We start from the raw sequence: 114,885 nt of genomic DNA, 5'->3' as shown, positions 1-114,885 counted from the left end.
GTACTGCTTGGGGTCGGCGAAGGGCTGCTTCCCGTTCTCGTGGCCGCCTTTGCGGAACGTCTTGATACGGCCGCCGACGCGGTTGCCGTTCGCCTCGATCACAACGACGTCGTGGCCCGCCCGGTTGAGCAGGTCGGCGGCGAGGAGGCCGGCCGGTCCGGCGCCGACGATCAGCACCCGCTTCGTTGCCTTCGCCCGGCTGGCGGGCAGGCCGTTCTCGATGGCCTTCACGTACGTCGGGACGAGGGGTTTGTCGTGCTCGTCGTAGACGGCGATGGCGCGGGCGACCGTGGTGTACGCCTTGCGGTCGACGCCGGGCGGCACCGCGGCCGGCGCCGTCGCGGGTGCGGTGGCAGGGCTCAGCGCGGTCGCGGGCCCGGCGGAGGCGGCGGTGAGCCCGGCAGCGAGAGCCGAGGCACCGGTCGCCGTCACCACGGAACGCCGCGAGGGCCGCGCGCCGTGCGAGGGAGGTAAGGGGTGCGAGGTGGTTGAAGTATCGCTAGCGAGTGGTTGCTCCCGGCTCGATACGTTCGCGCTGTGCGTGTTGATTGCGTGGTGCGGGTTGTTTGTGGCCGGAATGTTGACGTCCGGAATGTTGACGTCCGGAGTGCTCATGTCCTGTGCGCTCATGTCGTCTGCGCTCATCTTCTGTGTGCTCATCGCGCATCACTCTTGGCATACAAGCGACACAGCGGAAGTGTGTTCACACGGACGAGAAACGTAAACCACTCGTTGGGGGACCAATGCGGCTCGCCTCTCCCATAAGTCGACCTGTGCCCCAGGCCGTCGCAGACGGGGTGCGTCACGGCGAGGCCCGAGGCCGCGGTCGGGCCGCGTCGGCCGCTGCCTACACTGATTTCGAGGAGAGCGCCTGCAGGGAGGGACTGGTGGGAAGGCCGGACAGGATCAAGCCATCGGGGGCGAAAGTGCGGTTCGGCGGTGCGGTCATGCTGCTGATGGCCTGCCTTCTCGGCGGCTTCTGTGTCGCCGCTCTCCCGTACGCCTCGGGCCTCGCCGGAACGCAGGGAACGCTGACCGTGGACGGCTACGAGCGCAGCTACAGTTCGCGGGGCACCAACACCTCTTCCGAGGGCACCTTCCGCTCGGACGACGGCAGGACGGTCGCCGTTGACGCGGTGGTCGAACCGGAGTACGCGGTGGGCCGGCGGGTCGCCGTGGCCCGCGCCCCGTGGACCTACTACGTCATAAGCCCCGCTTGCTTCCTGGGCTGGCTCGCCGGGACCTGCCTCGCGCTGTGCTGTCTGCTCTTCGGGGTGCCGGCGCTCGCCCACGGCACGGCATGGAACCGCCAGGCCAGGCCCACAGCCGTCTCCGCCCAGCTCCGCATCGCCAAGGGCATCTTCTACGTCGCACTCGCCAGCTGCGTGATCGCCATCGTCGCTGCCCTCACGACCTGACCGGAGCAGAGTGGTCCTCGGGGTCGCCAAGAGTGGCGGGCAGGTCAGTGCCGGGCGTTCAGGCGACGGGTGCCAGCCGGGCGAGTGCGGCGCGTAGCGCGGCGTTGAAGGCGTCGGGGCGCTCCTGGTGCGGCATGTGGCCGGCACCGGTGATGACGGTGACCTCGGCGCCCGGGGTGAGCGCGGCGCAGGTCCGGGGGACCTCGAGCGGAATCAGGTCCAGTTCACCGTGGAGGTAGTGGATCGGCACCTGCAGCGCGGGCAGCGTCGGGCGCGGGTCGTAGCCAGGGGCGGTGGCCTGGTGCTCGTCGATGTAGACGCCGGAGTCGAGCATCTGCCGGACCGTCCAGTCGATCAGCGCGGGCGAGGTGCCCGGCGCGTACCAGGTAGGCACCCAGTCGGCGGCCGTGCCGGCCCGGTCGCGGCGCAGATCCGCCACCAGCTCCGCCTGAGCCTCCGCCGTCGGCCAGTAGCCCGGCGCGCCCACCGGGATCACGCCTCCGATCAACTCCGGGCGTCGGAGCCCCAGTTCGGTGGCGAACACCCCGCCGATCGACGAGCCGATGACCACCGGCCGGTCCAGGCGCAGCGCCCCGATCAAGGCCTCCACGTCGCTGACGACTCCGGGGGTGGTATTGCCCTGCACCGGACGGGCCGAGCGGCCGCAGCCCCGCCAGTCGACCGTGACCACCCGGTGGTCCTGCGTGAAGTCGGGGAGTTGCGCGCCCCAGGTCCGGGCGCTGGTGCCCCAGCCGTGCAGGAACAGCAGCGCGGGGCCGGTCCCCTCGTCCTCGTAGTAAAGGGTGGTGTCGTTGACGTCCAAGCTGGGCATGGCGGGTTCCTCCTCATGAGCCCCTGTGGGCCCCGCGGTTGGTGGTGATGTCCTCAGCCAACCGCGATCTCTGCCGTCGACCAATGAGCGATCCGCGCACGCACCGATCGCGATCGGTGATCAGTGCCGGTCACGGCGAACGGGAACCGCAGCGTGGAGGTCGCGTCGGGCGGTCGTGGTGCTTCCGCCGGTCGATCTGCGGCGTCGCCCGGCTCGACGGCTCCTGACCGGACCTCACGGAACGTCGGTAGGGTTGCGGCCATGACCAGGGCGAAGGGGCGGTACCCCAAGCCGGCCGCGGACAGTGGCGTCGAGGATGCGACGCTGCTCATCCTGGAGTGGCTCGGCGAGCAGGGCGTGGGGGCCATGATCCGGGTCGACGCGGAGCGCATGCGGGAAGGCCGGCCGGCATGGACATTCGCCGCCGGCGGTGGACCGCTGGTTGACGGAATGCGGGCAGATGGGCGCTCGGTCGCGGAGTGCATGGGCAGAGCACTGCACAAGTTGCGCGAGGCCGGGCTGGCCGTACCCTTCTGAGCCCTTCCGATCTTGGTTTCCGGTCCCGGCCTCGCGCAGTGCCCCGTACTCGCCTCCGGAGCGACGCCCCACGTCTTGATCACGGCTGGAGTCGGATCAGCCGGGCACGCCCATGCGCTGGGTGCCGACGACCGAGAGCAGCCGCAGTGCCTCTGCCGACGGCGAGCCGGGGGCGGCGGTGTAGATGACGACTTGCTGGTCCCGGTCGGCGATGTCCAGGACGTCGCAGCTGACGGTGACGGGGCCGACGAGGGGGTGCTCGAAGGTCTTGCAGAGGGTGGGACGGGCGGTCACATCGTGGGAGGCCCAGAGCCGGGCGAACTCCTCGCTGCCGGCGCGGAGTTCCTCGACCAGACCGGTCACCTCCGGATCGTGGGGGTAGCGCGCCGCGGCGGCGCGCAGGTGCTGGGCCGAGGTCCGGGCGAACTCGTCCGCGTCCGAGACGCCGTACAGCCTTCGGCCGTGCCGGTACGGGCCGAGGAAGGCGCGCCGGATGAGATTCCGGTCGCGGCGGGACAGGGCGGAGAAGTCCTCCATCAGGGCGGCGGCCAGGTCGTTCCAGGCGATGACCTCGTACGTCGCCGACATCACGATCGCCGCGGCCTCCGGCAGCCGGTGCAGCAGGTCGGCGATGCTCTGCCGCACCTCGCGCGAAGGCCCGCGCGGCGGTCCGGGCGGGGTACCGGCGAGGTGGTGGAGGTGGTCGCGCTCGGCGTCGGACAGGCGCAGCGCGCGGGCGAGTTGGGCCAGCACCTCGCGGGAGGGGTGTGGGGCGCGGGCCTGCTCCAGCCGCGCGTAGTACTCGGTCGAGATGAACGCCAGCTGTGCCACCTCCTCGCGACGCAGTCCCGGGGTGCGGCGGCGCGCCCCGGCGGGCAGCCCCACGTCGGCGGGGGTGATGCGTTCGCGCCTGCTGCGCAGGAAGGCACCAAGCTCTTGTCGTACTCGTCGATCCACCTCTCCAGTGTGCGCGGGCACCAGAGCGCCCAGCCAGGTACTGCCGGTGCCTGGATGAGCGGGGCGGCCGGTCGCAGGCTCGTCGGCATGAACGACACACCGATCATGTCCCTCACGACCTCGGGCCTGCTCACCGACAAGGTCGCCTTCATCACCGGTGCCGGTCGCGGCATCGGCGCCGCATCGGCGCGGCTGTTCGCCCGGGAGGGTGCCCGGGTGCTGCTGGCGGCACGCACGGAAACGCAGCTCAAGGCCGTCACCGAGGAGATCCGGACGGCCGGCGGCACCGCGGACTACGTGGTGTGCGACCTGGCCGACCCGGCGAGCATCCGTGCCGCCGTCGACCGGACCGTGGAGCTGTACGGCCGGCTCGACGTGGCCTTCAACAACGGAGCGACGGGCCAGCCGCCCGGCCCGATGGACCAGCTGCCGGAGGCCGATTTCGATCATGTCTACGCCGTCAACCTCAAGGGACCGTGGCTGGCCATGACCGCCGAGATCGCCGCCATCCGGGCCACCGCGCGGCGCGGAGCCATCGTCAACACCTCCAGCGTCGGCAGCCTGATGGCCAACCCGCAGCTGCCCGCGTACGGCGCGGCGAAGCGGGCGGTCAACAGCCTCACCGAGTCGGCGGCCGCCACGTACGGCCCGGAAGGTATCCGCGTCAACGCCATCGCGCCCGGCACCACGCTCACCGAGATGCTGCACGAGTGGGACGAGAAGTCCCCCGGCACCATCGATCAGCTCAACGCGCAGACCCCGCTGGGTCGCGCCGCCGATCCGGACGAGATCGCCCAGGCCGCCGCCTGGCTCCTCAGCGACCGGTCCTCCTACGTGACGGGGACGGTCCTGCGGGTGGACGGGGGCATGCGAGCGTAGGGAGGGCCTGTCGGGAGTCGGGCTTCGGTACGCGGGTCGCCCGTTCCCCGGCTGTCCGCGGCCTTGCGGTGGGGGCCCTCCGGTCCCTCACCCTCCCAGCGCGAGCCGGATGCCGAAGGCGGCGATGACCGTGCCGGTGATGCGGTCGAGGTAGCGGCGGGCCGAGGGCCGTTGCAGGCGGTCTCGGAGCAGGTGCGCGAAAGCGATCAGCACGCACGCCCAGACGACGGCCAGGACGATGTGCACTCCGGCCAGGATCACGCCGGGAGCGAGGTGCGGGGCGCCGGCGGGGATGAACTGCGGGAGGACCGCAACGTAGAAGGCGCCCATCTTCGGGTTGAGGAGATTGGTGACGAACCCCTGCCGCCAGCCGCCCAGCAGGGTGTCGCCTTTGCCTGTCCTGGCCTTGGCCTCGGTCCCGGTACCGGTCGGGCTCCCGGCCCCCTCCGTCTGGGGGCTCTCGCTCGGTGAGGGGCGCCAGGTGGCCCGCAGCAGCCTGCCGCCCATCCACACCAGGTACGCGGCTCCGACCCAACGAAGAATCTCGTACGCGAGGTGCGAAGCGGTCAGCAGCGCGGTCACACCGAGCGAGGTGAGCACGCCCCAGATCAGCGTGCCGCTCTGAATGCCGAGGACGACGCCCCAGGCACGACGGCGGCGCCCGAGCGCCGCGGTGCGCAGGATGAGTGCGGTATCCAGTCCGGGAGTGAGCGTCAGGAGTCCCACTATCAGGGCGAAAGTCCCTATTGCGTCCAGGGTGATCATGAGCGATCACCCTAGGTCGGGAGTCGCGAAACGTCCACATTTCTGCCCGGAATCGGGCAGGAGTGGCGGCGTTCGCCCGTGGTGGTGCACATCGCCTCTCAGGTGACGTCGTCAACCATGAGGACAGCGGCTGCGGTTGCCGGGGCGGTACACGGCGCGCACCGGCTCCGCGGCATCCGCGAGACAACGTGGTTCGAGATCGAAGTTGTCGTATAAGCTGCGGCGAATTTTCGAAAGTTCATGCTCAGAGGTAGGGGATTTCCGGAATGCGCAAGATGTCGCAGGCCGTAGCGGGTGCGGTGGTCGCGGTGAGCGTGCTCAGCGGCTGTTCGTTCGGCGGGGATGGGGACAAGGACGTAGACGGGGAGAGGGCGGCGAAGAAGAAGGTCGCCGTGAAGAAGCTCGGCGACAAGGGCACGGCGTGCGCGCTGCCGGTGCACTTCACCCTCGCGACGTCCTGGGAGGCGGAGGCCATCACGCAGAAGACGGTGGATCAGATGGGTCCGCTCGGCCATCAGGGGCCGGTCACGCCCGCCTGCGAGGTCGACGCCAAGCCCGCCGGGCACATCGGCTTCCTCACCGTGTGGTCCGGCACCAAGGACAGCGCCGCGCCCGGCGGCACCTCCCGCGCCCTGCTGGAGAAGTTCGTTGCCGCCGAGCACTTCGCGAGCAAGGTCAAGTTCCACGAGGTCAAGGCCGGTGGCCTGTCCGCCACCGAGGCCAGCTACACCGTCGCCGACCCGTCCGTCGGCGAGGCGAAGCCCGAACGCGCGCTGGCCGTGATGACCAAGCAAGGTGGCGTGGTCATCCATCTCGGCGGGCTCGACGCGGAGGAGCACAAGGCGATGCTCCCGGCGTTCGAGCTGGCCAAGAAGAGCCTCGGCCTGGCTTCCTGAGCGACGCCGCGGCGACCGGAGCTCGTCCCCTAGGGCATCGCCTCACCTGGTGGGGCGATGCCCCGGGAGCGAGCCCGGTACCGCGGCGGCCCGCTGCCTTTCGACGGTCCCGCCCCCTACAGACCGACGTTGGTGGTACGCGGAACATGTCGACCGTCGGTCCGAGTCACCCAAGGGCCCTGTTTAGGCTGGACGGCATGACCGCTGATCGTTCTGCTGTGTCCCGTGACCGTCGTCGCGTCGAGCTTCGTGAGTTTCTGCGCAGCCGTCGGGCTCGGGTCTCGCCTGCGGATGTCGGTATGCCGGAGGGCGGGCGGCGGCGGACGCCGGGGCTGCGTCGCGAGGAGGTCGCGGTGCTCGCCGGGGTCGGGGTGTCCTGGTACACGTGGCTGGAGCAGGGGCGCGACATCAAGGTGTCGGAGGATGTCCTCGATGCCATCGCGCGGGTGCTGCTGCTGGATTCGACCGAGCATGCGCATCTGTACCGGCTGGCCGGCCTCAACCCGCCGCAGGTCGCCGCGGCGCCGTCCGTGCCCGCGCCGCCACAGGTGCGGCGGCTGCTGGACGCCTGGTCGCCGCGGCCCGGCTATATCCGTGACCGGCACTGGAACTTCACGGACATCAACGACGCCGCACGCATCGTCTTCGGCTACGGCGAGAGCGACCACAACTGTCTGGTGTCGTACTTCAGCAACGTCCGCTACCGGGTTCTGCACCAGCGCTGGGCCGAGACCGCCCCGTACGTGGTCGCCGGTTTCCGTGCCGATGCCGCGCGCTACCCCGAGGACCCGGAGTTCGACCGCATCGCCGAGGAGCTGGCGCAGAGCAGCACGGAGTTCGCCGAGCTGTGGAGCCGTCACGACGTGGCCGAGCACACCACCGCGGTCAAGGCGGTCGACCACCCCGACGCCGGGACGCTGGTCTTCGACGCCACCCTGCTGCCGCTGCCCGAACTGCCCGGCCATCACCTGATCCTGCACAACCCCCGTCCGGGCACCGACACCCAGGAGCGGCTGGAGCGGCTGATGGGTGCGCACAGCCTGGTGGTGTCACACCCAGGATGAGCCGACACTGCCGGCCGTCGTGACACCCGAACAGAATCACTGCCATGAACAGCAACAGCATGGACAGGGACAGCATGAACAGCAACGACACGCAGATGACGGCAGTGACCATCCCCAGCTTCGGCGAGGCCGAGGTGCTCCGCGTCGCGCAGATGCCGATCCCGGAGCCGGGCCCCGGCCAGGTGGCCATCGACGTGGCCTATGCGGGCGCCAACTTCGCCGAGGTCCTCTACCGCCGCGGCGTGGTGGACGTGCCGCTGCCCTTCGTGCCCGGCATCGAGGTCTCCGGCCGCATCCGTGCGCTCGGCGAAGGCGTGACGGATCTGAGGGTCGGCCAGCCGGTGGCCGCACTGACGATCGTCGACAGCGGCGGCTACGCGGAGGTGGCGGTCACCTCCGCGGACCTCGTCGCCCCGCTGGACGGTCTCGACATCGGACTCGACGTCGCCGCGGCCCTTCCCTCCAACAGCACCACCGCGTTCCTCGTCCTGGACCGCGTGGCGCGCATCGAGCCCGGTGACCGGGTCCTGGTCCATGCCGCCGCGGGCGGTGTGGGCAGCCAGCTCGGCCAGGCCGCCCGGCTGCTGGGCGCCGGCCGCGTGGTCGGAACGGTCGGCAGCGAGGCGAAGATCGAGACGGCCAAGGGCTTCGGCTACGACGAGGTGATCCTGCGCGACCAGGTCGCCGAGGCGGGCGAGTTCGACATCGTCGTCGACATGGTCGGCGGCCCCGCCCGCACCGCCAGTCTGGACCGCCTGGCCCCCATGGGACGCCTGGTGGTGATGGGCAACGCCTCGGGCGCTGAAGACGTCGGGATGTCTGCCAACCACCTGTGGTTCACCAACAAGACGGTCTCCGGGTTCAACCTCGCCGCCTTCTCCGCGGCCTTCCCCCAGGACGCCGGGCAGGCCCTGCGCCGGGCGGTCCGGGCCGCGGCACAGGGAACCCTGCGGGTGCAGGTCGAGGCTCTGCCGCTGGACCGCGCGATCGAGGCACACCGCCGCATCGAGTCCGGACAGACCACCGGCAAGCTGGTCCTCGGTGTCGGCGTCTGAATCGGTGCGGTGGCGGAGCGGCACCGGGACGGGGCGGGGGCGGGACCGGCGGGAGTGTGAGTGTCGGACGCCCCTCCCCAGCCACGGGCGGCGGCGCCGGGGGCAGCCCGTGGGCTTGGCTGCGTTTGCCGCGCGAGACGGCGCTCCCCGGCTCGTCGGAAAGAGCCCGAAAAAATTTCGGACGGCGATGTCGAGAATCCGTGGCTGGCTCCGTCCCCGCTGTGAACGCGACCAGAATGGGTCGCACCCGCACCGAGGAGACACACCATGGCCAAGTACTTGCTGCTCAAGCACTACCGCGGCGCCCCGGCTTCGGCGAACGACGTGCCGATGGACCGGTGGACGCCGGAGGAGATCTCCGCACACATCCAGTACATGAACGACTTCGCGGCCCGGCTCGAGAAGACCGGCGAATTCGTCGACGGTCAGGCGCTCGCCCCCGAGGGGGCGTGGGTCCGGTACGACGGCGAGGGGCGTCCGCCGGTCACCGACGGCCCGTTCGCCGAGACCAAGGACCTCATCGCCGGCTGGATGGTGATCGACGTCGACAGCTACGAGCGCGCCGTCGAGCTGGCCGGGGAGCTGTCGGCCGCCCCTGGGGCGGGCGGGAAGCCGATCCACGAGTGGCTCGAGGTGCGCCCGTTCCTGGCCGCGACGCCCGCCACCACGGAGTGCCCTCATCGATGAACGAGGCCCTGCTGAGAAGCCTCACGCCGAGCGTGCTCGCCGTCCTCGTCCGCCGCGGAGCCGACTTCGCGGCGGCCGAGGACGCCGTGCAGGACGCGCTCGTCGAGGCGCTCCGCGTCTGGCCGGCCGATCAGCCGCGGGACGCGAAGGGCTGGCTGATCACCGTGGCCTGGCGCCGGTTCCTCGACGCGACCCGGGCGGATGTCGCCCGGCGCCGGCGTGAGGAGCTCGTCGACGAGGAGCCGGCCCCCGGGCCCGCGGCCGCGGTGGACGACACGCTCCAGCTCTACTTCCTGTGCGCCCACCCGTCGCTGACGCCGGCGTCCGCGGTCGCGCTCACGCTGCGCGCCGTCGGCGGGCTGACCACCCGCCAGATCGCCCAGGCCTACCTGGTGCCCGAGGCGACCATGGCGCAGCGGATCAGCCGGGCCAAGCGCACCGTCTCCGGTGTGCGGTTCGACCGGCCCGGCGATGTCGCCACCGTGCTGCGCGTCCTCTACCTGGTCTTCAACGAGGGCTACTCCGGCGACGTCGACCTCGCCGCCGAGGCCATCCGGCTCACCCGGCAGCTCGCGGCCGCGATCGATCACCCCGAGGTGGCGGGGCTGCTCGCCCTGATGCTGCTCCACCACGCCCGGCGCGCCGCCCGGACCGCGCCCGACGGCAGCCTGGTGCCGCTGGCCGAGCAGGACCGCGGCCGGTGGGACACCGCGTCGATCGCCGAGGGCGTCCAGATCCTGCAGGCGGCGCTCGCCCGCGACCGGCTGGGCGAGTTCCAGGCGCAGGCCGCCATCGCGGCGCTCCACGCCGACGCGCCTACCGCCGAGGAGACCGACTGGGTGCAGATCGTCGAGTGGTACGACGAGCTCGCGCGCCTGACGGACAGCCCTGTCGTCCGGCTCAACCGTGCGGTGGCGGTCGGCGAGGCCGACGGACCGCGCGCCGGGCTGGCGGCGCTCACGGAGCTGGACGCTTCTCTGCCCCGTTACTCCGCGGTGGCCGCGTACCTGCACGAGCGCGACGGCGACCTGGCGACGGCGGCACGGCTGTACGCCGAGGCGGCCCACAAGGCGCCCAACCTCGCCGAGCGCGACCATCTGATGCGCCAGGCCGCCCGGCTCAACTCCCGCCGGTGTCACTGATCGGCCGCGCCCGGTCGCGAGGGGCCGTCCCCGCGGGCGCGCCGACGGTCCCTCCGGTGAAGCGCCGAGTGCGTGGTGAACGTGCTGGTCGCAGCCCTTCAATGGGGACTGCGACCAGCACGTTCACCTCCGGGCGGCAAGCCGCCGGTCAGTGCACCAGCAGGTCGATCACGCCCGTCAGGTCCTCCTTGCCGCTGCCCACGGCCAGGCGGCGGCGCATCAGCGCGAAGTAGGGGCTGAGCAGTTCCGGGCTGACGCCCTGCTGCTCGGCGGTGCTCAGGAAGGTCGGCGTGCCGGCCACCTGCATGGCGAGCGGGGAGACGACATTCGTGGTGTAGTCGCCGCTGCGCAGCTGGTCGGCGGTCTGGTGAACCGCCGGGGCCATCGCGATGAGCCAGTCGGCGAGCAGTGGGGCGAGCGAGGCGGGATCGATGTCCTCCTTGCGGATCAGGGCGAAGGCGTGGGCGGCGCCGGCGAACATCCCGTACATGGCGCTGAGCAGGGCCACGTCGTGCAGGGCCGCGAAGCCCGCGTCCTCGCCGACGTAGGTGGTGCCGGCCGGAACGCCCAGCGTCTCCTGGTGCCGCTCGAACAGCTCCCGTGAGCCGCTGTAGAAGACGTAGCCGCCGGCTTCGGGGGCGCCGATCATGGGAGGGACGGCCATGATCCCGCCGTCCAGGTAGCGGGCGCCGCGCTTATGGGCCCACTCGGCGCGGGCGCGGGCCTGGGCCGGAGTGCTGGTGGTCAGGTTGACGAGGTCGACACCGGCCAGGTCGGTGCCGTCCAGCACCTCGTCGACCGAGGCGTCGTCCAACAGACAGACGACGACCAGGGTGTTCGCCGCGACCGCTGCGGCGGCGCTGTCCGCGACGGTCGCACCCTGGGCGGTGAGCGCCGCGGCGCGGGCCGGGGTGCGGTTCCAGATGGTGACGGGGTGGCCGGCGGCGAGCCAGGTCCGGGCCAGTGCGGTACCCATCGCGCCGAGGCCCAGCAGCGTGACGGCGGTCTTCTCAACAGTGTTCTGTGCCATGCCGATTAGGCTGGTCACAGGCCCGGAGATGATCAAGTACGCACTTTGGAGTGGGTGCTTACCCCGGGGTGAGCGAGCAGGTCAGAGGGGTGGGGCATGACGACAGTGAACCGGCCGGTGACATCGGACGGGCACGCCTGCGGGATCGACACCGCGATGGAGGTGATCGGCGGCAAGTGGAAGGTGCTGATCCTCTGGGCGCTCCACGAGTACCCCTGCCGTCGCTTCGGCGAGCTGCGTCGGCTGCTTCCGGGGATCACCGAGAAGGTGCTGGCGTCTCATCTCCGCGAGATGGAAGCGGATGGCGTCGTGCACCGCGTTTCCTACGAGGAGGTGCCGCCCCGCGTCGAATACTCGCTGGCCGAGGACGGCAGGCGCCTCAACGAAGCACTGCAGCCGCTGGCCGCCTGGGGACGCGAGCGGGCGACCGGTCGCGGGCCGGAGGAAGGAGCGGGGCAGGTCACGTAAGGCGCGAACGCGCCGGTGGCCGAGTCGCGGAGGGGTGGGCCGCGGCCTTCGGCTTCTCAGCCCTCGCCCGGGTCGTCCGTCGGGTGGGGGAGCAGCGGAAACAGCCGGCTGATGAGGGCAACCGGCCGGGCGCCCTCGGGGCGGGCCAGAGGTCGCTGCTCGCGGTCCTGGTAGGGGGCAAGCGCCCTTCGGATCACCGTCGCAATGCGGCTCATCTCCTCGGGTGTCAGATAGGCGACGGCGCTGAACGCTTCGTCGCGGCGCCATTCGGCCGGTGCCTGCTCTCGTTGCTCGAGCCAGTGCTGCCAGCTCTCGTCCTCCAGGCCGCGGGCCAGGTCGCCGAAGTCCTCGGACGTATCGGACGCGGGAGCGGGCCGTCGCAGACGCCAGGGGCGTGCGCGGCCTCCGCTGTGCGGGGCTTCTTCGATGTGTCCGTGGCGTGCGAGCTGCCGCAGATGGAATGAGCAGAGCCCGGAGCTGTAGCCCAGCCGGGCGGCCGCTTCGGTCGCCGTGACGGCTCCGACCTCGGCGAGCAGGTCGAGCAGGGCCGTACGGACCTCGTGCTCGCGCAGTCCCTCACCGGCCGTGGAGGGCCGGCCTGCCGGGAGGTTGACGTCTTCTTCGGTCACTTTGCAAAGTCTGCTACTTTGCAAAGAACTTCGCAACCACCCCTTCGGCGAGCGGACTTCGGGCCGAAGGGGTGGTTGCGCGATCCCAAGGGGGCAACCGCCATGTCCATTTCGCACGACCCACCTCGCGCCGCCGACCGGCGCGTCCGTGTGCAGGGTGAGCCGGTCGACTCGTATCCGGCCCTGCCTCCGGAAGCCGCCCGGGGCTCCGTGCGCCGGATCACGGTGGTGGGCGAGGAGATCCTGCACCGTCCGTGCCGTGAGGTGACCGAGTTCGGCACCGCCGAGCTGTCGGCGCTGATCGACGACATGTTCCTGACCATGCATGTGGCAGACGGTGCCGGTCTGGCTGCCAATCAGGTCGGTGTCGACCTGCGGCTGTTCGTCTACGACTGCCCGGACGAGTACGGAATCCGGCATGTGGGCCACGTCATCAACCCCGTTCTCGACCAGCCCGATAACGGCAGCCGTCGGCTCATCGACGACGACGAAGGGTGCCTGTCGGTGCCTGGTGCTGCCATGGCAGTCCCCCGGACCGACCGTGCCGTCGTGCGCGGATTCGACAAGGAAGGCAACCCCCTCGTGATCGAGGGAATGGGCTATTTCGCCCGGTGCCTGCAGCACGAGACCGATCACCTCCTCGGACACACGTATCTCGACCGGCTCTCGAAACGGGACCGCCGCGAGGCGCTGCGACAGATGGAAGAACGCCGCGAGGACGTCTTCGCCCGGCGCGAGATCAAGGCCGCAGACCTGGGCCGGTGAGCCGACGGGCAGCCGGGCGCGGGTGGCGCCGCACCCGGGGTGATGACGCTCTTCAAGGACCCGTCGTTCAACTTCAGCGGGCTCTTGGCCCTCGGTGCGGCCGGATTCAGCGGCAGCGAGGTGGGCGAGGTGCTCACCGCCGTGAACACGATCAACAAGGCCGGCCTGTCCGCGCAGACGTACGTCGATACCTTCAAGAAGCTCGGCGACCAGCTGTCAAAGGCGCCCGAGGGCAGCAGGCCCGACCGGCAGACCAGGCGCCGGCGCGCGCTGCGGGCCGCCCAGTGCTACGCCCAGGCGCTGTTCTTCGTCCTCGGCTCCGACAACCCGGGCAGCGAAGAGGATCTCTACCGGGCCGGGCGCCGCGCCTGGGACGCGTTCTGCAACCAGTGCGAACCGGTGCCGGTGACGGCGAACGTCCCGTACGGCAGGACCCCCATGCCGGTGTGGTTCTTCCGCCCCGGGGTCAAGGTGGTCTTCACGCCGCGCTGGGAGACGGTGGTCACGCCGCTCCTCGACTGGCTGGTCGCCCGTGCTGACGTGGACGCCGACCGGATCGCGCTGACCGGGCTGAGCATGGCGGGCAACCTGGCTCCCCGATGGCCCCGCAGCAGCACTGCGACGTCGTCTTCGACTGGCTGCAGGAGACACTGCCGGAGCACTGACTGCCAGGCTCTGCCGGCACGGCACACCGGCGCTGCCACGCCCCACCGGCGACGGCTTCGGATCCGGGCGGCGCGGTGGCAGGTCTCGCCTCCGGGGTGCCGAAGCTGCAGGTCACAGCCGCCGTCCGCGGGGGCGCCGGTGGCGCAATGTTGTGGCAACACCACTGCCGGGACCCCGTCGGTATGGTCCCCCCATGCCAGCCGAACGCATCTCCCAGCACACGGGTCCGGTGGCGGCCGCGCGCCGCCGCAGGCTCCGCGCGGACCGCGCCCGGCAGCTCGCCGACCTGCTGCGCCACCAGGTGCTCGGGGGCCGGTTCCCCCGTGGTGTGCTGCCGCACGAGGACGTGATCGGCGCGGAATTCGGCGCCTCCCGCAACACCGTCCGTCAGGCCCTCGACCTGCTGCGCGCCGAGCAGCTCGTGGCGCGTCAGCCGGGCGTGGGCACGGTGGTGGTCTGCCAGAAGTACCCGCATGCGCTCGACCGGTTGAGGGGCCTCGCCGAGACCCTGCACTCGCACGGCCGGGTCACCAACGAGGTGCGCACCATCAGCCCGGTTGCCGCACCGGGTCCGGTGGCGGACCGGTTGCGGCTCCGGCCGGGTACCGAGGTGCTCTATGTCGAACGGCTGCGCCGCCTCGACGGGGTGCCGCTGTCCCTGGACCTCACCTATATCCCGATGGACATCGGCCTGCCGCTGCTCGATGCCGATCTGGAGAACAACGACGTCTTCCGGCTGATCGAGGAGACCGCGGGACAGCCGCTGGGTACGGCCGAGATCACCCTTGAGGCGGTCAGCGCGGATGCGCACTCGGCTGCCGTTCTGGAGGCTCCCCGCGGCGCGGCCGTGCTGATGCTCGAACGACTCACCCATCTCGCCGACGGCTGTCCCGTCGACCTGGAGTTCATCCGCTTCCGCGGGGATCGCATCACGATGCAGGGCCTGCTGCACCGCATGCGCTGAGCCCGTTCCGTCCCGTCCACCGGCGGTCCGACCGCGGACCCGCCTGCTCCCGTACGCCCGATGTTTCGTCGCTCATCCGGCATTCCTCCGCGGACGCCCCGTTCCCGTTTGCCGCACCCGCACGCCCCTCGCCTCCCGTCCCCCGCACGTCCTGCCCGATACGGCCGCCCCGCCGCCCAGAGATCCCCGGAGACCCTCATGGCTCTCGCGCCCCAGCGCACCGATGTGCCCGTGACCATCGACGAGTCCAAGTGCATCGACGGCTGCACGCTCTGCGTCGACATGTGCCCGCTCGACTCGCTCGCCATCGATCCGGCCAGCAACAAGGCGTTCATGCACGTCGACGAGTGCTGGTACTGCGGCCCGTGCGCCGCGCGCTGTCCCACCGGCGCCGTCACGGTCAACATGCCCTATTTGCTGCGATGAGAGGCTCTCCGTCCATGCCGTCCCTGCCTGATCCGTCCCGGCCCGCGCCGGGCCGCGCCCACCCGACTCCGCCCGGACCCGCTTGCCGCGCACCCCGCACGGCCCGCCGGAACCCGCTCGCCGCGGCCCTCACGGCTGCCGCCCTGCTGTCCTCGCTCACCGCCTGCGGCACCACCGCGGACGCCTCGGACGGCACGACCGTCACCGTGACCGTCGGCTACCAGTCGAAGACCATCAACACGGTCACCGCCGGCACCCTGCTGCGCTCGCTCGGGTACTTCGAGCGCGAGCTGCGCGCCCAGGGCAAGCGCGACGGCAAGACGTACAAGGTGGTGTGGCAGGACTACGCGACCGGCGCGCCGATCACCGCGCAGATGGTCGCGGGGAAGGTCGACATCGGCTCGATGGGCGACTTCCCGCTGCTCATCAACGCCGCTCGCGGCAAGCAACTGCGCGCCCCGACCCGGCTGGTCTCCGTCACCGGCTACAACCTGCGTGGAGCGCTCAACACCATCGTCACCGCGCCCGGTTCCGGTCTGCGCTCGCTGTCCGACCTGCGGGGCAAGAAGATCTCCAGCAGCGTCGGCTCGGCATCCGACGGCACCCTCGTACGGGCGCTGCAGCGGGCCGGGATCGACCCGGAGCGGGACATCCACAAGCTCAACCAGCAGCCGGCCGTGGGGGCTTCCGCGCTCCAGTCGGGCAGTGTGGACGCGCTCTCGCAGTTCGTCGCCTGGCCGGGGCTGCTCGCCTTCCAGGGCAAGGCGCAGGCGCTCTACGACGGAGGAGCGCTCGGCCTGCCCACCTTCCACGGCGTGACCGTGCGGGGCAGCTTCGCCGACCGTCATCCGGGGGTGGTGAAGGCGTTCCTCGCCGCTCAGCGCGACGCGACCCGCGCGCTGCAGGCGCATCCGGTCGACGCTGCCCAGCAGGTCGCCAAGGCCACCGGGCTGCCGGCCGAGGTCGTCTACCTCTACAACGGCGCGGGCGGCATCGCCACCTTCGACCCCACTCTCAAACCGCAGCTGGTCGCCGCGCTGAAGAAGGACGTCTCGGTGCTGCGGGCGGCCAAGCTGACCGGGCCGGTCGATGTCGGGGCGTTCGTCGACGACCACTACCTCAGGCAGAGTTACGGCAGCGGGTACGCCAAGGCCCGGCGCTCCACCGCCCATCCGTCGGCCGACGAGGTGTGGCTGCGGGGCGAGGACCGCACCCATTCCTTCGACGACGCGGGCGCCTTGCTGCGGTTCGTCGCCGCGCACCACGAAGCGGTACGGGCCGCGTACGTGGCCGATACGACGACCGGCACCCGGTGGTTCGCCGACCGGTCGGTCTGGGTCCGCGACGGCGCGCGGCTGCTGCCCTTCGCCACCCCGGCCACCGCCGCCGCATGGACGCGGCACCACCCCGGGGCGCACACCGTGAGCTACGCCGCCGCATGGCAGCAGGCCCGATGAGCGCGCCCGCCGCCGTCCGCACGGCGACCTCGCCGACGGCCACCGCTCCTGATGGCCGGGCGGGCCGGCGCCACCGGCCCTGGGGCCGCTACGGGCGGCGTACGGCCTCGGTGCTGGCCGCGCTCGCGCTGTGGCAGCTGCTCGCACAGTTCCAGGTGACTCTGTGGCTGCGGTTCTCGCAGTTTCCGACGGTCGGCGAGACCGCCCGCGAGTTCGCGCAGCGACTCGGCGGCCCCACGTACTGGCAGGACCTCACCGACAGCCTGACCCGGATCATCGGCGGCTTCGCGCTCGCGGCCGTCCTCGGTGTCGCCGCCGGCACCGCCGTCGCCCGCTCCCTCCTCGTCTCCGATCTGCTCGGCCCGCTGCTGGAAGTCGCGCGTCCCATACCGGCGATCGCGCTGGTGCCGGTGGCGATCCTGCTGTTCCCCAGCAATGAGCAGGGCATCGTCTTCATCACGTTCGCCGCGGCGTTCTTCCCGGTCACGGTCTCCACCCGGCACGCGGTACGGGCGCTGACGCCCGTCTGGGAGGAGGCGGTGCGCACCATGGGCGGTGGCCGGTGGCGGGTCCTGTGGTCGGTGGTGCTGCCGGGGGCACTGCCCGGGATCTTCGGCGGGCTGTCGGTGGGCATCGGCGTCTCGTGGATCTGTGTGATCTCCGCCGAGATGATCTCCGGTGAGTACGGCGTGGGCTACCGCACCTGGCAGGACTACACGATCGTCGACTACCCGGGCGTCTTCGTCGGGATGGCCACCATCGGACTGCTCGGCTGGCTCACCTCCACGGCCGTGGAGGTGCTGGGACGGCGTGTGACGCGCTGGCTGCCGCGCGCCGCGACCGGCCCGAGCGGGTATCCGGGCCGTCGGCCGCGGCGGACCGCGCGGCCGGCGGCCGGCGCTGCGCGGACCGGCCAACCGGCACGGGGCGCCGGCCCGGAGCGGGACACCGCGGCACCGGGCGACACCGAGATCCAGCGCGGCGACACGGCCGGCCGCCGAGCGCAAGAGGGAGCGCGAGAACCATCGTGACCAGCATCGACAGCACCGCAGCGGCCCGCCCGCACACCTCCCCGCCCGCGCACGGCGTACGGCTGACCCTCGCCGATGCCGTGCTCGGCCGGCCCGGCGCCCCCGTACTGCACGGCCTGGACCTCGATGTCGCCCCGGGTGAGATCCTCACCGTCGTCGGGCCGTCCGGCTGCGGCAAATCCACCCTGCTGCGCACCCTGGCGGGTCTGCTGCCGCTGCTCGACGGCCGGTTGAGCCAGGACGGCGGTCCCGTCGGAGGACCGGCCGCCGACCGGGCGCTGGTCTTCCAGGAGGACGCGCTGTTGCCCTGGCGCACGCTGCGGGCCAATGTCGAACTCCCGCTGGCGATCCGGGGCGTGGCGCGCGCGGAGCGCCGTGCGCGGGCCGAGGACTGGCTGGCCCGGGTCGGACTCACCGCACACGCCGGCCGGCTACCGCACCATGTATCCGGCGGCCAGCGCCAGCGCGCCCAGCTGGCCCGCGCGCTGGCCGGGCGGCCGCGCGCCGTCCTGATGGACGAGCCGTTCGGTGCGCTCGACGCCCAGACCCGGGCCGGGATGCAGCAGTTGCTGGTCACGGCGCTGCGCGGCACCCACGCCACGGTCGTCTTCGTCACCCACGACGTGGACGAGGCGCTGTTCCTGGGCGACCGGGTCGCGCTGCTGGGCACCGGCCGGGTGCTGGACGTGCCGCGGCCGCGCGAACGTCAGGCGCAGGGCCATACGGCGACGGTCGCCGTGCGGCGGGAGATTCTCGCCTCCCTGAGCGAGCGGCCGGACGGCCCGCCCGGCGGATGACTGCCGGCCTCACCGGCTCCGGACCGGCCCCACCTCTGGCCACCGTTCGCCCCCGTACGCGATCCAGCTGCCGAGGTCAGTGCACCCGCGGGTCGCGTGCGTCGGCCCGTCGCACCGCCAAGCTGACGCCGCACCCGCTGCACAGCTGATGCATCCGGTAGGCGCCGTCGTACCAGGCCGTGGTGTCGTCCTGGTACCCGCAATCGCGGCATATCGGCGCATGTCCTTCACCAGGTGGGGCCGGTGAACGAAGCACCCGCTCGACCACCCTCGGCAGTGGTTCGCGGGGGTGCCTTGTCGGATCGGGGCAGTAGGCGATGTTCGCCCACCCGCGCTGCCAGCCGCGCCAGGAGTCGTCAGGTTGCGGCCGGCGGCAGCCACGAGCTTTGGCCGCTCGGCGCCTGGCGGCCTGCGCCCGCACGCCAGCGAGCCAGAGCTGCCGGGCGTGATGGAGCTCCTCGGCCGCGTGGATGAGGGAGTTCGGGTCCCTCTCCGTGTTCTTCGGGATCCGCGCGCTGAGGGAAAGGTGGTGATACGTGGCGCGGAAGCCGTAGGGCGCGAAGTGCACGAGGCACGACCGCAGGTTCGTATGCCGGATGCGGGCCGGCAGGCTCTCGTCGAAGACCCGTCTGCGGTGCGTGGCGAAGCTGCTCATCCCGCGACGTCAGGGCTTGCCGCGCCGGCCTCGCACGTCATCACTCTGGGCGCATCCACAGGGCGGCGGTGCTGCTGGTCGTCTTGATGACGCGGTCCACGGCCTGCGGTGCCGGCCAGATTTGGATCAGGTACTCCTCCAGCGGATCGCAGTCCTCGCGTGGGTCGCCGTCGTCGCGATGGCGTCCATGGACGCGCAGCCGGTAGCTCCCCGGGCCGGGAAGGGAGATCCGCTGCGCCGGGTCCTCGGCGGTGCCGGTGGTGCCGAAGTCGAGGAACGCGGAGCGCCAGGCGGCGGAGACTTCGGCGATGTCCTGCCAGGTGTCGATGTCGTCGGACAGGGGTGGCGGTCCGTCCCACAGTTGGGCGGTGACGTGGATCCGGCCGATCTCCTGGCCGGTCAGGATGCGGACCCCGTCGCCCTCGGGGTCGGCCTCGACCAGGCCGTTGCCGGTCCATTCCGGCTCGAACTCGACGCACAGCGTCTCCCCGCACAGGTCGACGGAGGTGGCGTCCACATCGACGGTGCTGCTGGTCCGGCGTATCGGTGCGGGCATGGGGGGGTGATCCTTCCGGCTGAGGGGTGGCTCCCCGACATCCTGGTGGAGGACGGCAGGGTGGCGCGACTCGGTCGGTCAGGTCGGGCGCCGCAGTCGCTTCCCCGTGTCCGCGGCGCGGGCGGATCGGCTCCGCAGGAGGCATGCTGCGGCGGCCCGCCACATGAAGTGACGGGCCGCCAGGGAGGGTTCAGGTCAGACGGTCCTCGGGACCGGTCAGCCACCCACCCGGTTGTAGACGTACAGGAACCACTTCATCTTGCCGTCGTTGCCCTGTTCCCTGTTGCAGCTGTAGCCGGACCACCAGCCCTTGGCCTTGCCCCGCTTGCCCTCGGACACGCACGCGGACTTGGTCCAGTACGCGCGGTAGAAGCTCCACCCCGTCCTCATGGCCGAGGCGTCGCTGTTGGCGGCCTGGCTCACTGCCGCGGCGCCGGCTTGGGTACGAGCCGACGGCTGCGGTGCGGCGTCGGCCGTTGCGGCGAAGCCCGTCAGCGCGGCGCCGAGCAGGACGGTCGTCGCGGCCGCGGTCGCCAGGCTGCTGCGCAGCATCGGGCCCTTGCGGCTGTTGGCGAATTTCATGAATCTTCCCCCTTTGGTCGGGTGTTGCGCCAACATGACGACCGGGTGGTCGCAACCGGCCGCCATGGATGTACACATGCTGCCGTCTCCACCCCGGGGCGTCGTTGGCGGTGAGCGCCATGTTGTTGGCGTACAGCGCCGGATGGGTTCGCGTGGGCGCTGCGGGAGGCCGGGCCGGCCGCATCGCCGTATACGGGGGGTTGTTGTGGAGACGGTGTTCGACAGTGCTTGGCTACCTGCCCAAGAGCGCGCCGCGGCCTGGAGGGAGACCACGGCGCAGGCGCTGGTGACCACGAAGCTCAAGCTGGTGGATCCGGGCACCTTTGACGCGTGCCTGCGGACCATGTCCTTGGGGTCTCCCCAGGTGACGGCGATGTCCTACGGGCCGTTGGTGTCGCAGCGGACGCCCGCGATGATCCGGCAGTCGGATCCCGAGCAGTATCAGATCGCGCTTGTCCGCAGCGGGAGCCAGGGAATCGAGCAGGCCGGAAACCACGCCCGTCTCGGGCCCGGTGAGCTGGTCTTCTACGACAGCTCGCGCCCTTTTGAAGCCGTGGCCGGCGACGGTTGCCGAGCGGGGTCCGCGTCGTTGCTGTTGCAGTTCCCCAAGCGGCTGCTGCCGCTGCCGGAGGCGAAGGTGGCGCGGCTCCTGGCGGTGCCGCTTTCGGGGACGAAGGGCGTCGGCCGTCTCTTCGCGCAGTTCATGGCCGCCTTGGTCGACGAGCATGCGGCGTACGGCCCGGGTGACCTGGCGCGTCTGGGCCATACGGCGCTCGATCTGGCCACGGCCGTGCTGGCCCACCACCTCGACGAGGACGCAGCCGTGCCGCTGCGGTCGCCGCAGCAGGTCCTGTTCCTGCGGATCACCTCATTCATCGATCAGAACCTGCGCTCCCCGGAGCTGGGGCCCACCGCAGTGGCGTCGGTGCACGGGCTGTCGCTGCGGTCGCTGCACCGGCTCTTCCAGCAGCACAACACCTCCGTCAGCGCCTACATCAAAGGCCGGCGGGTGGACCGCTGCCGACGCGATCTGGCCGACCCCGGCCTGCGGCACCTCACCGTCCATGCCATCGCCGCTCGCTGGGGATTTCCCCGGGCCGCCGACTTCAGCCGCGCCTTCCGCGGTGCGGTGGGGATGTCCCCCAGCCAGTACCGGGCCCTGACGGGGTCCGCCGTTGCCGCTCGATGGCCGGGCTCCTCGGCGAGCCCGCCCGAGCCGACCGACCGGATGGCGTGACTGGGGCCCGGTGCGGCGCGTGGGACCCGGACTCCGCAACGGCGCGGACGACTTCTGAGCCGTCGGCCGTGCCCAGCGCGCTCGCGTCGTTCCGGCCTCTGAACAGGGGGGACGGCGCGAGGGCAGGGCAACCCGCTTCCCCTCGCCCGGCCCGTTCCATCAGGCTCGGTGCGGTGAGCTCTCGGGCTGATGCGGCGTCAGGCAACCGGCGTGCACCCGAGGGTGTTAATGAATTGTCGGGTGAGGTAGGTGAAGGCGCGGGAGGCGGCGCTGTGGTAGGCGGTCTCGCGGCGCAGGAGGGTGACGGTGCGTTGCGGAAGGGGCGGGTCGAGGGGGATGGGGCGGAGGTAGGGGTGATCGTGGGTGAGGGCGTCGGGCAGGACGGTGGCCAGCGGGGTGCGCCGGACGATCTCGGTGAGGGCCTGGATGGAGTTGGCCTCCACCACGATGCGGGGGCTGATGCGTTCCTGGGCGAAATAGGCGTCGATGTGGGCACGGGTGGCGAAGTCACCGCTGAGCAAGGCGAGTTGCTGCTGCGCTAGGGCCTTGACGGGCAGCGGCCGGTCGCGGTCGGCGCCGGGGTGGTGAGCCCCGGAGACGAGGACGAGGGCTTCGGCGAACAGCGCGGTGGCGGCGATACCTGGCAGGTGGGGGCCGTGAAAGGCGATGCCAAGGTCGAGTTCGTCGGCCAGCAGGGCCGACTCGATGCGGTCCTGCGTCATCTCCTTGACGTCCAGGGTGATGCCGGGATGACGGCTGTGCAGTTCGGCGACCAGGGGGCCGACCAGGTAGGCGGTGAAGGTCGGGGTCACCGCCAGCCGCAGGCTGCCCCGGGAGAGGTCCTGGACGTCGGCGACGGCGCGTTCGGCGGCGGCCAGGTCGCGCAGCGCGCGGCGGGCGTAGTGCACATAGGTCTCGCCGGCATCGGTGAGCCGCACGGCGCGGCCGGTGCGGTCCAGCAGCTGCGCCCCCACGCCGCGCTCCAGCTGCTTGATCTGCTGGGACAGCGTGGGCTGGGAGATGCGCAGGTCTTCGGCGGCACGGGTGAAGCTGCCGTGTTCGGCCACGGCGAGCAGATAACGCAGATGACGCAGTTCCACGGCCATGACCCCAACTATAGATGCCATCGATAGCCCTCATGGCTATTACGTCTTGGACGCTATAGGCACAGGTCATGCATGGTGGATCTCGTCAGCCCACGGGCCGACCTCCATCGAAGGGAGTCACCATGCAAGACCTCGCCGAGGGAGTCCAACGCTTCCAGCGGGATGTCTTCCCCGCCAAGGCGGAACTCTTCGCCCACCTCGCCGACAATCACCGTCCGACGACGCTGTTCATCGGCTGCTCCGACGCCCGCGTCGTGCCGGAGCTGCTCTGCGGCAGCGAACCAGGGCAGCTGTTCGTGGTCCGCACCGCCGGCAACCTCGTCCCGGCCCACAGCCCCGCCGCCGACGGAATCGCGGCAAGCATCGAGTACGCCGTCGCGGTGCTGGGCGTGTCCGACATCGTGGTCTGCGGACACTCCGCCTGCGGCGCGATGACCGCCCTGGCCGAGGGCCATGACCTGACGGCCGCGCCCGCGGTCGCCGGCTGGCTGCGGCATGCGGACGCCGCCCGAGCCCGTGCGGCCGTCGCCGGGGCCGCGACCGGCGCGGGCACCGGCACGGGCACGGTGGACGCGCTGGTGCACCAGAACGTGCTCGCGCAGCTGGCCAATCTGGCCACCCATCCGTCGGTCGCCCGCGCTCTCGCCGCGCGGACCGTCACCCTGCACGGCTGGGTCTTCGACATCGCCACGGGCACCGTCTCGGCGGTCGACCCCGCCACCGGCGACGGCACCGCGCTCACCGCCTGACCTGCTCCTCCCTCCCCGATCCCGGCCGTGGCATCGCTCCCGGCCTCACCACCCACCCCAGGAACCGCCGCTCCCCTCGCCGGGTAGCGGCACACAGAAAGGAAGCCCTCTCATGGTGCACGCTCAGTTCGACCCCGCCGCCCGTCAGGCCCTGGCCATTGCCGCCGTCGAGTCCAAGACCCGCAAGGACCTGTCCTGGCAGCAGATCGCCGATGCCGCCGGGCTGTCGGTCGCCTTCGTCACCGCCGCCGTCCTCGGCCAGCACGCGCTGCCGGCCGACGCCGCGAGGGCCGTCGGCGAGCTCCTGGGTCTGGACGACGACGCGGTGATGCTGCTGCAGACGATCCCGACCCGCGGCTCGATCCCCGGCGGCATCCCCACCGACCCGACCATCTACCGCTTCTACGAGATGCTTCAGGTCTACGGCACCACGCTCAAGGCCCTGGTCCACGAGCAGTTCGGCGATGGCATCATCAGCGCGATCAACTTCAAGCTGGACGTCAAGAAGGTGGCCGACCCCGAGGGCGGCGAGCGCGCCGTCATCACCCTGGACGGCAAGTACCTGCCGACCAAGCCCTTCTGACCCAGCACGTCGCCAAGAGCGGGCGGGCCGGACATCGCTGTCCGGCCCGCCCCGACGTGTAGGCACACCCGCGCTCAGGGACAGGCGCGGGGAGGCCGAGCGCCACCCCGTCGGCAACGGCACGTCACTCGGCCGCGCCGGGCCTCTCGGGGACGCAATCCCTCGGACGCGCCCCCACGACCCGCAGCTCCCCGCATCGGCTCAGGCCGGCGTCGGAGCGCCGAGCCCGGAGCGTGCGCGCCGCATCATGAGCGCGTAGACCGCCGATGCCACGATCATGCCGACGGGCAGCGCGAGGTCCAGTCCGCCCAGGACGCGGGCGAGCGGGCCGGTGTAGAGGGTGTTCACGCAGAGCGCGGCCGCGGCGGTGCCCGCCGTGAGGGCGAGCGCACCGGCCCAGTTGACGCCGGCCGTGAACCAGAAGGGGCTGCCGGCGGTCTCGTCGGTCAGCGCGGGCCCGTCGTAACGGTTGCGGCGCAGCAGGATGTCGGTGGCGTAGATGGCGGTGCTGGGGCCGAGCAGGACGACCGTCAGCTGGAGGACGTTGCTGACGGTGTCCAGGAAGTTGGACACCAGCAGCGCGTACAGGGTCACGGCGACGGCGAGGACTCCGTCGACGACGACGGTCAGGGAGCGGCGGAGGCGGACGCCGATGGCCTGGAGGGCGAGGCCGGAGCTGTAGGCGGTCATCGCGTTGATGGCGATGGTGCCCAGCACCAGGGCGAGCAGGAAGACCGGGGTGAACCAGCCGGGCAGGATCGCTTCCAGGGCGGTCTGCGGGTCGGTCATGTCGACCGCGGTCGCGGCGACCGCGCCCAGTGAGCAGACGACGACGCTCGGCAGGAAGCCGCCGAGCGCGGTCCAGGCCACGATCGACTTCGGGGAGGTGGTGCGGGGCAGGTAGCGGGAGAAGTCGGCGCTGTTGGTGTACGAGAGCGGACCCGAGGCGATGAGGGTGACGCCGCCCGCGAGGGCCGCCCACAAGCCGGCGCCGGTCAGCGGGTGGGCGGGCTCGTAGCCGAAGTCGGCGTGGCCGAGCACGCTCACGGCGACGACGGCGAACGCCACGGTGAGGACCACGGTGATCGGGAGGTAGAGCTTCACGATCGTGGCGTGGCCGTAGACGCTGATGGCCAGGGTGAGCGCGGCGATGACCACCACGACGGCGATCTTGACGCCCGTGTTGGGTGCGATACCGGCCTTCTCGACGAGGGAGAAGGCGGCGAGCGCGGCCGCCGCCAGGTTGAGGGCGATGTAACAGATGCAGATGCCCCAGCCGGTGACCGCGATGTTCACGCGGTTGCCGCGGACGCCGAACATGGCCCGCATGATCACTTCACTGGGCGTTCCGGAGGCCGGGCCCGGGACGGCCAGCAGGCCGACCAGTACCCAGAAGAGGTTGCCCACCACGATCACCACGAGCGCCTGCCACAGGCTCAGACCCATGAGTATGAGCGCGCCGCCGACCACCAGGCTCAGGTAGTTGACGTTCGCCGCCGCCCAGACGGCGAACAGCTCCCGCGCACGGCCGTGACGTTCCCGATCGGGAATGTGATCGATGCCGTGGGCCTCGATACGGCCCGCCCGGTCCGAGGACGGCGGCGTGTCGTGTCTGCCGGCTTCGCCTGGGTTCGGGTCGGGAGTCGTGGAAGCCATGGAGCCCTCCGGGTGCTGGTCGTGCCCGCCTGGTTGCTTATTGGTCGCACACTCAATAGCATCGCGGTTATGTCGTCAAGCATCCAGCGCAAGCGAATTCGGAAATCTCCGGCCGACCGACGTGCGGAAATCGTCGACGCGGCGGCCACGGTCGCCCTCACCGAGGGTCTGGAGTGCATCACTCTGCGGCGGATCGGCGAACAGCTCGACGTCCGCCCGGGGCTGATCAGTCACTACTTCCCCGCGGTCGAGAACCTCGTCGCCGAGGCGTTCGGCACCGCCGCCGGCGTCGAACTCGATACGCTTCTGCCGGCCGACCGACCCGACGGGACCCCCACCCAGTACCTCACCCGTTTCTTCGCACATGCGATGGGAGAGGCGTACGACGACATCAGCCGGCTCTGGATCAACGCCCGGCACCTCAGCCGCTACCGGCCCCTTCTCCGCGACCGGGTCGGCGAGCAGGAGGCCGCCTGGCGTGGGCGGCTGGAGGGCCTCATCCGCGAGGGCGTCGAGCGGGACGAGTTCCGTACGGACCGTCCCGATGTGACCAGCATCCAGATCCTGGTCGTCCTCGACGGCCTCGGCGCCCACGCCAACACCGACACCAGCAACCGTCCGCCCGCGGTGACGCAGATGGCCGTCACCACCGCGGAACGCGAACTCGGCCTGCCGAGCGGCACGCTCCTGCGCCCCGCGGACGAGCCCGGCGCGAGCACCGCGGCCACCCCTGCATCACCCGCAGCCGACGACCGTCCCGCTGCCGGGTAACCGACCACCCCGAACCGACCCCTCTCCCAAGGAGCCGCTGTGCGCCCCCTCCCCCAAGCCGTCGACGCCGCGCGAGCAGGGCGGGCCCCCCTCGTCCTGCTCTCCGCCCGGCTGCTCGACCCGGCCACCGGTCAGCTGCTGCCGGAGACCGCCCTGGCCGTCTCCGGAGGGCAGATCACCGCCTTGGGCGACGACCGCCGGATACGCTCGCTCGCGGACGCCTCGACCACGGTGATCAACCTCAAGGGGGCGGTGGTGACCCCCGGTCTGGTCGACGGACACCTCCACCCGGTGTCCGGCGCCGAACTGACCCACGGACTGGACCTGTCGGGCTGCACCGACCTCGACGCCGTGCGCGAGGCCCTGGCCCGCGAGGCCCGGAACCTCGCCCCCGGAGCGTGGCTGCACGGATGGGGCCTGGACCCGAACGTCTTTGGGGACCGGCCCGTCGAAGCCGCCGCCCTGGCGCCCGTACTCGACGGCATCCCGGCCCTGTTGCAGCTCTTCGACGCCCACTCCATGCTGGCCAGCCCCCGGGCACTCGAACTCGCCGGCATCGATGGGCCGCGCAACTTCGAGCAGGCGGCCGAGGTCGTCTGCGACGACCGGGGCCGGCCGACCGGACTGCTGCTGGAGGACGCCGCCTGCGAACTCGTCGAGCGCGCCGCCCCCCAGCCCACGCACGCGGAGCGCCGCGCCCGCCTCGCCGCCGCGCTGCGCGGCATGGCCGCCGCCGGACTCACCGGCGGCCACGCCATGGACGCCAACGGCGAAACCCTCGCGCTCTACGCCGAACTCGACGAGGCCGGCGAGCTGCCGCTGCGGCTGCGGATCGCGCCGTGGTGCCAGCCCGGCACCGACGCCGACGCGCTGCGTACCCTCATCGAGCAGCAGGGCACCGGCGGCGGGCTCTGGCGCGTCGACGGCGTCAAGCTCTTCATGGACGGCACCATCGACAACGGCACCGCCTGGCTGGAACGCCCCGACTGCCACGGCGAGTCCACACACGCCTTCTGGCCCGACCCCGCCGCCTACACCCACGCCATCGGTGAGCTCCACCGGGCCGGGGTGCCCACCGCCACCCACGCCATCGGGGACGCCGCCGTCCGGCACGTCCTCGACTCCGTCGAGAAGGCCCGGGCCACAGGGGATCGCGGGGTCCGGCACCGGATCGAGCACATCGAGACGGTGCCCGACGACACCCTGCGCCGCTTCGCCGGCCTCGGCGTCATCGCGTCCATGCAGCCCACCCACTGCTGCGACTTCACCCGGGCCGACCACACCGACAACTGGTCGCGCCGCCTCGGCGAGGAGCGGGCCCTGCGCGCCTGGCGCTGCCGCGACCTGTGGGACTCCGGCGCCACGGTCGTCCTCGGCTCCGACTGGCCCATCGCCCCCTACCCCCCGCTGGCCGTGATGGCCGGGGCCCGCCACCGCCGCCCCAGCCGCGATCTCACCCAGCCCCCGCACGGCCCCGAACAGGCGCTGACCGCCCTGGAAGCCCTCCAGGCCATGACCAGCAACACCGCCTACGCCGCGGGCGAGGAACTCCAGGCCGGCCGCCTCGCCGTCGGCCACCGCGCCGACCTCACGGTCTACGCGGACAACCCGCTCACCACCCCCGCCACCGACCTTCCCGACCTGCCCGTACTGCTCACCGTCCTCGACGGGCGCCCCACCCACCGGGATCCGGCCCTCTGACGCGTCACGCCGGGTGGCCGCCCCGCATCTGCCGGACTCCCCCGGCGCCGCGGGCGCGGCCTCGGCAGCGACTGCGCCTCGGACGGATGACCTGTCCGCTCAGAGCAGGGCCGCGGCGAGCGCACGCCATGCCGGACGGGAGAAGGTCCCGGGGTCAGCAGTGACCACGTGGACGGCGATGTGGTCGGCTCCGGCCCGGCGGTGCTCGGCGAGCCGAGCGGCGACGTCGTCCGGCTTTCCCCAGGCGAACAGCGCGTCGATCAGCTGGTTGCTGCCGCCGCCGCTCAGGTCCTCGGATGCGAATCCCCTACGGAGCCAGGCGGCGCGGTAGTTGTCGAGTTTCAGGTAGGGAGCAAGCATCGCCCTGGCCTCGGCGCGGGCCGTTTCGGCGTCGGTGTGCAGGATGACGGCCTGCTCCAGCGCCAGCAGCGGGCCATCGCCCAGCACCGACCTGGCCCACGCGGTATGCGCCGGGCTGACCAGGAAGGGATGCGCTCCGGCGGACTTCTCGCCGGCCAGCCGGGTCATCTGCGGCCCGTGCGCACCGACGATCCGCGCGGCCGGCGGCAGCGGAGCGGGCACGGTGTCCAACGCATCCAGGTAATGACGCAGTGCCTGATACGGGTCGCGGTAGCCGTCGACGAAATCGGCGTGGCTGACGCCGAGTCCCACCAGGAGCCGGGCCCTCTGCCGCGGCGGCAGCGCCCGGTAGGCGGCGGCCAGGCGTTCCGGTGCGGTGTCCCAGATCGACACGCACCCGGTCGCCACGGTGACCTGGTGGGTCGCCGCCAGGATGTCGGCCGCCGTGACCAGATCCCCTCGGGGGTTGCCGCCCGGTGTGCCACCCAGCCAGATCGCTCCGTAGCCGAGCTCCTCGACCTCCGCCGCGGCATCCCGCGCCTCGGCCCGGTCCCCGTGGGTGAACGCCCAGCTCCAGATTCCTGTCGTCCCGAGATTCATGAAGCCGCCTCCTGGGTTCGGGACTTCCGTTGTAACGGTGCCGGAGCGACCAGCCTGTTGACGGGCGCCGCCCTGTCCGGAAGCCGAGCCCCAACGGCCGGATCACTGACCTTGACGGCCCTCGCTTCGCGCCACGGGCACCCCGTACGGCAGCCGCTAGGTGACGTACGGGGTATGCCCTGCCGACGGGGTATGCCCTGCCGACCGACGCTCCGGACAAGCGGAGCGGGACGGATCGGCCTCAACTCACCAGCTCGGCGGCCTCCTTGAAGTCGGCCAGCGCCTCGGCGTAGCGCTTGCCCGCGACGAGCAAGGTCGACCTGTCGGTCAGGGCTCCGGCGAGCGCGGCAGTCCCCTGGCCCTCGTCGCATGCGGCGAGGCGGCGGGCGAGCACCACGCCCTCGTCGAACAGCGGCTGCAGCCGTTCCAGGATCCGGTGGGTTTGTCTCTCCCAGTAGAGCGCCGAACGGATCGTCAGCCTGCGTTGCAATGTGACCAGTTCGGCAAGATGGCTTCGAGGCTCTGCCGCGGCCAGGGGGACGAGGACCGCGATCGCTTCTTCGAGCTCGGCGCGGCCGTCGTAGTACTGCTGCCGCACGTCGGGCGACCAGCCCTGATACAGGCCGAACGGCGGCGCCGGCGCACCGGGCGCCGACTGCTCGTGCGCTCGCCCCGAAAGCCCCAGCAGGACCGCCCACCACGCGAGGATGTTGCTCCAGCTCTTGCGCTCACCGCTCTCGGCCAGCTCGGCCAGCAGGGCACCGGCCTCCCGCCGCGCCGAACGAGCCTCGTCGAGCCGCCCCTGGGCGTCCAGCATCTGGGAGAATCGGACCAGCTCCCACAGCAGATTGGCCAGCGAAGTGCGGCCCTCTTCGAGCTCCTCGCGGGTGGTGGCCACCAGTTCCCTGAAGGTATCGAGAGCGGCACCGTGCAGACCGGCGGCGTCCAGCTCGGCCGCCCACGCGAGCACGGACCAGAAAGAGGCGCCTTGCCGTCCGTGCTCGGCCCGCTCGGCCTCGACGACCTCCCCACAGGCCCGTGCCGCCTCATGGTGACGTCCATCCTCCGCCAGGGCGGCCGCCAGCGGCTCGAGCCCGTACACCGGGCTCCTCACCTGACCGGCCTCGAACCCCTGCCGTCCGATCCGGGCCATCTCCTCGCGCACGGAGAAGCCCTCCGTGCGCCGACCGAGCATGTACAGCTGACGCTGGTAGGCGTCCAGCGCCTCGACGAGCAGCGTGGTGCGTTTCGGCTCCAATGCGTCCAGCTGCCGGGCCGCGCCGACCGCCTCCGCCCGGACCGCGAGACAGGTCTCCGGCGGGTCGTGGAACTCCCCGTAGCTGAGGCTCAGCAGCGCCTCGACCAGCCGCGGCAGATAGGCCGACGGGCTCACCTTCGCGAGCACCCGGTAGGCATCGATCTGCTGGTGGAGGCCGATTCGGCCGGATCCGAGCAGCGTCGTTTGCGCACGGAGCACCGCATCCGGATCGACGTTCGCACACTGATTCATGACGGCGAGTCTGGGGGGCGCAGAGCGGCCGGACAAGGCCGCTCGGCTGTGCCCTTCGTCCTACGAAAATGCCCCATGAGCTGTCATGATGGGTCTGCCTTCGCTCCTCGCGGCCGAGCCCGGCCGGGCGGGCCGAGGCCAGGATGCGTGACGGGTTTCCCTCACAGCTCGGCGGCCGGAAGCCGATCACTCTTCGTGCGGGCGGACGTACGGACGTCGTACGGTCAGGTCATGAAGACGACTGCAGACGATGCGACGGTGCCCGACGTGACGGGGGCCATCGTCTACCGGCCGGCGCGGCCCGAGGACAGCGAAGCCCTTGCGGGGCTCGACGGATCGTTCACGACGGATTGCGTGTTCGAAGTGGCCGTGACGGACGAGGGTTTCCGGATCCGCGAGACTCCGGTGGCACCTCCGATCCACAAGGTCTTCCCCGATGAGGGCGACAGTGCGGATGACGACGGCGACCCCGAGCTGAGCCGGACGGTGGTCGCCGTCGACGGGGACGAGCTGTGCGGATTTGTGGAGACCTCCTTCGACCAGTGGAACGCGCGTCTGACCGTCTGTGACATCGAGGTCGCACCGGCGTGGCGCGGCAAGGGGGTGGGGCGGGCCCTGATGGATCAGGCCGTCGAATTCGCGAAGGAACGCGGAGCGGTGCACGTATGGCTTGAGGTCAGCAACATCAACGCTCCCGCCATCCGCGCCTATCTCCGGATGGGCTTCGCCTTCTGCGGACTGGACACCTCGCTGTACGACGGCACGGAGTCCGCTGGTGAACGGGCGCTCTTCATGACCCGACGGGTCCACTGACCGCGCCCCGGGCGAGCGACAGTCGACGCCGCCTTCACCGACAACCGCGTCGCCGACTTCGACCCTGACCAGGACGCGCCCGCTCCCCCACCCGGCACCCCGCTTCCATCCGGCATACCGCTTCACACACTGCGCAACCAGTCGTCGAGGACGATGAAATCCGCGTCGGTCAGTCCGAGACGAGGATCGACTCGGTGGAGCAGGGCCCGCTCGCCATGACGAGCGGCTACCCACGCCCGGTCTCTGTCGGTGATCTCATCGTCCACCCAGGCGTACGCCCGTCCCCCCGCCCACTCGAGGAGCGGACGCGTCTTCCAGTGCAGCCCCGCTCGGGCATCCCGCTCCTCGTCCTCGGACGGCTCCGGCCACTCCACCACGGGCAGCGCCGCCAGCCCGAGACGCGGCGCGACGCACTCGTTCGCGTCGGCCATCCATGTGGTCGCCCAGACCAGGTCGCACGGAAGGGCCACCAGTCTGGGGCCGTGCTCGGGATTGAGCCTGGCGAGAAGCGGGTTCGCTCCTGGGGCTGACGACTCGTGACCCGGGTGAAATTCCGGACCCCTGTACGCATGTGGGTGCGCCGCTGCACCGAACGGGATGAGTGGTCCATCAACGTCGAGGAAGAGGAGGGGGCGCTCTGCGGAACCGGTCACTGCCGCAAGATAGCGGCTCGTCGTGTCGGGTACCGCGATGCGCTGCCTGATCGGCGGCTTCCGCGGACCGGCGATCTGACGCCGAACGGGGCAGCCGCGCACCCCATTCGGGTTGCCGGGTCTGCGCCTTGCCTTGTGCCGCACATCCTGCCCAGTGGTCCACGCGTTCCTTGGGTGAGAAACGGCGAAACGCCGTAACCGGGAGAGCGGAGGCAGGCAATGACGGCGGGTGTGGAGCGATACGTACACGAGGACGAGAAAGCGGCGGCGGCTTCGGCCGGCAGAGCGGACGGAGCGCACGCGGCGGGTGGAGCGAATGCCGCGGGCGGAGCGGATGCCGTGCGCACGGTGACCCGCAGGCTGCTGCCGCTGCTGTTCGCGCTGTACGTGGTCAACTTCATCGACCGCGCGAACATCGGTGTGGCCGCGCTGGCCATGAACGCCGACCTGCGGCTGACGACAGCCGCCTACGGCACCGCCGCCGGCATCTTCTTCGTCGGCTACGTCCTCTGCCAGGTCCCGGCGGCCGTGGCGCTGCGGCGGTTCGGCGCCCGCCGCTGGCTGTCCGGAGTGATCATCACGTGGGGCCTCTGCTCGGCCTCCACCGCGCTCGTCACCGACGCGCACGGCCTGTATCTGGCGCGGTTCGCGCTCGGGCTGACCGAGGCGGGTTTCTTCCCCGGCGTCGTCGCCTACCTGGCCGCCTGGTTCCCCGCGCCGCAACGCACCCGCGCCCTGGCCCTCTTCATGCTGGCCATCCCCGTATCCAACATCGTCGGACTGCCCGCCTCGGGCCTGCTGATCGAGCACTTCGGCATCTTCGGTCTGAGCGGCTGGCGATCGATGATCTTGGTCGAGGCGGCACCGGCCCTCCTCCTGGGCGTCGCCGCGCTCCGCCTGCTGCCCAACACCCCACGCGAGGCCGCCTGGCTGACCGCCGCCCAACGCGCCGCGCTCGAAGCCCAGCTGAAGCAGGATGCCCCTCCCTCCTGTACGGGCCGGACCACGCTCGGCCGCGCCGCGCACTTCGGCGTGGTGCACGCCGGCCTGGCCTTCGCCGGGTACTCCCTGCAGTTCTTTCTGCCCCAGGTGACCACCACCCTTTTCCCCGACGCCGGGGCATCGGCCGTCTCCGCGCTCGCCGCCCTCCCGTACGTGGTCGCGGCCGTCGCCATGCTCGCCTGGAGCCGCATGGGCGACCCGGCAAGCCCCAGGACGTACCTCATTACGGCGCCCACCGTGGCCGCCGCGCTCGCCGCCTGCCTGGCTACGCTCTCGCATCTGCCGGTCCTCAGCCTGGCCGCGCTGACCGTTACGGTGGCGGCGGGCCTGGCCGCCGTCCCCGTCCTGTGGAGCCGGTGCACCGCCGTGCTGTCCGGGCCCCGCGCGGCGACGGCCCTCGCCGGCGTCAACACGGTCGGCAGCCTCGCCGGCTTCGCCGGTCCCTCCCTCACCGGACTCCTCACGGACACCACCGGCGGCTACCAGGCCGCCTACGCCCTCATCGCCTGCACCCTGACGGTCGCGTGGGCTGCCGCCCTACGCCTCCCCGGCGCGCCGGCGAAGCACCCGCTGCCCCAGGCGCCGGTCCGCACGCCCAGCTGAACGCGCTGCGCGGGGCGGGCGATCGAGAACGAGGCCGGCGGGCGATGCCGGAACCGGTTCGACGGGCACCCCTCCCGCGCGCCATCCGCATCCGAACCCGGCGCCGCAGGCCCCTAGCGCCGGTCGGCGACGTGGTCCTTCAGAAAGGCTCCTGCATGGGCGGCAGCCTCCTCCTTCGTGGCGTAGCCCGGGGCGCTGTCGGCTTCGACGCGAGTTCCGTCGGCCGCCTGCCCGGCCCACCGCCAGCCACCCGAGGACGCATCCCACGTCAATTCGGCGCTGCCACCGAACAGTTCGATGACGCTCGCCTCCCCGTCCGCGGCTGCCGACCTGTCGATGGCATCGGGCCACTTCTTGCGAGCGCCCTGCCGGGTGATCCCCCAAGCGGCGCCCATCTGTTCGTAGTTCGCGCCGTAGGAACCGGCGGTCTTCGCAGCGATTGCGGTCAACTCTTTGACCTGCGCGTCCACCACCTTCCAGGTAGCGAGGATCGACAGCGTCACCTCGACGGGGTCCGCGTCCCACATGCGCTCCTCGGAAAGTCCGGTCGCTCGGGCGCGCATGGCCGAGGCGAGTGGGTTGAGGGCGTCGCAGAGGGCCGTGTTGAGTGCCGCCAGTTCCGCGGCGGTGATCTCAGGAGATGTCATGTCGACAACTTTAGTTACCGCAGGCGAGATCGACAACTAGAATTGCCAAGCTCCTCGTGCGGCACGGGCCGGCGGCAGGGACCGACCGTCATCCATCTCAACTCCCCCACTGCCACTGACTCCGCGCCCGATCGGCACGGCGCACGCCGCGCCTTGAGGCGGTGGAGCGCCGCATCGACACGAGCCGAGCGTGACGGGGCCGGGCCACGCGCTACGACAAGACGCCCGCGAGCTACATGGCGGGCTCCAGCGACGCGGACCCATCGCCTGGATACGCAGCCTCACCCGGGCCGCGGCAGCGGCGCCCGATCGGCAGACCGGACGCCGCTGCCGCTCACCTTCAGGCCGGTGAGGTGACCGCCCGGCCAAGATGCCGGGCGAAGAACCGGACCGCGCTCTCGGCCTCGATCCTGGGCATGTCGAAGTGCTTGCCCGCGCCGGCGTGCAGCGTCTTGTCCTTCGAGGCGAACGCGTCGAACAGCGCGAGGCCGGCCTCGCGCGGGATGCGCTCACCGTCCCACTGCATGGCGAACTCGACCGGGACGGTGATCTGCCGCGCCTTCTCGATCAGGGCATCGGGCCACATCATGCCGAAGACCGCGGCCGTGATCCTGGGCTCGGCCGCCACCAGCGGCACCCCGAGCGCGGTGCCCATGGCGATGCCGACGTAGCCCACCGGCCCGTCGGCGCCGATCTCCGGAAGTTCCTGAAGGGCGTCCAGGGTCGCCTGGTATTCGGGCACGGCGAGCTCCGCCAGGCGGGCGTTGTAGCGGACGACGATCGGCCCTTCCGGCTCGCCCGCCGCCTGTGCCTTGCGCAGCGCGGCGATCTCCCGCTCGTCGTACGCGGTGCGCGGCCGGTCGCCGTGACCGGGCGCGTCGATGACGGCGACATGGAAGCCGCAGCCGGTCACGAGGCTCTGTGCCCGGCCCACCATCGCGGCATGCTTCTTGTGGGCGCCGCCGCCATGGCCCATCAGGACCAGGGGCGCGCGATCGGCCGCGTCGGAGGCCGGCGACCAGAGAACTCCGGGGACCTCGCCCACGGTGAAGTCGCGCTCGATCATGCCGTTCGACGACGACTCGGCGGTGAACTGTAGAGAGTGCATAGGTTTTGCCTTTCGGGAGTGCCTTGTTGTCGAGGCGCTCCCGGCGACACCTACGTCAATCGCCGGCCGTGACGGGAAGGGGGAGCACCCACGTCGATACAGCGTTCATGGGTCTCACCTCCTTGGGCGGCGTCACGGTCAACTGCAAGCTACAAGCCCGAGCGGCATCTCGTCCAAGCCTTTTCCCCGCCGCGTGATCACGACTCCGGACAGGCCCTAGCGGAGCGGTCCCCGCTCGTCGATGAACACGGTCGGCGCGGACAGGAACACGTCGGCGTTCACCGGTCCGTATGCGACGTTGAACGTGTCCAGCCAGTACGACCAGCCGCGGATTCCCAGCGCACTGCTGAATCGGTAGTTGAGCTGCCAGCGGACCCATTGCCCGGGCCCGATCCGCACAGCCGGGGGCCGTCGAGGCCGAGGCGGCAACGAGAACATCGGATGCACCCGGGGGAATACGCGTAGCCGTCCCTCGCCCTCGCGGAGCTGGACCACGTCCTTTCTCACCTCTTCCCGGGTGTCGTACGGCGCGAAGCCATCCCGCTCATGCATGCGGACCACATGCGCCAAGGGGGCGGCGCCATGGGGCAACGCGAAGCCGGCGGGGACGGCATTTCTGCGGGTGGCGGCCTGCCCTCCCCGCGACTCCTTCGTCCAGGACGTCCGGATCCACTGGACGGTGATCTCCACGGCCCCTCCCCCATCATCTCGCCGGGAAACCCACCGTACGTCCGCTTCGGGTTCCGGTCAGAGCCGCTGTTCCAGGAGCGTGTTCAGCGGGCGGAAGCCTGCGGCCCGGTAGAACGCACGAGCGCCCTCGTTGAAGTCCCAGACGTCCGTGACGAGGCGGCGGCAGCCTGCCGCGCGTCCCACTTCCCGTACGGCGTCGATCAGTGCCGCGCCGACACCGCTGCGGGCGGCATCGGGGACCACCGCGATTTGTTCCAGGGACACGATGACGTCCGAGCGCATCAGCGCGTTGCCGGGCGGGTTCTTGACTCGGGCGAGGGCATACCCGAGGGCTTCGCCGTCCGCCGGGCCGGCGATGAGCACGGTGACCGACGGATCGGCTATCTGAGCGCGGAACAAGGCCTCGACGGCATCCGCTTGCGGGGAGTCGTGGAACAGATCGGGGCGGTGTCGTTGGTGCCCGTCGTGAAGGATTCGGTGGAGGGTGGCGAGCAGGGCAACATCGTCTGAGGAAGCGGTGCGTATCTGGATCACATCGCCATCGTGGCCCGTTGACGCTGTCACTGTCACTGCCGCTGCCGCTGCCGCTGCCGCTGTCGCTATCACTGCCACGTCGCGGCAGCGTGTCGGCACCGCCCTTCGCGCGGCCGCCCGCACACCCCCTGCCAACTTCGCGGAACGCGCCACAGAACGATCAACACTTACCTATAGTGTTCATGCGTTGATCGGAGAGTGTCAGGTAGAGGCAACGCCATGCGGCCGGCCGACCGTCCCCATCCGGGACCGCGCCGCACACCGTCTCGCGACCCGCGTCGGCCACCGGTACGGCCTCGGGAGACACGACGCGACCAGCACAGCGGGCCCCACCCCATGCCCCTGCCGGAAGCCCGGTGGCAGACCGCACCCGCCGAACCGTGGGAGGGAGCCGGCCACCGGTGATATGGCGCTCCTCGCCCGGGACTCCGCACGGCGCGAACCGCTGTCACCCACCCCGGCCACCCCCGTCTGCCACGGCCTGCCACAACCTGCCGCGTTGTCCGACCGGACTGCCCGAGCGCCGCACCCCACCCGCCCACAACACCGGGAGACCCACCGATGACCACCGCCGGCACCACCCGTATCGCGCTCGACCCCTTCGTCGCCGACCTGGAGGCGGAGACCGCCCGGTTACGTGCCGATGGCCCCCTGGCCGCCGTGGAACTGCCCGGTGGTGTCCCGGTGTGGGCCGTCACCCACCACGCCGAGGCCCGCGCGCTGATGACCGACCGGCGGGTGGTGAAGGACATCTCCCTGTGGAACGCCTGGCAGCGTGGCGAAATCCCGGAGGACTGGCCGCTGATCGGGCTGGTGAACCCGGGCCGCTCGATGCTCACCGTGGACGGCGAGGAGCACCGCCGGCTGCGCACCCTGGTGGCGCAGGCCCTCACCCCGCGCCGCGTCGACGAGATGCGGCCGCGCGTCACGGAACTCACCGAGGACCTGCTCGACGGGCTCACCGGTCGCGCGCCCGGTGAAGTGGTGGACCTCAAGGCGGAGTTCGCCTATCCGCTGCCGATGCGGGTCATCAGCGACCTGCTGGGCGTCGACCGCGCCGACCACCCTCGTCTGAAGGTCCTCTTCGACAAGTTCTTCTCCACCCAGACGCCGCCCGAAGAGGTCGTCGCCACCCTGACCGAGCTGCGCGAGATGAACCTCCGGATCATCGAGGCACGCCGTACGACACCCGCCGACGACCTCACCAGCGCCCTCGTCCACGCCAGCGAGAACGGCGACCGGCTGACCGATGACGAGATCCTCAACACCATCGGGGTGATGATCGCCGCCGGGCACGAGACCACGATCTCGCTGATCGTCAACGCGGTCGTCAATCTCTCCACCCACCCCGAACAGCTCGCGCTCGTCCAGGCGGGAGAGGCGAGCTGGGAGGCGGTCATCGAGGAAACCCTGCGCTGGTCCTCCCCCACCTCCCATGTACTGATCCGGTTCGCCACCGAGGACGTCCCCGTGGGCGACAAGATCCTCGCCAAGGGCGAAGCGGTGATCATCGCGCATGCAGCGATCGGCCGCGACGAAAACGCACACGGCCCCTCCGCCAACGTCTTCGACATCACCCGCTCCCCCAACCGCCACCTGGCCTTCGGCCACGGCCCACACGTCTGCCCCGGCGCCGCTCTCTCCCGTATGGAGGCCGCTATCGCCCTGCCCGCCCTCTACGCCCGCTTCCCCCGCCTGCGCCTGGCGGTCCCCCGGTCCGAACTGCGCAACAAGCCGGTCGTGACACAGAACGAGCTGTTCGAGTTGCCGGTGCTCCTGGCATAAGAGCCGGGAGGGACGCCACGGGCGGTGGTCTCCTCGGACCGGCCGTGAATGCCGTGGACCGGCCTGAACGCGGTCCACGGCGGGCGTACTCGGCAGCCATGTCAGCCGTTCGCCTCCGCGGGCGCCGCCGCGCGCTCGATGAGGACGTCGACCGCGAGGACCCCGTCCGGTCCCGCCCGCAGCGGGTTGATCTCGGCGGAGACGACCGCCGGGTCGCGGCCGGGCAGCGTGGACAGTGCGGCGACGGCTGCGGCGACGGCGTCCACATCGCACGGGGCGGCTCCGCGCCATCCGTTCAGCAGCGGCCAGCAGGTCAGCCGGCGCAGCATGGCCCGAGCGCCGTCGACGGTCACGGGCGCGAGTTCAAGGGTGGTGTCCCGCCACAGTTCGGCCGATGTGCCTCCGGCGCCCACGAGCACGACCGGGCCGAAGCCGGGGTCGTACCGCAACCCGACGATCAGCTCGACGGTGTCCGGGCGGGTATCCATGCGTTCGACGATGACGGAGCGGGCGCCCAGCCGGGTGGCGAAGTCCTCGAAGGCGGCGGTGATGTCGGCTTCGGTCCCCAGGCCGAGCCGGACCCCGCCGGCCTCGGTCTTGTGCGCATACCCGACGACCTTCGCCACGGACGGGCCGTCCCAGGCCCCGGCGATCCCCACCGCTTCCCGGGCGCTTTCCGCCACCCCGGCCTCGGGGAACGCGATTCCCACCGCCCGCGCGATCTCGCGTGCCTGAAGGTAGGGGATGCCCGGCCCCGGCGGGCCGGGCGGTGCGGTGGGGCGGTGGCCCGGTGGGCGTGGAGTCCCTGCCTGCCATTGGGCGCAGCCGGCCAGTGCCCGCAGGGTGCTGTCGATGTCGGCGTGGACGGGTACGCCCGCGGCACGCAGCGTGTGGGTGGCGGGAGAGCCGCCGGCCATGGTGTGGACCAGTACGGGGAGGGTGTGCGCGACCCGGGCGAGGCGGGCGGCCACCTCCGCCTCGGCCGTCGCCAGGGTGGGAGCGTCCTCGCCGTAGCGGCCGAAGTAGCCCGTCAGCACCAGGGCGTCGTACGTGCCGGAGGTCGCCGCCCACTCGGCCACCGAGGCGTAGACCGTCAGATCCTGTTCTCCGGCGCCCGCGAGGTCGACGGGGTTGCGGGACGCCACCGGGGCCGGTGGCGGGGTGGTGGGGGGCGCCGCGAGGTCCAGGCCCCGTTCCGTGGCGATGTCGGCGGCGAGCGCCCCTTGGCCACCGGAGTCGGACACCACGAGAATCCGGCTGCCGCGGGGGCGGATGCCCAGTGCGAGGGCGTGGGCCAGCTCCGCCGCATGCGCCGGTGTCGTGGCCCGGACGGCGCCGACGCTGCGGCATACGGCGTCGTGGACGTCGGTGCCGGAGATGAGCGCGCCGGTGTGGGACATGGCGGCGGCGCTGCCTGCCGGGCTCTTGCCGACCGTGAGGAGGACCAGCGGCTTACCGGCTTCGCGCAGCAGGTGAGCCGCGTGCAGGAACCGTTGGGGCTCGCGGATGCCTTCCACGTAGGCGATCACCGCTCGTGTCGCGTCGTGGCCGGCGAGGCTCTCGAGCAGGTCCTCGGTGGAGACGTCGACCTGGGCGCCGGTCGAGGCGAATCGGGACAGGCCCGAGCCCAGCCGCGCAAGCAAGTACGCGATCTCCGTACCGATCTGGCCGCTCTGGGTCACCACTCCCACCGGCCCGGCCTCGAAGTCGCCCCAGGCGAGCTGGAGTTCGGCCTGGGTGTCGACTATCCCGAGCGAACTCGGCCCGAGCAATCGGATGCCCCGCTCACGCGCCCGCTCGCCCAGGTCACTGGCCAGGCGGGGGTTACCGGTGAGCCGGCCGAGCCCGTCGCTGATCACCAGCACGGCACGGGCGCCTGCGGCGAGAGCATCGTCGAACGCCGCCTCGACGGCCTGCGCGGGTACGGCGATGACCACCAGTTCGGGTGGGTGCGGCAGGCCTTCGAGCGAGGGGAAGGCGGGCCGACCGCACACCGGTCCGCCGCGCCGGTTGACGAGGTGCACCGTACGGATCTCGCTGCCGAGAAGGGCGCCACGTGCCAGCCAGTGCCCCCATTTGGCGGGGTCGTCGCTCGCCCCGACGACCGCGACGGAGGCGGGCCGCCACAGTGGCGTCAGAGCGGCATCGGCACTCAACGACTCGGGCAGCGAGGCCACTTCGGGCGACGGGACAGGCCCCGGGACGGGCCCCGGGACGGGCTGCGACGCGGGCTCGGAGCCGGGCTCGGACCCGGACTCGTGCTCGGACCCGGGCTCGGATCCCACCTCCGGCACGCGGATCGCTTCAGGCGTGGTCACGGAGGCTCCGGGAGATGATCAGCCGCTGCATGTCCGAGGTGCCCTCTTCGATCTCCTCCAGCTTGGCGTCGCGCATCCACTTCTCGGCGAGGAATTCCCGCGAGTAGCCCCAGCCGCCCATCGTCTGCACCGCCGCCCACGTGGCGAACATGGCCGTCTCCGAGGCGGTCAGCTTCGCCATCGCCGATTCACGGGTGGCGCGGCGGCCGCTGTCGATGCGCTGGGCGGCGCGCCAGGTCATCAGGCGCGCGGCCTCGACGCGGGTCGCCATGTCGGCCAGCCGGAAGCCCACGGCCTGATGGTCGATGATGCGCTTGCCGAACTGCCGGCGCTCATTGGCGTACTGGACGGCGTACTCGGTGGCGGCGCGCGCGACGCCGGTGGCCGCGGCCGCCAGGATGGTCCGCGACCGGTCGAAGGTCTGCATGAGCCCCATGAAGCCCTGGCCTTCCTCGCCGAGCCGGTCGCGGGCGTCCACCTCGACGTCATCGAGAGTGACCTCGGCATTGATCAGCGCGCGCTGGCCCATTTTCTTCCACGGCGCGGAGACGGTGAGTCCCGGAGTGTCGCGGTGCACGACGAACGCGGTGATGCCCTTGGCGCGCAGCCGCGGGTCGACGGTGGCGAAGATGATGTAGTACTCCGACGCACCCGCGTTGGAAATCCATGCCTTGCGGCCGGTGAGGAGATAGCGGTCGCCCTTGCGTACGGCGTGGGTGCGCAGCGAGGCGGCATCGGATCCGACATCGGGCTCGGTGACCGCGAGCGAGGTCATCGGCGGGGCGTCGCCGACGAGCGGGCGCAGCAGGCGCTCCTTCTGCTCGTCGGTGCCGAGTTCGAGGATCGGGTGGGCGAAGAAGCCGTTGGCGGTCAGCAGGTTGCCCAGTCCCAGATCGCCGACGCACAGCTCTTCCTGCACGAGGCACTGGGTGAACATATCGGTGGCCCCGCCGCCTCCGTATTCCTCGGGCAGCATGAACGAGGTCAGACCCACCCTGGCGGCCTCTCCCCAGATTTCCCAGGGGACTTCGGTGTCCGCTTCGTCGACCGCTCGCGCGGCGGGCCTGATCTTGTCCCGCGCGAAGTCCTGGCAGAGGTCGATGATCGCCAGCTGTTCGGGGCTGAGTTCCGTCATCTCGGTAGGAAGTGTCACTCGGCCAGCTCCTCGGGATCGCCCGGCTGTCCGCCGGATGCCGTCGGTCGGATGGCCGCGACGGTATTAATAACTGATCCGTCAGTCAATGATCTGGACACGGATGGATCCGGCCCTGCAGAGCACCTTCAGGGAAGCAGCGCAGAGCAACGGCCGAGGACCAGCCAGGGAGCCCGGGAAGGAGTGGGGAGGAGTACGGCCCGGCAGCAACTCAGCAACGGCGCAGGAAGGCGCAGGAAAGGCTCAGGAACGACCGGAGCAGAGGCGGCCGGAACGGCAGGAACGGCTCAGGACGCCGCGAACAGGCCGTCGATGAACACCCGGCAGGTGGCGCGCATCCGCGTGAGCGTCATGGCGTGCGAGCCGACAAGCACCTGCAGCGCGAGCCCGTCGAGCATGCCGACCAGCATGTTGGCCACGTCCACCGGGTCCGCGTCGCCGCCCATCCGCCCGGCCGCCTGGCACTCGCGCACGATGCCGGCGACGATCCGGCGCCATTCCCCGTACGCACGGTCGTTGAGGTCGCGCAGCTCCGTGTCGTGCAGTGCCGTGACCCAGAGTTCGGCCCAGACGTTCCATGCCTCGACGGTCTCGTCGCCTTGTGGCAGGTACGCCTCCACGAGCGCCCGCAGCTTCTCCACGGGGTCCAGGCCGGACTCGAAGATGGCGGCGCGGCGCTCGAGCGAGCGCAGGAAGTTCCGCTCGAACGCCGCGCGGATCAGGTCCTGTTTGGTGTCGAAGTAGTAGTGGACGATGCCGGGTGAGAGTCCGGCGTCCTTGGCGACGTCCGCGACGCGGAACGCGACGATCCCCGTGCGGGCGATGACCTTGCAGGTGGCCGCCAGAATCTGGGCGCGGCGTTCCGCTTCGACGCTGGGTCTCGGCATGCTGGCAGCCCTTCTTGGGACGGGTGCGGCAGCATAGCAATGTTGACTGGTGCGCCAGTCAGTTCGTCGCATACGCCGATCCGCGGCGGGAACCGGCCCCGGCCCTGCCCCGTGGGGGGGGGTGGGCCCCGCAGCAGAACGCGATCTGGTTCGGCCATTCCGTGGCTAAAATCCGCAGCACTATCGGATCATCGCAGGGGGAACGATGAGTGACGGTACTTCGGCTCGCTGGGTCGAACTCGCCGATGGCGAAGGGCCCGAGGGCTGGCTGGTTCTGCCCGAGGGGCGGGAGCGCCGCGCGGGTCGGTCATCGTGGCAGGGGAGTTCTTCGGGGTGACCCCGCATCTGAAGGCGGTCTGCGCGCGGCTGGCCGGCGAGGGGTACGCGGTGCTCGCGCCGGATCTGTACTGGCGGGGCGTCCGCCGGGCGGGTTTCGGCTACGACGAGGACGGCCGGGCCGAGGGGCGGCGGCTGATGACGGCGCTGCGCCGTGAGGAGGTCGTCGCGGATCTCGCGGCCGCGCAGGCGGTGGCGCGCCGGTACGGCGGGGAGGGCGGCAGCGCCATGCTCGGGTTCAGCCTGGGCGGGCATGTCGCGATGCTCGGGGCGTCGGAGCTGCGGTTCGACCTGGTCCTGAGCTGGTACGGCGGGTGGCTGCTGGACGGTGGCATCCCGCTGGCCGAGCCGGTCGCCCCGGTGAGCCGGGCGGCGGAGATCGCCGCGAACACCGGGTTCGTGCTGGCGTTCTTCGGTGCGGACGACTTCGTGATGCCGCTGGACGAGTGGCACCGGATCGGTGCCCGCCTGCGGGACGCGGAAGTCGCCCACGAGCAGGTCACGTACGAGGGTGTCGGGCACGGCTTCTTCAACGACGAGCGCCCGGAGACGTACGACGACAAGTCCGCCACCGACTCCTGGCAGCGGGCGCTCGAGGCGCTGGCGCGACACGTCCGCCGCTGACCCCAGGGCGCGAACGATGGTCGGCCCGTCCACCGCGCAGGCGGTGGACGGGCCGACGCCGTTCCGGCGACCGGGCCGCCGAGGCATCGCCTTCACGGGAAGGACCCGACCACCGGACCACACGAGGTGGGTCACTTCTCCAGGTTGGGCAGCCGCCATGCGAAGGGGCTGAGCTCCTTCTCCCATCCGGGCGCTTCGGCAAGCGCCCCGCCGGCGTCGGGCATCCGCAAAAGGCAGCGGTGGCGCAGGAGTTCGCCTCGTTCGTGCGGCGTCAACAGCATCGCCTCGTCGCCGAGGTCCCCTGCGGTGTCCAGGCGCGTCGCTCCGGCGACGTTGAGGTGGTCGGAAGTCGCAGTGCGGTAATCGAGACGAAAGTCGGTGGCCCACTGCGAATTGTGTCCCCAGCCATGGGACTCATCGACCGTGGGGCGGTAGCTGCGCCGAAAGGTCCAGTACAGCGGGAAGCGGTCGGCGACGCCACGCTGCGCGAATGCACGTCCGGCGCGGACGCGGACTCCGGCCCGGCTGAAGAGCAGCTCGCCGAGCATCAGCCCAGGCCATAGGACCTGAGTGATCTGGATCGGGGTCTCCGGGTCATCGGCTTGCTCGACCTCGACGATCTCATGGAGAAAGGAGTCGAAGACGGCGTCGTCGAACGGTGTCATTCCCAGCGCGCCGAACAATTCGAGATATTCGGAGCGGGAGACACCCGGCCATGGGTCCGACGCGGGGTGGCAGTCGGCGCCCGTCCCCTCGGAAGGAGCGTCGGCGGCAGGCTGAAATCCCAGCAGCAGTACGTCACTTACGCGGCTGAGGGCATACAGCTCTCGGACAAGGAACGGGCTCCCGTGAGGCGCCACGCCCCCGGCCCGCCCGCCCTCGTAAACGGCGGCCGACGCGAGCCAGGCACGGTAGTCACCCGCCGCCTTACCCGCCGCCTTACCCGCCGCCTTCTCCAGCCACGGTGCGACCACCGTTCCGTAGGTCTCCGGGCCGTCGTGCTCATGCAGTGCATGGAAGAGGCGCCGCGCGTCCGTCCCGTCTCCGCCTGCCCCGTCGTCGCCTACCCCGTCTTCGTCCATGAGGGGAGCCTAGAGGCGCGGCTTCCTCGCGGCGGACTGCGGACGGCGTCTCGATGCCGCCGGCGGGATCGGCGGCCTTCGAACACATCGGTCTGTGCGTGCACACACAACAGTCCCCGGGAGTCCGCTTCGTCACCATCTGCCTCAGTCGTCGCTGAGTCTCCGGCACGCGGGGCTTCCGGGGGCCTAGCCAGGGCCACGTCAAGGGTCTCCTGCCAACAGACGTCTCTGTCGACGGTGCGGCTCTCCGGTTTTCTGGTGTATTCACCAGTTTCCTCCCAGTTCAGCCAGAGTCAAGAGGGAAGGGGAAATGGGATGCGCGGAGGATTCGGGATTCGATCACGGACGGCGGCGGTGCGCATCCGCAGGGATACGCACGGTGGACTCCCCCAGTCATCCCTGCGGCCGCGTCCCCACATCCCACCCCCTGCCCCCTCCCGCATATCCGCTTGCCGCCGTCCCATCTGCACGGCAGTGTTTGGGCGGTGACTGAACTGTGGGTCCTGGGTCCGGACAACTGGAGCGCATGGCGCGCACTGCGCCTGACCGCGCTCGCCGAGGCGCCGTCCGCATTCGGCTCGACGTTGGCGGAGTGGCAGGGGGACGGCGATCGCGAGGAACGCTGGCGAGCCCGCCTGGGGATCCGCGGCTCGCACAATGTCATCGCGGTCCTCGACGGCCGGCCGGTCGGCATGGTCAGTGGGGTTCCGTCCCAGGAACCGGACACCGCGGAGCTGATCTCCATGTGGGTCGGGCCCCGCGCACGTGGCCAGGGAGTGGGAGACCGCTTGATCGGCGAGGTTGAGCGGTGGGCGATACAGAGGCGCGCCAGGAGATTGATGCTGTCGGTGATGCCGGACAACCCTGCGGCCATCGCGCTGTATGAACGCCATGGATTCACGGCCACGGAAAGGCTCGGGGATGTGTCGCCGGATGGCCTACGCCGGGAATTGGTCCTGGCGAAAAACCTCGACGTTGCATGACGTCGATCCCTCGAACCCCGATCTCTCGAACCTCGAACCTCGAACCTCTAACCTCGAACCCCGGCCCTCGATCCCCGATCCCCGGTTCTCGCGGGTGAGACGGTGGGTCGTCACAGCCAGGGCGGGGGGATTCGGAAACCGTTACCGCGCCCGATGTGACTGAGGTGCCGTCAGAACCCTTTCCCGAAACCGGTGTAGCGCTTCAGCAGACGACCTACGACCCCATGACGTAGCTATACGATCAAGAAACAAATCGATCGAGTGGGACGAGTGAATGCTGCGATGAGCCTTGGGCCGACGTCGCGCGAGGCCATCGCCGAGCGCATGATAGAGATCCCCGCCGGAGAGATCGTCCTGCGCGACGAGGGCACGAAGACGAACTGGAACGTCGAGGTCGGGGCTTTCCGGCTGGCGCCGTATCCCGTGACGCGTGAGCTCTACCGTGCCGTGCACGGCGAAGCGCCCGAGAGCGCGGCGGGGCCCCGGACGCCGGTGACCGAGGTCTCCTGGAAGGAGGCCATTCGGTTCTGCAACCTCCTCTCGCAGGCGACGGGGCTCGCCCCCTGCTACGCGATGGGCGATGACCCCGACGGGCAGGATGTGGTCTGCGACTGGGAGGCCGACGGCTATCGCCTCCCTTCCGAGGCGGAGTGGGAATACGCGTGCCGGGCCGGTACGTCCGGTGTCCGCTACGGAGAGCTGGACGAGATCGCCTGGTACCGAGGGAACTCCGGCAGCGAGGTGCACGACGTCGCCACCAGGACGCCGAACGCGTGGGGCCTCCATGACATGCTCGGAAACGTGTGGGAGTGGTGCTGGGATGTCTATGACCCCGAGGTGTACGGCCCGTACCGGGTATTCCGGGGCGGAGGTGCGTACGACCAGCCCCGAGGGTGCCGGGCGTCGTGCCGCCGCAAGAGTCACCCCACCTTTCGCGTGGACGACCTCGGGTTCCGGCTGGCCCGGTCGCGGTAGCGGGAGCACGCCGCACAGCCGCGACCAGCCGATGGTTCTCCGGGCCCTCGCCGTATCTTGACGGAATGCCGAAGCGGCGGCGCGTTCAGACCGGGGTCCGTTCCGATGGGTCGGGCCCGGCCTGCCGCTATCGGGCCTTGGTGACCGCGCCGAGGCCGCGGTCCAGGGCGGCGTCCGGCAGCAGCCGCGACAGCGTTGCGGCCGCCCGTGCATCGGTGCCGACGCGGTAGCGGGTCCGGGGCCGATGGGCGGTCAGTGCCCGGAAGACGGTGCGGGCGAAGTCCTCCGGCCGCGTGGTGCTCGACTGCGCCCGCTGCTCGTTCGCCCGCAGGAAGCTTTCGAAGGACGCCTGGTAGAGGCGGGCGACGTCCTCCGGGGCCTTGCCCAGGATCTCCTCGCCCGCCTCGCGCACCTTGTCCCAGATCGGGGTCGCGATCGCGCCCGGCTGCACGACGGAGACCGAGACGCCGAAGTGCCGTAGCTCGCGACGGAGCGCATCGCTCATGCCCTCCTTCGCGAACTGCCCCGCCGCGTAGGCGCCGAGGTAGGGAATGGCGATGCTGCCCAGACCCGAGGAGACGTTGACGATGCGCCCGCGGGTCCGGCGCAGCTGCGGCAGGAAGACCTGGGTGACCGCGACCGTACCGACGACATTGGTGTCCAGCTGCTGTCGCAGGCGTGGGGGCGGCACGCACTCCAGGGGGGCCGATATGCACGTACCGGCGTTGTTCACCAGCGCCCACACGCCCTGCTCGCCCACGGACCCGGCGATCTCGGCGGCGGCCGCCCGTAGGGAGTCGCCGTCGGTCACGTCCATGAGTACCGGCCGCAGCCGTGTGGAGGTTGCCTCGGCGCGCAGCAGTTCGCCGTCCTCCGCCTTGCGCACTCCGGCGAAGACGCGGAAGCCGCGCTGTGCCAGCCGCAGCGCGCACTCCTTGCCGAGCCCGGAGGAGGCTCCGGTGATGACGACGGCTCGTCCGGACGGAGACAGGGGCTTGGGTCGATGGGTCAGCAATGCGTTCTCCTGGGGCGCTCGTTGGTGCGGTGGTGGTGGTGGGGGGGACGGTGGGCGGGCGGTGGCCGGTCGGCTCAGGTGCGGGACGCGCCGGGCTCGGTCGGCAGCGCGGCGAGCAGGGTGCGTACGGAAGCGTCGGCGATATGGCGGGCGCGCGGTGGCGTGACGATTCCGTCGATGTAGCTGAAGTTCCAGGCGAGTTGGTTGTGGCTGGTGAGGGCGGTGGCCACTACGGCGCCGGTCACCGAGATGCCCGCGACGAGCTGGGTATCGGAGAGGCGCCATGGGCCCACCCGGTCGGGGAAGCCATAGCGGCCGAGGTTGGAAAGGCACAGGTTGAGCGGGCCTTGTTCGTCCATATAGCGCATGAACGAGGCGGCTTCGGCCGATGTCCTGGGCCCGGCCCGGTCCAGCAGGGTGATCAGGGACAGGTGTTCCGCGCGTTTCCGGCGGTCCGCCAGGTCCCGGCTGATGGCGCGGGCCATCCGCCACAGGGGCGCACCGGGCCGGTACAGGACGCGGGTGGGGAGGGTGGCCGCGTAGGTGCCGGCCTCGTCGTAGGAGACGGCGGGGTCCAGTTCGGCGCGGAAGTCGAGCGGCGAGCCGATCGAGAAGTGGGCCGGTTCCGGTGTGCCCGCCTCCTGGGCGACGGCGGTCACCATGGCGGCGGCGAGGGCTCCGTGCACCGTGACCTCGTGCCGTTTGCAGGCGCTCACGAGCAGCTCCAGTTGCCCGGCGGTGAGGGACCTGTGCACCATCCGGGTGCGCCGCTGGTCGAAGGGGACCGGCCGGCTGGGGGCGATCCGCCGTGGTCGGAGCCGGCGGGCCTCCTCCTCGTCGCGGGCCATCAGCGCCGTGAGCGCGGCGGCCCCGGCCTCGCCCCGGTGGGGGCGCGGAAGCAGGTCTTCCGCGGCGGGCAGCGCCCGGCGTGACGTACAGGACGGCTCCTCTCCGGCGCTCAGTTGGGCGGCGATGTCGATCCACTCCTTGAGCAGGGACAGTCCCGTCATGCCGTCGGCTATGCAGTGCGCTGCCGTGAGAAGGAGGTCGTGGACGTCCTCCTCGCCGCGCCCGGCACCCTCCCGCGTGATCACGACCGTCCGCAGCAGCGGCCCCGTGCGGCCGTCGATGCCCTCGGCGAGCTCGCGCTCCTCCACCTCGCGTGCCCATCGCGCGTCGGCCTCGGGGTCCGCGGCCGGCACCCGTACGTGCCGCAGCGGGATCGGCCGCCCGCCCACCGGACGGAACGCCGGGGCCGTTCCCTCCTCGTCGCCGCTGATCGCGACGCGCAGCAGAGGGTGCCGGGACTGGAGGACGTCCAGGGCGCGGCGCAGCAGTGGCAGCTCCAGGGGGCCGTGGATCCGGGTCCGGATGACGCCGTTGAGCGGTGAGGTCCGGTCCGCGATCCAGTACCAGCGCTCCAAGGGGCTGAGCTGCCGACGGACGCGTGGTACGGGGTCCGGGATGCGGGGGAAGGTGAGGGCTTCCAGGTTCTGGCGGACGAGTTCCGGCCGGGGTGTCAGGCGGAAGTGGTCGTCGCGGACCTGCCGCCGTTCGGGGGTGTCGGCCTGTTCGAGGTCGCTCATGGAGCGGGATGCGGTGACCATGGCGCGGGTGCGGTCGCGGCGCCGGTCTTCGTACGTGCGCAGGGCGAGCGGCAGGTCGTCGCGGGCCCCGGGCTCGGCCAGGGTGTGTGCCAGGACCACGGCGTCCTCGATCGCCATCGCCGAGCCCTGGCCGAGGGTGGTCAGCATGGGATGCGCGGCGTCGCCGAGCAGGGTGACGGGGCCCTCTCCCCACCGTTCGAGGAAGGTGCGGTCGCGGGAGGGCACGGCGAGGATGTCCGCGGGCGGGGTGGCGTCGATCACCGCCCGCACCTCGTCGGCCCAGCCCGCGTAGGCCTCGGCGATCTCGTCCTTGGTGCCGTCCCAGGCGTGCGAGCGGGCGGCGGGCATGTTCTTGGTGCCCCACCAGTAGAAGCGGCCGTGGCCGATGTCGATGAGGCCGAACCGCTGTCCGCTGCCCCAGTAGTGGCGCACGCTGCCCGGGGTGAGGCCGGGGTGGCTGAAGGGGACGATGCCGAGCCAGCAGACATAGCCGCTGTCGTGTGACGTCTCCGGCCCGACGAGCCGGCCGCGGATGGCCGAGTGGAATCCGTCGGCGCCGATGAGGAGGTCACCGTGCGCCGAACTCCCGTCCTCGAAGCGGACGGTGACGCCCGTGTCGTCGGTCTCGAAGCCGGTTGCGGCGGCGCCCAGATGGAGGGGGCAGTCCGCGGCCGCGTCCAGCAGGGCCTCCTGAAGGTCCGAGCGGCTCAGGCAGACGCTGGGCGCGCCGACCGTCTCGCAGACCTCTTTGAAGGGCAGGTCCCGGATTTCCCGGCCGCGGTGGTCCATGACCGTGAAGGACTCGACGATCTGGCCGCGCTTGTCCAGGCCGAGGTCGATGCCGAGGGTGGCGAGCGCGCTGACGGCGTTGCTCATGACCGACAGGCCGGAACCGGCGGCGCGCAGCTCGGTCGCCCGCTCGTACACGGCCACGTCGATCCCGACTCGCCGGAGTGCGACGGCGCAGGTCAGTCCGCCGATGCCGGCTCCGATGACGAGGGCCTTCACAGGCCGATTGTTCGACATGACGTCAGTTCTCCTTGCGGGATCCGGCGGGGGCGGCGGCGATCAGGTCCGCGACGGTCTTCGCCACGTGCTCCACGTGCGGTTCTTCCATGATCGTGAGGTGGTCACCGGGGACGCCGATGACCTGGAGGGGGCCGTCGGTGATCTCGCGCCAGCCGTTGGCCGGGTCGGCGTGGCGGCTTCCGGCCGCGCCGTGCATCGCGGCGAGGACGTCCGGCAGGGGCTCCCTGGCGCGGAGCAGGGTCAGCCCCTGGGCTCCGGCCCCGGTCTCGCTCTCGGCCCCGGGCCGGTAGTCCAGTGCCGCGTGCCAGTTCGCCCGATAGACGCGGAAGAGCCGGCGTATGACGGCCCCGGTACTGCCGGCCGGCAGTACGCCCGCTTCGGTCGCGAGGCGGGCGATGAAGTCGAACTTCTCCTCCAACGAGGTCAGTTCGGCCGGTACGGCCTCCAGCGGGGAGTCGCCGCCGCGCTCCAGCCAGAGCAGTTCCCAGAAGAACCACCCCAGCAGCGCATCGTCGTCATGACGGTGGCGCCGCCCCTGGCTCAGCGCGGTGGTGTCCAGGAGCACCAGGTGGGCCACGTCCTCTCCCGCGGCGCGCAGCCGGCGGGCCATCTCGAAGGCGACGAAGCCACCGAAGGACCACCCGCCGATGGTGTACGGGCCGTGCGGCTGCACCTTCCGCAGCGCGGCGAGGTAGCTGTCCGCGATCTCCTCGACGGTGCGCAGCGGTGCGGTGCCGGGGTCCGCCCCGGCCGCCTGGAGCGCGTAGAGCGGCTGATCGTCCGGGAGGTGCCGGGCGAAGCGCACGTAGCACAGCACGTTGCCGCCCATCGGGTGGACCATGAACAGCGGCCGGCGGGTGCCCTCGGGGCGGATCGGGACCAGGGGGTCGTACGCGGCGACCGCGCCGCCCGCGCGCAGCCGCGCCGAGAGCCCGGCCACGGTGGGGGCCGCGATGAACTCCGACAGCGGGATGTGCAGGCCGTAGCGCTGCTCGATCCGCACCACCAGCCGCATCGCGGTGAGTGAGGTGCCGCCCAGGTCGAAGAGGCTGTCGGCCGGGCCGACGGTGGGCAGTTGCAGCAGGTCGGCCAGCATCTCGGACAGCGCGCGTTCGTAGGCGTCGCGCGGCCCGGCCCCGGTGGCTTCGGCGGTGGGCGCGAGCGGGGTCCGGCGCAGGGCGGCGTCGTCCCGCTTTCCGCTGGGGGTCAGCGGCAGGTGCGTCACCCATTGCGGGTGGGAAGGCACCATATGGCCGGGCAGGACGGTGCGCAGCCGCTCGCGGATGCCGGTCAGGTCCGCGGCGCTGCCTTCGCCGACGAGGAAGGCGGCGAGGAGGCAATCGCCGCCCTCGTGCTGCCGGGCCACGACCGCGGCGTCGCGCAGGCCCGGGTACTCCCCGGCGAGATCGGTGACGGCCAGTTCCACCTCGGCCGGTTCGACGCGGAAGCCGCGCACCTTGACCTGCCGGTCCGCCCGGCCGGCGTACGCGATCGTGCCGTCGGGCAGCACCACGCCGAGGTCCCCGGTGTCGTAGAGCATCCGGTCCTCGTCCGTGAAGGGATGCGGGACGAAGCGTTCCTTGGTGAGGTCGGGGCGGCCTTCGTAGCCGTCGGCCAGGCAGCCGCCGCCGAGGTGGATGGTGCCGCGCGCGCCGGCGGGCACCGGGCGCAGCCGGTCGTCCAGCACATAGGCCTCGGCACCGTCTATGGGGCGTCCGATCGGGGGCAGTGTGGGGAACGCGGCCGGGTCCCCGGTCATGGTGAAGGCGGTGGCGACATGGGTCTCCGTCGGCCCGTACTGGTTCTCCAGGACGGCGCCCGGGAGCGCGGCGCACAGCCTGCGGATCTCCCGGGTGATGCGCAGCTGCTCGCCGGCGGAGATCAGCACCCGGAGGGTACGAGGGGTGATGTCCAACGCCTGCGCGGTCTCTGCCAGTTGCTGGAGAGCGACGTAGGGGAGGAAGATCCGCTCGATGCCCGCGCGGTCGATCAGCCGCAGCAGCTCCGGCATATCGCGCCGCTCGGCGTCGCCCACCAGGTGCAGCGTGCCGCCGGAGCACAGCGTGGAGAAGATCTCCTGGAAGGAGACGTCGAAGCTCAGCGGCGCGTACTGGAGGGTGGCGCCGCCCGGGGCGCCGCTGAGGGCGCGGGTCTGCCAGGCGACGAGGCCGGCGAGGGCGCGGTGCGGCATGGCCACGCCCTTGGGCCGGCCGGTGGAGCCGGAGGTGAACAGGACGTAGGCGGTGCTGTCGGCGGGGATCTCGGCCGGCGGATCCGCGTACGGGCCGCCGGTCGGCTCGGTCACCGACTCGGCGGGCAACAGCAGCGAGGGGTCGCCGACGAGGTGGGCATGGGGGGCGTGGGCGATGACGCGGAACGGCCGGGCCACCTCCAGCATCGCGGCGAGCCGCTGGGCGGGGTAGCCGACATCCAGCGGTAGTACGGCGCAGCCGGCGCGCAGAACGCCCAGGATCACGGCGATGGTGTGCGGTGAGCGGTCCATGGCGATCCCGATGCGGGCCAGGGGCGGGGCGCCGAGCGCGCACAGCCGCCGGGCCACCCGGTCGGCCGTCCCGTCCAGCCGTGCGTAGCTCCACCGCTCCTCCCCCTGCACGAGGGCCGTCGCGTCCGGGGTGCGGGTGGCCTGCCGGGTGAAGCGTTCGACGACGGTGGGGTGGGGCGTGGGCCGGGCGAGGACCGGGCGGTCGGCGAGGAAGGAGACGTCGGGCTCCGCATACGGGTCCGTCACCATCCTGCGCAGGATCTTTCGGTACCCGTCGGCGAAGAGGCGGGCCTGGTCGGCGGAGAATCCGTCGCCGTCGCCGTCGATGCGCAGCCAGAGGCGTCCGCCGTCGGGTTCGGTGACCGCGTTGACCAGGAGCCGGAAGTCGGTCTCCTCCCAGGTGCGGAAGGAGCGCAGCCGCACGCCCGGCAGGCGGAGGACCCCGGACAGCTGGTGGAAGTGGACATAGTTGAAGGCGGTGTCCAGGACGGGGCCGCCGTGGTCCTCCTGGATGGCGCTCAGCGGGTAGCGGCGGTGGGGGTGGCCGTCCCGTTCCTGCCGGAGGGCCTCGCGGGCCACGTCCAGCCAGGTGGGCTGTGCGATGTCGAGACGCAGGGGCACCGTGTTCAGGAAGAGCCCGGCGGTACGTTCCGCGTGGGCCAGCTCGGGCCGTCCGTGGGTGATCAGTCCGGTCGTCACGTCGTGGGTGCCGGCCCGCCCATCGGTCCCGGCCCGCCCGGCGAACCCGGCGAATATCGCCAGCGTCAGGCAGTGCGCCGCGAACAGCACGGACTTGACGGGCAGGTGGTGCTCGGCGGCGAACTGCCGTATCTGGGCGACCAGTTCATCGGGCAGGTCGCACAGGTGCGCCGCCGGCTCCTGGCCGGTGCCGGGCAGGTGTGCCCGGAACGCCTCGATCTCCGGGGGTTCGCAGCCGGCCAGCTTCTCCTTCCAGTACCGACGCGTCTGCGCGGAGGCCAGGGCGGCCCGCTCCTCCTGTACGCAGGTCGCCGCCGAGGGCGAGACCGTGTCGTCGACGGGGCCGATCCCCAGTCCCAGGCCGTGCGCGTAGTCCTGGAGGAGTTCCTGGAGGAGATTCGCGACGCTGCCGCCGTCGAGGAGTGCGTGGTGGAAGCTGAGGACCAGGTCGACGGCGTCGGGGCGGACGTGTGCCCGGAAGAGGTACAGCGGCGCCCGTTCGACGGCGTAGGCGTGGCGGCGGCGCGCCTCGATGTGCGCGCGGACCTCGGCTTCGGCCGCGTCGGCGTCGAGCGGGCGCAGATCGACGATGTCCAGGCCACCGGACGCCTGCGGGCGGACGATCTGCAACGGCTCGGAGCAGCCCGCCAGGTCGAACGCGGAGCGCAGAACCGGATGGCGTGCCACCAGCCTCTCGTACGACCGGCGGAACGCGTCCTCGTCCCAGGGGAGTTCGAGGGTGTAGCGGAAGACGTCCTTGTACGTGGCGGAGGTCTCGTGTCTGCGGCTGTGGTAGAGCAGGCCGAGCTGGAGCCGGGTGAGCGGCCAGGCGTCCTCGGCGCCTTCCAGACGGGCCCGGTCCACGCCGGGGACGAGGGCGAAGGGGGCGGGGGCGCCTTCGCTGCCGGGCGCGCTCAGCGTCTCGACGCAGGTGGCCAGCCCCGCCACCGTCGGGTTGCGGAGGAGGTCGGTGAGGGAGAACCGCAGGCCCCGCGCCTCGGCCTCGGCGCGCACCTTGAGCATGAGGATGGAGTCGCCGCCGAGCGTGAAGTAGTCGTCGTGGACGCCGACGGTCTCGCGGTCCAGCACCCTGGCCCAGATCTCGGCCAGGGTGGCCTCGGTGCGGTTGCGCGGCTGACGGCCGGCGGGTTCCGCGGCGTCCCCGGGCGGGGGCAGCGCACGGCGGTCGGCCTTTCCGTTGGGGGTCAGCGGAATGGCGTCGATCCGTATGAGGTGGGCCGGGACCATGAACGCGGGCAGCGTCCGGGCGAGCAGCTCGCGCAGCCGCGCGGGGGCGGGGGCGGTGTCGAGGGCGGTGTCGGCGACGTAGTAGCCGGTGAGGTGGGTACCGCGCGCGGCGGTGGTGTGGTCGACGACGAGGGCGTCGCGGACGCCGGGAAGGGCGCGCAGGGCGCCCGTCACCTCGCCCGGCTCCACGCGGTTGCCCCGGATCTTGACCTGGCCGTCGATCCGGCCGAGGTACTCCAGGGTGCCGTCCGCCAGCCATCGTGCGAGGTCGCCGGTGCGGTAGAGGCGGCCGCCCGGTACGAACGGGTCGGGGACGAACTTCTCGGCGGTCAGTTCCGGGCGGTCCAGATAGCCTCGGGCGACACCGGCGCCGCCTATGCACAACTCGCCCGCGACGCCCGCCGGCTGGGGCAGCTCGTCGGGGCCCAGGACGTACAGCCGGGTGTTGTCGATCGGCCGCCCGATCGGTACCCGCGCGACGCTGCGGGCCGGATCGCCCGGACAGTCGTAGGAGGAGACATCGACCGTGGCCTCGGTCGGTCCGTACAGGTTCACCAGCCGTACCGGTGACTCCGCGCCGGATGTCCCGAAGATGCGGTTGAACTGCTCGACCCGCTCCGGCGGCAGGGCCTCGCCGCTGCAGAAGACGTAGCGCAGGGAGCGTAAGCGTGCGCAGGCCCCGGGTAATTCCTGGAGCAGGTCGAGGAACGGGCCGAGCATCGAGGGCACGAAGTGCACGGCGCCGACCCGCTGTTCGTGGATGCTCTGCAGGATCTGCCGGGGATCCCGCTGGCCGCCGGGCGGCAGCAGGGCCACCGCGGCGCCCTCGACGGCCCACCAGAACAGCTCCCACACCGAGACGTCGAACGAGACCGGCGTCTTCTGCAGCAGGACGTCGCCGTCGCCGAGCGGGTAGCGGCGCTGCATCCATGCCAGGCGGTTGACGACGCTGTGGTGCTCCACCATCACGCCTTTGGGCCGGCCGGTCGAGCCGGAGGTGTAGATGACATAGGCCAGATCGCGTGGGCCGGCGAGCGGTGGGAGCGGGGCGCCGCTGCCGCTCAGCAGCTCCTCGACATGGCGCACCTTCGTCCCCTCGGCCACCCCGGTGGTGGGGCCGTCGCCGTCCACGATCACCACCTTGGCGCGGCTGTCCGCCAGCAGGAGCCGCACGCGTTCGGACGGGTATCCGCGGTCCACCGGTACGTAGGCGCCCCCGGCCTTCAGCGTGCCCAGCAGCGCCACCAGCAGCTGCGGTCCCCGCTCCATCATCACCGCGACCCGGTCGTCCGGTCCGACGCCCTCGTCGCGCAGGGCACGGGCGACCCGGTTGGCCTGCTCGTCCAGTTCGGCGTAGGTCAGGGTCTCTCCCGTGGCGCCGATGACCGCGGTCTGCCGGGGGCGGCGGGCGGCCTGCTCCTCGAACAGGCCGTGCAGCGTGGCCTCGTCCGCGTAGGGCACCTTCGGACCGTGGCAGCGCACCGCGGTGAGGTCCTCATATTCGGCGGGCTTCAGCATCGGGACGGCCGATACGGGCCGGTCCAGGTGGTCCACGCCGTGCTCGATCAGCGTGCTGAGGTGGCCGGCGACCGAGGCGATGGGCAGGTCCTCGTCGAAGACGTCGAGGGCGTAGTCCAGGTCAATGCGGATGTCGGCCGTGTCGTCGAAGGCGCACACCATGACGCCCAGGGCGTCCTGTTCGTGCGAGCGGGCCATCATGGCCGTCTGCCGTTCGACTCCTGGTATCGGCGCCGGCCGCGGCCGGCGCAGGTAGGAGACCGTCACGTCGAAGAGCTGTCGGGAGGCCTCGGTCGGCGTGGGCAGTGCGCGCAGGACGTCGCCCAGCGCGAGCCGTTCGTGGCGCCGGAGCGCACCGATCGCCTCCTGGGTCTCGGCGACCAGTTCCCGCACCGTCCGCCCGCCGTGTGCCGCGACCCGCAGCGGCAGGGTGTTGGCGAACTGACCGAGGATTTCCTTGTGGTGATCCTCCGGCCGGTTGCCGAAGGGAATGCCGAGTACCGCCTCCTCGCTGCGGTGCAGCCGCGTCAGCCAGGTACCGAACATGGCGGCCAGATACCCGAACGGTGAGAGGCCGGCGGCGCGGACCCGGTCGACGAGGCGGCCCTCGACGACGAACGCGTGGCGGCCGCGGTCGCTCCCGCCCGCCGTACGCGGGAAGAGCGCCGGCGCCACACCTGCGAGGGCTTCCCGGTGGAAAGCGCGGTCGCTCTCGCCTTCCGCACCGGCGCGGTAGGCGGCTTCCTCCTCGACGATGGCGAGGTAGGAGGAAGGCTCGGGAAGGCCGGTGCGCTCGTGGCCGGCACCGGTGGCCCGCGCGTAGTCCTCGAGGATCTCGTGGCTCAGCCGGTTGACGGTCCAGCCGTCGGCGACGATGTGGTGCGCCTTGATGTGCAGATGCGTGACGTCCGGGCTCTCCAGCAGCAGCGTGGCCTCGACCAGCGTGCCACCGTCCGTGAGCGGCAGCGCCGTCGCCATGGAGCGCTGCATCCACTCGGCACACGCGACGTCCGGTGCGAGCTCCCCGGCGAGGTCGACCCTGCGGACCGTGATGCCCTCGCTCGCCACCCACTGGAAGGGCGTCCCCGCGTGCTCGCCGAACCGCAGCCGGAAGGTCTCATGGCGGTGCAGCGCGCTCTCGATGCGTGCGGCGAGCGTGTCGCGGTCGACGCGGCCGCGCAGACGCTCGTGCAGGACACAGTTGAACTGCGGCGATTCCGGAGCCTGGGAACCGGCGGCCCAGATATCCCGCTGATATGCCGTCAGCGGACTCCGGATGTGTTCGTTCCCCTGCCCCTGCGTCGGCACCTGCGCTCCACGTAAGGCTGATCCGGCAGCCGCGGTCGTCTTCATGATCAACATCATGCCTACTCGCAAGTAGGACCGTGGCAGACCTGGGTGACAGCAGGGCAAAGGGAGACGAAATCACGCCAAGGACCGCGAGCGTCCCTCAGGCGCACATATCAGATCCGGCGGCTCGACCAACCACCGGAGAGAACCCTCCCGCAAGCCGGAGCGAGAGGCCTTCTTTACGCGCCCGCCGCACGGGCCGGAAGTTGTCCGAATCCATGGGGGACATCGCTTGGGGCGGCAGGCGATGGCGACCAGGGCTTGGTAGTGGCGGGCGCGTCTGCCATGGCGGACGGCCAGGGCTTCGTTGCGCCTGAGCCCCTGGACGGCGATCCTCCACGTGCGCGCCCGCACGGCCGGGCACGGCCGGGGCACCGCGAACCCGCGGCCACCCCGGCCCCTTCGGCCGCTCAGCGCCCCATCCGCCGGTACCGCCACACGGCCAGCGGAAGGAACACCGCCACCAGCACCAGCGGCCACCCCAGCGCCAGCAGGTCCGCATGCCGGGCAGCCCAACTGCCGCCCATCACCTGCCGGTTGGTGAACAACTCACGTACCGCGCTCGCCGTCGCCGACATCGGATTCCACTCCGCGACGGCGCCCAGCCAGCCCGGCATCGACTCGGCGGGGACGAACACATTGGAGAGAAAACCGATCGGCCAGATGAGGATCTGCACGGCCTGCACCATCTCCGGTTTGCCGGCCAGCAGCCCCAGATAGATCCCGAGCCACAGCATCGCGAACCGCAGCAGAAGCAGCAGCCCCACCGCCCCCAGGGCTCCATCGATCCCGCCGGCCCAGCGCCAGCCCATCGCCAGCCCGACGCCGATCATCACCAGGAGGCTCAGCACCGACTGGAGCATGTCCAGCACGCTCCGGCCCACCAGCACCGCGGACGAGGCCATCGGCATCGAGCGGAACCTGTCGATGACGCCCTTGCCGAGGTCCTGGGTGACCGCGATCATCGTCCCCTCCAGCCCGAACGCCATGGTCAGCGCCAGCATTCCGGGGATCAGATGCGCCTTGTAGTCGCCACTGCCCGGCACGGCCATCGCGCCGCCCAGGAAGTACACGAACATCACCAGCAGCATCACCGGGAAGGCCAGGTTGACCACGACCTGCCCCGGCTTGCGGGCCCAGTGCGCCAGCCCCCGCCGCGTCATCGTCCAGGAATCGGCCAGCGCCCACACCACCCGGCCCATTGCCGCATCACCCGTCACCACACCGCTCATGCGGCCGCCCCTTCCTTGTCCGCCGCCCGGCCCTCGCCGTCCCGGGCGGTCAGCCGCAAGAACACCTCGTCCAGCGTCGGCCGCCGCACCGCGATGTCCGCCGCCTCGATCCCGGCCCCGTCCAGCGCCTTCACGGCCTCCGTCAGTGCGGCCATCCGGTCCGCGACCGGCACGCTCAGCCGTCGCTCGTCCGCGGCCACCGCCATCGCGCCACCGCCCGCCACCACCGCGGGCAGAGACTCCAACATCCCAGCCGCGGCTTGCAGTTGAGCGCTGTCTCGCACCACCACGACCAGCCGGTCCCGGCCGATCGCCCCCTTCAGCTCCTCCGGCGTACCGTCCGCGACCACCCGGCCGCCGTCCACCACCGAGATGCGGTCCGCCAACTGGTCCGCCTCCTCCAGATACTGCGTCGTCAGCAGCACCGTCGTACCGCCGTCGACCAGCGACCGCACCGCGTCCCACACCTCCGTACGGCCGCGCGGGTCGAGACCCGTCGTCGGCTCGTCCAGGAAGAGAACCCGCGGCGACATCACCAGGCTCGCCGCGAGATCGAGCCGCCGCCGCATTCCGCCGCTGTACTTGCCCACCGCCTTCCGCCCGGTGTCGGCCAGCCCGAACCGCACCAGCAGCTCGTCCGCACGTTCGCCCGCCCGGCGCACGCCCAGATGGAACAGCCGGCCGAACATCTCCAGGTTCTGCCGCCCACTGAGCTCTTCGTCGACGGCGGCGTGCTGACCCAGCAGCCCGATCCGCCGCCGCACCTCGTCCGGCTTCCGCAGCACGTCACAGCCGGCCACCTCGACCCGGCCGCCGTCGTACCGCAGGAGCGTGGACAGGATGCGCACGAGGGTGGTCTTGCCGGCGCCGTTGGGACCGAGGACCGCATGCACGGTCCCGTGCGCGACGGCCAGATCGAGTCCGTCCAGGGCCGCTTTGGCTCCATAGGCCTTGCGCAGCCCGGCCACAACAATGGCGTCTTCGGCGCCGCTCGCGGGATCGCGGTCGGTCACGACATCTCCTCCCCGAAATTGTAGTCAACTTTGACTACTTGCCCGCGAAGGTAGCCTGGTCCGCCCCACTGGTCAAACTTGATTAACTACGGACAAGCTCCGCCCGGCCGCACGGGTGGACGGCCTCCCCCAGATGCCGTTGACGACCCGGCGGCGATCTCGTACCGGACGGCTCATTCGCTACGGAGCGAGCAAAGCCCAACGCCCCACCGCTTTCCGGGCACGACCGGCACGACCTAGCACTTGGGCACCTGGCTGGGGGACACCTCGCCACCATCGCTCATGATCGACGTACTGTCGTCGATATAGCCGGATCCGCCGTCATAGGAGATCTTGTACGTCGCGCCGTAGCCGAAGCCGGTCGCATCCACTTGCCCCGGCGTGTAGCACTCAACCGTTACCGGCGTGAGCGTGGTCAGATCCGTGACCGGCTGCTGGCCCCGGGGGTCGGCCGACGGCCAGACCGTGACCGCGTCGTAGTCCCCGATCTTTCCGTCGATGCCGCCGCACCCCGCCAGCACGACCATCGCCACCCCCGCCGCAGCGGCCGACACCATCACCCTCTGTTTGCCATGCACTTGAGCCCCCGTTCCCTCCGCCCGCACGGAATGCGTGGCGTAAGGCAACTGTGGGGTCGGCGCGTTGCCCATGACAAGACGGCGTCGTGTCCTTCTCGTCGTGCGTCGGGGGCGTCACCGGCGCCCTCGATGCGGATTCAGCGGTCGCGCCTGCGCAAGGGCCTGTTGGCCGAACAGCGGGGGTCGCCCGTTACTTCAACGTGGCGCTTTCCAGTACCGCGTCGACCTCGTTACGCTCGGCTGCCCCGGCGGGCTGAGCGATGCCGAGGAGGAAGGCCGCATGGCGGTCGTCCGCGGCGATCAGCGTCAGGCGCAGATGACCCGTGCCGCCTTTTGCGTCGTGCACCTTCAGCACGACCGTGTGCGCGGGGCGGCCGCTCACCTTCGTGGCTCGGGACTCCTCAAGTCCGACGGATTGGTCCGGGTAGAAGAACTCCGCGTTCGAACGGGCCGCGATCTCGGTTTGTCGCTTCAGAGCGGACTGCGGCAGCGGCCGGGCCCGGCCGGCGAGAACGACGGCGCCCCCTTCCTCTCCATGGGCGCGCTTCGCGGCGATCGACGAGGTGAAGGCCGCGATCAGGTCGCCCTTCCGGTTCGCCCAGCCCGCGGGGATCGCGTAGGTGAGTCCGGCCCTCGCGTCCGTCACCCGCGGGCGGCCCGCCATCGGGGAGTCCGCCTTGTCCCCGCCCCGCGCCAGCCACCACACGGTGGCGGCCCCGCCGGCGGCCAACAGGACGAATACGGCGATGATGCCGACCACCAGCGCTCGGCGGCTCCCCCGTTGCGCGGCCGGCAGCGGGGACTGGGGCGGGGACCCGGCCGGTTCGGCGGAGCTGGGCGGGGAAGGCGGCGGGCCGGCGAGGGGCGATGTCATGCCCCCAGCATCCTTACGCCGCCTCCCGCCGCCCTGAGCATTCCTACTCAGTCCTCATACTCAGATCCGAAGAGGGCGGCCGGAGACGGCGTTATGGAGTCGCGGTCGGGCGGTCGGGCGGTCGGGCGGTTATGCCGCTGTGAGTGATGCCGTCATGACGAGTCCCGGGCGGCGGCTTTGGCGTAGTGCTCGGCAATCTCGTCGCTGGTCGTCAGCCACACGCCGGGGTGGTTCGCGATGTATTCGAGCGCCTGGTCCAGGTACTTGTGCCGGAACGGCTGGTTGATGACGAACGGGTGCAGCACCAACGACATCACCCGCCCGCTCTCCGCCGAGTCCGCAAAGAGCTGGTCCAACTGGTCCTTGACGATCTGGACGAAGTCCGGTCCGCTCAGGCTCTTACCGACGAACAGGCTGATGTCGTTGACCTCGATGGAATACGGCACGCTCAACATCCCGGGCACGTTCAGCCGGTAGGGCTGGTCATCGTTGGACCAGTCCATCACATAGCTCAGACCGAGTTCGGCGAGCAGCTCCGGCGTGCGGAAGGTCTCGGTGAGCGCCGGCCCCAGCCAGCCGCGCGGACGACGGCCGGTGGCCCGCTCGATCGTGCCGATCACGTCGGCCAGGTAGGCGCGTTCCTCCTCGGGGGTCATGTCGGCCTGGAAGATGGAGTTGTTCTTGCCGTGGGCGGCCCACGCCCAGTTCCGGTCCCGACCGGCTTGGATGATCTGCGGGTAGCGCTCGGCGACATCGGAGTTGAGCATCACGCTGGCGCGTATCCCGTGCCGGTCCAGGCTCTCGATCAGCCGCCAGATTCCCACCCGGGGCCCGTAGTCGCGCCAGCCGTAGTTCAAGGGGTCGGGCGCCAGGTCAGCGGTGCCCGGAAAGATGCTCGTCGAGGGACGGTCGACCTGATAGTGCTCGACGTTCAGTCCGACGTAGAAGGCGACTCGGGCGCCTCCCGGCCACTGAAGGGGCTCGCGCTCGACGATCGGGCTGTAGTCGAAGAGCTGGTTGTCCATCGAAGCTCACCTCGTGTTTGCTGGGTACCGGTTGCCGGTTGCCGCCAGTGGTTGCCGGTTGCTGTCGGCTTCCTTGCTTGAGGGACATGCTCGAACCTTCACATTGATGAGAAGGTCAACGTGGCGCGTTGTGAGCCCGGTCACATGCAGATCGGGGAGGAGTCCGGCCCGGTAGCCCTCCTCGCGGCCGCCCGGAATGCCGGCCCGGTAGGGTGGCAATCTTCGGGCTCCGAGCTCCCGGAGTCCTTGAAGGCGAACACCCTGTGTACCTCGACCCGCACCCGGCACGCTCTCGCCTCGACACGGCCCTGAGCACGCTGGCAGCCACCTTCGGCGGGATGACCGCCCGTCCCGACGAATACAACTGCGCATGCCACTGGGGCAGCGCGGAAGACCTGGCGCAGCTCAAGGTGCCCGACACGGACCTGGACCCCGACCTCCTGCGGCGCACCTGGCAGGCCACCGACTGGAGTGACCACGCCTCCGTACTGCGCCGGATCCTGCCCCAGTTCGCCACGGCCCTCGTCGGCGGCCGCGTCGAGCCGCTCTTCGGCATGCAGGAGGCCGGGCGTTCGTTCGCCCGGGGCGGGTGGCAGCGGTGGCCCACCGAGCAGGCGGCTGCGGTCGAGGAATTCCTCCACGCCTGGTGGGCCCATACGCTCACCGACCCGGCGCCCGCCGTTCCCGCGTACGAGGTCCTCGTCCTGAGCGGTGAGGCCTCTGCGACGCTGAGCCCCTGGCTGAGCGCCTGGGAAGCACAGAGCGGCCGCACGGCCGACAGCCACTTGGCCGAAGCGGCGGAGCGCTGGGAGTCCGCGCTGCTCGGAGACCGGCTGCCCTGGGACACCGGGGCCGACGAGGAAGCGATGCGCGCCGAGCTGACCGCCTGGCTGGTCCGCCATGCCCCTGACCGGCTCCGCGCCCACGGCGTATCCGGGGAACTGCTGCATCGAATACGGCTGCTCGGCCTCTCCGGCCCCGACCGCTGGGAGGACCCGCACTGGCCCGGCCACCGGTACTGAGCCGGGCACCAGGCCGCACTCGCCGTTCCCGCCCGCAGCCGCCTACTGGTCAGGGGCATCCGTTCGAACGCACGCTCAACCCGGGCGACGGCATGCAGATGCGGAATGCCGCCCTCGCCGCCCGGGCAGGAGCAGTGCTCCCCTCCCCCGGGCGGCCCGCATCCCTGGCTCAGTCCGTCAGCTGCTCCAGGTCGGTGAGGATTTCGGACGCGGTGACGGGATCGAGGTCGCCGAAGGGCAGCTCGCGGGCCGCGCGGCGCCAGCCGAGCTCGGTGCCGTCGTGGAGGTGGACCCGGTCGATCCGCTGTTCCGGCCAGTAGGAGGGCTGACCGACCACGATGCCTGGATCGAGGCCGATCACGACCGTGCGGTTGCCGGGGACGAGCCGGGAGATCCAGGATTGAATGCCGTTGTCCTCCGCGGTGCCGCGTTCCCAGCCGCGTCGTTCCATGCCCAGCAGCTTGCCGATGGGCACGGTGATGTCGGCGAAGCGCCGTAGTTCGTGCGCGGTGCGTTCGTCGTCGGTGAGCGTGTGGGCCGGGCGGCGCAGCTGGTCGAACGGCTGGAGGATCTCGTAGTCGGCGAAGATCTCCGTCCAGGCGTCGAGGGTGCCGGCCAGGTGGAGGGGGTGGCCGATGCCGACGCGGGCCGGGGCGTCGAGGGTGAGGGTGTCGTCGTGGACGTCGGCGAGGGTGCGGTCCTCGGCCAGGCGGAAGGAGCGGCCGTCGTCGCTCACCCAGACCAGGCGGCGGGCTATGTGCCAGAGCAGCGGATGGCCGACGATCAGTTCCCGGAAGTCGGCCGTGCTCCAACGGCGTTGGGTGACCATGGCCCGCTCCAGGCGGCGGATCTGCTCGTCGGCCACGGTCCGCAGGTCCTTCTTCAGGGCGGCGAAGCGTTTATGGGCGGCCGGGGCGAGCTCCTGGTCGTCGCGGACGCCGGGCTTGGGCAGGGCCTTGAGGCGCTTGCCGGTCTCGTCGGCCACATACGGGGTGAGGCGCTCGTCGAAGCCGACGGTGAAGCGGCGGTGGCCGTAGTCGAGGGTCGTGCTGCCGGCCTCGCCGAGGTCGAGGTCGGGGACGAGGCGGTCGGCCAACTCATCTGCGTTCAGGCCGAGTTCGTGTGCGAGCTCGGTCATTTTCTCGCCCGCTTTCTTCTTGATGCCCTGGTACTTCGACTTCTGGGCGATCCCGTTCAGATGGGTCAGGGCGGTATCCGTCCCGATGGCGGCGAGCACCTCCAGCCCGGCGACGGCGGTGGCGTGGCCGCCGTCACCCGGCCAGGAGCGGATGAGAGGCGTCAGCCGGCGGACCGTCTCGTCGTCGCCGAGCCAGCCGAGCGCGGTGAGGGTCCAGTCGTCAGCTGCCACTCGTGACTCGTATGAGGTCTCCTGTTGGAAGAGCCCCCAGCCGAATGCGGCCAGCGACGCGGGATCGCAGAGCTCCTTGACCACCTCGATGCCCGCGTAGGGCTCGCCGGGCTTGGATATCGCCAGCATGGTGACGAGGTGGCGGGTGGCGGCTGGGGGAAGGGCCCGCCGGCGGTCGCGCAGCAGGATCCGCGGGAGCAGATGGACATCCAGAAGGTGGAAGTCGTCGGGGATATGGGCCGGTACCGCGTCCAGGGGGTCGCGGGCCAGGAATGCGTCCATGGCGGCCGCGGCCTTGTCGCCGTATCCGCGGGCGGCGTCGCGGACCGTTTCGGCAGGGCCCTGGGAGGCGATGAGCCGAAGCCCCGCCTCGGCCCGGCCTCGGGCCTTGCCGGCCTTGCCGAGCGCCACGGGGACGAGGGCGCGGGCGGCGGCATCGGCATGGCGACGGAACCAGGCGTGCACCACCGGACGTACCCTCTTGCGCGTCACCAGCCAGTCGGCCATCTGCGCCGCCACCTCGGCGCCGGCGAACGGCAGCAGCAAGGGCCCGAGGGTGGCCGAATCGCAGCGGACGAGCTCCAGCACGGCAGGGAGCGCATCGACCCCGAACCGGGCCACGAGCGGCTTCATCCACCGCCCCTCCCACACCGGCTCCGGCTTCCAGGCCGCCAGCAGAGGGCGCATCAGTTCCTCGGGCCCGTCCAGGAAGAGGCCCGGCTGTTCGGGGGTGCGCAGTTTCCCGTTCCGGAAGTCGTCGAGGGCCTGCTGCCAGTCCGTGCTGTCGTCCCACTCCTGATAGGAAGCCCGCGTCCCGGCCCATTCCTCGCGCTCCCCGGCGGCCCAGACGATGGCCGGCTCGGCGGGCGCCACCAGGCCCTTGACGACCGCGGCCTTCGTTTTCGGGCGCGGCCGCGTCCACGGCGGCTCGACCAGCAGCCGCGGCAGGGCCTCCGCCGGCGCGTCGTCGATCCAGCCCCTCCCCCGCGCATCCCGCGTCTCCGGTGTGCTCTGCGGTGCCTGGGTCACCAGCTCGATCCCGGCCTTCGCCGCGGCGGAGAGGGTGGCGGACACGGCCGCTGTCAGTTCCGGATTGGCCATCACATGTCGGCGCAGTAGGGCACCGGCGTACCCGGAGATCTCGGACGCCTCGCCCGAGGCTGCGGCTGCCAGGAGCCGCAGCGCGCGAACGGGACAGCGCTCCATGGCCTCGATCACGGCGGCGTGGGCGAACGGCCGGTCGAGCCGCGCCAGCAGCAGCTCGAAGGCCTCATCGGTGGGCAGCGAGGCGAGCGCGGCGTAGACGTCCTTGCTGATCAGCCTGTCGCGGACCGCCCCGTCCAGTAGATCCGCCACCACCGGGGCGATGTCCGGACCGATGCCCGCCATCGCGGTGTAGAGGGTGTCCAGCCCACCGAGATGCCACCACCGCTCGTCCTGGGCACGGAACAGGCTCAGCTGCTCCGCCGAACTCAGCGAGCGCAGCACTGTCACGGCATATCCGTCCTGCCGCGCGGGCGATTGGGCGGCGCACACCTCGTCCACCCACTGCACCTGGGTCGGCACAAGATAGCCCGTGACCGCTCGCTGGAACTGATCGCCACGGCGGTGCGCCAGCTCATCGACGGCTTCTTGGTAGGTCCGCTCATCGGCCACCGCGAGCAGCGCGCGTATCCGCCCGGCGATCCGTCCGCCCGCGACCCAGGCGTCCCACTGCTGGTCCTCGTCGCACCGGTAGCGAAGGGCGCGCGCCTTGCGCCCCGTTGTCTGCACCTCAACAAAGATTCCGGCGAGTTCGGCGGTGGCGGCGGCCGCGAACACGAGGCCGTGTTCCGCGACCCAGGCGTCGGCGAATATCCCGAGCCGTTTCCACTCTTCCGACGGCAGGTCCGCCGTGACGATGGCCGTGACCACCGCCGCGCCGAGCGGGCTCGCCGCACCGCGCAGCTGCGCCTGCGCCGCTTCGAGCAACTCCGGCAGGCCGGTCGCCGTCTCCGTCCAGTACAGCCGCTCCTTCACCCATCTCCGCACCGCGTCGGCCGCGCCGTCGTCGATCCCGCTGACCGGTGCGCCGGGCCCGCCGCGCCATGGGTGGACATGGGGCAGCCATGCCTCGGGGACCGTGAAGGTGTTCTCGTCGGGGAGCGTGGTCCCCGCCGTCGAGGGGTGCGGGATGTGCGGGATGGTCAACGCCATGTCTCCTGCTCGGTGCGTGTGCGGGGCTATGCGGATGTACCTGCGCGTGTACGACACGGTAGGGGGAGGGTCTGACATCAAGAGGCTGTGGCCTCGCCTGAGTTGGGTTCCCCAACGGGCGCTCAACGAGGCGGAGCCGGAACCGGCCCGTGCCGCCGGCCGCGAACGGAGGCCGGGGCACGGTCCGAATTCCCGGTCGGGGTGCGGTGCGCGCCGTGGATATCCCCGGCGCGGCGCGGCTGTTTTCCGGGCGATTTTTCTAGAGTGGTGGCGCGAAACTCGCGATACCGCGCAACACGCATTACGCATTGCGCCTCATCCGCATCAGAACGAGGGCACGCTCCATGGAATTGAAGAAGTCCGCCGTTCCGGCCGCGCCCACGAATCCGGGCCTGAAGCGCGACATCGGGCTGATCGGCCTGATCTGGACGTCGGAAGGCTCGATCATCGGATCGGGGTGGCTGTTCGGCGCGCTGTTCGCTGCGCAGGCGGCCGGTACGGCGGCCCTCGTCTCCTGGGCGATCGGGGCCGTCGCCATTGTCATCCTGGCCTTTGTGCACGCCGAGCTGGGGGCCATGTATCCGGTCGCGGGCGGCACCGCGCGTTTCCCGCACTACGCGTTCGGCAGCGCGGCCGGCGCGTCGTTCGGCTGGTTCTCCTGGCTGCAGGCGGTCACCGTGGCGCCGATCGAGGTGATGGCGTCGCTGGACTACCTCAGCGTGCACGCCCCCTGGGTACAGACTTCCAAGAACCATCTGACCGCCGGTGGATACGCTCTGGCCGTCGCCTTCATGGCGTTCTTCGTCGTCGTGAACTTCTTCGGCATCAGATGGCTCGCACACACCAATAGCGTGGCCACCTGGTGGAAGGTTTTCGTGCCCGTCCTCACCATCATTGTGCTGGCCGCGACCGCATTTCACGGCAGCAACTTCGGCTATCAGGGCTTTGCCCCGTTCGGCGCCAAGGGAGTGCTCTCCGCAACGAGCACCAGCGGCATCATCTTCGCATTCCTCGGCTTCGAACAGGCCGACCAACTGGCCGGCGAGAGCCGGAATCCGGCCCGGGACATCCCGCGCGCGGTGATCGGCTCGATTTTCCTCGGTGTGCTCATTTATGTGGCGCTGCAGGTGGTCTTCATCGGGGCGCTGCCGCACAGCGCCTTTGCGCACGGGTGGGCCAATCTGTCATTCGCCGGCAAGGCGGGCCCGTTCGCGGGTCTGGCCGCGGCGATCGGGCTCGGCTGGCTGGCGACGCTGCTCTATGTCGACGCGGTCATCTCGCCGTCCGGCACCGGCCTGATCTATGTGACGGCCACGTCCCGGGTCTCGTACGGCCTGTCCCGCAACGGATATGTACCGTCGGTCTTCGAGCGGACCACCCGGCGCGGCGTGCCGTGGTTCGGGATGCTCTTCGCCTTCGTCATCGGGCTCATCGTCTTTCTGCCGTTCCCCACCTGGCAGAAGCTGGTCGGCTTCGTCACCTCGGCGAGTGTGCTGATGTACGCGGGTGCCCCGCTCGCGTTCGGGTGTCTGCGCAAACAGGATCCGGACCGGCCGCGTCCGTATCGGCTGCCCGGCGGGATGTTCTGGGCACCGGTGGCGTTCATCGTGTCGAATCTGATCATCTACTGGGCCGGCTGGGACACCCTGTGGCGGCTCGGCGTGGCGATCGTGCTCGGCTATCTGCTGCTGGGCGGCTCGGCGCTGCTCAAGCTCAACCCGAAGGTGCCGCATCCCAACTGGAAGTCCGCGCAGTGGCTGCCGGTGTACCTGTTGGGCATGGGCCTGATCTCCTGGCAGGGCGGCTTCTGCAGTACGGGCCCGGCCACCACGGCGTCCTGCGGTGCGACGGACGCCATTCCGCTGTGGTGGGACATCGCGATCATCGCCGCGTTCAGCCTGGTGATCTATTTCTGGGCGCAGCTCGTACGGCTTCCGGACGAGGAGACCCGGGAGTACATCGGGTCCGTGGAGGTGGTGACCGGCGGCTGACCGCTGTCGCCGGTCCGCGAAAGCGGAATCCGACCACGGTGAATTTGCCTAACATGTAGGCATGTTGGCCTTCGCCCCTGCGGTGCTCTTCTCCTTTCTTTTCGGCGTCGGCGTGCTGCGCGACCGACGTCGCTTCGGCAACGCCATCCATCTGGGGCTCGCCGTCACGTTCGCGCTGCTCGCGCTGGTCGGCAGGCTCGGGCGGGCCGACTCGCTCCTGGGGAAGCTGGTGCTCCTGGCACTGCTGGTGCTGCCGGCGCTGGGGACCGTCGTCCTCGCCTGCTTCTTGATCTCCAACGGCGTGAAAATGGTGCGCAAGGAAGGCAGACGCCCCGCCAATCTGCTGTCGCTGCTCGCCGGGCTCGGCATCCTCGGCCTCATCGCCTTGCTGATCACGGCGCTCACCCTGCACTCGCACACACTGCTCGTGGTCGCCGTCACCGCCACCGGGCTGGTCGGCTATGTCTCGTTCCTCTTCCTGTGCTTCGTGAGTTACGCCTTCCTGTACGGGCGCTTGCGGGTCCGCCGGGACGCCGACTATGTGGTCGTACTGGGATCCGGCCTCATCGGCGGCTCCAAAGTGCCACCGCTGCTGGCCAGCCGGCTGGAGCGCGGGCGCGCGGTGTACGAACGGCTCGCCGCCCGCGGCGGTACGCCCGTGCTGCTGACCTCCGGCGGACAGGGACCGGACGAGAAGCTCCCGGAGTCCCACGCGATGGCCGACTACCTCATCGAACGCGGCTTTCCGGCGGACCGGATCGAGCGTGAGGACCGCTCCCGTACCACCGAGGAGAATCTGCGCTTCAGCAGGACGATCATGGAAAGCGCGAAGCCGGACTACCGCTGCGTCGTCGTCACCAACAACTACCACGCCTTTCGCGCGGCATTGATGGCGCGAAAGGCCGGCGTCAACGGTCAGGTCGTCGGCTCTCCCACTGCCGCCTATTTCTGGCCCAGCGCCACGATCCGCGAGTTCGCGGCGGTGTTCTTTCAGCACAAGGTGGTCAATCTCGGAATCTGCCTTCTGCTGGTGCTGGGGGGCGTCCTCATTTGGTGGATCGGCTGACGATGCCCTGGGCCGGTGGTCAAGCACGGCGCGGGATCGGGACCGGGATCGGGATCGGGATGGGATCGGGACCGGGACGGGAATCGGGCTCTGGAACGGGACCGGGATCGAGATCCGGTAGGGGTACGGCGCGCGGTTCGTACCGAATATGCCGCAATGCCGCCGATATTCTGTGCGGTGAGAACCGTTGCGCCGCGACGCCCGCCCTCATGCCCCCTTTGCCCAGCGGGCGTTCCTGTACCGGAAGGACGTCACCATGCCCACAGATGCCCACATCGGCCCGTTGCGCGTATTGGTCCTCGGCGCGTCGGCGCGGTCCGGGTCGACCAATGTCCGCCTGGCATCGCTGGCGGGCAGCATGATGACCGACGCCGGCGCGGACGTCGATCTGGCCACGATGCGGGATTTCGATATGCCGCTGTACGACGGTGACAGGGAGGCCGCGCACGGCGTTCCGGACGGCGCGCTCGCCCTGCGCGACCGGCTCGAACGGTGCGACGCCTTTGTTCTCTCCTCCCCCGAGTACAACGCCTCCGTACCGGGAGTGGTGAAGAACGCCATCGACTGGGTATCCCGCGTGCGGCCCCAGCCGTTCAAGACCAAGCATGCACTGCTGCTCTCCGCCTCCCCCTCCATGGTGGGCGGCAACCGGGGGCTGTGGGCGCTGAGAGTTCCGCTGGAGCACCTCGGTACCCGCGTCTACCCCGACATGTTCAGCCTCGCCTCGGCCCACCAGGGCTTCACCGAGGACGGGCAGTTGACCGATGCCGGGCTGCAGCAGCGCCTGCGGGAGACCGTGACGGCGTTTCTGAGCCTTGTCGAAGCCGACGCCCGCTACGTCTGTCTGCAGCGCCGCTGGTACGAGTTCCTGGGTGACCGAACCGAGTCCTCCGTGACGCAACGGGCGGAGGACTGACCCGGGTCCGCTGCGCTCGTCCGACCCTCTCGTGCCTCGGGGGGACCCCGGCGACGTGCTGCGGAAACCGGAGTACCGGCGCGCCCGGTGAGGGCTGTTCCCAAGCGCCGTCCGCACCGTCGCGGCGGGCAAGCCGTCCGACAACGACGTCGCGGTCTCTCCCGACGGCGCCCGCATCCGGCTCTCCGGCAATCGAGGCTCCGTCGTGACGGATGTCGCCGCCGCCCTTCAGCAGAGCGGTGCCCGGCAGGGGTGAACGGTGGACGCAGCGAAGGGATGGCCCTCGCCGGAGCCGGCGGACCGGTCCTTGCTAGGCGGACAGCAGGATGCGCTGGGTCGCCTGAATGTGCCGGTCGATCGCCGTGCAGGCCGCGACGACATCGCCGGCCTCAAGGTGCTCGAGGATCTGCCGGTGTTCGGCCAGGACCTCCTCCTTACGCCTGCCCGACCGGTACGGCGCGATGGCACCGGCCCGGATCTGACGGCTGCGCAGTGCGTCGTACTGACGGCTCATCAGGGTGCTGCCGACGGCATCGACGAGGGCGGCGTGGAAGCGGTGCCCGGCATCGAGGAATTCCTTGGTGGTCTCCTCGCCGCGCAGCGCCTCCTGGTGGGCGAGGAGCGCGGCCATCGCCGAGACCGGGGCCGCACCTTGGGCAGTCGTACGCTCGGCGGCGAACCGTTCGATCAGACCGCGCATTTCCATCAGTTCGCCGATGTCGCGCCCGGACAGCGGAGCGATATGCGCGCCGCGCTTGGGAACCAGCCGTACCAAGTCCTCGGCGGCGAGCAGGAGCAGGGCTTCCCGGATCGGGGTGCGGGAGATACCGATACGGTCGGCGAGATCCTGTTCGGAGAGGAAGCGGTCCTGCATCTCAGGATCGGTGAGGATGATGTCCTTGAGATAGGCGTACGCCTTCTCCCGCCCCGACTGCATCGTTTTTCCCATGGCTTTGTCCATCGTTTTTTCCATTGCGATTCCCACCGCTCCCCGCTGTTTTCCCCGCCGTTGTCCCGGCCGTTTCCCCTGGCCGTTGTCGTCGGCCGATTTCCCTGCCGCACCAGGTGGTGCACCTGCGGCGCGCAGCGCAGTGCACAGAGCGGTACCCCTCACGGCGGGTCATCCGCCGCGACGTCTGCATACGAGTGCATACGAGTTGTATGCAGGTGCATGCAGAAGCTACCACGGTGGGCGGACGGGCCGGACCACGGGTACCCGCCCCGAACTCCCCCTCGTCAAGGGGCGATCGGCGGCGGGCCACCGAGGCAAGTGGCGGCCGGTGCTCCAAGGGGCGGGCCCCGCCCGAAGGGACCGGCCGCCGCTCCCGTACGGAATCACTTACGGGCTGTCGCCGCGAGATGCGCGAACACCACGACGTTGGCCTCGTAGTCCTTGGCGGCCCTGTTGTACGCGCCACCACAGGTGATCACGCGCAGCTGCGCGTCCGGGGTGTCGGCGTAGACCTGGTCGTTGGGGAACTGCGCCTTGCTGAACGTCTGGACGGAGTCCACCTTGAACGTCGCAACGATGCCGTCCGCACGCGTGATGTCGATCTTGCTGCCCTTCTTGAGCGAACTGAGCAGCATGAACACGGCCGGGCCGGTCTTGGTGTCGACATGGCCCGCGACGATCGATGCGCCACGCTCGCCGGGCGTCGCCCCGCCCTGGAACCAGCCGACCAGGTTCTTGTTGTTTCCGGGTGGCGCATTGAGCTGCCCTTTCGGGCCGATCGACAACGGAGTGAAGGGCGCGTCGACGGCAATCTCGGGGATCATGAGCCGCTTGGGAACGGAGCGGGACAGTGCGGGGATGGCACGGGCGGCGGCGCCGGGCGTGACGCTGGCTGCCGCCCCTGGACGGGACTGCTGTGGCTTGGGGTCCGCCGGCGTGTCTATGGAGTTGTAGACGAGCAGGGTTCCGAGAAGGAACGCCCCGGCGGGCCACATCAGCCGACGGCTGAAGCGGCCGGACCCGGGCGCGTTCCGGGGAGAGTTCGGCTGGAATGGCTGCTGGTAAGCCATGGGGCGCTGCCTTTCGCGATGCAACGGGCGTTGGCTGGAGGGTCGGACTGCGGAACGGCAGTCGTCGCGGCCACCGTCCATCTGCGACGGTGGCCGCGACGGCACAGCGAACTGTGTCGGGCGACTCAGCCGGGATTAGGCGGAGGCACTCCCCGACGCGTTACGGCGACGGAGCACGTACACCCCGGCACCGAGACCGCCGAGCATCAGCACCGAACCGGCGGCCAGGCTGCTGCCGGAGAGGGCCATGCCCCCACCGCCGGTGTGGACGCCACCGGTCGGACGGTCGTTGCCACGGCCACCGCCGCCGCCGTAGCCGCCACCGCCGTAGCCGCCACCGTCGTGGCCACCACGGCCGTAGCCGCCACCGTCGTGGCCGCCACCGCGACCGTGGTCACGGCCACCGTCACGACCGCCACCGTCACGACCGCCGCCATCGCGGCCGCCACCATCGCGGCCGCCACCGTCACGGCCACCGCCGCGGCCGTGGTCACGACCGCCCCAGCCGCCGCCGTCGCCGCCACCTTCGGTGACGATCTTGGCCATGGCGCCGCCACCGGTGTTCACGCCACCGGCCGGCTTGCCGCCGCCGTTTCCGCCACCGCCACGGCCGTAGCCGCCACCGTCGTGGCCGCCACCGCGACCGTGGTCACGGCCACCGTCACGACCGCCACCGTCACGACCGCCGCCGTCACGACCGCCACCGTCACGACCGCCACCATCGCGGCCGCCACCATCGCGGCCGCCACCATCGCGGCCGCCACCATCGCGGCCGCCACCGTCACGGCCACCGCCGCGGCCGTGGTCACGACCGCCCCAGCCACCGCCGTCGCCGCCACCTTCGGTGACGACCTTCGACATGGCGCCGCCACCGGTGTTCACGCCACCGGCCGGCTTGCCGCCGCCGTTTCCGCCGCCGTTTCCGCCACCGCCGCGGCCGTAGCCGCCACCGTCGTGGCCGCCACCGCGGCCGTGGTCTCGGCCGCCACCGCGGCCGTGGTCGTTGTCGCCGCGCCCGTTGTGGTCACGGCTGCTGGAGTGTCCGCCGTCGTCACCCATCACAGTGATGGCCTGGGCGGCGGGAGTAGTGATGGCCAGGACCGCGGTGACGGCGGCCGAGGCAAACAGGGTGCGAGCTGTGCGCATGGAGACATGTCCTTTCACATCGCTCCTACGAAGGCCGACTCGTCATCGGCTCACGGGACGCAGCAGCGACGTGATCAACGTCAGCCAGATCGCGGCTCGGCACCACCGGAGAGCGCCGCATTCGGGGTACAACGTCCGCTCTTCGGGTGGCCGAGGGCCAGATTGTCACCCGTTCGACGGTGTGCCCCTTCGGCGTGTCGCGGCTTCGAAGGTGTAGCGGGCCTCCCGGATGGCGGACATACGGGGCAGCACCCGCCACACCGTGGCGGTGCGTGAGCGGCGGAGGAGCGGAAGAGCGGGGCGGGAGGGCCGTGCGGGAGGGCGTCCGGGCGACCGGAGGGGGCTTGGCGGGGCGGGAGGGGATGCGGGGCGTCGGCGGGTGGGTGGCCGGGTGAGGTGGGCGCGCTCGACGGACGACGGCCCGAGCATCATGCAGTACCGGGGTGCCACCAACTCCCGCTCAAGGAGCCGTAATTGGTTCATTTTGGGGTACGCCACAGCCGTCAACTCGCCCGGTACGTAAGGGCGTCAGGGTTGGCGACCCTCCCTAGGCCGAAGCACTGTCCAGGCCTCGGCAGGCCACGGAGCATCTCGGGCGAGCGGGGCGAGACCCGATGCCTCAGCGAGTCGAACGACACCGAACGACAGAGACCCCAAACAGGGCGGGAGTGGGTGGATAGGCATCATTCACCCACCTCCGGCAATTCACCCCCTACGGCTCGAACACCCGGAGCGACTTGAGTGACGTGAGTGATTCGAGCGCCCCCTCCGCACAGCCCGCGACCTGGCTACAGACGGAACGTAGCTATTGCCGCTCCCGTTTGTGCAAGGTGGAGCGGGCCCCCATCCCGCACCGCCCCTAGCCTCGCTTCAACATCACCAACGAGGGGCGGTACCCGTGAACTGGCTCATCCACGACTACCGCGAGAACGATCTCGCTGCAGTGGTCCACCTCATCGACTCCACTGCCGAACTCGGGCAGGAGTCGGTGTTCTCGCTCGCCGAGTGCATCAGCGCGCTGAGCTCCCGGCAGCCCGCCGTGGTGGCCGTCCACCAGGGCGTGCCCATCGGCACGGCGCTCGCCTGCGTGGCGGGTGAGCGGGGCTGGGTGATGCGGATCGCCATCTCCTCGGCCTGGCGTGGCCGTGGGCTGGCGAGTGCGTTGCTGGTGGAGCTGGAGCGGCGGCTGATTGCCGCGCGGGTGAGCCGTATCGCGTACGTGCTGCCCGAGGAGGACCTCCTCGGCGAGGGGCTGCTCAACGCGGGATATACGCGGCAGCCGGCCGTGGCCTACTTCGAGAAGGTCGAACCGCACCACGGCCCCGCGGCCAGCCTCCTGGACGACCTCGGCGGACGATTCCTGCCCGCCGATCTGTGGGCCAAGGTGGCCGGCATGGAGGCGGAGAAAGACCTGATCGAACGGCGTGTCGTGCTGCCGCTGGCGGAGCCGGAGCGGGCCGCCCGGCACGGCGTGCGGCCGCCTCGGGCCATCGCCCTGTTCGGCCCTCCCGGGACTGGGAAGACCACGTTCGCGCGGGGCATCGCGGCCAAACTCGGCTGGCCGTTCGTCGAGCTGCTGCCGTCCCGGCTCGCCGACGAGGGCAATCTCGCGGCGGCCCTGCGCAGCGCGTTCGCCCGTATCGCCGAGCTGGAACGGGTCCTCGTCTTCATCGATGAGGTCGAGGAGATCGCGCCGGTGCGCGCAGAGCCGGCGCAGCCGGGCGGGCTGCACGGCGTGACCAACGAACTCCTCAAGCTCATACCGGGATTCCGCGAGCGGGACGAACGGCTGCTGGTGTGTGCGACCAACTCCATCCGCTCGCTCGACCCGGCCTTCCTCCGGCCCGGCCGGTTCGACTACCTGATCCCCATCGGCACTCCTGACAAGGCCGCCCGTGCGGCGATCTGGTCCCGTTACACGGACGGCCGGGCCGATGTCGATGTGGCGGCGCTGGTGGCGGCCAGCGAGCTGTTCACCCCGGCCGATATCGAGCATGCCGCCCGGGTGGCCGCCCAGGCTTCGTTCGAGCGGGACCTGGAGTCGATCGGCCTCGGGTCGGGCACCCAGAGCAGGCTCGGGGCGAGCACCGAGGACTATCTCGCGGCCATTGCCCAGTGCCGGCCGACCGTCACACCGGCGATGGTCGACGAATTCGCGGCGGACATCACTGCGCACGCGCGCTGCTGACGGGGCGGATGACCGACGGACGACCGGCGCAGCGCAGTCCGCAACGAGCCTGCGGCGACCGGGAATTGGCATCTGCGGACAATTCCGGTCCCCCATTGAGGCGGGCCGTCACTCCTCTCCGTACTGGGCGGCATCGGACCCGAGTCAAGGGTTCCCTCGAGGACAGGAGTGGCGCATGTCCCGAAAGAGAAGAATCGGCCGAGGGAAGAAGATAGCCATCTTCGTCAGCTCCGCGGCGCTGGTCGGCGGCATCGCCGTCGCCATGGCAGGTACCAGCCAGGCGTCGGTGGCATGCGACGGGCTGGCCACCGCACTGAGCAACAACCAGAAATTCATCGCCGCCCAGAAGGCCGATCCGGACGCCCAGTCGGCCGCCCGGATCGCCAACCGCAACGCCGTGATCGCACAGATCCAGGTCCAGCAGAAGGCCGCCGGGTGCAACGGCGGCGGGGGCGGTGACGGTAATGCGGCTCCGGCGCCCGGCACCCCCTCACCACCGGGATCAACGGAACCATCCGCATCGGCCTCCGCTTCCGCCTCCGCCTCCGCCCCCGCAACGGGATCCGCATCCGCACCGGCGGATCCGCCCTCCTCCGACGTCGTCTGCGCCAGCTCAACGGTCACCCTCTCCGGCGAGGGAGGCGCACCAGCGGCGTCGAGCGACCAATTCCCCACCGGCACCAAGTTGAAGGTGACGAATCTGGACAACAACAAGTCGGCTACCGTCTCCGTCACTTCGACCTCGGGCAGCTGCGTGCTCCTCAACAACGCCGCCTTCGAGCAGGTACGTGAGCCCGGGAAGTTCCTCATCCGCCATGCCCGGATCGAGCGCGTCGGGTAGGTCACGGCAACACGGGCCTGGGGCCGGGCGGCAGGATCGCGCGGCCCCACGCTGCCCGGAAGTCCGGGTCCGGTCCCGAGCCGACCCGGGTCCGGTCCCGAGCCGACCCGGGTCCGGTCCGGGTCAGATCCGGGTCCGATCCGGGTCCGTCTCCTCCGATCGGCTGATGCCTGAGACACGACACCTGCGTACGGTGACGTCGACGGTGAGAGCAGGGGTGATAGCGATGACGAACGTGCAGAGCTGGGCCTCGGACCGTCAAAGAGCCGAAAGCCAGCGGCCGGAAAAGCGTGGCGGACATGGGGGGACATATGCCTGAGACTTCGGAAGTCATCGACCTGGGCGCGTACGGACCGGACTTCACCGCAAACCCCTACCCGTACTACGCAAAGCTGCGCGCCCAAGGTCCCGTACACCGTGCGCAGTTCCCGGGAGGCCCGGAAGTGTGGCTGATCGTCGGCCACGAAGCGGTCCGGACCGTGCTCAGCGATGCGCGCTTCGGCAAGGACTGGCGGGCTGCCGGGCTGGGAGGTGAGACCACCGACGATTCGCCGCTGTTCACCAACATGCTGGATACGGATCCGCCGCACCACACCCGGCTGCGGAAGCTTGTGGCCAAGGAATTCACCTCGCGCCGCGTCGAGGCGCTGCGGCCCCGCGTGCAGCGGATCACCGACGAGCTGCTCGACGCGATGCTGGCCGCCCCCGACGGACGTGCCGACCTGGTCGACGCGCTGGCCTTCCCCCTGCCCATGACCGTCATCTGCGAACTGATCGGCGTCCCGGCCATGGACCGGGACGCCTTTCGCGCCTGGTCGCGCGAGATCATCGCGCCGACCGGCCCGGAGGCCGCACAGGGCGCCACCCAGGCGATGGCCGATTACCTCATCAGCCTCATCGAGCGCAAGCGAAGCGCCCCCGGCGACGATCTGCTCAGCGCCCTGATCCGGACGAGCGACGAGGACGGCGACCGGCTCTCCCGCGACGAATTGGTCGGCATGGCCTTCCTGTTGCTGGTCGCCGGCCATGAGACGACCGTCAGCTTGATCTCCAACGGGGTACGCGCGCTGCTCGATCATCCCGCCCAACTGGCCGCACTGCGCGCCGACCGCTCCCTTCTCAACAACGCCGTGGAGGAGATGCTGCGGTACGACGGCCCGGTGGAGGCCGCCACCTGGCGCTTCACCTCGGAGCCGGTCGCCATCGGCGACACGGTCATCCCCGCCAGGCACCCTGTAGTGGTCGTCCTGGCCTCCGCCTCGCGCGACCCCGAACGCTTCGCCGCCGCCGATGACTTCGACATCACCCGAGAGCCCCGCGGTCACGTCGCCTTCGGCCACGGCATCCACTTCTGCCTCGGCGCCCCGCTGGCTCGCCTGGAGGCCCGAATCGCCATCGAAGCCCTGTTGGACCGCTGTCCCGACCTCGCGCTGGACTGCGATGCGAAGGCCCTCACCTGGCGCACCGGATTGCTCATCCGGGGAACGGAGCGGCTTCCGATTCGCTGGACGAGTGAGCCGCGATGACGCCCCGCCCCTCCCCCGAGCGCGCCCCATCCGTGCATACCCGCCCACGCCCGCCGCCCGGCCCACGGGCAACGGATACCCGGCGAAGGGCCCGCCCCGCCTGCACCCAGTCGCGACCCGCGGCCGTAGCGCTGCACTCCGTCCCAATCGCGGCGACAACCCCATGGTCCCGCGGCACGCCATGGCCATTGTCGTACCGACGCAGGCACGATCCGGTCGTGTAGCTCCGCCGCACCAACGCCGCATGCCTGACCCCGAACCGGCCCTTCAGCCAACGCAACAGAGCGGCAGACCCCCGCACTTCGCCCTTCGTCCTCGCCCTTCGTCCTCGCCCGTCGCCCGTCGCCCGTCGCCCGTCGCCCGTCGCCCGTCGCCCGTCGCCCGAAGAGCATCGAACAGATGCGGACATTCCGCGCAACACCCCTCAACTGTCAGACCCTCGCGCAAGACTGGGATGGACCACGCAGAAAAGCACACAGAAGAGCAGGGAAGAGACGGGGGAAATGACGATGCCGACACCGAAGCGGACCCCAACGCCGACACTGACGTCAACATCAACGTCAAGGTCAACGTCGGTGCCGACGCTGACGCCTGGGGCGATGCGGACACTATTCGCGGGGGAAATGCAGGCCTCCTACTGGCAGCTCTCCGTTCAGAGCGCCGGAGAACCGATCGGCGGGGACCTCAACGCCGCATTCGGCGGCCAGGTCAACGGGCTCTGCGGCGCCGCGGTTCCCGGCGGGCTGTTCCTGTCCACGGGGCTGCGCTCCGGGCGCGTCGGCTGCACCGTCGAACTCCATGAAACGGCACCGGGCCTCTCGCCCGAATGGGAGGACATCGTCGAGGTCTCCTTCCGCCCGGCCTCACCGGACGTGGCGCTGGTGCAGTGGGCCGGTAGAGATCGCTGGCCACTGCGCCTCAACGAGATCGACTACCGCGTCCGCTACTGCTCCACCGGCATGGACGAGGGACGAGCGCGCGACACGCTCTTGGACGGGGAGCCTCAAGTCGAGCGCCACCTCCTCCAGTTCTGGCCCGCTCCGGCCGGCACGGACCGGGTGATATGGCAGACGAGCAAGGCCGCCGAGTCCGCGCATGCATGGGCCCGGAAGCTTCCCCTGCCGCCCACTCCCGAGGAGCGCGCAGACGCCGAGCGTCTGGCCGCGACGGCGCATGAGCGCGAGGTGGCGAAGGCCCGCCGGCGCGGCGACGAGGAGGCCTGGCAGGGGCGTCCGCTCAGCGACCGTCTACGGCACATCGGCGGCAACATACGCGGCATGCTGCAGCTCGACCGCCTCCTTGTGGACGAGGTCGACGGCGCAGGACCGGAAACGCAGCGTGCGATAGCGCGCTGGACCGCACGGCGCGCGTACACCGTGGCGGGCCTGGCCGGAATCGACTGGATCGCACCGGCGTTGGACGCACTCGACGCGGGACACACCCTGCCGCCGCCGTTCGACGACTGGGACGAGGTGTGGCGGCGCCTCGTCAACGATCCCCAGGTGCCGGTTTCGGTCGTCGTCTCGATGGACGGGACGCATCGCACCATCTCGCAACAGGCAGCCGCGATGCCCGCGATCTTCGATGCCAAGGAGGACGATCCCCTGCAGGGCGCACTCGATGCGCTGTACGCGGCGGCCGTGACGTTCGGGCGCCGCTATCGGGCCCTGTTCGAAGACGTCCGGCGCGCCTTCCCTGAGCTCGTCGGCCCGGCGACATAGGCACCCGGGCCGGGCCGGTCGGAAAAATGTGCGAGAGTGGCCCGATGCGGACCATTGGGTTGCTCGGCGGCATGAGCTGGGAATCGACGGCGGAGTACTACCGGCTGCTGAACGAGCTGACGCGCGAGCGTCTGGGCGGGCTCCACTCATCGCGATGCCTGCTGTACTCCGTCGACTTCGCCGAGATCGAACGCCTGCAGGCCGAAGGGCGCTGGGACGTGGCGGCCGAGGTGCTGGCCGAGGCCGCCCGAGCGCTGGAGGCCGCGGGCGCGGACCTGCTGGTGATATGTACGAACACCATGCACAAGGTCGCCGACGAAGTGGCCGCCGCAGTCGCCATCCCGCTGCTGCACCTCGCCGACACCACAGCCAACGCCGTCCTCGCGAAGGGTCTGAGCCGCGTAGGGCTGCTGGGCACTGCGTTCACCATGGAGCAGGACTTCTACCGCGGCCGGCTCGCCTCGCACGGCCTGGAGGTACTCGTTCCGGACGCCGCCGGTCGCAGCACCGTCCATCAGGTGATCTACGAGGAACTCTGTGTCGGGATCGTCCGGCAAGAGTCCCGCGAGGCGTACCGAGCCGTCATCAAGGACCTGGTCGCCGCCGGGGCCGAAGGCATCGTGCTCGGCTGCACCGAGATCGAGCTGCTGATCAGCGCCGACGACAGCCCGGTACCGGTGTTTCCCACCACCCGCCTGCACGCCGAAGCGGCGGTCCGCCAGGCCTTGGCCGACGGCTCGTAGCCCGCCCCTGCCCAGGCGCCGGTGACCGCCGACACTCCCGCCCGCTCGCCCGGTTCCTGCTTCCCCTTACGTGACAAATCCCGTTCGCGGAACGAGGTTTGAACGAACGCCGGGTACTCTGACGTGGTGTCGCACACCGAGTTAGAACGACTGGCCAGAATCCGGATGCAGGTCACCGGAGAGACGCTGGAACGCGCCATGGCAGTACTCGAAGGACGCGCCACCGAACCCGAGCCGGAGCCGGCGGACGAGCCCGGCGAACGGTCCACCTCCGCCGAACAGGCGGCCGACCGGGATGAGCCGCGGCCCCGGCCGCGCCTGCGGGGCCTGTAGCGGCCGGCCCCCGCCCCGGGCTGCGGCGGCGCCCCGGCCACCGTGACACTCAGTGTCGGGCATCAGGCGCCCAAAACCGTGATCGCGAGCCCTGGTCGCCCGTCCCCGCAACGGCACGAAGCGTCCGCCCGTCCCGTACATCCCCCACGGCTTCCCACCGGCTCGCTTCGTACTACCGCCCCTCACTACGCACTGCCGCCCTCGACGGCGAAGGCCGGCCGCTGCACACCCGGCGGCGCAGCGGCCCCCATCGGATCCGCGGGATCACGGCAGGCCCGGAGGGACCGAGCCGCACCGCGGACCGAGCCGCACCGCGGACCGAGCCGGCCAGCCCCTAGCCCAGCGGCCGCGCCAGCAGCGGCGTCCGCGGCGCTTGGTGTCCCCCGCTGGCGATCATCCGCACCTCGCCCCGATCGCTGATTTCCGCGCGTACGATCCCCGATTCATCTTCGTAGACCGGATACCCGCCCGCTCCCGCCTGCTCGGTCCGCCGGACGACCACCACATCGTCTTCCACGGCGAGAGCGTGAAATACCAGCTCATAGCGTTCCGGGTAATCCATCGGGGCCTCCCGAAATGGCTCTGCAGGCGTCCGCAGCGCCCCTCCCTCGCCTGCCCGCCCGATCCGCCGCTGCGCCTCTCCTCCTCCATCGTCACTCACACCGGCCCGCCGCGCCTCAGGAGCGAGCGCGACGGGATCAGCGGCTCGGACCACATCGACAACACCCAAACCTGACATTTGTCATGTGGACTTGGGATCAAGGTAGTTCCGTGGGTTGATGGCGCGGCGCCACCCCACCGCCACAATCGAGATCACCGAAGATCGAATGCCTGCCACGGGCCTTGAACCAACGGAGCCACCATGCCTGTTGCCCACCCGAACCGCCGCCGTATGCGGCTGGCCGGGACGGCCACGGCCGCCTTATTCGCGCTGACGATCCCGGCGGCCTCGGCGGTCCCGGCTTCCGCGACGTCGGTCGGTGATGCCGCCGCGGCACCGGCCACCCGTCACACCGCACTCGACCGTGCCGCCCTGGACAGGACGCTCAAGGCGTTCCATGACGCCGGAATGTACGGCGCTTACTCTGCGGTGCGTGACGGCTCCGCGCAGTGGCAGGGCGCCGCAGGACTCGCCGACATCGACACCGGGCGAGCCGTCACCGCGCAGATGGAACACCGCATCGGCAGCATCACCAAGACCCTCACCTCCGTCGCCGTGCTGCAGCAGGTGGGGAAGGGGCGCATCGATCTCGATGCGCCGATAGGGCGCTATCTGCCCGGCCTCGTCACCGGAGAGCGCGGCCGCACCGTCACCGTCAGAATGCTGCTCAATCACACCAGCGGCATCGGGGAATACTCCAGCTCGATCTTCCCGACGGTTGAGAGCCTGGAAGAGAACCGCTTCCGTCAATTCGACCCCGAGGACCTGGCCCGACGGGGACTGAAGGCGGCGCCTCTGGGCAAACCAGGCCAGGCGCATCACTATTCCAACACCAACTACATCATCGCCGGACTCCTGCTGCGCAAGGTCACCAGCACATCCCCCGAGCGGTACATCACCGAACACGTCATCCGTAAGGCCGGCCTGCGGCACACCTACTTCCCGGATTCGCCGTACCTCACGAAGCCGCACGCCAAGATGTACGAAGTCCTCTACGGAGAGTTCGATCCGCCCCGTGACTTCAGCGTCTACACCCCCTCCTGGGCCGGGACGGCCGGTTCGCTGGTGTCGACCATGCCCGACCTGAACCGCTTCTACGGCGCACTGCTGGGCGGCAAACTTCTGGCCCCCACCCAACTGCAACAGATGAAGACCACGGTGCCGATCGAAGGCAGCACCGCACGCTATGGCCTGGGCCTGCTCAGCACGAAGCTGCCCTGCGGAGAGTTCTGGGGACACAACGGCTTGGTGCTCGGGGCAATGACCTGGTCATTGTCGAGCGCCGACGGCCGCCATCAGATATCCCTCGGTTTCAATCTGACGCGCTATCAACAACTGGACGGGAACGGTCGGCCCAAGCCCAGCCCCATCGACACCGCCATGAACAGTCATCTCGTTCAGGCTCTGTGCGGGGCGGCGGGAAGCCTTCAGCCAGAGACATCGCGTAGCCTCGCGCAGCTCAGCATCCAAGAGGGCTTCGCCGCGAAGACTGCCCGACCGTAAACGAGCGGCCGACGCCAAGGGCAGCCCCGCCCGTGGACGTAAGCCCCACCCCCGTGCGCTGTCACAGGGGCGGGGCGGGTCCGAGAAGCGCCAGCAGCTCGGATATTTACGGGGACCACGTTACGGGGAGCCACTGACAACGCAGCTCCGCGCAGAAGGGGGACGGAGCCCCGACCCCCGACCGGCTGCAGCGTGGCATGACGAGAGGAAGGCTGATGCCGACAAGACCTCGGTTCTCGCTGGCAACAGTGGCGGTGGACTGCGCGGACGCCCATGCGCTCGCGGACTTCTACCGCCGGCTTCTGGGCTGGGAGGTGAAAGCCAGCGAACCGGACTGGGTGCTGCTGCGGCCGCCGGAGGGCGCTACGGGCCTCTCGTTCCAGTCGGAGCCGGGATATCTGCCGCCGGTATGGCCGGAACGGGCGGCGGAGCAACAGAAGATGCTCCATCTCGACATTCGGGTCGACGACCTCGACGAGGCCGAGGCGTATGCGGTGGCGTTGGGTGCGACACGGGCGGACGTCCAGCCGCAGGACGATGTCCGTGTGTTCTTCGACCCTGCAGGACACCCTTTCTGCCTGTTCCTGAACTGACGGGTCACCGACAGGCCACCAACGGCCGACCGGCGGGCTTCTGACGTCGCCACAGGTGTCTCCGCCGGCGCCTCCGCCGGCGCCTCCGTCGTCGTCTCCGCTGACGGCACCGCTAACGGCACCGCTAACGGCACCGCTAACGGCCATGGGGCCATACGGGTGAATCGACGCACCAGATGTTCAGCGAACGCGGAGCGTGTGGGACTGGACACATGCAGAGAGCGAGGCGCGAGCCGACCGCCGACGGTCCTTGCTGGTCAGAGAGTTGGGGGTGGCGGAGGGGAGGGAGTGGGAGGGGGGCGGGGGGCGCACAGAGGGGCGCACGCGGTGATGAATTGTCAGTGACTGCCCCTAGCATGTCTCACATGTCCCCAACTCCTTCTCCTTCTCCAGAGGTGCCCATTCCCGCGTCCGAGGCCAATGAGTCGATCCGGCGATTCGTGCGCACGCGGCACGGCTTGGCGTGGACGGCGCAGGACATGGCGGAGTATGCGGTGCTGCTGGAGATCTGGACGACAGCGGTGCGTTCAGAGGTGGTGGAGGCGGCGTAGGCCCCGCCCGTCAGGCCACGCGGGCCCCGGGCGTCAGTGGGAAGCGCCTGCCGAGGGCGGCGCTCCCGCGACGTAGGCGCCCTGCGCCGCCCCCGTACTCACCCCGTGTACTTGACGACCGTCTTTGTGTACGCATAGGGCTCCTGCGACACCCCGCTGCAGCTGTCACCGTCGTCGCCGGAGCCACACCGGCGGTCACGGTTGACCGACCAGAAGGCGAAGCGGGCGATGTGGTGCTGCCGGGCGTAGTCGAGGATCGTGCCGAAGTCCGCCAGGGTGACGCTCTCGTCGGCCTCGTCGGTTTTACCGTTCATCGAGGAGACGCCGATGTGGCGGTAGGCGTCCCCGTCACCGTCTCCGTATGCGCTCTTGACCGCGGTCTTGAGGCCTTCCAATGCGCTGATGGTGGCCTGCCCCATGGTCCCGCTGTGGCCGCCGAAATCGAAGGGCATGACGACCCAGCCATCGTTGTCCAGCCCTGCCGCCGCACCCTTCTTGATGAGGTCCTTGCCGTTGGCATCGGGGCCGTTCGGGGTGGTGCCCATGGTGACGTAGGTGATGAGGCCGGGATTCTTGGTCTTGACGATCTTCAGGGCGTCGATCACGCGCCGGCGGACCGTGGCTTGGGTGAATTCGGTGTTCTCGATATCGATGTCGAGCGCCTTGAGGTGGTACGCGTCGATCACCTTCTGGTACGCCCCGGCAAGCGTGGCGGCGCTGCCGCATTTCTCCCCGAGTTTGGCGCCGCTCCAACCACCGGCCGAGACGACCACATCGCCGCCCTTGGCGCGTATCGCCTTGATCGCCGCCTCATCGCTGCCGCCGGTCAGCGCCCGACTGCCGTCCCACTTCGGGTTGCAGCCACCGTCGGAGAGGACGAAGGCCAGCGTGAACCACTTGGTTCCGGTCGCCGCCATCACCTCCGTGGGCTGCTGCGGGTTGCCCCAGCCCAGGTATTCGTACGGCGCGGCGGCCATCGGGACGGCCGCCCGGAACGAGTCGACGGATCCACGGGCCGGGGCAGGTGCGGTCGCCGCGTCGGCGGCCGCCGTGGCGGCGCCGCTGCCGAGCAGCAGTGCGGCGGCGCAGAGCGCTGTCGACAGGGGGCGCGGACGGTGCGGTCGTGTCATGAGGTGGCTTCTCTCCGGGGCTCGTGGGGTGGGTGGAGCGGTGCGGCTCAGGGGCGTGGGGAGCGGCTGGGCCTGCGCGGCCGGCCGATTCCATGGGCGGCCGGGTCGGACGGGGCGTCCACCAGATCGCGGAGGAGGTGGTGGTCCGGGGAGAGCCGGCAGGCCGGATCGGTGGCCGCGGCGTCGCCGGTGAGCGCGAACGCCTGGCAGCGGCAGCCGCCGAAGTCCTGTGCGCGCAGATCGCAGCTACGGCATGGCTCGCGCATCCACTCGGTGCCCCGGTAGCGGGCGAACGCCCGGGAGAGGTTCCAGATCCATTCCAGGCCATGGTCACGGACGTTGGGTGCGTCGAGCCCGGGGATCGCCGCGGCAGCCGGGCAGGGCAGGACCGTGCCGTCGGGGGTGAGAGTGAGCGAGACGGCGCCCCAGCCGCCCATGCAGGGCTTGGCGTTGCCGTCGAAGTAGTCCGGCACGACCCAGACCACCTCGATCCGGGCGTCGGCCAGCTCGGCACGTCGGCGCCGTACGGTCCGCGCGGCTTCGGCGAGCTGTTGACGGGAGGGAAGCAGCGCGGCGCGGTTGTGCAACGCCCAGCCGTAGAACTGGGTGTTGGCGAGTTCGATGCGGTCCGCGCCCCAGGCGGGCGCGAGATCAAGGAGCGCGTCCAGGGCACCGAGGTTGTGCCGGTGCAGGACGACATTGAGGCCGAGCGGCAGTCCGGCGGCCCGGACCAGCGCGGCGGCCCGTTCCTTGTCGGCGAAGGAGCGGCGGCCGGCAATCAGGTCGGAGGCGTCGGGGTCGGCGTGCTGGACGGACAGCTGGACGCTGCGCAGCCCGGCGTCGGCCAGGCGGCCGAGCCGCGCCCGGCTGAGGCCGACGCCGCTGGTGACGAGTTGGGTGTGGATCCCGGCGGCATCGGCGGCCTCGACGATCTCCGCCAGGTCCGGGCGCAGCAACGGCTCACCGCCGGACAGATGCGCGCTGACGACGCCGAGATCGGCCGCCTGGCGAAGCGCGTCCACCCACTGCGGGGTCGTCAACTCGGCTGATCTACGGGTGAGTTCGAGCGGATTGGAACAGTACGAGCACTGCAGCGGGCAGCCGTGGGTGAGCTCGGCGAGCAAGGCCCAGGGGCGTGCCGGCGGGGAGGACGCGGAGGGAACGGAGGAAGCGGAGGGATCGGAGGAAGTGGAGGGAACGGAGGACGAAGCGAGCCCGGACGGAACGGGACTCGACGAAGGACCGGTCATCGCAGCCAGCCCTCCTGCCGCATCCGGCCGAGAAAGTCCGGCACCTCGTCCGCCACCGGCGCTCCGGCATAGCGACCGGCCAACTCCTCCACAATCTCTTCGACTTCACGCTTCCCGTCGCACCATCGCAGTACGGCGCCGGCGCTGCCCTCGAGCACGACGACGCGCTCGGGCAGAAGCAGCAGATCGATCCCGCGCACCCGGTCGTGGCGGAGATGGACCGCGGGAGCGAGTACGGGCCGCCACCGCGCCGTCACCGCGGTGCTCCCGATGGCCGCTCCCCCAGTTCGACGGCGTCCAGCAGCGCCCACAGCACCTGGCACTTAAAGGTCAGAGCGGCGATCGCCAGCTCCTGTTCGCGCTCCGTACGCGCCCAGTCAAGGACCAGCGCCAGCGCCTCCTTGCTGTCCCGCCGCCCCTGGCTCTGCCGGTCACGGAAGTAGGCCAGCCCGTCGGCATCGATCCAGCGGTAGTGCCGTTCGAAGGCGTCGACCCTGGTGCGCATGATGTCCGGCGCGGACAGTTCGGTGAGCGAGGCGGCGACCGCCTCCAGCGGGGAGCGCAGCCGGCAGAAGTTGACGTAACCGTCGACGGCGAGCCGTACGCCGGGCAGCACTCCCGTCTCATCCTTCAGCAGCTCCCGGCCGAGTCCGGCCGCCTCACCGAGCCGCAGCCAGCGCTCGATGCCGCCTTCCCCTGGATTCCGCCCGTCATGGTCCTCGATCCGGCGCAGCCACATCCGGCGCAGCTCCGGCGTGTGCAGCTTCGCGGTGATCAGGGCGTCCTTGACGGGGATATGGCGCTGGTAGTGGAAGCGGTTCCGGATCCAGCGGCGCAGCTCTTCCGGCGTCAATTCACCTTGGTGCATACGGATGTTGAAGGGGTGTCGGTCGTGATAGCCGTCGCGCGCCACGGTGCGTAGTCGCTCTTCGAACGGCATGCTCGACGGCGCCGGCGACGGCGTGTTCGGCGGCACGCTCGGCCGCTCTTCGAACGGCATGCTCATAGGGCGATCTCCATCCCTTCCGCGGCCACCGCGAGCCCCATGTCGGCCATCTGCCTGTGCTGTGGCGCGTTGGGGTCGACGAGGGGGTTGGTGTTGTTGAGGTGGGTGTAGAAACAGCGGGTGGTGAGCGGGGCGAGGCGTACGGCGGTGCCGTCGGGCCCGTCGATGGGCAGATGCCCCATGCCGGTGGCCGTACGGGAGGAAAATCCGTTCCGGCGCGGTTCGTCGTCGTCCCAGAAGGTGCCGTCGATCAGCGCGCAGTCGGCCCCGGCCAGCGTCTCCTGGAACGCGTTGGGCCAGGCGGCGAGGGCGGGCGCGTAGACGGCGGTGCCGCCGGTGCGGCGGTCATGGAGGCGGAGGGCGATCACCCAGGGGGCGATGTGCACGGGCGCGCCGGAACCGCCCGCCGGCTCGGCCCCCTTGGCCGCGTACCGGGGCCGCTTGTCCGAGACCGGTACGGCGCTGATCTCGACATCGGACCCCTCGCGCAGCGGCACCGGCCGAGGACCCAATTCCCGCCACACAAGCTCGGCGTACGGCGTGAGGAGGTCATCCAGGCGAGCCCGCTCGCCTAACGCAGAGCGGACCGGAGCGGTGGCCAGCACCTCGATGCGTTCGGCCTCACGGAGCCGGGCGATGCCGAGGGTGTGGTCGAGCTCGGCGTCGGTGAGCACCAGGCCCGCCACGGGGGTCCGGCGTGCCAGGGGACCTGGGTGCAGGGCCGGCGTGCTCTCGATCTGGTCGGCGAGGTCCGGGGTGGCGTTGATCAGATACCAGTGATCGTCGTCGGCTCGTACGGCGAGCGAGGCATGGCGGCGGCGTCGGGCGGGATGGGCGCGTGCCCCGGAACACCCGGGGCACGCGCAGTTCCACTGCGGCACGCCGCCTCCCGCCGCGGTGCCCAGCACCTGCAGCAGCATGGCGGGGCGGTCAGCGGGCGGTCAGGGAATAGGCGGTGACCTCGAGTGCGGTTTCGATCACCGTGTAATCCGGGGTCTGCCAGGCGGGTTGCTCGCCGATCTCGGTGCCAAGGGGGTGCTGGGGGATCTCGGGGGTGCGGGGGGCGTGTTCCGTGACGTCGTTCATGAGGGGCCTACCTTCCGTGGATGCCTTTGGATGTCAGCAGATGTCTGCTGATGACTGCGGATGACTGCGGATGGCTCTCATTGCAGGGTCGTGGAGTCGCAGGGGCGCAGGGCCGGCGAGGGCCCGGCAACTGTGTGGATCACGCGGATAACGCGGACCACGTAGGTGGTTTTCGCCTGCCATTGCCATCGCTCAACCACCCCTCACTGGGGCGCACTTGCCGTACGAGGGCAGAGCCGCATCGCTCTCGCTCACGCCGTGAAGGAAAGGGCCGCGGTCCGTGCGCCAACGGGCCCAGTGGGCGCCGGCCGTCGGCGGTTCATCGACTACCTCGGCTACCTCGACTACATGGCACTGGCACTGGCACTGGCACCGTGCTGCCTCGCGATGCTTTGCAGAATCCTCAGCCGCGGGGCCCAGGTCAATGGGGCAGAACAAAAATGCTCCGACCTATAGCGCGGCAATGGCTCACCACGCGGAACTCCCCTACCTGCAATTCCCCAGCTCGCCGCGGATGTCCGCCCAATGCACACCCAGACGAAAGATCTTCAGCCGACAACTCCCGCCAGTGGAACCGGAGATACCTCCCATCTCCCACCCCTTGACCGGCCTTCTGGAGCGCAGTACTTTCCCGCCATCAGAGAGACAGACAGGAAACTTTCCTATCAGCTTTCCCCTGGCTTTCCTATCAGCTTCCCCACCAACTTCCCAGCAGCCTCGCTCCCCGATCAGCCATCCGCCATCAGCCCGGCGCCGCTGATGCCCACCCCGAGGGAACACCCCGTCACGCCTGCTGCCCTCGTCTGGCCCCTTCTGACCGGAGGACCCCATGCGCATCCGCACCAGAGCCACACGTCACACCGCGCTTGCCGTGGCCGCCGCCACCACCCTCGCCGCCGGCCTTCTCGTCGCCGCCGCCGGAACGGGTGGCGTCGCCGCCGCGGCCGCCGGCCCCGCCTCCGTTCCCGGCACCCCCAGAACCGTCTCATCGGGCTGGTCCATCCCCTGGGGCCTGAGCTGGCTTCCCGACGGATCCGCCCTGATCACCGAGCGCGACTCCTTCACCGTCTCCACTCTCACCCAGGACGGCGCACGGAAGCGGGTCGGCAAGGTCCCCGACGTGGTCACCACCGGCGGCGAGGGCGGACTGCTCAGCATCGCCGTATCGCCGTCCTGGAAGACGGACCATTACGTGTACGTGATGCATACGGCCGCGGAAGGCAACCGCATCGCCCGGATGACCTTCGACGGCACCAAGCTCGGCGGCTACAAGGTGCTGGTCGACGGCATCAAGAAGAACACGTACCACAACGGCGGGCGCATCAAATTCGGCCCCGACAGACTGCTGTACGCCACCACGGGCGAGGCGCAGACCCCCGATCTTGCGCAGGACAAGAAGTCGCTGAACGGCAAGATCCTGCGCATGACACCCGACGGCAGGCCGGCCCCGGGCAACCCGTTCCACTCCCTGGTCTACTCCTACGGTCACCGCAACCCGCAGGGCATCACCTGGGACGCGCAAGGGCGCCTGTGGGAGGGCGAGCTCGGGGACAGCAAGTACGACGAGCTGAATCTCATCGAACCCGGCAAGAACTACGGCTGGCCCCTGTGCGAGGGCACCTGCTCCACCGACGGAATGACCAACCCCAAGCGCCAGTGGCCGGTGAAGGACGCCTCGCCCAGCGCGGTCGCATACGCCGACGGGGCGATCTACATGGCGGCGCTGCGCGGCGAACGCCTGTGGCGCATCCCCGTCGACGGCACCAGCGCGGGCACCCCGAAGGCGTACTACACCCACGACTACGGGCGGCTGCGTACGGTCGAGTCCGTGCCCGGCCGGAATTCCCTGTGGCTGACGACGACGAACGCGGACCACAACGGGGACGGCGGGGACGGCTCCGACAAGGTGTTCCAGATCGATCTGAAGTAGTGCGGGCGGACACCGTGGCCCCGGTCCGTGGCGTGATCTGGCCGAGGACCGCCGCCCACCGACCACCTCGCCTCCGCGACACGCCTCTCCGTGGCACGCTGAAGAGAGCAGCGCCACAGCGGCCGGGCATCAGCAGCCGGGCAGCCGACGACCGGGCGCGCACACCATCACGTCCAGCACGCGAGACAACAAGGCAGGCAGGTCAAGGAGCACATGAGCACGCCACTACCCGGCTTCGAAGACCCGCCCCACGACCAGGAACGACGGCCCCGCCGCGTGCTCGCCCCCGGCGCCGTCCACGTTCCCGGCTGGCTGAGCCTGGCCCAGCAGCGCGAACTGGTCGCCGCCTGCCGTGACTGGGCGCGCGGCCCGGCGCCGATCCGGCACACCAAACTCCCCCGCGGCGGCGTGATGTCCGTCCAGACGGTGTGCATCGGCTGGCATTGGCAGCCATACGCGTATACCCGTACCGCCGACGACGTCAATGGCGCCCGGGTCGCCGAATTCCCGGACTGGATGGTCGAGTTGGGGCGGCGGGCACTGGTCGACGCGTATCAGGACGCGACCGCAGGCGATGCGTACACACCCGACACCGCGCTGATCAACTTCTACGACGCCGAGGCGAAACTGGGCATGCATCAGGACAAGGAGGAACGGTCCGGGGCGCCGGTCGTCTCGCTCAGCATCGGCGACACCTGTGTCTTCCGGTTCGGCAATACGCAGACGCGGACCAAGCCGTACACCGACATCGAGCTGGCCTCCGGCGACCTGTTCGTCTTTGGCGGGCCGTCCCGGTTCGCCTATCACGGGGTGCCCAAGGTCCGGCCGGGCACCTGCGACCCGGCGTCCGGCCTGACCAGCGGCCGCCTCAACATCACCATGCGGGTCACCGGGCTCAGCTGAACCGCTCCCCCGGACCCGCCCCGCACCCGGGTCCCAGGAGGCAGACTGGACTCATGTGCCGCAGCATCAAGACCCTCCGCCCGCCCGTCACGCCCGAGGTCACCGACGAGGACATCCGGGCCGCTGCCTTGCAGTACGTCCGCAAGGTCTCCGGCTTCCGGGCGCCGGCCGCGCACAACCGCGAGGCGTTCGAGCACGCGGTGGACGCCGTGGCAGCCGCGACGCAGGACCTCCTCGGCAGCCTCCAGGTCCGCGGCTCGGCCACCCACCAGCACTGAACACCCGACTCACGGCTCCAGGCAGCCCGGCGATCCGGTCGGCCCAGCGATCCGGTCGGCCCAGCGATCCGCCCGGCCCGGCACCCCGACCGGCCCACGCACCCGATCGACTCACCAATCCACCGACGCCTGCACCGGCAGGTGATCGCTCGGGAACTGCCCGTGCTCGGAGAACGTATTGATCGTGGCCCGCCGCGTCCGCACGCCCGCCGAGGTGAGAATCCAGTCGATCCGGTCCCCGTCAGGCACCAGCGGCCGATACCCATGAAACGTCGCATACTGCGCGCTCCGTTCCTCGGCCGTGTCCCAGCTGTCGACGAGCGCCCCACCTGCCAGCATCGCGTCGTACACGGGATTCTTGTGCGCCGCGACATTGAAGTCGCCCGTGATGATCCGGGGCAACGCGGGATCGAGCGCCCCCAGCCGCTCGAGGATCAGCGCGGCGGAACGCTCCCTCGCGTACTGATGCGCATGATCGAGATGAGTGTTGCAGGCGTAGAACTCGCCCCCCGCCCGCACATCCCGGAAACGGACCCAGGTCGCCATCCGAATGACGGTGTTCCCCCAGGTCGCCGACCCGATCAGATACGGCGTGTCGGACAGCCAGAAATGGTCGTACTCCACCGGCTCCAGCCGCCGCGCATCATAGAAAATCGCCGCGAACTCATCCCGGCTACCCCCGCCCCGCCCCGTCCCCACCCAGTCGTAGCGCGGGCCGAGATCCTCCGCGATGTCCCGCAGCTGCCCGTAGAGCCCCTCCTGGGTCCCGAGCAGCTGCGGGGCCTCGCGCCGCAGCAGTGACCGCATCACGGGCCGCCGCTCGGCCCAGGAATTCGGCCGGGTGTCGGAGGCGTACCGCAGGTTGAAGGTCATCACCCGCAGCTCCCGCCCCCGCCCTCGTTCGGCGGCGGCCGCGGTTCCGACCCCGTACGCCACCGCCGGTACGGCGACCGCCCCCGCGGCCGCCGCCCGCAGAGCCGACCGCCGGCTGAACGCCGTCACCACGGAACGCCCGGCGGACGCGGACTCCGCACGGGAGGCGGCCAGGAGCTCCAGCGACTCACTCGACTCACGGGGCTGACGGGACTCACGGGAAACGGGGACAAGGTCGTTCACAACGACTCCATTCGTCCATTGCGCAGGCCGACGCCGACGCCATCACCGCAGAGTCTCGAACACCTCCATGAGCCGGAAGCACCCCCGACGCGAACCGACGGAAAACCCTCCCCCGCTCACCGCTGCCCGGCGGGCCCCTGCCACTCCGCATGCCGGATACGGGAAATCTCCCGCAAGCCGCCGACCGTGCCCCATTCATCCTTGCCCAGCCGCGACAACGGCCGCAGCTTCGCGATCTCGGGATGCCCGTCGACCAGCACATCGTCCGCCACCACGGCATGCACCACCCGCCCGAACACGACCGTGGAATCCCCGATCCCGAGCGTGCTGTGCACCTCGCACTCCAGCGCCACGGGCGAGTCCGCCACCCGCGGCGGCTTCACCCGCACACTCGGCTCGGAAGCGATCCCCACGGCCTCGAACTCACTCACACCATGCGGAAAGTCCGTGGCACTTTCATTGATCTGCCGGTCCAGCCCCTCCGACGCAAAACTCACGACAAATTGCCCGGTAGCTTCGACATTCCGCAACGTGTCCTTCCGCCCCACAGAACTGAACTGCACCACGGGCGGCGCCACACTGGCGATGCTGAAGAAGGAGTGCGGTGCCAGATTTGCAGTGCCGTCCGCGGAAATCGTGGACACCCAGGCAATGGGCCGCGGCACGACCACCGAGGTCAGAAGCTTGTAGAACTCGTTGCGAGACATCTCAGCAGGATCAAAGTCAATGCGCATGGTGATCAGTATCCACACAGGCGGCCGCGGATCGTACAGCGGATCCACGGCACCACCAAACCCCTGAGTTCGGCAGAAAGTGCCCGATATCGGGAGCCGACGAGCGTCAGGAGCCCACACCGTGCCAACAGCAGCCCTCACCGTCTGGGAGGACTTCGAGGTCCCCGCCCACGCCCGCGGCGGTCAAGTCACCCTCAACCTCCACGATCACCTGGCGGCATATGCCCCCAAACGCCCCGGCGCCTACCTGCGCATCTCCTCCGACCGCTTCGGCTTCGAAGCAGGCGTCGACCGCCAGCTCGAAGGAGCTGAGGACTCCCGGGCCCGCCTGCGCTGGGGCGCCTGCCTGCTCCAGATGGGACAGCGGGCGATCAGACGTCAGCTCTCTCGGCAGCCCGGCAACAGCGGTGCGCTCGATTGAAAGGCACTCAGTTCACCTCCCGCGTCGGGCCGCACCTCGGTCCAATCCTCCAAGGCCACCGTCTTCACCTGAAGGCGGCCCGTGCACGACAACCGAGGGGATCCGTTCGTGACCATCGCTCCCGAAGCACCCACAACCCGCACCCGCGCGGTGCCGACCTTCCTTGAGCTGGAGATCACCGGCCGCTGCCAGCTCACCTGCGCATCCCACTGCTACGCCGAAGCCGGCCCCACGAAGGGCCACGGCACGATGGCCTTCGACGACTGGCGGCGCATCGTCGCCGGGGCCGCCCGACTCGGCGTTAAGAAGGTGCAGTTGATCGGCGGGGAGCCGACTCTGCACCCGCAGTTCACTGACCTGCTCTGCCACGCCCTGAACTGCGGCCTCGCCGTCCAGGTCTTCAGCAACCTGTTCAAGATCAAGCTGGAATGGTGGGAGCTGTTCGCGCACCCCCGAGTCAGCCTGGGCACCTCGTACTACTCCGACGACCCGGCCGAGCACGACGCGATCACCGGCCGGAAGGGCAGCCACGCCGCAACCCGCGCCAACATCGTCGAGGCGGTACGCCGCAATGTCCCGATCAAGGTCGGCATCATCCACATGTGTGAAGGGCAAAGCAGCGAGCCGGCCCGCGTCGAGATGGAAGCGCTTGGCGTCAACCACGTGAACGTGGACCGTGTGCGTGGGGTTGGCAACGCCGCAGCGGTCGCTGTCACCCTGCCGTCCGTTACCCAGTTGTGTGGGTCGTGCGGGGAATCGCGGGCCGCGATCGGCCCGAACGGGGAAGTTTGGCCATGTGTCCTGTCCCGCTTCCTGCACCCCGCCGGCAACGTCAAGGACGGCCGCCTGGCCGATGTGATCGCCGGCGACACCTGGGCAGCGCTGCTCTCGGCCATCCCCCGCCGCCCCGGCCGCGTACCGGACTCCTGCACGCCACGGGAGGACTCCTGCCAGCCCTCGCCCGGCCTGGCGACGGCCTGCAACCCTGACTCCGACAGCTCCGACTGTTCGCCGGCGGAAACCGAAGCCTGCAACCCTGCCTATTGAAAGGCGAATTCATGGACTGGGAGACACACGCCCGGCGTCTGGCCGACGAGGTCACGCGTCCCGAATCCCGCTGGTTCGATCCGCTGTCCACCACCCCCCGGCATGTCTTCGTGCCACGCTGGTGGCACAACCACGGCGGACGGTGGGCCTTGCGGCACGGCTCGGCAGATCCCGAGGAATGGATGACGGCCGTCTATGCGGACCGCACCCTTGTCACCCGCGTCGGTCCCCACCACGCGGACGACGCCGTCGAAGAGGCTGCTCTCAGCACCGGACACCCCACATCGTCGTCCACTCTGCCGGGCCTCGTCGTCGCCATGTACCGGCACGCGCTGATCTCGGACGACTGCGATGTGCTGGTCACCACCGGCTCCGGCTACGGAACCGCACTGGCCTGCCGAAGGCTCGGGGACGCTCACGTCACCAGCATCGATGTGGACGCCCGCCTGGTGGAGAAGGCCAGAGACCGGCTCGAATCCCTGGGCCTGCGCCCGCAAACCGCGGTGTGCCACATCACCGGCACCGTGCCGGGCACCTACGACCGCATCGTGTCCACCGTCGCCGTATCCGCCGTCTCTGCCTCCTGGTTGGACGCTCTGCGGCCCGGTGGCCGCCTCGTGACCACCCTCGCCGGGACCGGGCTGATCGTGACTGCGGACAAGACAGCCAACGGCGGAGCAGAAGGCCGCGTGGAGCTGGAAGCCGCCGGCTTCATGCGCACCCGGGACGGCGACGACTACCCTCCCGGCCTCGACGCACTCTTCGACAAGGCGCGGGAAGCCGAGGGCGAGGACGTCACCACCGGCCGCTACCCGGTGCTGTATGTACCGGACGCCTGGGACCTGTGGTCGATGCTGGAGCTGGCCGTACCCGGCATCGAGCACCGCCGCTGCGACCACAACGACGGCAAGACGCGCACGGTGTGGATGCTGCACCCCGACGGATCCTGGGCCCGTGCCGTGGGCCGCTGGACCGACCCGCCCACCGTCCACCAAGCAGGCCCCCGCCGCTTGTGGGATGAGCTGGAGCGCATCCGTCACCGCCTCAACAAGGAGGGAAGGCTGCCCCCGTCTACGGAGCACACGTCCGCATCGATCCCGATGGCACCACACACCTTTCCCGCGGCGCCTGGTCCGCAACCATTGCCTGACCAGACCACGTCGAAGCGCGGTTCTCGTAGAGCCAGCGCTACCAGCTACTACCCACAGTGGGGAGACCTGGCGACCGGGCCTCCCCACCAGCTACTGGCGCAAGGACACGCCTCCGCACCCGGCAACGTTCACCGACTGACGACGCTTCGTTTGCCTGGGCGGCGCGTCGCGGTCACCGGGCAGGTGGTCGGCCTTGAGGCGGATCAGCGTGCCTTCGATCAGAGGGAGTTCTCCGACTGCAGGGGTGGTGCGGACGTCGACCGCAGCCCGCAGCCGCCGCCGCGTCCACACCGGCGGTCGGCCCGGGCGGCGACGGTCCGTTCGAGGTCATCTCCCGCGACCCACGGGCAGATGTGCGCGTGCTGCCCACCATGCGTTTCGTCGATGACCTGCCGGCGTCGGAACGACTGCGGGTTCTCGTCGGACTACAGGCCCTCGCCACGGCGAGACAGCCTATATCGAAGGGGATGTGGTACGTCCTGGGCCTTGCGGATGATTGCGAAGCCACAGGTCAGGGCTCTGTCTCGGTGCGGCGGTGGAACGCCTCTCCTCCGAATCGGGAACGGATGAGGCATCGTCGCAGGTCACCCGAGCAGCACCGCGTGACTGACCACGTGGGCTGCGCGGTGTCGTGGGACTACGCCGGGCTCCTTGCTCCGTGCGTGCCGGCCAGGAGACGGCTTCCGCGCAAGGCGAGCTCCAGCTCGAACCGGCAGCGGGGGTCCTGCAGGGAGATGCCGAGTATTCGCTCGATCCGCCGCATGCGGTGCCGGACCGACTGCGGCTGGAGCCACAGCCTCCGCGCCGCTTCCGCCGTGCTGCCGCTCTCCAGCCAGGTGAGCATGGTCTGGGTGATCCGGTCGGCCTGATGTGGCGGCAATTCCGCCAAGGGGCGCAGCCAGCGGTCGGTGAGCAGTCGTACCAGCGACATGCCCTGGAGCAGAAGCAGGGTCGGGAGATGCTCGAAGACCCGGATCAACCTACCCTCCTCGCCGACGGCTTCGGTCGTCACCATCAGGAGCATGCGTGGCCAGCGCAGTGAGGAGCCCGCCTCGACGCGCGGCAGCGCGGGCCCCAGCACCGCCGTCCAGCCGTACAGGGCCCGGCGCAGCATGGCTTCGGTGTCGTGTCCGGGGTTGGCGATCAAGAGATACGGCCGAGCGCGCTCTCGCCGCCCCGTGCTGCAGCGCCATCCGCTCGATCACGTACTGGTCGTGGGCCTGGACCACCAGGAAGTCGACCGGCTTGGCCTTCCCCGGCCAAACGGACCGCTGGCGCTTGGCCCACGCTCCGTTGGCGTTCTCCCGCCGCAGGACGTGCAGGTGGGAACCGGTCACCCTGCAGCCCAGCGCGGTGGAGTCCGGCATGAAGTGCATGTCCTCGCGCCGCAGGCCCGCTGCGGTGCCGCGGCGCAGGCCGGCCCGGGCGAGCAGCAGCACGATGAAGCGGTCCCGGGCGTTGCGGCAGGCCACGCGAACAGCGCAACGGCTTCGGCGTCCGTAGCCCGGTCCCGGCGCTTGCGCGGGACCTGCACCCGGTGGCAGGCCTTGAGCCGGTAGCTCATCCCCTCGGCGCGGGCCTCCTCGGGCAGGTCCCAGTCCTCGGCCACCTCGTAGAGCTGGACCAGGACCTCCGACGGCACGGTCTTCGCGGTGATGCCGCGCAGCAGGAACTGGCGCACGCCGGTCAGCACGCTCCAGATCCGGCCCGGCTGCCGACGGGGCTCCGTCCCGGGCCCGGCCATCACAACCCCGCGGCCCACGACCGGCCGCTCGATCGCGGTGGCCTCCGGCGTCCCGTACTTCAGCCACACGGTGAACAGCCCGAGATCCACCGCGGCGGTCCGCCAGTCGCGGCCGGTCCGGGCGCACCAGCGCAGGTACAGCGCGATGTGCCCGGCGTACGTACGCGTCGCCAACTCCGCCTGATCCCTGCCGAACCGCACGTACCGCAAGAACGCATCCGCAGCCGGCACCACCAAGTCCTCGTCCAGCACCGTCCAGTACCCGGCACCCGAGGGCAGCTGCACACGAAACGCCCGCAAGGCTTCCTCCACCCCTTCTGCAACGCGTCGCAACGATCACGACAGCTCCAGAGATGCGAGGAAGAACCCCAGCTCACACGATCAGACGCAGCCTCCTACTACACGTCGAAGCGCCTGGGAGAACGAGCCGGAGCACAGCAAGACCGTGCCGAACACCTCACCGGGCCCGTACCCGAACGCAGAAGCCCCCGCCGGCACCAGCCGACGGGGGCTCCTCACCTCTCACGCCGTATCACACACGTATCACCAACAGGGACGACGCTCCTGGACCCCAAGCATCTGACCTGTGCTTACGCGCCTCACGTGGAGCAGTTGGACCCCACAGGACGCTATTTGCAACCTGTGCCATGTGGTGCCACAGGGACACTCCCCGCATCGACGCCCAGCGCGCCCCCGCCACCGAGATCCGGACCAGGAGCGGACCAACTTCGTCTCCGCTCCGGCGAATTCCGCTCAGGCTCTGCAGCACGCGCCGCGGGCGTGGGCGGGCGCTTCGTGCATCACCGCTTCCCTTACATGGCCCCATGACCATCGTGCTGGCTGCCGTGTGCCTGGCCTGGTGCGTCAACTCACCGCAGAGTGGAGGGGACCGATACCCGGCGGACTGTCAGTGCCTGCGCATAGCCTGCCGACATGCCCTCGACTCGCGGTGAGCTCCGGCACGTCATGCTCGGTTCGATCTTCAAGCCCGAGGTCCCCCTGGGGCCGACCCGGGACATTCTCATCACCTGCCACGCCTCGGCAACGGGCAAGGGCAAGCTCCACGGGAGCCCCGAGTGCCGCACCCTGCGGTCAGCCACCTCCATGGACCAGATCGACATGCCGTTCGGCGAAGCCGTGGAGCGGTTCTGTGCGAACTGCCGGTGGCCTCTGCCGACATACAGCCCCATCCTTCCGCTCGGCGCCGCGGTGAACGAGGTGGAATCGCTCACGATCTGGCTCGACCGGGCCTCCAAGGACGAAGAGGACATCGAGGCCGAGCGTGACGCCGCCATCGCCCTCGCCACCGGCGAATACCCACCCCACGCCACCGACTCTAACGACGAGGAGGAGGAAGACGGCGACGAGGCCGGGCGCCACGAGGAATGGGAGCGGTACGACCGCGCCCGTAACCTCCGTTCCGGACGCCACGCGCACTGGCGCCGGCTGCACTCCTACCTGGCACGGAGCAACGAGGCCGTAGCCGAGTACCCCTTCCTCACCCCGTGGGCCGACGGTCTGCAGAGCCGCCTCACCGCCGTCCTCGACGCAGAGCGCAGGGCCTTCGCGACCCTCGTGCAGCCGGCCCGCCTGCTGGAGGCTGCAGCCGTACGTGTCCTGCCCACGCCGCAGTTCTCCGCCGATCCCGGCTTCGCTGGGTTGGGAGCGGAGGCGGAGAAGACCTTCCGGCGAGCGTGGCACGAGTGGAGTCGCCGAGCCATCTGGTCCTGGCGATGCCTGGAAGATCAGGACTTCTCGGTCTACACCGTCGTCAGCGACGCCTTCGGGCGTCGCCGCAAGGGAAAGCCCGAGACCCACGCCGCGTTCCGCCGACTCACCGCCGACTGGATCCGCCAGGCACGCGAAGAAGCCGGCCGCCCCGCCAGCACGCCGTGGCAGCTGGTGGCCATCAAGGTACCCGCCCTCCCCCGAACCCATCACAGCGAGCCAGAACGCGACCCCCTCACCCTGTGGGAAGCATCGGTCATCGCCACGTACCAGGTGGCCTTCAACTGGAAGGCCAGCACCACGGCCCTGCTCGTTCCCCACCTAGTCACCGAGCAACTGCTCGCATGCGCCTCTGACGACATGCCGGTCCAGCTCCTGGCTCCCGACGGCAGCGCCCTGCCCGCAGAAGTGCTGCTCAAGCAGTGGGACCACGAGAGCCTCACTCGCTCGTAACCGAGCGCTGTCAGTGAGCGCGTGCGGTTGTCAGTGGCCCCTGTCACGATCGATACGGCGGCCCATCGTGGCCGTATGGCGAGCGGAGGCCAGCATGCCCAACCGGTACGTGCGACTTACAGGATTCGATCAACGACTGGATCTGACGAAACCGGATCTTGGAGTGGCCGGCGGCGCTGCACTGCTCGAACAGCTGCTCAATGACCGCCGGTTGCCCGTACCACTCCGCGGCCTCACGTGCGCGGAGGTATGCGAGAAGCGAGGCTTCATCGAGCCGATGTCGGTGTACCGGCGACTGGGCAAAGTCGTCGCTGCCCACATGCGGAGCGACGCCGAGGACCGGCACTACGGCGGTGGAGAGTCCGACGAGCACAAGGCGTACAAGGACCGGGCGGTCCGGGCCGCAGAGGAAGGCGGGCACACTGCCGTCCAGGAACGATCAAGCAAGGACCGCGCGGTGCGCAGCGATGTCCTGATCCGCGGCACGGACGGGGTGCTCCTCGGCTTCGAGTCGCAGCTGTCTTCGCGAAACCCGCGTGAGATTCAGGCCCGAGATGTGGCGGCCCGACGAGCGGGCGTTCTGGACGCCTGGCAGACGGACAGCCAGGACATGGCACGGGATACGACGGTGCCGTGGTTGCGTACCGACCGCGCTCCCCTGGAGCTGATCATGAAGCGGGATTCTCCCATTCCGTTTCGCGGTGGCATCCGGCGCATCGAACTCGCCAAGTGTGACGAACGATTCCCGGGGCCGTGCCCGAAGAAGCGGAGCGGCAAATGCGGAGGCTGGCATCCAACAACCCGGCCTGCGGAACGCCCCTTCGACGAGTTCATCCGAGATGCCGCCTCTGGTCTCTACGTACGGGCGATCGTCAAGGTGAAGCGGACCTCCTTTGAATTCTGGACCCCTACTACCGATCACACTGCGTACCTCGACGCAGCATCGGACCAACCATCCGCCGTCATGCCAAGGCAACGGCAGTTGCAGTACCCCATGGTGGACGGCGACCCGACGTGTCGCGTCCGGCCCCCCGCCGCGGCAGACCACGAGGCCGTATCGCTCCCGCACATCCCGGCACCCCGCTCGCCGCAGTCCCAACCGGGAAGGGCTTCCCCGGCGACAGCGGCACCGCCGATCGTGTACCGCGGGAAGTGCGGGGCCGGGGTCAGTCCATGCGGAGCACCCGCGCGCTTCTACGCGGCCGGATGGCTCTGTGATGACCACCGACCGTAAAAGGGCTGACGGTACAGCGGCGGACCAACTCGATGCGTGGCGAACCCGGCTGATGGACCGTTCAGTGCCGATCACTCCCAGACCTTCCCACCTCTCCCCAGCCCTCCCCGCCCGACGACCGCGCGGACCAAGATCCGGACCCACTCCGGACCAGCCCTCGCCAACGGGCCATGCAAACGGCCAATTTCCCAGGTCAGCGCCCTACGAGCGCTGTACCACCAGCAGACGAAGAACGTTCTTGTTTCATATAGTCCGAAGAAACTTGGGTTCTTCTAGAGCCTGAAGTCGGTTACCTGAAGGCATTGTTGCGCTCCAGGCAACTCGACGCGATAGCTACCCAATGTAATGCGTTGGGCTCTTCTCGTTACTCTCTGGCATCTGGTGGAGTTCCACACGGACCAGTTGCGGACCAATGGCGCCGGAAGAACATCATCCCGTGGGGCGCCCGCTCATGAGTGGGCGCCCCACCGAATACCCGTACGCAGCGCCCGAACCGCCGGCAGCACTCGCCCTCCCCGCACGCACGAAGCCTTGCAGCGCCTGATCGACACCTCGCGAACCATATGCCCACCAGCCGAAGCAAGTGGCGAAATCAACGATTGGCTCGCGCTCTGCCAGTTCCATTCCGACCTGGGCCTCGCCCTGGCTGATCCACGGTGCGGGGAGGAGCCTGGTCAACCGAAGGCGCCATAGTCCGCCGGTTGATGACTTCTACGAGGGCGGAGTAGCCTTCGAGTCAACTAACAGCAGCTTTTGGAAAGTTCACGCTTCCATTGTTGGCTCGTCAGGTACTTTCCCGAAGCATCGTAGGCGACAGCTGACAGCGCAGGGGGACGCGTGAGCAACGACGGCAAAGGCCTGCCGCGCCTGTTGATCTCTGTGATCGACGAGGATCCGTTGCGGGCTCGGAGCGACGCCCGCGAATTGCTTGCCGAGGTGTCGGAGACGGATCCGGCAGCCTCCCTGCGCCTGCCCTCAGCCGGTCCCTCGGTGAGCACCGACAAGGGCGGCGACGTCTCGGAGGTCGTCGGCCTGGCCCTGAGTGCCGGTTCGTTTGCCGCGGCCTGCGTCCAGGTATGGCTTGCCAAGGTCCCCCAGCGCACCATCATCGCGACCCGCCCGGACGGGGCCACCCTGCGCATCACAGGCCGCGAGGCGCGTGAGAACGACGCACGCCTCGAACGGTTCCTGGCTGAGGGATCCCTGCCGCTGGACGGTGGCACGGCTCATGGCACGCCGGACCGGGACGACACCTCCACGGCGGACTGACCGGGAGTGCGAAACAACGATCGATACGCCCTTTTGATCGGCGTCTCCGAGTACGACAGCGAGCACTATCACGACCTTCCGGCAGTCCGTGCCGATCTGCACTACATGCAAGCCGTTCTGCAGAGCACGGAGATCGGCCAGTACAACGACTGCGAGATGGTGCCGAACCCGACACGTGCGGAAATGCTGCACGCCATCGAGTCGTTCCTCGAAGAGCGGCAGCAAAGTGATAGCGCACTGCTGTACTTCAGCGGCCACGGCGAGTTCTGCGAGGCCGACAACCAGTTGTACTTCCTCACCCGCGACAGCGACCCTGCCGATCTGCCCCGTACGGCGGTGTCGGCGGAGTTCCTGGAGCGGACTCTGCAATCGTGCCGTGCCGCGTCCAAGATCGTGCTGCTCGACTGCTGCGCCAGCGGTTCCGTCGTTCAGGGCTGGCACGCCAAGGGCCGGGAGAGTTCGGAATCGGACGAGGCGGAGCGCAGCACCCTGTTGCGCCCCACTGGCGTGTACTTCATCACCGCCTCGGACGCGCTGCAGGCTGCCTCCGCCATGGCTCCCGAAGGATCGACGCTCGGTACTTCGCGGTTCACCGGAGAAATTGTCGAAGGACTGCGGAACGGGCGGATCAAGGACAGCGGCTGGATCTCGCCGGAGGATCTCTTCGAGTATCTGACCGCGCAGATGGTGCGCAAGGGGGTGCCGGAGGAGCAACGCCCGACCAAGTCCACGATCCGTGCCACCCACACGCTGCACTTCGCCCGATCGGTGGCCCGCCCAGTCCATCTCGCCTCTCCGCCCCATGAACCGCCCCCGCCGTCGGCGGCTCACCTCAAGGCTCGCGAGCGGGCCGCGGCTGACCGTGAGAACGCCAACGACTGGCAGCGCCTGCTGCGCTATTACGCACAGTGTCTGAGCGCCCAGGCCGCGGCGAGCATGCTGCCCGACCGGCGGGCGGGACCGAACTCGCAGTACTTCCTGGTGGATGAGGGACCCGAGACAGTTCAATCCGGTCTGAGCCCAGTACTGCCGACTCCCAGGAATCTGCCCGGTGCGCACGGCTCAGGTGGCGCCACGGCGAAGAACAGCACAGGGCGCGGCGCCGATCAGCACGAGTACTGGTACGGGTATCCCGCTATCACGCTCCCTTCCCGCGGCGAGGGCAGTCGGCGCACGGACGTGCGCATCGCCCCGCTGCTGATTCAGCAAATGGAGCTGACCCCGGACGAGAGCGGCCGCGCGGTGCTCCGCCCGAGCGGGGTTCCGTCCCTGCACACCAAGCTGGTGACCGAGCTTCTCTCGGATGACGAGGCTGCCCAGTTGCTGGCCCGTTGGCAGCCGACGTGGCAGCACGGAAATGACGCGCAGATGATCAAATCCGTACGGGAGTTGCTCGACGTCCTGGGGCTCCCCGAGCTTGAACCGCTGAACTCCTCCGCTCTGAGCGGGGACTCGGTGAACGAGGCCCTGCGTCCCGGCGCGCACAACGCCGCCGTGATCCTGGCCCCGTCGAGCGTGGAGCGGTTCGCCAGCGACGGCGTCGTGGAGAATCTCCTGGCCATCTCCACACGCACGGACGAGATCCCAGGTACGGCACTGGACTCGCTCCTGAACGGCGGCATCCCCGCGCCCACAACGGATCCCGTTCTCATCGTGTCGGCCGGGCCCTCCAACGAGAGCCAGGAGCAGGTGGTCGTCTCCGCGATGACACAGCCGCTGACCGTGGCCACCGGTCCACCCGGGACGGGCAAGAGTGAGATGGTCACCTCGGTGGTGGCCACCTGTGTCGCGGCAGGTGAATCAGTACTGGTGGCATCGACCAACAACGAGGCGGTGAACGTCGTCGCCCAGCGCTGCGACGACATCGCTCCCGGCTTGCTGATCCGTACCGGCAACGTCGAGGCCCTGGTCAAGGAGGCCGAGAAGCTAGAGCAACTGCTGTCCGCACCGCCTGCCCAGCCCGGGCGCAGCTCCGCCACCGTGGCAGGTCAACTGCGCAACCTCCGCTCGCGCGCCGCCGCCCTGCGCGACCAGGCCGCACGGCAGGTCGAGGATGAGGTGCGGCTGGCCCAGGTGTTGTCGCAGCGCGCCGACTTGGCCGGAGAGATCGAGCTTCCGGTGCCGCTCCTGTCCCGGCTGTGGCAATCCGGCGACCTCTCGGCGCTGGCCCGCTGGGAAACGAGAGCCCGCCGGGCAGCAGCGGCGGGCGGCTGGTGGGGGCGCTGGCGCCGAACGCGCGCCATGAAGGCATTCATCACCGCTGCCGGTACCGATGCAGCGGTCCAAATGCCTCCTTGGGCCGGGGAACGACCCGTTGCCTCGGATCTTCTCGACGACCTGGCGGATCTGACCGGCCTGGAGCGCCAAGTGCGTGACCTCACGCCGGCTCAGGCTGCCTACGACGAGGAGGCCGTGCGCCAGGCCCGCTCAGGCTGCGCCACGACACGGGCCCAGCTGTCCGCAGAGCTGTGCGAGGCCGTGTCGGCGGAGGTGCTCGACCGCGCGCGATCGCTCTTGGACCAGCGGCTTCAGACGTTGCGTCAGCGCGAAGGGAGTCAGCGAAGCCAGCTGAACCTGCTGCGCCACCTGAAGGGGTGGGCGATCACCACCCATGCGGTGCGCCAGCTGAGGCCTGATCCGAAACTCTTCGACCTGGTCGTCATCGACGAGGCCAGCCAGTGCTCCATCGCGGCGGTGCTGCCCCTGCTGTTCCGCGCCCGCAGGGCCCTGATCATCGGGGATCCGATGCAGTTGACGCACATCCCCGGTATCTCGCCGGAACAGGAACGTCAGGCCCGCGTCAGGGCGGGGCTGAGCGCGGCCTGGCTGGAGGACCGGCGGCTTGCCTACCACGTTCACTCCGCTTACCACGCCGCCGCGCAGAACGGCGAGAGTGCACTGCTGCTCGACGAGCACTACCGCTGCCACCCGGAAATCGCCGAAATCGTCAACGGCCATTGCTACTCCGGCGCGCTGGAGATCATGACCGACGTGCGCCGGCAGGTACCCGCGGTCGATCTCATGGACACCGGGGAAGTGGCCCCTGTACTGGCCTGGGCGAATGTGCCCTCCGGCGAGTCGGCACGCGGCCCGGGAGGAAAGTCCTGGCGCAACCCGTCCGAGGCTGCCGCTGTTGCCGACATCGTGCGGGCGCTGCTTCGCCGCCTGCCCGAGAGCGCGACCGTGGGCGTGGTGACACCGTTCCGTGCGCAGAAGGACGCCCTGGAGAGCATGATCGGCAGCGACCGGGTCCGGGTGGGAACGGTGCACGCCTTCCAGGGCGGCCAGCGCGATGTGATGATCCTCAGCCCGGTGGCCACCACCAACACCCCGCAACGCACGGCCCACTGGGTGTCGAGCCAGGTCAATCTCTGGAACGTCGCGATCACGCGAGCCAAATCCCAGTTGATCACGGTGGGCAACCACGTCTACTGGCAGCAGGAGACAGGGCTCCCTCATCTGCTGTCCTCACGCTCGCTCCTGTGGGACCCGGGACAGACCACCAGCATGCAGCCAACTCCTGCGCCAGAGCCGCGTCTGCGGCAGAACCGTCGCCGCAGGGATCTCAGCGACACCGTGCAGCAGGTCCTCGCCGCAGGCGGTGTTGTCGAGCTGGAACGTGATGCGCTGGTCGGTGGACAGCGCATCGACCTGCTGTTCACCGTGTCCGGCGGCAACACCGCGGTAGTCGTCGACTCCGGCCCCGGGCCGGGCCGTGATCCGGCACGACACCTTCGGCTGGTACACGAACGAGCCAGCCTGCTCGTCGGGCTTCCCTCAGGCGGTCGCGGTGCGAAGGCCGGTCCTGTCACGCGCGTGGTCCGTATTCCCGCCTGGCGCATCCTCGCCGGCCCAAACGCACTGGCGCCGCTGTTCGACTGAGTGACCGATCGGCCACCTGTGGTCGACCGGGACATCCGACGTGGGGAGGGCACAGTCGTGGCAAGCACTCCGAAGACTGAAGAGGTCCTGAACAGTCTCAGGCAGCAGGTATCAGTAGCGGTTAACTCGACGCGGGAGCTCGTGGGCAAGGTTGACGAGGCCGCCGCCGACAAGGAACGGGAGCGTCGCGAGACGTTCGAAAAGCGGCAGGAGGAAGGCAAGACCAAGACGGGAGAGAACTACGAGCCCCTGCGGCGCAAGCCATGCCTGCGCCCACTCCCAGGCACGGAGGTCGGCCTGTCCGTGACGTTGACGTTCTGGGACGTCCTGCATCACCTGGGCCGCGGGCTGGCCCTGTCCCAGCGTGGTGCATCACGCGGGCTGGCTGAGCACTGGGGCAGTCTGAAGTACTGCCAGGCGCTCAGTGCCCATACCGAGACCCAGCTCGGCTTGTCACATGAGGGCAACCTGCTCGGCCTGTCCGACGAGGGCAAGCGAATCGCCATGTACTACAAGGCACTGCAGTCGGAGGAGCTGGGACACGCCTTCGCCCTCGCCGTCAGCGAACAGATCCTCACCCGCCGCTATCCGGACCACAGCATCTCGATCGTCCGTGCCGACACCGCCCTACGCGCTGGCTGGACGCTCACCAGTCGCGACAAGGCAAAGACAAAGACCGTCGGCTACCCCTACCGTCCGCAATTCTTCGCAGAGGTCTGGAAGCCGGGCGAGTCCTCGCGCGTCATCCCCATCGCCTGCAAAGGCAACCACAGCGACCGGCAAAAGGCATACGAACAGCTCGCCTCCACAGCCGTCCACGCCGACGGAGTACACATCGGAGCCTGGAACGAAACCCCGGCCCTGCTGTTCAGCACGGAGATCGCCCTGACCGACCCGCTCACTGTCCACGTCCTGCATGCCGACGGCCCCGGCGGCTGGCTGCACATCCCCGAGGGATCCCCCGCCGCTGACATCGGCCTGGACCTAGGCAACAAGCACCCAGGGATCGGCATCCTCAAACCAGGACAAGGCAAGGACCCCGACTCATCCGAGCCCGGATGCCAAGTCGGCCCCAATGACCCCAAGGACTACGAGTGGTTCCAGCGTGTCCTGGCCCGCGTCGGAGCCGCTGGCCTTACGGCCTTCGCCGGGGACGGAGAATCCACCGCCGCGCTCCTCACCACCCGCCAGGGCTGTGACTTCTTCCAGGGCTTCACACACGCCGCCTCCGGCAGCGTCCAGGACCAGGACTACACCCTGCTGGGTGAGAAATTCGAGGGCACGGATCACGTCTTTCGACTCAACGGCAAACGAGTACAAGCGTTCTCCGGCGTCGCCGCCGATGTTCTCGATTCCCTCATCACCAGGAAAGAGCCCAGACGACAGGCCGATTTAGCCGCCTACCGACAGCGGGTCCACGCGAGAAGGGGCAAGGAATACGGGACATCCTGGGACCACATCTGGGGCGGCGTTGTCTCGATCAGCCGGGACGGCTCGGTGCTGGCCATGCGTCAGATCCCAGCTTTCCGAGACGAGTAGTATCTGCACGCGTGTAACCAGCCACCGGCCCTCTTGAGGCCAGTAGCGGTGGTGTGGGCCCGCCAGGCGGAGAGGACCGGTTCGATCAACTGCCAGCGTTCGTCCGACAGGTCGCTGGGATACCCGTCGCGCGGGGGCATGCTCCCGATGGACCGCGCGGCGGCCGGTGCGACCAGCGGTCAAGCCGTCAGGGACTCACTGCGTGCAGTGCGTCCGACGCAGCGCAGGGAGCCCAGACAGTCTCCGCTCCAACCCCGAGTCACCGCACTCCGGGCGGGGACTGACGGACCGCGTCGGCCTTTGAGGGGGCAGGACGCACGTCGCCAAGCTGTGTAAGTGCGGCTCGGATTCTGTGGTCGACCTGGACGTCGTCGGCCAGGTGACTGAAGTGTTCGGCGCAGGTGGGGTGTTGGCGCAGTGTCGACGCGACCGAGCTGGCGCTGCCCCCCGTATGCCGGAGATATGAGGTATTCCGATGGTGGCGGGCTGACCGCTGAGGAGTGGATGTGGCGTGAACGGGTCCGGTTCGCTGCGGCCAAGCTGATCGAGGCGGGGATCAGTGATCACAATGTGGCCCGGCGGTTCTGGGTAACGCGGATGTCAGTGAATCGCTGGCGCCGGGCCCTGGCCGCGGGCGGGCGGCAGGCCTTGGTCTCGAAGGTGGCCGGCGGCGCTCGCTGCAAGCTCAGTCGCGCACAACTGGGGCAGCTGGATAGTGAGTTGGATGCCGGGCCGGCCGCGCACGGCTGGAACGAGGACCGGTGTTGGACGCTGGCCAGGGTTGCCGAGGTGATCCACCGCCGGTTCGGGGTCCGGTACACGTTTCCCCGCGTGAATCTGCTGCTGCACCGGATCGGCTGGAGCGTGCAGGTGCAGGTGCCCGCCCGCTGGGCCACCGAACGGGACGACGTGAGGATCGCCGAGTGGACGGGCGAGCGGCGGCCCGTCATAAAGGGACGGCGGTAGAAGCCCTTCCTCGTCCACGGTGCGACAGTCGATGGGAGCGTCGAGGGGGCCTTCATCAGCATCGTGCGACGGCGCGGAGAGTCATCTATCCCTATTACAGCTCCCGCCATCCACGCGACCCTTGCAGCCGGCCGCGCTCTGCTCCGGCGTGGAGAACTTCCGCAGGATGAGAGCCGATCGCATCTGTGGGTCTCGGACGGGGCCCAGTGTGTCCGCAGCCTCTTGAGGAAGGCTCTGACTTCGGCCTCGCGGAGGCATCAAGTAAGAAGACATCCGTGACCCAACCACCCCAGACCGCCACCCAGCGCGCGTTCATCGCCCTCGCGCCGCCCGACGACGCGAAGAACGAGTTGGCGCACGCGCTGAGCCCCGCCTACGCCGCCTATCCCGACCTTCGCTGGAACCGCATCGAGGACTGGCACATCACCCTGGCCTTCCTGGGCGAGCAGCCGGTACAGGCCGACCAGCGGCTTCGCTCGCGCCTCGCCGACCTGGCGGCCGCCCGCCCCTCTCGAACTGACACTGCTCGGTGGCGGACACTTCGACGAGCGAGTGCTGTAGATCGGCATCCAGGGCGATCTTGACCAACTGCACGCGCCGGCCGAAGCGGTACGCGCTCGGCTCAGGGACTGCCACGTCGCCTTCGCCGAACGTCCGCTGCGCCCCACCTCACGCCGGCCCGCGCCCGCCGACCGACGGGCTGGGCCGGTGCGTGCTGCGGAGCGACGTGTTCTGCGTCGGGCCATGGCGCCGCTCCCTCCGAGGGTCTACTCCAGCAGTGCCCTCAGGACGCCGGGGCGCGGGAAGAACGGCGACCAGCCTCGGTGTGAGGTGATGCGGTAGCAGTTTCTATGGCGGCGTGGTGGCGCCGTTGCAGCTCTTCGCGTTCGCTGTCAGGGATCGCCATCGACTCGGCAAGCACGCCGGCGAGCGCGTCGACCCGAGCGCGGTCGACGTCGGGGTGGAAGAGCCATCGGATGTTCTCGTCGCGTGTGATGAGGTCGATCGCCAAGCGCTCGGCCCTGGTCTGTGCGGTCGCCGCCCGGACGTATCGCACCTGGTCGATGGGAATGTCCTGGCGGATCTCGCCCTGCTCCAGGAACGCGTTCGTCCGGGCGGTGATGACGCGGCGATCCGTGACGACGACCAGGGTCTTCGCCGCGGCCTTGTCCCTCGCTGCGGTCAACTTGCCTTTCGCCCCGCCGAGGATCGCAGAGAGGGATTCGAAGCTCTCGGGCTGGTCAGCGAAGCCGAGGGCCCGGAGAGTCTCACCGTTCTCGAGGAACCAGCGCAGGGTGCGCAGGTACGGCTCGAGATCCGGCGATGCGGGCGCGCAGACGACGCTCGGAGCGTCGAGTGGAGGGGCCGGCGGATGGAAGGCATCGGCAAGCGGCTCGATCGCCTCCAGGAGTCGAGCGGCGATGTCGCGGGCCGCCTTCGAGTCCTTCCGCTTCCCCGGCAGTGACAGTGCCTCGCGCCCGGGAAGCGCGGCGATGATGCGTAGCTCGCGCGTCAGTGAGTCGACGAGGTGGGTCGTCTCGGCGAGAGCGGAGTCGAGCTCAGCGCGAGTGTCGCGCACGATGACGTCGACGAGGCGCGCCTCACCGGCGTCTTCGTGCGCCGCGTCCCTCGCCTTGCCGACGTGCAACGCCTTGTAACCGGTCCATGCCTTGAGGGAGTCCAGGAGGGCGAAGGCGTCGAAGACGATCGCCTCGGCGTTCGACTGCAGGTACTCGCGGCGGCGACGCGTGTCGGCGCGCTCGATCTGCCCGACGTGCCCTTTGACGTTCTCCCGGTACAGCTCAAGCTGCTTGCGCAGCGACGCTTCACTGCTCGCGACGCTTTCCCACAAGGAGGTAGGGACCGCTTCGATCTCACGCGCCTGGTCGACTGCTCGATCGACCGTGGCGACGAGCCCCGTCAGTTCGGCCCACTGCTCGTTGCGGATGGCGGTGAGCACCTGGCTCGTCAGCGCGATGTTAGTCCTGACCAGCCTCGTGATCTCGCTGAGCTGCATCTGAAGGGCGACCATGGCCAGCGCCGGCCCGATCGTGGCCACGGTCTGCGCGGCGCTCACCGAAGCCACGGGGATAAAGCGGGCCTGAGCGACGACGCGCCCCTGGAACATCACTGTTCCGAGGTTCGCGCCGTCCTTGATGGCGAGCGTCGCGCCGGATCTCAGCAGAGCCTGTGTCGCGTTACTGATCCTGTAGATCCCTTGCGCGCTGGCGAGCGCGTTGCCGAGATTGCCGGCCACGGCCGCCGTGTTCCCGATCGAGGCGAGGACCGTGGAGATCTGCTTGCGGTCGCCTGCCGAGACGAGCCCGAAGTCGAGAAGATCGGGTTTGAGCTCCGCTGGGATCTTGTCGCCGAAAACGACAGCGATCCCCGGGAGCACCTCCGCTATGACCGTCGATGCGGCCGGCGAGCCAGTGTCCGCCTCGGCTGTCGAATCGTCCTGAGCGGATGAACCGGCCGTACTGGCCTGGCCGTTCTCCTCAGGCTCCGCGCCCTCTGTCGAGTCCGAAAGGTCCTGCATGCGATGTCCTCCCCCGCGAATAGCACAACGGCCAGACGACGTTGGCGTTCACCGCCGGATTCTACGGCTCGACGCGCCGCGGTCCGGTGGCAGCTCATGCCGAGACAACGTCAGGTACGGCGTCCTTTGGCGGACGGCGATCCGACGTGCCGTGTCCGGCCGCCGGCCGCGCCGGACCACGAGACCGTGCCGCTCCCCTACGTCCCGGCGCCCCGCTCACCAAAGTACGTCCCGAGCGCAAGGCCTGCAGTGACGGAGGCTTCACCGATCGCCTACCGGGAATTGCGGGGCTGCGCTACAGCCATGCGGGGCGCCCGCGCGCTTCTATCCCGCCGAATGGCTCTGCGACGACCACCGGCCGTAGTCGATAGGACGGGCCACCCGTGAGAGCGTCCTCCACTCTCCCCATCGCTCCCGCGACTTCCCACTCCCGACCGCCCCTGCCGACCGGGCCAGCAGCTACCAAGATCCGGACCACCCCCGGACCAGTCCCCGCCCGAGAGCGTTACAGGGTGCAATTTCCCCAGGTGAACACGAGTGCATGTGCTGTACCGCCAGCAGACGAAGAATCTGCTGGTGGTCCTCTCACTGACCAACAGCAGTCACGCAACGTAGCTAGCAGCGCCTCAGATGCTCCAGGGCCTTCGCCAAGGCTCGCTGGCCCTCGGAGCGTGGGCCTTGAGGGAGGGGATACCACTCGCAGGGTCGATGACCAGGCCCTCGTTGTCCGGGTACCCGGCATCCGCACTCGTGGCGGCCGCGGTGAGCTTGTCCTGCGCCGTGTGGTCCCTGAATGGGGTGAATCCATGGCCGAGGGCGGTTGGCGCGGCGGTGGCAGGAGAGGAGGCCAACCTCCGCCCACCCCTCACATGCCGAGCCAGCGTCGGTCTCGCACAGTCGCGCGATTCCGAACGATCGATACATGTCGCAAGAGTAGGGGCACTCGATTACAGCCCACACGGACGCCAGAACACTCGTCGCGACGTCAGGATCGGCATGGTCATCGAGTTCCCGCGCAGCCCCTACGGGACGACACGCCTCCAGCGTGACGCAACTTGCCTGTGCATGCCGGGTTTTCACACACGGTCGCCACCTGCCAACATCGTCTGTCCTCGTTCCTCTGCACGAGTGGGGTGTTACATGGCGCCAGCGCAGAGCAATGACCAGCGACTGCTGGATCGGATCCTCGAAGACCAGCACCGAAAACCTCGGTTTTCCTCTTGAGCGCGTCGTCAGCATGGCTCGCCTGGCAAGGGAATTCACCGCCTTCACCCTCCGAGAACCGCACGTGGCACTGCGGCACTCGGACGCGTTACTACTGGACGACCAGCACTACGCCCAGATCTTCTCCACCCGGCATGACCTGGACATCTATCGACTCTGCCTCGACGTCCACACGCGGCTGCGCGCCTTCCTCATCCGGTACTCCGAGGACCGTCCGCTACTGGGAGAGACCCTAGAGAACTGGCTCTATCCCTTGGCGTCAATGTCGGCCCACGCCCTGACCCGGCTGCGCCACCCCTCGCCGCGCGACCTGCTGAACATCGACCTGAACCACCTGAACGAGACACTCATGACCCGCATGACGGGAACTCTGGAGCACAACTTCAAAGCCGCTCTGCGCCAAAGCAAAGCGGGCGGCGTCGATCGCATCGCCCGTACACCTGAGTTCACCACCAAACTCCGGCAGGCTGTTATCACCCAAAGCCGCTACCGCATCGAAAGGTGACCTCTTGCCCCTATGAAGGGGCAGGTTCGGCGAGAGTCACCGGCGTGCCCGCGGGCGTCGTCGACCGGGTGGCCCTGCTCGTGCAGGCGGTCGATAGCGCAGCAGACCATGCGGGTGGCTACTCCCCGGCGTTCGGCGAGGTCGGTGCCGGACACCAAGCAGCAGACCGTCTACCTGCTGTAGCCCTACGGCTGGAAAGACAACAGATGTTGTAGCGGCCGCGGGCCGGTGCGGCCGTGCGGTCGCGGGAGACCGCACGGACCGTGGCGGGCGGTGGGTAGGCGCCGCCGAGTTGGTAGTCGAAGGCGGCGTTGGCGGCCGGCGGCCGGACCTCGGTGGGCCGGGCCGCGCCGTCGTGCGCCGTCGGCGCGGCGGCGTCCGCGGGAGGGGACGGACGGCCGCCGGAGCACGCCGTACCGAACGCCAGGACGGAGACGAGGGCGACGGCGGCGACGAGGAAGCGTGGGGAGTGCACGGCCGGAGCCTGTGCGCAGACGGCCCTCGGGTGCCGCGCCGGACCGCTGTCACAGTGCGGCGGCGCGCCCGCGCACCACGAGGTTCTGCGTTCCCAGGCCGAGCGCGAAGTGCACCGCCACCGATGCCAGCCACAGTCCGGTGGTGGCCGCGGTCCCCTTGCGCAGCACCTCGCCCTGGAGCCCGTGCCAGATCCGTACGGTGCGGGCCCTGGCGAAGCCCGGACCCGCCGCGACGGCCAGGCTCGTCACCAGGAGGACGATCGGTAGCGCGGCCAGGGGGCGGTACTTGACGACCGAGGCGATGCCGAAGGCGAGGCTCAAGGTGCCCAGGACGCCGAGGACGGCCGGACCGATCAGCGAGCGGTTGCGCCGTACCGGTCTGGTACGCAGTTGCCGGCGCACGACCAAAGCGACGACCAGCGCCGCCGGGACGAGGGCAGCCTCGCCGTGCGTATGGTGCATATCAACTCC

The 114,885-nt window shown here is 70.2% G+C and carries 101 protein-coding genes and 3 pseudogenes (1 of these 104 cut by a window edge); 53 read left to right on the top strand and 51 right to left on the bottom strand.

Annotated features, from left to right (window positions below; all coding sequences use genetic code 11):
* Positions 1–435, bottom strand: partial view of a flavin monoamine oxidase family protein gene (locus AC5677_RS40025; RefSeq protein ID WP_497192757.1) — the 5' portion only. It extends 1,476 nt beyond the left edge of the window; the window shows 435 of its 1,911 coding nt (coding positions 1–435); the start codon lies at positions 433–435; its stop codon lies off the left edge, out of view.
* Between the two features lie 452 nt (positions 436–887).
* Between AC5677_RS40025 and AC5677_RS40020 the strand changes: the two genes are divergently transcribed.
* Positions 888–1,418: a hypothetical protein gene (locus tag AC5677_RS40020; protein ID WP_497192756.1), complete on the top strand. Its 531-nt coding sequence runs from the start codon at positions 888–890 to the stop codon at positions 1,416–1,418.
* Positions 1,419–1,476: 58 nt separating this feature from the next.
* On the opposite strand, the gene AC5677_RS40015 is transcribed toward AC5677_RS40020, so the two are convergent.
* Positions 1,477–2,250, bottom strand: coding sequence for an alpha/beta fold hydrolase (locus AC5677_RS40015; protein ID WP_497192755.1), 774 nt, complete (start codon positions 2,248–2,250; stop codon positions 1,477–1,479).
* Between the two features lie 261 nt (positions 2,251–2,511).
* Here AC5677_RS40015 and AC5677_RS40010 point away from each other — a divergent pair, with 261 nt between their 5' ends.
* On the top strand, positions 2,512–2,787 hold the full coding sequence (locus tag AC5677_RS40010) for a hypothetical protein (RefSeq protein ID WP_497192754.1): 276 nt from the start codon (positions 2,512–2,514) through the stop codon (positions 2,785–2,787).
* Between the two features lie 96 nt (positions 2,788–2,883).
* On the opposite strand, the gene AC5677_RS40005 is transcribed toward AC5677_RS40010, so the two are convergent.
* Positions 2,884–3,744, bottom strand: coding sequence for a helix-turn-helix transcriptional regulator (locus AC5677_RS40005; protein WP_497192753.1), 861 nt, complete (start codon positions 3,742–3,744; stop codon positions 2,884–2,886).
* Positions 3,745–3,831: 87 nt separating this feature from the next.
* On the opposite strand from AC5677_RS40005, the gene AC5677_RS40000 reads away from it, so the two are divergent.
* The gene (locus AC5677_RS40000; RefSeq protein WP_497192752.1) at positions 3,832–4,623 is read left to right on the top strand and encodes an SDR family NAD(P)-dependent oxidoreductase; all 792 of its coding nucleotides are present in this window, start codon (positions 3,832–3,834) and stop codon (positions 4,621–4,623) included.
* A gap of 87 nt (positions 4,624–4,710) precedes the next feature.
* Here AC5677_RS40000 and AC5677_RS39995 read toward each other — a convergent pair whose 3' ends face one another.
* Positions 4,711–5,388, bottom strand: a complete 678-nt coding sequence (locus AC5677_RS39995) for a LysE family translocator (RefSeq protein WP_497192751.1) — start codon at positions 5,386–5,388, stop codon at positions 4,711–4,713.
* A gap of 266 nt (positions 5,389–5,654) precedes the next feature.
* Between AC5677_RS39995 and AC5677_RS39990 the strand changes: the two genes are divergently transcribed.
* The 5 genes from AC5677_RS39990 to AC5677_RS39970 all read left to right on the top strand — a co-directional run bounded on the left by AC5677_RS39990 (position 5,655) and on the right by AC5677_RS39970 (position 10,232).
* Positions 5,655–6,284: a lipoprotein gene (locus AC5677_RS39990; RefSeq protein ID WP_497192750.1), complete on the top strand. Its 630-nt coding sequence runs from the start codon at positions 5,655–5,657 to the stop codon at positions 6,282–6,284.
* A 146-nt stretch (positions 6,285–6,430) separates the two neighbouring features.
* The gene (locus AC5677_RS39985) at positions 6,431–7,348 is read left to right on the top strand and encodes a helix-turn-helix transcriptional regulator (RefSeq protein WP_497192749.1); all 918 of its coding nucleotides are present in this window, start codon (positions 6,431–6,433) and stop codon (positions 7,346–7,348) included.
* 74 nt (positions 7,349–7,422) lie between these two features.
* Positions 7,423–8,403, top strand: coding sequence for a quinone oxidoreductase family protein (locus tag AC5677_RS39980; RefSeq protein WP_497196932.1), 981 nt, complete (start codon positions 7,423–7,425; stop codon positions 8,401–8,403).
* Between the two features lie 267 nt (positions 8,404–8,670).
* Entirely contained in the window at positions 8,671–9,090 is a 420-nt protein-coding gene (locus tag AC5677_RS39975) for a YciI family protein (RefSeq protein WP_497192748.1), read from the top strand.
* Positions 9,087–10,232, top strand: a complete 1,146-nt coding sequence (locus AC5677_RS39970) for an RNA polymerase sigma factor (RefSeq protein WP_497192747.1) — start codon at positions 9,087–9,089, stop codon at positions 10,230–10,232. Before AC5677_RS39975 ends, AC5677_RS39970 begins: the two co-directional genes overlap by 4 nt.
* A 148-nt stretch (positions 10,233–10,380) precedes the next feature.
* Here AC5677_RS39970 and AC5677_RS39965 read toward each other — a convergent pair whose 3' ends face one another.
* The gene (locus AC5677_RS39965) at positions 10,381–11,262 is read right to left on the bottom strand and encodes an NAD(P)-dependent oxidoreductase (protein WP_497192746.1); all 882 of its coding nucleotides are present in this window, start codon (positions 11,260–11,262) and stop codon (positions 10,381–10,383) included.
* A gap of 96 nt (positions 11,263–11,358) precedes the next feature.
* Here AC5677_RS39965 and AC5677_RS39960 point away from each other — a divergent pair, with 96 nt between their 5' ends.
* Positions 11,359–11,730, top strand: a complete 372-nt coding sequence (locus AC5677_RS39960; protein WP_497192745.1) for a winged helix-turn-helix transcriptional regulator — start codon at positions 11,359–11,361, stop codon at positions 11,728–11,730.
* A gap of 56 nt (positions 11,731–11,786) precedes the next feature.
* Here AC5677_RS39960 and AC5677_RS39955 read toward each other — a convergent pair whose 3' ends face one another.
* Entirely contained in the window at positions 11,787–12,359 is a 573-nt protein-coding gene (locus tag AC5677_RS39955) for an ArsR/SmtB family transcription factor (RefSeq protein ID WP_497192744.1), read from the bottom strand.
* Between the two features lie 102 nt (positions 12,360–12,461).
* On the opposite strand from AC5677_RS39955, the gene def reads away from it, so the two are divergent.
* Positions 12,462–13,124: a peptide deformylase gene (gene def, locus AC5677_RS39950; RefSeq protein ID WP_497192743.1), complete on the top strand. Its 663-nt coding sequence runs from the start codon at positions 12,462–12,464 to the stop codon at positions 13,122–13,124.
* Between the two features lie 347 nt (positions 13,125–13,471).
* Here def and AC5677_RS39945 read toward each other — a convergent pair whose 3' ends face one another.
* Positions 13,472–13,630 carry a hypothetical protein gene (locus tag AC5677_RS39945; RefSeq protein ID WP_497192742.1) on the bottom strand — a complete coding sequence of 53 codons (159 nt, stop codon included), beginning with the start codon at positions 13,628–13,630 and terminating at the stop codon, positions 13,472–13,474.
* A gap of 353 nt (positions 13,631–13,983) precedes the next feature.
* Between AC5677_RS39945 and AC5677_RS39940 the strand changes: the two genes are divergently transcribed.
* The 5 genes from AC5677_RS39940 (at position 13,984) to AC5677_RS39920 (ending at position 18,465) form a co-directional block, all read left to right on the top strand.
* On the top strand, positions 13,984–14,754 hold the full coding sequence (locus tag AC5677_RS39940; RefSeq protein WP_497192741.1) for a GntR family transcriptional regulator: 771 nt from the start codon (positions 13,984–13,986) through the stop codon (positions 14,752–14,754).
* A 198-nt stretch (positions 14,755–14,952) separates the two neighbouring features.
* Positions 14,953–15,180: a 4Fe-4S dicluster domain-containing protein gene (locus tag AC5677_RS39935; RefSeq protein WP_403514869.1), complete on the top strand. Its 228-nt coding sequence runs from the start codon at positions 14,953–14,955 to the stop codon at positions 15,178–15,180.
* A gap of 14 nt (positions 15,181–15,194) precedes the next feature.
* Positions 15,195–16,637 carry an ABC transporter substrate-binding protein gene (locus AC5677_RS39930; protein ID WP_497192740.1) on the top strand — a complete coding sequence of 481 codons (1,443 nt, stop codon included), beginning with the start codon at positions 15,195–15,197 and terminating at the stop codon, positions 16,635–16,637.
* Complete coding sequence (locus tag AC5677_RS39925) at positions 16,634–17,668, top strand: ABC transporter permease (RefSeq protein WP_497192739.1); 1,035 nt, start codon at positions 16,634–16,636, stop codon at positions 17,666–17,668. Before AC5677_RS39930 ends, AC5677_RS39925 begins: the two co-directional genes overlap by 4 nt.
* A 5-nt stretch (positions 17,669–17,673) precedes the next feature.
* Complete coding sequence (locus AC5677_RS39920; protein WP_497196931.1) at positions 17,674–18,465, top strand: ABC transporter ATP-binding protein; 792 nt, start codon at positions 17,674–17,676, stop codon at positions 18,463–18,465.
* Positions 18,466–18,541: 76 nt separating this feature from the next.
* Here the strand turns inward: AC5677_RS39920 and AC5677_RS39915 are convergent, their stop codons facing one another.
* The 3 genes from AC5677_RS39915 to AC5677_RS39905 form a co-directional block, all read right to left on the bottom strand.
* Positions 18,542–19,120 carry a hypothetical protein gene (locus AC5677_RS39915; protein ID WP_497192738.1) on the bottom strand — a complete coding sequence of 193 codons (579 nt, stop codon included), beginning with the start codon at positions 19,118–19,120 and terminating at the stop codon, positions 18,542–18,544.
* 40 nt (positions 19,121–19,160) lie between these two features.
* Complete coding sequence (locus AC5677_RS39910; RefSeq protein ID WP_497192737.1) at positions 19,161–19,676, bottom strand: hypothetical protein; 516 nt, start codon at positions 19,674–19,676, stop codon at positions 19,161–19,163.
* Between the two features lie 216 nt (positions 19,677–19,892).
* A complete protein-coding gene (locus AC5677_RS39905; protein ID WP_497192736.1) occupies positions 19,893–20,258 on the bottom strand; it encodes a hypothetical protein in 366 nt (121 codons plus the stop codon).
* A gap of 214 nt (positions 20,259–20,472) precedes the next feature.
* Between AC5677_RS39905 and AC5677_RS39900 the strand changes: the two genes are divergently transcribed.
* Positions 20,473–21,495 (top strand): AraC-like ligand-binding domain-containing protein, encoded by a 1,023-nt coding sequence (locus AC5677_RS39900; RefSeq protein ID WP_497192735.1) that lies wholly within the window; start codon positions 20,473–20,475, stop codon positions 21,493–21,495.
* A gap of 197 nt (positions 21,496–21,692) precedes the next feature.
* Here AC5677_RS39900 and cynR read toward each other — a convergent pair whose 3' ends face one another.
* Positions 21,693–22,601 (bottom strand): transcriptional regulator CynR, encoded by a 909-nt coding sequence (cynR, locus tag AC5677_RS39895; RefSeq protein WP_497192734.1) that lies wholly within the window; start codon positions 22,599–22,601, stop codon positions 21,693–21,695.
* 122 nt (positions 22,602–22,723) lie between these two features.
* On the opposite strand from cynR, the gene AC5677_RS39890 reads away from it, so the two are divergent.
* Both AC5677_RS39890 and cynS read left to right on the top strand, forming a co-directional pair.
* Positions 22,724–23,350 (top strand): carbonic anhydrase, encoded by a 627-nt coding sequence (locus AC5677_RS39890; RefSeq protein ID WP_497192733.1) that lies wholly within the window; start codon positions 22,724–22,726, stop codon positions 23,348–23,350.
* Between the two features lie 112 nt (positions 23,351–23,462).
* On the top strand, positions 23,463–23,933 hold the full coding sequence (gene cynS / locus AC5677_RS39885; RefSeq protein ID WP_497192732.1) for a cyanase: 471 nt from the start codon (positions 23,463–23,465) through the stop codon (positions 23,931–23,933).
* A gap of 201 nt (positions 23,934–24,134) precedes the next feature.
* Here cynS and AC5677_RS39880 read toward each other — a convergent pair whose 3' ends face one another.
* A complete protein-coding gene (locus tag AC5677_RS39880; protein ID WP_497192731.1) occupies positions 24,135–25,589 on the bottom strand; it encodes a purine-cytosine permease family protein in 1,455 nt (484 codons plus the stop codon).
* A gap of 69 nt (positions 25,590–25,658) precedes the next feature.
* Between AC5677_RS39880 and AC5677_RS39875 the strand changes: the two genes are divergently transcribed.
* Positions 25,659–26,360, top strand: a complete 702-nt coding sequence (locus AC5677_RS39875; RefSeq protein WP_497192730.1) for a TetR/AcrR family transcriptional regulator — start codon at positions 25,659–25,661, stop codon at positions 26,358–26,360.
* Positions 26,361–26,399: 39 nt separating this feature from the next.
* Positions 26,400–28,061, top strand: coding sequence for an amidohydrolase (locus AC5677_RS39870; RefSeq protein ID WP_497192729.1), 1,662 nt, complete (start codon positions 26,400–26,402; stop codon positions 28,059–28,061).
* A 99-nt stretch (positions 28,062–28,160) separates the two neighbouring features.
* Here AC5677_RS39870 and AC5677_RS39865 read toward each other — a convergent pair whose 3' ends face one another.
* Positions 28,161–29,021: a TIGR03620 family F420-dependent LLM class oxidoreductase gene (locus AC5677_RS39865; RefSeq protein WP_497192728.1), complete on the bottom strand. Its 861-nt coding sequence runs from the start codon at positions 29,019–29,021 to the stop codon at positions 28,161–28,163.
* Positions 29,022–29,262: 241 nt separating this feature from the next.
* The gene (locus AC5677_RS39860; RefSeq protein WP_497192727.1) at positions 29,263–30,531 is read right to left on the bottom strand and encodes a hypothetical protein; all 1,269 of its coding nucleotides are present in this window, start codon (positions 30,529–30,531) and stop codon (positions 29,263–29,265) included.
* 231 nt (positions 30,532–30,762) lie between these two features.
* Between AC5677_RS39860 and AC5677_RS39855 the strand changes: the two genes are divergently transcribed.
* Positions 30,763–31,344 (top strand): GNAT family N-acetyltransferase, encoded by a 582-nt coding sequence (locus AC5677_RS39855; RefSeq protein ID WP_497192726.1) that lies wholly within the window; start codon positions 30,763–30,765, stop codon positions 31,342–31,344.
* 122 nt (positions 31,345–31,466) lie between these two features.
* Here the strand turns inward: AC5677_RS39855 and AC5677_RS39850 are convergent, their stop codons facing one another.
* A complete protein-coding gene (locus tag AC5677_RS39850) occupies positions 31,467–31,997 on the bottom strand; it encodes an HAD domain-containing protein (RefSeq protein WP_497192725.1) in 531 nt (176 codons plus the stop codon).
* A gap of 339 nt (positions 31,998–32,336) precedes the next feature.
* Here AC5677_RS39850 and AC5677_RS39845 point away from each other — a divergent pair, with 339 nt between their 5' ends.
* Positions 32,337–33,602, top strand: a complete 1,266-nt coding sequence (locus tag AC5677_RS39845; RefSeq protein WP_497192724.1) for an MFS transporter — start codon at positions 32,337–32,339, stop codon at positions 33,600–33,602.
* A gap of 113 nt (positions 33,603–33,715) precedes the next feature.
* Here the strand turns inward: AC5677_RS39845 and AC5677_RS39840 are convergent, their stop codons facing one another.
* The 4 genes from AC5677_RS39840 to AC5677_RS39825 form a co-directional block, all read right to left on the bottom strand.
* Positions 33,716–34,249, bottom strand: a complete 534-nt coding sequence (locus AC5677_RS39840) for a hypothetical protein (protein ID WP_497192723.1) — start codon at positions 34,247–34,249, stop codon at positions 33,716–33,718.
* A gap of 340 nt (positions 34,250–34,589) precedes the next feature.
* On the bottom strand, positions 34,590–35,357 hold the full coding sequence (locus AC5677_RS39835) for an alpha/beta fold hydrolase (RefSeq protein ID WP_497192722.1): 768 nt from the start codon (positions 35,355–35,357) through the stop codon (positions 34,590–34,592).
* A gap of 216 nt (positions 35,358–35,573) precedes the next feature.
* Entirely contained in the window at positions 35,574–36,047 is a 474-nt protein-coding gene (locus AC5677_RS39830; RefSeq protein WP_497192721.1) for a hypothetical protein, read from the bottom strand.
* A 57-nt stretch (positions 36,048–36,104) separates the two neighbouring features.
* The gene (locus AC5677_RS39825) at positions 36,105–36,581 is read right to left on the bottom strand and encodes a GNAT family N-acetyltransferase (RefSeq protein WP_497192720.1); all 477 of its coding nucleotides are present in this window, start codon (positions 36,579–36,581) and stop codon (positions 36,105–36,107) included.
* 561 nt (positions 36,582–37,142) lie between these two features.
* On the opposite strand from AC5677_RS39825, the gene AC5677_RS39820 reads away from it, so the two are divergent.
* On the top strand, positions 37,143–38,366 hold the full coding sequence (locus AC5677_RS39820; RefSeq protein ID WP_497192719.1) for a cytochrome P450 family protein: 1,224 nt from the start codon (positions 37,143–37,145) through the stop codon (positions 38,364–38,366).
* A 101-nt stretch (positions 38,367–38,467) separates the two neighbouring features.
* Here AC5677_RS39820 and AC5677_RS39815 read toward each other — a convergent pair whose 3' ends face one another.
* From AC5677_RS39815 to AC5677_RS39805, 3 genes are all read right to left on the bottom strand, one after another.
* Positions 38,468–40,684: an acetate--CoA ligase family protein gene (locus AC5677_RS39815; protein ID WP_497192718.1), complete on the bottom strand. Its 2,217-nt coding sequence runs from the start codon at positions 40,682–40,684 to the stop codon at positions 38,468–38,470.
* Positions 40,671–41,819: an acyl-CoA dehydrogenase family protein gene (locus AC5677_RS39810; protein ID WP_497192717.1), complete on the bottom strand. Its 1,149-nt coding sequence runs from the start codon at positions 41,817–41,819 to the stop codon at positions 40,671–40,673. Before AC5677_RS39810 ends, AC5677_RS39815 begins: the two co-directional genes overlap by 14 nt.
* A 305-nt stretch (positions 41,820–42,124) precedes the next feature.
* Positions 42,125–42,724: a TetR/AcrR family transcriptional regulator gene (locus tag AC5677_RS39805; protein WP_497192716.1), complete on the bottom strand. Its 600-nt coding sequence runs from the start codon at positions 42,722–42,724 to the stop codon at positions 42,125–42,127.
* A gap of 228 nt (positions 42,725–42,952) precedes the next feature.
* On the opposite strand from AC5677_RS39805, the gene AC5677_RS39800 reads away from it, so the two are divergent.
* Positions 42,953–43,684, top strand: a complete 732-nt coding sequence (locus tag AC5677_RS39800; RefSeq protein WP_497196930.1) for a dienelactone hydrolase family protein — start codon at positions 42,953–42,955, stop codon at positions 43,682–43,684.
* Between the two features lie 131 nt (positions 43,685–43,815).
* Here AC5677_RS39800 and AC5677_RS39795 read toward each other — a convergent pair whose 3' ends face one another.
* Positions 43,816–44,766: a hypothetical protein gene (locus AC5677_RS39795; protein WP_497192715.1), complete on the bottom strand. Its 951-nt coding sequence runs from the start codon at positions 44,764–44,766 to the stop codon at positions 43,816–43,818.
* A 485-nt stretch (positions 44,767–45,251) separates the two neighbouring features.
* Between AC5677_RS39795 and AC5677_RS39790 the strand changes: the two genes are divergently transcribed.
* Complete coding sequence (locus AC5677_RS39790; RefSeq protein ID WP_497192714.1) at positions 45,252–45,749, top strand: GNAT family N-acetyltransferase; 498 nt, start codon at positions 45,252–45,254, stop codon at positions 45,747–45,749.
* A 282-nt stretch (positions 45,750–46,031) separates the two neighbouring features.
* Entirely contained in the window at positions 46,032–46,724 is a 693-nt protein-coding gene (locus tag AC5677_RS39785; RefSeq protein WP_497192713.1) for a formylglycine-generating enzyme family protein, read from the top strand.
* A gap of 127 nt (positions 46,725–46,851) precedes the next feature.
* On the opposite strand, the gene AC5677_RS39780 is transcribed toward AC5677_RS39785, so the two are convergent.
* From AC5677_RS39780 to AC5677_RS39745, 8 genes are all read right to left on the bottom strand, one after another.
* Positions 46,852–47,736: an SDR family oxidoreductase gene (locus AC5677_RS39780; RefSeq protein ID WP_497196929.1), complete on the bottom strand. Its 885-nt coding sequence runs from the start codon at positions 47,734–47,736 to the stop codon at positions 46,852–46,854.
* Positions 47,737–47,813: 77 nt separating this feature from the next.
* On the bottom strand, positions 47,814–50,372 hold the full coding sequence (locus AC5677_RS39775; RefSeq protein WP_497192712.1) for an FAD-dependent monooxygenase: 2,559 nt from the start codon (positions 50,370–50,372) through the stop codon (positions 47,814–47,816).
* A gap of 4 nt (positions 50,373–50,376) precedes the next feature.
* On the bottom strand, positions 50,377–57,651 hold the full coding sequence (locus tag AC5677_RS39770; protein ID WP_497192711.1) for an amino acid adenylation domain-containing protein: 7,275 nt from the start codon (positions 57,649–57,651) through the stop codon (positions 50,377–50,379).
* A 452-nt stretch (positions 57,652–58,103) separates the two neighbouring features.
* Positions 58,104–58,925 (bottom strand): ABC transporter permease, encoded by an 822-nt coding sequence (locus AC5677_RS39765; protein ID WP_497192710.1) that lies wholly within the window; start codon positions 58,923–58,925, stop codon positions 58,104–58,106.
* Positions 58,922–59,893, bottom strand: coding sequence for an ATP-binding cassette domain-containing protein (locus AC5677_RS39760; protein ID WP_497196928.1), 972 nt, complete (start codon positions 59,891–59,893; stop codon positions 58,922–58,924). The genes AC5677_RS39765 and AC5677_RS39760 overlap by 4 nt, the downstream gene beginning before the upstream one ends.
* A 281-nt stretch (positions 59,894–60,174) precedes the next feature.
* Positions 60,175–60,495 (bottom strand): hypothetical protein, encoded by a 321-nt coding sequence (locus AC5677_RS39755; RefSeq protein WP_497192709.1) that lies wholly within the window; start codon positions 60,493–60,495, stop codon positions 60,175–60,177.
* 211 nt (positions 60,496–60,706) lie between these two features.
* Entirely contained in the window at positions 60,707–61,390 is a 684-nt protein-coding gene (locus AC5677_RS39750; RefSeq protein ID WP_497192708.1) for a hypothetical protein, read from the bottom strand.
* Positions 61,391–61,542: 152 nt separating this feature from the next.
* Positions 61,543–62,415, bottom strand: coding sequence for a polysaccharide deacetylase family protein (locus AC5677_RS39745; RefSeq protein ID WP_497192707.1), 873 nt, complete (start codon positions 62,413–62,415; stop codon positions 61,543–61,545).
* Between the two features lie 338 nt (positions 62,416–62,753).
* On the opposite strand from AC5677_RS39745, the gene AC5677_RS39740 reads away from it, so the two are divergent.
* Positions 62,754–63,437, top strand: coding sequence for a hypothetical protein (locus tag AC5677_RS39740; RefSeq protein WP_497192706.1), 684 nt, complete (start codon positions 62,754–62,756; stop codon positions 63,435–63,437).
* A 169-nt stretch (positions 63,438–63,606) separates the two neighbouring features.
* Here the strand turns inward: AC5677_RS39740 and AC5677_RS39735 are convergent, their stop codons facing one another.
* Positions 63,607–67,002 (bottom strand): DUF4132 domain-containing protein, encoded by a 3,396-nt coding sequence (locus AC5677_RS39735; protein ID WP_497192705.1) that lies wholly within the window; start codon positions 67,000–67,002, stop codon positions 63,607–63,609.
* Positions 67,003–67,346: 344 nt separating this feature from the next.
* Between AC5677_RS39735 and AC5677_RS39730 the strand changes: the two genes are divergently transcribed.
* The 3 genes from AC5677_RS39730 (at position 67,347) to AC5677_RS39720 (ending at position 70,975) form a co-directional block, all read left to right on the top strand.
* A complete protein-coding gene (locus AC5677_RS39730) occupies positions 67,347–68,993 on the top strand; it encodes an APC family permease (RefSeq protein WP_497192704.1) in 1,647 nt (548 codons plus the stop codon).
* A gap of 61 nt (positions 68,994–69,054) precedes the next feature.
* On the top strand, positions 69,055–70,059 hold the full coding sequence (locus AC5677_RS39725; RefSeq protein WP_497192703.1) for a YdcF family protein: 1,005 nt from the start codon (positions 69,055–69,057) through the stop codon (positions 70,057–70,059).
* Positions 70,060–70,315: 256 nt separating this feature from the next.
* The gene (locus AC5677_RS39720; RefSeq protein ID WP_497192702.1) at positions 70,316–70,975 is read left to right on the top strand and encodes an NADPH-dependent FMN reductase; all 660 of its coding nucleotides are present in this window, start codon (positions 70,316–70,318) and stop codon (positions 70,973–70,975) included.
* A gap of 310 nt (positions 70,976–71,285) precedes the next feature.
* On the opposite strand, the gene AC5677_RS39715 is transcribed toward AC5677_RS39720, so the two are convergent.
* The 5 genes from AC5677_RS39715 to AC5677_RS39695 all read right to left on the bottom strand — a co-directional run bounded on the left by AC5677_RS39715 (position 71,286) and on the right by AC5677_RS39695 (position 74,025).
* Positions 71,286–71,912 carry a GntR family transcriptional regulator gene (locus AC5677_RS39715; RefSeq protein WP_497196927.1) on the bottom strand — a complete coding sequence of 209 codons (627 nt, stop codon included), beginning with the start codon at positions 71,910–71,912 and terminating at the stop codon, positions 71,286–71,288.
* A 398-nt stretch (positions 71,913–72,310) separates the two neighbouring features.
* Positions 72,311–72,997, bottom strand: coding sequence for a class F sortase (locus tag AC5677_RS39710; RefSeq protein ID WP_497192701.1), 687 nt, complete (start codon positions 72,995–72,997; stop codon positions 72,311–72,313).
* A 135-nt stretch (positions 72,998–73,132) separates the two neighbouring features.
* Complete coding sequence (locus AC5677_RS39705; protein WP_497192700.1) at positions 73,133–73,543, bottom strand: hypothetical protein; 411 nt, start codon at positions 73,541–73,543, stop codon at positions 73,133–73,135.
* 17 nt (positions 73,544–73,560) lie between these two features.
* Positions 73,561–73,806, bottom strand: coding sequence for a hypothetical protein (locus AC5677_RS39700; RefSeq protein ID WP_497192699.1), 246 nt, complete (start codon positions 73,804–73,806; stop codon positions 73,561–73,563).
* Between the two features lie 69 nt (positions 73,807–73,875).
* A complete protein-coding gene (locus tag AC5677_RS39695; RefSeq protein WP_497192698.1) occupies positions 73,876–74,025 on the bottom strand; it encodes a hypothetical protein in 150 nt (49 codons plus the stop codon).
* A 1,016-nt stretch (positions 74,026–75,041) separates the two neighbouring features.
* On the opposite strand from AC5677_RS39695, the gene AC5677_RS39690 reads away from it, so the two are divergent.
* From AC5677_RS39690 to AC5677_RS39665, 6 genes are all read left to right on the top strand, one after another.
* A complete protein-coding gene (locus AC5677_RS39690; RefSeq protein ID WP_497192697.1) occupies positions 75,042–76,331 on the top strand; it encodes an ATP-binding protein in 1,290 nt (429 codons plus the stop codon).
* Positions 76,332–76,506: 175 nt separating this feature from the next.
* Positions 76,507–77,172, top strand: coding sequence for an SCO2207 family protein (locus AC5677_RS39685; RefSeq protein WP_497192696.1), 666 nt, complete (start codon positions 76,507–76,509; stop codon positions 77,170–77,172).
* A gap of 311 nt (positions 77,173–77,483) precedes the next feature.
* Positions 77,484–78,698 carry a cytochrome P450 family protein gene (locus tag AC5677_RS39680; RefSeq protein WP_497192695.1) on the top strand — a complete coding sequence of 405 codons (1,215 nt, stop codon included), beginning with the start codon at positions 77,484–77,486 and terminating at the stop codon, positions 78,696–78,698.
* 599 nt (positions 78,699–79,297) lie between these two features.
* Positions 79,298–80,419 carry a hypothetical protein gene (locus AC5677_RS39675; protein WP_497192694.1) on the top strand — a complete coding sequence of 374 codons (1,122 nt, stop codon included), beginning with the start codon at positions 79,298–79,300 and terminating at the stop codon, positions 80,417–80,419.
* A 44-nt stretch (positions 80,420–80,463) separates the two neighbouring features.
* A complete protein-coding gene (locus AC5677_RS39670; protein ID WP_497192693.1) occupies positions 80,464–81,162 on the top strand; it encodes an aspartate/glutamate racemase family protein in 699 nt (232 codons plus the stop codon).
* 126 nt (positions 81,163–81,288) lie between these two features.
* Positions 81,289–81,495 (top strand): hypothetical protein, encoded by a 207-nt coding sequence (locus tag AC5677_RS39665; RefSeq protein WP_497192692.1) that lies wholly within the window; start codon positions 81,289–81,291, stop codon positions 81,493–81,495.
* Between the two features lie 334 nt (positions 81,496–81,829).
* On the opposite strand, the gene AC5677_RS39660 is transcribed toward AC5677_RS39665, so the two are convergent.
* Positions 81,830–82,057 carry a DUF6296 family protein gene (locus AC5677_RS39660; protein WP_497192691.1) on the bottom strand — a complete coding sequence of 76 codons (228 nt, stop codon included), beginning with the start codon at positions 82,055–82,057 and terminating at the stop codon, positions 81,830–81,832.
* A 300-nt stretch (positions 82,058–82,357) separates the two neighbouring features.
* Here AC5677_RS39660 and AC5677_RS39655 point away from each other — a divergent pair, with 300 nt between their 5' ends.
* From AC5677_RS39655 to AC5677_RS39645, 3 genes are all read left to right on the top strand, one after another.
* Complete coding sequence (locus AC5677_RS39655; RefSeq protein ID WP_497192690.1) at positions 82,358–83,659, top strand: serine hydrolase domain-containing protein; 1,302 nt, start codon at positions 82,358–82,360, stop codon at positions 83,657–83,659.
* A 215-nt stretch (positions 83,660–83,874) separates the two neighbouring features.
* On the top strand, positions 83,875–84,252 hold the full coding sequence (locus AC5677_RS39650) for a VOC family protein (protein WP_497192689.1): 378 nt from the start codon (positions 83,875–83,877) through the stop codon (positions 84,250–84,252).
* 365 nt (positions 84,253–84,617) lie between these two features.
* The gene (locus tag AC5677_RS39645) at positions 84,618–84,803 is read left to right on the top strand and encodes a hypothetical protein (RefSeq protein ID WP_497192688.1); all 186 of its coding nucleotides are present in this window, start codon (positions 84,618–84,620) and stop codon (positions 84,801–84,803) included.
* Between the two features lie 98 nt (positions 84,804–84,901).
* On the opposite strand, the gene AC5677_RS39640 is transcribed toward AC5677_RS39645, so the two are convergent.
* The 6 genes from AC5677_RS39640 to pqqA all read right to left on the bottom strand — a co-directional run bounded on the left by AC5677_RS39640 (position 84,902) and on the right by pqqA (position 89,275).
* The gene (locus tag AC5677_RS39640; protein ID WP_497192687.1) at positions 84,902–85,933 is read right to left on the bottom strand and encodes a chitinase; all 1,032 of its coding nucleotides are present in this window, start codon (positions 85,931–85,933) and stop codon (positions 84,902–84,904) included.
* A 47-nt stretch (positions 85,934–85,980) separates the two neighbouring features.
* Positions 85,981–87,057, bottom strand: a complete 1,077-nt coding sequence (gene pqqE, locus AC5677_RS39635) for a pyrroloquinoline quinone biosynthesis protein PqqE (RefSeq protein ID WP_497192686.1) — start codon at positions 87,055–87,057, stop codon at positions 85,981–85,983.
* A gap of 122 nt (positions 87,058–87,179) precedes the next feature.
* Complete coding sequence (gene pqqD / locus AC5677_RS39630; protein ID WP_497192685.1) at positions 87,180–87,440, bottom strand: pyrroloquinoline quinone biosynthesis peptide chaperone PqqD; 261 nt, start codon at positions 87,438–87,440, stop codon at positions 87,180–87,182.
* Positions 87,437–88,123 carry a pyrroloquinoline-quinone synthase PqqC gene (gene pqqC / locus AC5677_RS39625; protein ID WP_497196926.1) on the bottom strand — a complete coding sequence of 229 codons (687 nt, stop codon included), beginning with the start codon at positions 88,121–88,123 and terminating at the stop codon, positions 87,437–87,439. Before pqqC ends, pqqD begins: the two co-directional genes overlap by 4 nt.
* Positions 88,124–88,185: 62 nt before the next feature.
* Positions 88,186–89,109, bottom strand: coding sequence for a pyrroloquinoline quinone biosynthesis protein PqqB (pqqB, locus tag AC5677_RS39620; RefSeq protein ID WP_497192684.1), 924 nt, complete (start codon positions 89,107–89,109; stop codon positions 88,186–88,188).
* Between the two features lie 10 nt (positions 89,110–89,119).
* A complete protein-coding gene (pqqA, locus tag AC5677_RS39615; RefSeq protein WP_497192683.1) occupies positions 89,120–89,275 on the bottom strand; it encodes a pyrroloquinoline quinone precursor peptide PqqA in 156 nt (51 codons plus the stop codon).
* A gap of 829 nt (positions 89,276–90,104) precedes the next feature.
* On the opposite strand from pqqA, the gene AC5677_RS39610 reads away from it, so the two are divergent.
* From AC5677_RS39610 to AC5677_RS39600, 3 genes are all read left to right on the top strand, one after another.
* On the top strand, positions 90,105–91,205 hold the full coding sequence (locus AC5677_RS39610) for a PQQ-dependent sugar dehydrogenase (protein WP_497192682.1): 1,101 nt from the start codon (positions 90,105–90,107) through the stop codon (positions 91,203–91,205).
* Between the two features lie 213 nt (positions 91,206–91,418).
* Positions 91,419–92,108, top strand: coding sequence for an alpha-ketoglutarate-dependent dioxygenase AlkB family protein (locus AC5677_RS39605; protein WP_497192681.1), 690 nt, complete (start codon positions 91,419–91,421; stop codon positions 92,106–92,108).
* Positions 92,109–92,161: 53 nt separating this feature from the next.
* Positions 92,162–92,386, top strand: coding sequence for a DUF2277 domain-containing protein (locus tag AC5677_RS39600; RefSeq protein ID WP_497192680.1), 225 nt, complete (start codon positions 92,162–92,164; stop codon positions 92,384–92,386).
* A 111-nt stretch (positions 92,387–92,497) separates the two neighbouring features.
* On the opposite strand, the gene AC5677_RS39595 is transcribed toward AC5677_RS39600, so the two are convergent.
* A complete protein-coding gene (locus AC5677_RS39595; RefSeq protein WP_497192679.1) occupies positions 92,498–93,259 on the bottom strand; it encodes an endonuclease/exonuclease/phosphatase family protein in 762 nt (253 codons plus the stop codon).
* A 359-nt stretch (positions 93,260–93,618) separates the two neighbouring features.
* Positions 93,619–94,236 (bottom strand): flavin reductase family protein, encoded by a 618-nt coding sequence (locus AC5677_RS39590; protein ID WP_497196925.1) that lies wholly within the window; start codon positions 94,234–94,236, stop codon positions 93,619–93,621.
* A 121-nt stretch (positions 94,237–94,357) separates the two neighbouring features.
* On the opposite strand from AC5677_RS39590, the gene AC5677_RS39585 reads away from it, so the two are divergent.
* The 3 genes and pseudogenes from AC5677_RS39585 (at position 94,358) to AC5677_RS39575 (ending at position 96,854) form a co-directional block, all read left to right on the top strand.
* Entirely contained in the window at positions 94,358–94,657 is a 300-nt protein-coding gene (locus AC5677_RS39585) for a hypothetical protein (RefSeq protein ID WP_497192678.1), read from the top strand.
* Positions 94,658–94,765: 108 nt separating this feature from the next.
* On the top strand, positions 94,766–95,704 hold the full coding sequence (locus AC5677_RS39580) for a radical SAM/SPASM domain-containing protein (protein WP_497192677.1): 939 nt from the start codon (positions 94,766–94,768) through the stop codon (positions 95,702–95,704).
* Between the two features lie 11 nt (positions 95,705–95,715).
* Positions 95,716–96,854, top strand: a pseudogene (locus AC5677_RS39575) (methyltransferase domain-containing protein).
* A gap of 638 nt (positions 96,855–97,492) precedes the next feature.
* Here the strand turns inward: AC5677_RS39575 and AC5677_RS39570 are convergent.
* The gene (locus tag AC5677_RS39570) at positions 97,493–98,002 is read right to left on the bottom strand and encodes a helix-turn-helix domain-containing protein (protein ID WP_497192676.1); all 510 of its coding nucleotides are present in this window, start codon (positions 98,000–98,002) and stop codon (positions 97,493–97,495) included.
* Positions 98,003–98,188: 186 nt separating this feature from the next.
* Complete coding sequence (locus tag AC5677_RS39565; RefSeq protein WP_497192675.1) at positions 98,189–98,899, bottom strand: hypothetical protein; 711 nt, start codon at positions 98,897–98,899, stop codon at positions 98,189–98,191.
* A 633-nt stretch (positions 98,900–99,532) separates the two neighbouring features.
* On the opposite strand from AC5677_RS39565, the gene AC5677_RS39560 reads away from it, so the two are divergent.
* The 7 genes and pseudogenes from AC5677_RS39560 to thpR form a co-directional block, all read left to right on the top strand.
* A complete protein-coding gene (locus tag AC5677_RS39560) occupies positions 99,533–100,780 on the top strand; it encodes a hypothetical protein (protein WP_497192674.1) in 1,248 nt (415 codons plus the stop codon).
* A 94-nt stretch (positions 100,781–100,874) separates the two neighbouring features.
* Positions 100,875–102,014, top strand: coding sequence for a competence protein CoiA family protein (locus AC5677_RS39555; protein WP_497192673.1), 1,140 nt, complete (start codon positions 100,875–100,877; stop codon positions 102,012–102,014).
* A gap of 837 nt (positions 102,015–102,851) precedes the next feature.
* A complete protein-coding gene (locus AC5677_RS39550; RefSeq protein WP_497192672.1) occupies positions 102,852–103,283 on the top strand; it encodes an effector-associated constant component EACC1 in 432 nt (143 codons plus the stop codon).
* Between the two features lie 6 nt (positions 103,284–103,289).
* Positions 103,290–107,165 (top strand): caspase, EACC1-associated type, encoded by a 3,876-nt coding sequence (locus AC5677_RS39545; protein ID WP_497192671.1) that lies wholly within the window; start codon positions 103,290–103,292, stop codon positions 107,163–107,165.
* Between the two features lie 57 nt (positions 107,166–107,222).
* Positions 107,223–108,704 carry a hypothetical protein gene (locus tag AC5677_RS39540; protein WP_497192670.1) on the top strand — a complete coding sequence of 494 codons (1,482 nt, stop codon included), beginning with the start codon at positions 107,223–107,225 and terminating at the stop codon, positions 108,702–108,704.
* Positions 108,705–109,166: 462 nt separating this feature from the next.
* Positions 109,167–109,658 (top strand): annotated as a pseudogene (locus AC5677_RS39535) (winged helix-turn-helix domain-containing protein); the annotation flags it as partial.
* Positions 109,659–109,945: 287 nt separating this feature from the next.
* Positions 109,946–110,362 (top strand): annotated as a pseudogene (gene thpR / locus AC5677_RS39530) (RNA 2',3'-cyclic phosphodiesterase); the annotation flags it as partial.
* Between the two features lie 92 nt (positions 110,363–110,454).
* Here the strand turns inward: thpR and AC5677_RS39525 are convergent.
* Positions 110,455–112,209, bottom strand: a complete 1,755-nt coding sequence (locus AC5677_RS39525; RefSeq protein ID WP_497192669.1) for a hypothetical protein — start codon at positions 112,207–112,209, stop codon at positions 110,455–110,457.
* 1,159 nt (positions 112,210–113,368) lie between these two features.
* Between AC5677_RS39525 and AC5677_RS39520 the strand changes: the two genes are divergently transcribed.
* Entirely contained in the window at positions 113,369–113,938 is a 570-nt protein-coding gene (locus AC5677_RS39520) for a hypothetical protein (protein ID WP_497192668.1), read from the top strand.
* Positions 113,939–114,056: 118 nt separating this feature from the next.
* Here AC5677_RS39520 and AC5677_RS39515 read toward each other — a convergent pair whose 3' ends face one another.
* Entirely contained in the window at positions 114,057–114,413 is a 357-nt protein-coding gene (locus AC5677_RS39515) for a hypothetical protein (RefSeq protein ID WP_497192667.1), read from the bottom strand.
* A gap of 49 nt (positions 114,414–114,462) precedes the next feature.
* Positions 114,463–114,876, bottom strand: a complete 414-nt coding sequence (locus AC5677_RS39510; protein WP_497192666.1) for a hypothetical protein — start codon at positions 114,874–114,876, stop codon at positions 114,463–114,465.
* Positions 114,877–114,885: the final 9 nt, after the last annotated feature.

The organism is Streptomyces sp. JLSY215 (assembly GCF_059682825.1).
Note: the sequence above shows the minus strand (reverse complement) of the source record. Positions and strands in the feature narration are given on the sequence as shown.

Bases quoted from the DNA above. Each gene is read 5' to 3' on its own strand.
- AC5677_RS39680 (WP_497192695.1), top strand. From the start codon at position 77,484: ATGCCTGAGACTTCGGAAGTCATCGACCTGGGCGCGTACGGACCGGAC.
- AC5677_RS39600 (WP_497192680.1), top strand. From the start codon at position 92,162: ATGTGCCGCAGCATCAAGACCCTCCGCCCGCCCGTCACGCCCGAGGTC.
- AC5677_RS39555 (WP_497192673.1), top strand. From the start codon at position 100,875: ATGCCCAACCGGTACGTGCGACTTACAGGATTCGATCAACGACTGGAT.
- AC5677_RS39890 (WP_497192733.1), top strand. From the start codon at position 22,724: ATGCAAGACCTCGCCGAGGGAGTCCAACGCTTCCAGCGGGATGTCTTC.
- AC5677_RS39720 (WP_497192702.1), top strand. From the start codon at position 70,316: ATGCCCACAGATGCCCACATCGGCCCGTTGCGCGTATTGGTCCTCGGC.
- AC5677_RS39910 (WP_497192737.1), bottom strand. From the start codon at position 19,676: ATGCCCGCACCGATACGCCGGACCAGCAGCACCGTCGATGTGGACGCC.
- AC5677_RS39960 (WP_497192745.1), top strand. From the start codon at position 11,359: ATGACGACAGTGAACCGGCCGGTGACATCGGACGGGCACGCCTGCGGG.
- AC5677_RS39905 (WP_497192736.1), bottom strand. From the start codon at position 20,258: ATGAAATTCGCCAACAGCCGCAAGGGCCCGATGCTGCGCAGCAGCCTG.
- AC5677_RS39715 (WP_497196927.1), bottom strand. From the start codon at position 71,912: ATGCAGTCGGGGCGGGAGAAGGCGTACGCCTATCTCAAGGACATCATC.
- AC5677_RS39745 (WP_497192707.1), bottom strand. From the start codon at position 62,415: ATGGACAACCAGCTCTTCGACTACAGCCCGATCGTCGAGCGCGAGCCC.
- AC5677_RS39990 (WP_497192750.1), top strand. From the start codon at position 5,655: ATGCGCAAGATGTCGCAGGCCGTAGCGGGTGCGGTGGTCGCGGTGAGC.
- pqqC (WP_497196926.1), bottom strand. From the start codon at position 88,123: ATGCCGTTCGAAGAGCGACTACGCACCGTGGCGCGCGACGGCTATCAC.
- AC5677_RS39595 (WP_497192679.1), bottom strand. From the start codon at position 93,259: ATGACCTTCAACCTGCGGTACGCCTCCGACACCCGGCCGAATTCCTGG.
- AC5677_RS39510 (WP_497192666.1), bottom strand. From the start codon at position 114,876: ATGCACCATACGCACGGCGAGGCTGCCCTCGTCCCGGCGGCGCTGGTC.
- AC5677_RS39935 (WP_403514869.1), top strand. From the start codon at position 14,953: ATGGCTCTCGCGCCCCAGCGCACCGATGTGCCCGTGACCATCGACGAG.
- AC5677_RS39725 (WP_497192703.1), top strand. From the start codon at position 69,055: ATGTTGGCCTTCGCCCCTGCGGTGCTCTTCTCCTTTCTTTTCGGCGTC.
- AC5677_RS39785 (WP_497192713.1), top strand. From the start codon at position 46,032: ATGAGCCTTGGGCCGACGTCGCGCGAGGCCATCGCCGAGCGCATGATA.
- pqqB (WP_497192684.1), bottom strand. From the start codon at position 89,109: ATGCTGCTGCAGGTGCTGGGCACCGCGGCGGGAGGCGGCGTGCCGCAG.
- AC5677_RS39930 (WP_497192740.1), top strand. From the start codon at position 15,195: ATGCCGTCCCTGCCTGATCCGTCCCGGCCCGCGCCGGGCCGCGCCCAC.
- AC5677_RS39865 (WP_497192728.1), bottom strand. From the start codon at position 29,021: ATGAATCTCGGGACGACAGGAATCTGGAGCTGGGCGTTCACCCACGGG.
- AC5677_RS39520 (WP_497192668.1), top strand. From the start codon at position 113,369: ATGACCAGCGACTGCTGGATCGGATCCTCGAAGACCAGCACCGAAAAC.
- AC5677_RS39860 (WP_497192727.1), bottom strand. From the start codon at position 30,531: ATGAATCAGTGTGCGAACGTCGATCCGGATGCGGTGCTCCGTGCGCAA.
- AC5677_RS39775 (WP_497192712.1), bottom strand. From the start codon at position 50,372: ATGTCGAACAATCGGCCTGTGAAGGCCCTCGTCATCGGAGCCGGCATC.
- AC5677_RS39660 (WP_497192691.1), bottom strand. From the start codon at position 82,057: ATGGATTACCCGGAACGCTATGAGCTGGTATTTCACGCTCTCGCCGTG.
- AC5677_RS39560 (WP_497192674.1), top strand. From the start codon at position 99,533: ATGCCCTCGACTCGCGGTGAGCTCCGGCACGTCATGCTCGGTTCGATC.
- AC5677_RS39755 (WP_497192709.1), bottom strand. From the start codon at position 60,495: ATGGTGTCGGCCGCTGCGGCGGGGGTGGCGATGGTCGTGCTGGCGGGG.
- AC5677_RS39605 (WP_497192681.1), top strand. From the start codon at position 91,419: ATGAGCACGCCACTACCCGGCTTCGAAGACCCGCCCCACGACCAGGAA.
- AC5677_RS39645 (WP_497192688.1), top strand. From the start codon at position 84,618: ATGTCCCCAACTCCTTCTCCTTCTCCAGAGGTGCCCATTCCCGCGTCC.
- AC5677_RS39970 (WP_497192747.1), top strand. From the start codon at position 9,087: ATGAACGAGGCCCTGCTGAGAAGCCTCACGCCGAGCGTGCTCGCCGTC.
- AC5677_RS39525 (WP_497192669.1), bottom strand. From the start codon at position 112,209: ATGCAGGACCTTTCGGACTCGACAGAGGGCGCGGAGCCTGAGGAGAAC.
- AC5677_RS39975 (WP_497192748.1), top strand. From the start codon at position 8,671: ATGGCCAAGTACTTGCTGCTCAAGCACTACCGCGGCGCCCCGGCTTCG.
- AC5677_RS39875 (WP_497192730.1), top strand. From the start codon at position 25,659: ATGTCGTCAAGCATCCAGCGCAAGCGAATTCGGAAATCTCCGGCCGAC.
- AC5677_RS39810 (WP_497192717.1), bottom strand. From the start codon at position 41,819: ATGACGGAACTCAGCCCCGAACAGCTGGCGATCATCGACCTCTGCCAG.
- AC5677_RS39740 (WP_497192706.1), top strand. From the start codon at position 62,754: ATGACCGCCCGTCCCGACGAATACAACTGCGCATGCCACTGGGGCAGC.
- AC5677_RS39980 (WP_497196932.1), top strand. From the start codon at position 7,423: ATGAACAGCAACGACACGCAGATGACGGCAGTGACCATCCCCAGCTTC.
- AC5677_RS39640 (WP_497192687.1), bottom strand. From the start codon at position 85,933: ATGACACGACCGCACCGTCCGCGCCCCCTGTCGACAGCGCTCTGCGCC.
- AC5677_RS39965 (WP_497192746.1), bottom strand. From the start codon at position 11,262: ATGGCACAGAACACTGTTGAGAAGACCGCCGTCACGCTGCTGGGCCTC.
- AC5677_RS40000 (WP_497192752.1), top strand. From the start codon at position 3,832: ATGAACGACACACCGATCATGTCCCTCACGACCTCGGGCCTGCTCACC.
- AC5677_RS39685 (WP_497192696.1), top strand. From the start codon at position 76,507: ATGTCCCGAAAGAGAAGAATCGGCCGAGGGAAGAAGATAGCCATCTTC.
- AC5677_RS39705 (WP_497192700.1), bottom strand. From the start codon at position 73,543: ATGGCCAAGATCGTCACCGAAGGTGGCGGCGACGGCGGCGGCTGGGGC.
- AC5677_RS39855 (WP_497192726.1), top strand. From the start codon at position 30,763: ATGAAGACGACTGCAGACGATGCGACGGTGCCCGACGTGACGGGGGCC.
- AC5677_RS39880 (WP_497192731.1), bottom strand. From the start codon at position 25,589: ATGGCTTCCACGACTCCCGACCCGAACCCAGGCGAAGCCGGCAGACAC.
- def (WP_497192743.1), top strand. From the start codon at position 12,462: ATGTCCATTTCGCACGACCCACCTCGCGCCGCCGACCGGCGCGTCCGT.
- AC5677_RS39765 (WP_497192710.1), bottom strand. From the start codon at position 58,925: ATGAGCGGTGTGGTGACGGGTGATGCGGCAATGGGCCGGGTGGTGTGG.
- AC5677_RS39925 (WP_497192739.1), top strand. From the start codon at position 16,634: ATGAGCGCGCCCGCCGCCGTCCGCACGGCGACCTCGCCGACGGCCACC.
- AC5677_RS39835 (WP_497192722.1), bottom strand. From the start codon at position 35,357: ATGCACTCTCTACAGTTCACCGCCGAGTCGTCGTCGAACGGCATGATC.
- AC5677_RS39610 (WP_497192682.1), top strand. From the start codon at position 90,105: ATGCGCATCCGCACCAGAGCCACACGTCACACCGCGCTTGCCGTGGCC.
- AC5677_RS39995 (WP_497192751.1), bottom strand. From the start codon at position 5,388: ATGATCACCCTGGACGCAATAGGGACTTTCGCCCTGATAGTGGGACTC.
- cynS (WP_497192732.1), top strand. From the start codon at position 23,463: ATGGTGCACGCTCAGTTCGACCCCGCCGCCCGTCAGGCCCTGGCCATT.
- AC5677_RS39940 (WP_497192741.1), top strand. From the start codon at position 13,984: ATGCCAGCCGAACGCATCTCCCAGCACACGGGTCCGGTGGCGGCCGCG.
- AC5677_RS39805 (WP_497192716.1), bottom strand. From the start codon at position 42,724: ATGCCGAGACCCAGCGTCGAAGCGGAACGCCGCGCCCAGATTCTGGCG.
- AC5677_RS39710 (WP_497192701.1), bottom strand. From the start codon at position 72,997: ATGGCTTACCAGCAGCCATTCCAGCCGAACTCTCCCCGGAACGCGCCC.
- AC5677_RS39670 (WP_497192693.1), top strand. From the start codon at position 80,464: ATGCGGACCATTGGGTTGCTCGGCGGCATGAGCTGGGAATCGACGGCG.
- AC5677_RS40015 (WP_497192755.1), bottom strand. From the start codon at position 2,250: ATGCCCAGCTTGGACGTCAACGACACCACCCTTTACTACGAGGACGAG.
- AC5677_RS39655 (WP_497192690.1), top strand. From the start codon at position 82,358: ATGCCTGTTGCCCACCCGAACCGCCGCCGTATGCGGCTGGCCGGGACG.
- AC5677_RS39730 (WP_497192704.1), top strand. From the start codon at position 67,347: ATGGAATTGAAGAAGTCCGCCGTTCCGGCCGCGCCCACGAATCCGGGC.
- AC5677_RS39590 (WP_497196925.1), bottom strand. From the start codon at position 94,236: ATGCGCATTGACTTTGATCCTGCTGAGATGTCTCGCAACGAGTTCTAC.
- pqqA (WP_497192683.1), bottom strand. From the start codon at position 89,275: ATGAACGACGTCACGGAACACGCCCCCCGCACCCCCGAGATCCCCCAG.
- AC5677_RS39820 (WP_497192719.1), top strand. From the start codon at position 37,143: ATGACCACCGCCGGCACCACCCGTATCGCGCTCGACCCCTTCGTCGCC.
- AC5677_RS39915 (WP_497192738.1), bottom strand. From the start codon at position 19,120: ATGAGCAGCTTCGCCACGCACCGCAGACGGGTCTTCGACGAGAGCCTG.
- AC5677_RS39650 (WP_497192689.1), top strand. From the start codon at position 83,875: ATGCCGACAAGACCTCGGTTCTCGCTGGCAACAGTGGCGGTGGACTGC.
- AC5677_RS39795 (WP_497192715.1), bottom strand. From the start codon at position 44,766: ATGGACGAAGACGGGGTAGGCGACGACGGGGCAGGCGGAGACGGGACG.
- cynR (WP_497192734.1), bottom strand. From the start codon at position 22,601: ATGGCCGTGGAACTGCGTCATCTGCGTTATCTGCTCGCCGTGGCCGAA.
- AC5677_RS39840 (WP_497192723.1), bottom strand. From the start codon at position 34,249: ATGACATCTCCTGAGATCACCGCCGCGGAACTGGCGGCACTCAACACG.
- AC5677_RS39735 (WP_497192705.1), bottom strand. From the start codon at position 67,002: ATGGCGTTGACCATCCCGCACATCCCGCACCCCTCGACGGCGGGGACC.
- AC5677_RS39750 (WP_497192708.1), bottom strand. From the start codon at position 61,390: ATGACATCGCCCCTCGCCGGCCCGCCGCCTTCCCCGCCCAGCTCCGCC.
- AC5677_RS40010 (WP_497192754.1), top strand. From the start codon at position 2,512: ATGACCAGGGCGAAGGGGCGGTACCCCAAGCCGGCCGCGGACAGTGGC.
- AC5677_RS39675 (WP_497192694.1), top strand. From the start codon at position 79,298: ATGCGGACACTATTCGCGGGGGAAATGCAGGCCTCCTACTGGCAGCTC.
- AC5677_RS39985 (WP_497192749.1), top strand. From the start codon at position 6,431: ATGTCGACCGTCGGTCCGAGTCACCCAAGGGCCCTGTTTAGGCTGGAC.